The following is a 112,146-nucleotide window of genomic DNA, read 5'->3' on the forward strand; positions in this document are numbered from 1 at the left end:
CGGGGGCGGGGGGGGCACCCCCGGGGGGGGTTTTTAACTACTGGGACCCGTGATCTTTTGGGGGGCCCCCCAGCGCCGTTGTGTTGCTGCTGAGACCTCACAGAGGTCTCAGCAGCAACACACGTCTCATATCAGGTCCAACATACCGGCGGGCCCATGGTTTCGTAGGGCTCATTCGTCAACTTCACCGCAAAGAGCGACATCTGCGCAGGTCGCGGTTGCCTTCGGATGCGTGTCGGCGTCAGTCCTCGGGGGGTTCGCCCACGACCCACCACTGGTCCGTGTCCGCATCCTCCAGCTCCTGATAGAGCGCCTCGGCGATTCGGCCCATCTCTGCTTCTGCGGACGACGGCTCAAGTGCGGCACGGTGGTGACGGGTGCTTTCCCAGTACTCCCGGATGTACGCGCTCTGGAAGAGGTCGCGGAGATGGCCGAAGAGCTCGCGCGGATTGAGCAACCCGGCTTCGTAGAGATGGAAGGCGTTGATGTACCAGAGGTTGGCATACAGGAGTTGACGCCGCTTCTCCGGGGAGACGTCCGCGTCGTAGGTGTCGATCACGACTGCGAGGTCCGGATCGTCGATCGCCTTGCTCAGCAACTCCCAGTGCATGCGCTGCTGATGCGCGCGAGCCAGGCGGTGGCGCTCCTTCGCGGCCCGTTTCGTCTCAGGGCCGAAGCGATGCCATAGGTGTGTCGCGGTGCCACCCGCGAGTCCGCCCACGGCAGCGGCGACTACCGTCCGGCATATCCCTTGACTCTGTGTGGCCATGTCAACCCCCGATTCAGGCGACCGTGCGCCGGTCGTCGGATGCGGGGCGACGGAGACGGAAACCGGCGGCGGTGGGCGGCGCGCTTGCCGACTCCCAGGATGCCGAGCGGCTCTGATCGGCGGGAGGCGGAGAGGAGGCGCACGGGTGCATGATCAGTTCGCGAAAACCGGCGCCATGTCCAACCTGTGCCCAGTGGGCGGCGTTAGCAATCGTTCACTTCGCAGCCATTCCACCCGCTCGTATCCTGGGGCGGCATTCATTCTTCGTAGGAGAGCCGGACCCTGAACCGGCGTGCGCCGCCGCGCACGCCGCGGCGTGCGGTTCGGTGTGAGAGAGGTCGCGTTGAGCAAGGCCAGCCCGCAGCAGATCCCCGTCGTCGTCCTCGCCGGCTTCCTGGGGTCGGGGAAGACCACCTTGCTCAATCATCTGTTGCACCGCAGCGGAGGTACCCGGATCGGGGCGATCGTCAACGACTTCGGGTCGATCGAGATCGACGCCATGGCGGTCGCCGGACAACTGGGCGACTCGACCGTCTCGCTCGGCAATGGGTGTCTGTGCTGCGCCGTCGACGCCAGTGAACTTGATGTGTATCTGGACAAGTTGACCCGGCCCGTCAATGACGTGCATGCCATTGACGTCATCGTGATCGAGGCGAGCGGCATCGCTGAGCCTCAAGAACTCGTGCGCATGGTGCTGGCCAGTGACAACCCGCGCATCGTGTACGGAGGGTTGATCGAGGTCGTCGACACCGCCGAGTTCGATGCCACCCGCGAGAAGCATCCCGAGGTGGACCGGCACCTGGGGATCGCGGACCTCGTCGTGGTGAACAAGGGCGATCGGGTGGGTCCGGACGAACGTGCGCGGGTCCTGGGCGCCGTGCGGGCCGCGGCCGGCCGGGTCGCCGTCGTGTCCGCGTCGTACGGGCGCATCGACCCGGCGCTGCTCTTCGACTGCCGGCCCACCGAGGAGCGGATCGGGCAGCTGTCCTTCGACGATCTGCACCGGCAGGACGAGCAGCACGCCGACCAAGACGGCGAGGACGACCACGCGGCGCACGACGGGCATCTGCACGCCGCCTACGACAGCGTCGCGTTCACCTCCGACGTGCCCATGGATCCGCGTCGGCTGATCGCGTTCCTCGACAGCAGGCCCGAGGGGCTCTACCGCATCAAGGGATATGTCGACTTCGGCGCGGGCGACCCGGGCAACCGGTACGCCGTGCACGCCGTGGGGCGCTTTCTGAGGTTCTACCCGGAGCCGTGGCCGAGCGGCGAGGAGCGGCTCACCCAGCTCGTCCTGATCGGGTCCGGCATCGACACGACCGCCCTCGGCAAGCACCTCGCCGCCGCCAAGAGCGACGCAAAGGGTGTCGCAGCGAGCGACGCAGAGGGTGTCGCAGCGAGCGACGCACAGGGTGACGCAACGAGCGACGCCCCACACGCCGCCGACGAGCAGGGCATGTGGGGCGTCCTCCGCTACGTGCAGGACAAGGGCGAAGCGGAGGAGGTCGCGGACTACGTGCTCTAGACCGGTCCCGCCGTCGACGCCACCGTCTTCGGCAGCGACACGCCCGAACCGTCGCGGCGCGGGTCCATCTCGGGCAGCTCGGCCGGTGTGCCGTTCTTCTGCGCCGCACGCGCGGGCGCCGGTCCCGCCCAGGCCAGGCTCAGGCAGTCCTCGCCCTTCAGGAAGCGCTGGCAGCGGACGCCGCCCGTGGCACGCCCCTTCCTCGGGTACTGGTCGAACGGCGTGAGCTTGGCCGTCGTCTGCACCGAGTCGTCCAGCGTGCCGCGCGAGCCGGCCACGGTGAACACCACCGCGTCGACCGCCGGGTCGACCGCGGTGAACGAGATGACCTTCGCGCCCGTCGCGAGTTTCACGCCGGACATGCCGCCCGCCGCGCGGCCCTGCGGGCGCACGATGGAGGCCTGGAAGCGCAGCAGTTGCGCGTCGTCCGTGATGAAGACCAGGTCCTCCTCGCCGGTGCGCAGTTCCGCGGCGCCGACGATGCGGTCACCGTCCTTGAGTGCGATGACCTCCAGCTCCTCCTTGTGGGACGGATAGTCCGGCACCACGCGCTTCACGATGCCCTGTTCGGTGCCGATCGCCAGACCGGGCGAGGACTCGTCCAGGGTCATGAGGCACACGACCGTCTCGTCCGCCTCCAGGGAGGACAGGAACTCGGCGACCGGGGCGCCTCCGGAGAGGTTCGGCGCGGAGGCCGAGTCCGGGAGCTGCGGCAGGTCGACCACGTTCAGGCGCAGTAGGCGTCCTTCGGAGGTGACGGCGCCGATCTCGCCGCGCGCCGTCGCCGGGACCGAGGAGACGATCACGTCGTGCTTCGTGCGTCTGGTTCCTTCACCTTCGGTGAAGGGATCGCCGTTCGCCGTGCGGGCAAGCAGCCCGGTCGAGGAGAGCAGTACGCGGCACGGGTCGTCGGCGACTTGGAGCGGCACCGCGGACACCGGGGACCCTGCCGACTCCAGGAGCACCGTGCGCCGGTCGTCGCCGAACTTCTTCGCCACGGCGGCCAGTTCGGAGGAGACCAGCTTGCGCAGCTCGGAGTCGGACTCCAGGATGCCGGTCAGCTCGTCGATCTCGCCGTTCAGCTTGTCGCGCTCCGCGTCCAGCTCGATGCGGTCGAACTTGGTGAGGCGGCGCAGCGGCGTGTCCAGGATGTATTGCGTCTGGATCTCGCTCAGCGAGAAGCGCTCGATCAGGCGCTCCTTGGCCTGCGCGCTGTTGTCGCTGTCGCGGATGATGCGGATGACCTCGTCGATGTCCACCAGGGCGACGAGGAGGCCCTCCACCAAGTGGAGCCGGTCCCGCTTCTTGCTGCGGCGGAACTCGCTGCGGCGACGCACCACGTCGAAGCGGTGGTCCAGGTAGACCTCGAGGAGTTCCTTGAGGCCGAGGGTGAGCGGCTGACCGTCCACCAGCGCCACGTTGTTGATGCCGAAGGACTCCTCCATGGCCGTCAGCTTGTAGAGCTGCTCCAGGACGGCCTCCGGTACGAAGCCGTTCTTGATCTCGATGACCAGGCGCAGGCCGTGCTCGCGGTCCGTGAGGTCCTTGACGTCGGCGATGCCCTGGAGCTTCTTGGAACCGACCAGTTCCTTGATCTTCGAGATGACCTTCTCGGGGCCGACCGCGAAGGGCAGCTCGGTGACGACGAGGCCCTTGCGACGCGCCGTCACGTTCTCCACGGAGACCGTCGAGCGGATCTTGAACGTGCCGCGGCCGGTCTCGTACGCGTCCCTGATGCCGGACAGGCCGACGATCTTGCCACCGGTGGGCAGATCGGGACCGGGCACGTACTTCATGAGGGTGTCGAGGTCGGCGCCCGGGTGCTTGATCAAGTGCCGCGCGGCGGCGATCACTTCACCCAGGTTGTGCGGCGCCATGTTCGTCGCCATGCCGACCGCGATGCCCGACGCACCGTTCACCAGCAGGTTCGGGTACGCCGCCGGGAGGACGAGCGGCTCCTGCTCCTGGCCGTCGTAGTTCGCGACGAAGTCGACGGTGTTCTCGTCGATCGACTCCGTCATGAGGGACGCCGCGGCGTCCGGGCGACACTCCGTGTACCTCATGGCGGCCGGGCGGTCGTCATTGCCCAGGGAGCCGAAGTTCCCGTGCCCGTCCACCAGGGGGACGCGCATGGAGAACGGCTGGGCGAGGCGCACCAGTGCGTCGTAGATCGACGAGTCGCCATGGGGGTGCAACTTACCCATGACCTCGCCGACGACGCGGGCGCACTTCACGTAGCCGCGCTCGGGTCGCAGGCCCATCTCGTTCATCTGGTAGACGATCCGACGGTGGACGGGCTTCATCCCGTCGCGGGCGTCGGGCAGGGCGCGTGAGTAGATGACCGAGTACGCGTACTCCAGGTAGGAGCCCTGCATTTCGTCGACCACGTCGACGTCGAGGATCTTCTCCTCGAAGTCGTCGGGCGGCGGGGTCTTCGTGCTGCGGCGGGCCATCGCGGCTGCGGCTCCTTCACCTACAAGAACGGTTACATGAACGGGAACTGTCGCGGACCATTGTGGACCGCCGCACTGACAACGCCGCTCGCGCCCCTTCAGTACCGGGTGTCGCGCGGCCCCGAGAGGCCGCTGCTCGCTCACGGCGTAGCCCCGGCGGGAACTTCGCCAGGTGCCAGCACGCTTGCATACAGTGGCAGCACTCGCAGCAGTTCAGTGTTACAGGACCTGCCGCAGTCCAGAGCTCACCGCGTATTCGCGTTGCACCGCGATCGAAGGGACGTACATGCCCATGGGTCACACGGCCACCGCCGAGGCCGGCTCCGGCGGCCTGACAGCGACCGAGCACCGGCTGGCCAACGGCCTGCGCGTGGTGCTCTCCGAGGATCACCTGACCCCGGTCGCGGCGGTCTGCCTCTGGTACGACGTCGGCTCGCGCCACGAGGTCAAGGGCCGTACGGGCCTGGCTCACCTCTTCGAGCACCTGATGTTCCAGGGCTCGAAGCAGGTGCACGGCAACGGGCACTTCGAGTTCGTCCAGGGCGCGGGCGGCTCGCTCAACGGCACGACGAGCTTCGAGCGCACCAACTACTTCGAGACCATGCCCGCCCACCAGCTGGAGCTCGCGCTGTGGCTGGAGGCCGACCGCATGGGCTCGCTGCTCACGGCTCTCGACGACGAGTCGATGGAGAACCAGCGGGACGTCGTGAAGAACGAGCGTCGCCAGCGCTACGACAATGTGCCCTACGGCACGGCGTTCGAGAAGCTGACCGCCCTCATGTACCCCGAGGGGCACCCGTACCACCACACGCCCATCGGCTCCATGGCCGACCTGGACGCGGCGACCCTCGAAGACGCGCGGAACTTCTTCCGCACCTACTACGCGCCCAACAACGCGGTGCTGTCGATCGTCGGCGACATCGACCCCGAGCAGACGCTGGCCTGGGTCGAGCGGTACTTCGGCTCCATCCCCGGCCACGACGGCAAGCCCGCCCCGCGCGACGGCGCGCTCCCGGAGGTCATCGGTGAGCAGCAGCGCGAGGTCGTCGAGGAGGAGGTCCCGGCGCGCGCCCTCATGTCGGCGTACCGGCTTCCGCAGGACGGTACGCGCGCGTGCGACGCCGCCGATCTCGCCCTGACCGTCCTGGGCGGCGGCGAGTCGTCCCGGCTCTACAACCGCCTCGTACGCCGTGACCGCACCGCCGTGGCGGCCGGCTTCGGGCTGCTGCGCCTCGCCGGAGCGCCCTCCCTGGGCTGGCTGGACGTGAAGACCTCCGGGGACGTCGAGGTGCCGGTCATCGAGGCCGCCGTCGACGAGGAGCTCGCCCGGTTCGCCGAGGAGGGCCCGAGCCCGGAGGAAATGGAGCGCGCCCAGGCCCAGTTGGAGCGCGAGTGGCTGGACCGCCTGGGGACGGTCGCGGGGCGCGCCGACGAGCTGTGCCGCTACGCCGTCCTGTTCGGCGACCCGCAGCTCGCCCTGACCGCCGTGGGGCGCGTCCTGGAGGTGACCGCCGAGGACGTCCAGGAGATCGCCAAGGCGCGCCTGCGTCCCGACAACCGCGCGTCCCTCGTGTACGAGCCGACCGCACCCGCCGACACCGAGACCGCCGAGATCACCGAGGAGGCGGGCCAGTGACGGAGCAGCTCGCGAACATGGACTTCCACCCCCGGCCGCAGGCGGGCGAGCCCAAGCCGTGGGCGTTCCCGGCCCCGGAGCGCGGCGCGCTGCCCAACGGCCTGACGGTGCTGCGCTGCCACCGGCCCGGCCAGCAGGTCGTCGCCGTGGAGGTGCACCTGGACGCGCCGTTGGACGCCGAACCGAAGGGTCTGGACGGCGTCTCGACCATCATGGCGCGGGCCCTCAACGAGGGCACCGACAAGCACTCCGCCGAGGAGTTCGCTGCCGAGCTGGAGCGCTGCGGCGCCACGATGGACGCGCACGCCGACCACCCCGGTGTCCGCGCTTCCCTCGAAGTGCCGGCCTCGCGCCTCTCCAAGGGCCTCGCCCTCCTGGCCGACGCCCTGCGCGCCCCCGCCTTCGACGACAGCGAGATCGAGCGCCTCGTCCGCAACCGCTTGGACGAGATCCCGCACGAGAGCGCCAACCCGGCCCGGCGCGCCGCCAAGGAGCTCTCCAAGCAGCTCTTCCCGGCCGACACGCGCGTGTCGCGCCCGCGCCAGGGCACCGAGGAGACCGTCTCGGCCATCGACGCGGCGGCCGTGCGCGCCTTCTACGACCGCCACGTACGCCCCGCCACCGCCACGGCCGTCGTCGTCGGTGACCTGACGGGCATCGACCTGGACGCCCTCCTCGCCGACACGCTCGGCGCCTGGACGGGCGACACCGCCGAGCCGCGCCCGGTGCCCCCGGTCGTCGCCGACGACACCGGCCGCGTGATCATTGTGGACCGCCCGGGCGCCGTGCAGACCCAGTTGCTCATCGGCCGGGTCGGACCGGACAAGCACGACCGTGTGTGGCCCGCTCAGGTCCTCGGCACGTACTGCCTGGGCGGCACCCTGACGTCGCGTCTGGACCGCGTGCTGCGCGAGGAGAAGGGCTACACCTACGGTGTGCGCTCCTTCGCCCAGGTGCTGCGTTCCGCGCCCGACGGCAGCGGTGCGGCGATGCTCGCCATCAGCGGCTCGGTGGACACGCCGAACACCGGGCCCGCGCTCGACGACCTCTGGAAGGTGCTGCGCACGCTGGCGGCCGAGGGGCTCACGGATGCCGAACGGGACACCGCCGTGCAGAACTTGGTGGGCGTGGCCCCGCTGAAGTTCGAGACCGCCGCGGCCGTCGCGAGCACCCTCGCCGACCAGGTCGAGCAGCACCTGCCGGACGACTTCCAGGCGCAGGTCTACCGGCAGCTGGCCGCCACGGGCACCGTGGAGGCCACGGCGGCCGTCGTGAGCGCGTTCCCCGCGGATCGTCTGGTGACGATCCTCGTGGGCGACGCCGCGCAGATCGAGGAGCCGGTCAAGGCGCTCGGCATCGGCGAGGTCACGGTGGTCGCGGGCTGACCGCGTTTCCCGAGGCAGCTCACGAAGCCCCGGCGCCGTCCTCGGCCGCCGGGGCTTCGTGGTGTCCGTCACGATCTTCTTCAATCACTACACGATCACAAATGTCCGAATTGGTGTAGAGGTTGCCTCTCTGGTCTGTGGCGTGCACTACAAAAGCCGGGTTCTGTTTGTCGATCCAAAGACGCCCCGCTTAGCGTTCCCTCCGGCTGTCCGCCAGACGTACGTCGCGCCCGCGACACCGGACAGTCATCGCCGAGTCCCCGTGGTGCGAGCCAGGGGAGCCGGGGACCCACCGAAGTCCCTGGGGTGAATCGGGCGCTCTTCCCGTCAGGGGAGGGGGCCTGTAGGAGACCTTCCTGCTCCGAACCCGTCAGCTAACCCGGTAGGCGAGAAGGAAGGAAAGGACCAGCCACTTCATGGGGTTCACCCGTGCCACCGGGAAGCACCGCCGTCCCAGCCGCCTGACGCGTACCACCGCTCAGGTCGCGGGCGTCGCCGCGATCACCACGACGGGCGTGGTGGGCGGTCTCGCCGCCCCCGCCCTCGCCGCCGACACCGCGGCAGTGCCGCACGACGGCCTCACGCAGGCCGTCGCCATCGGCGACTCCCTCGCCGACCAGATCGACGCGCAGGCCTCCGCGCAGCAGAAGGCCGCCGCCAAGGCGAAGGCCGAGGCCGAGGCGAAGAAGAAGGCCGAGGAGGCCAAGCGCAAGGCCGAGGCCGAGGCCAAGAAGCGGGCCGCGGAGAAGGCCAAGAAGGAGCGCGAGGCCAAGGAGCGCGCCGCCCGTGAGGCCGAGCGCAAGCGCCTGAACAGCTTCGTGGCGCCGATCTCCGGCTCGTACGTCTCCACCTCCTACCAGGCCGGCAGCGGCCTGTGGTCCTCCGGCAGCCACACCGGCATCGACTTCCACGCCTCCAGCGGCACCTCGGTGCACGCGGTCGGCCGCGGCACCGTCGTCGAGGCCGGCTGGGGCGGCGCGTACGGCAACAACGTCGTGATCAAGATGAACGACGGTACGTACACCCAGTACGGTCACATGTCCTCGATCGGCGTCTCCGTCGGCCAGGACGTCACCCCCGGCCAGCAGATAGGCCTCTCCGGGGCGACCGGCAACGTCACGGGCCCGCACCTCCACTTCGAGGCCCGCACCGGCCCCGACTACGGCTCGGACATCGACCCCGTCGCGTACCTGCGCCAGCACGGTGTGAACGTCTGACCCGACAGCACACTCCACGAAAGCCCCGGCTCACCGAGCCGGGGCTTTCGCGTGCTCGGGTCCGCACTGTCCAAAAAATATCCCCGGATTCAGTTCCCTCGTCGGAAATTCAAGTCCGGTGGAATAGAGTCTCCCGGTAAACGTTCCGGCCGCGCGTCACGCGTGTTTGACCGGGCGTCAATCGACCGCGTATCGCGGGCATTGAGGCGGAGGTCGAGTCATGCGCATTCCCGCGCAGTCGGTATGCACAGCGATCCGCGACGACATCGTCGCCGGCGTCTACGAGCGCGGCGGCAGACTCACCGAGGAACTGCTCGCGCGCCGCTACGGGGTCTCGCGCGTGCCCGTAAGGGAGGCGCTGCGCACCCTGGAGGCGGAGGGGTTCGTCGTCACGCGCAGGCACGCGGGCGCGTGCGTGGCCGAACCCACCGAGCGGGAGGCGGCCGACCTCCTGGAGATCCGCATGCTGCTCGAACCCATGGGTGCCGCCCGCGCCGCGCAGCGCCGCACCGAGGCCCACCTCAAGGTCCTGCGCGGCCTGGTCAGGCTGGGGCAGGAGCGCGCCAGGCGGGGTCAGAGCGAGGATCTGCGCTCCCTCGGAAGCTGGTTCCACGAGACGCTCGTCCAGGCCTCCGGCAGCCCCGGCCTGATCACCCTGCTCACCCAGCTCCGGCACAAGATCGCCTGGATGTACGCCGTGGAGAGTCCGGCCCGACCGGTCGAGTCCTGGGCCGAGCACGGCGCCATCGTCGACGCCGTGGCGCGGGGCGACGCGGAGCGTGCGCGCGCCCTGGCCGCCCTGCACACCGAGCGCGCGACGGCCGCCCACAAGTTGCGCGCCCCCCGCGCGGGCGAGCGTGTGAGGACTTCGCAACATGCAGTCAACACGGTGGGCCGCCAGATTTAACAACGGCGCCGTATACAAATAAGTGCGCTATTCGGTGAATGGGTCGGACGAGGTGCGGGGGTATTTCCGCTGCCTATTTCCGCCTGCTTTCCGTCGCCCAATTCTCGGCGCGGCAGTGAACGAAAAAGCCGCGCACCCCCGAAAGGGGCGCGCGGCTCAGTCGTACAGCTTTTGTCTTTTACGTCAGACGGTCTCGGGAAGCTCCTCGAGCCCCTCGGCGACCAGCTTCGCCAGACGGTCGAGCGCGGCGTCCGCGCCCTCGGCGTCGGAGGCCAGCACGATCTCCTCGCCGCCCTGCGCGCCCAGGCCGAGCACGGCCAGCATGGAGGCGGCGTTGACGGGGTTGCCGTCGGCCTTGGCGATCGTCACGGGAACGCCGGCCGCCGTGGCAGCGCGGACGAAGATGGAAGCGGGGCGGGCGTGGAGGCCCTCGGCCCAGCCGACGTTGACGCGGCGCTCAGCCATGTGATGCTGCCCTTCAGGTGTCTCACGGTTGTCTAGACCAGTGTTCCATACCGGGAGGCGTGCGTGACGCGGACCCAGGTCCTCGCCGGCACGGCCCTTCGGTCCTCCATAGGGTGCCTTCCGTACGCACGGGCCGCGACCCGTACGACCGACCGCCGTCCGTCGGTGCCCGGCCCTACTCTTGCGGCATGGAGACCCCGTCGGACCGGCATGTGTACCCCGCCCACTGGGAGGCCGACGTGGTGCTGCGCGACGGCGGCACCGCGCGGATCAGGCCCATCACGACCGCGGACGCCGAGCACCTGACCAGCTTCTACGAGCAGGTCTCGGACGAGTCGAAGTACTACCGCTTCTTCGCGCCCTACCCCCGCCTGTCCGCCAAGGACGTGCACCGCTTCACCCATCACGACTACGTGGACCGGGTCGGCCTCGCGGTGACCGTGGGCGGCGAGTTCATCGCCACGGTGCGCTACGACCGGATCAACGCGCAGGGCATGCCGGCGACAGCGCCCGCCGACGAGGCGGAGGTCGCCTTCCTCGTGCAGGACGCCCACCAGGGCCGCGGCGTCGCCTCCGCGCTCCTGGAGCACATCGCGGCCGTCGCCCGGGAGCGCGGCATCCGCCGGTTCGCCGCCGAGGTGCTGCCCGCCAACAGCAAGATGATCAAGGTCTTCCGGGACGCCGGATACACGCAGAAGCGCAGCTTCGAGGACGGCGTCGTCCGCCTGGAGTTCGACATCGAGCCCACGGAGGCCTCGCTCGCGGTGCAGCACGCGCGCGAGCAGCGCGCCGAGGCCCGCTCGGTGCAGCGCCTGCTCGCACCCGGCTCCGTCGCCGTGATCGGCGTGGGGCGTGCGGCCGGAGGAGTGGGCCGCAGCGTTCTCGACAACCTGAAGGACGCCGGATTCACCGGCCGCCTGTACGCGGTGAACCAGGCCTTCGGGGACGACGTCACCGAGATCGACGGCGTGCCCGCCCACCGCTCCGTACACGACATCGATCCGGCCGAAACCGTCGACCTGGCGGTCGTCGCCGTGCCCGCGCCGGACGTCCCCGAGGTGGTCGCCGAGTGCGGCGAGCGCGGCGTACAGGGCCTCGTCGTGGTCTCCGCCGGCTACGCCGAGAGCGGCGACGAGGGCCGCGAGCGCCAGCGCGCCCTGGTCCGCCAGGCCCGCAGCTACGGGATGCGCATCGTCGGGCCGAACGCCTTCGGGGTCGTCAACACGTCACCGGAGGTACGGCTCAACGCCTCGCTCGCCCCCGAGATGCCGCGCCCCGGGCGCATCGGCCTGTTCGCCCAGTCCGGCGCCATCGGCATCGCCCTCCTGTCCCGCCTGCACCGCAGGGGCGGCGGCGTCACCGGCGCCAGCGGGGTCTCCACATTCGTCTCCGCGGGCAACCGCGCGGACGTCTCCGGGAACGACGTCCTTCAGTACTGGTACGACGACGCGGACACCGACGTCGCCCTCATGTACCTCGAATCGATTGGCAACCCCCGCAAGTTCACCCGCCTCGCCCGCCGCACCGCCGCCGCCAAGCCCCTGGTGGTCGTGCAGGGCGCCCGGCACAGCGGCATCGCGCCCACGGGCCACGCGGTGCGCGCCACCCGCCTCCCGTACGCCACCGTCTCGGCGCTGCTGCGCCAGGCCGGAGTCATCCGGGTCGACACGATCACCGAACTGGTGGACACCGGCCTCCTGTTGGCCCGCCAGCCGCTGCCCGAGGGACCGCGCGTCGCCATCCTCGGCAACTCCGAGTCGCTCGGTCTCCTCACGTACGACGTGTGCCTCTCCGAAGGGCTGCGCCCCAAGCCGCCGCTGGACCTGACGACGGCCGCGTCCGCCGCCGACTTCCGGGCGGCGCTCGAGCAGGCGCTGGCCGACGAGAAGACCGACGCCGTCGTGGTCACCGCCATCCCCGCCGTGGGGGAGGGCCCCTCCGAGGACGCGGAACTCGCCGCCGCCCTGAGCGCGGCGGCCGCCACAGGGCCCACGAAGCCGGTACTCGTCGTCCACGTCGAGCTCGGCGGCCTCGCCGAAGCACTCTCCGCAGCGGCGAGCACGGGACCGAACGCGCCCGACACGCCACCGCAGCGCACCACCCCCGAGACGGCCTCCGAGGACACGCAGCCGCCCGCCGAGGCGGAGCTCGCCCCGCGCCTCATCCCCGCCTACCCCGCCGCCGAGCGCGCCGTCCGCGCGCTCTCTCAGGTGGCCAAGTACGCCCAGTGGCGACGCGACGCCGCCGCGCCCGGCAAGGTGCCCGAGTACGACCACGTCGACGAGCAGGGGGCCGCCGAGCTGATCACGGAACTGCTCGCCGAGGAGGGAGACCCGCGAGGCGCCGACCTCGCGCCGGAGGACGCCCGCGCGCTGCTGTCCCGCTACGGCATCGACGTGCGCAGCACGCTGCCCGCGCCGGGACCGGACGAGGCCGCGCAGGCGGCGCAGGAGCTCGGCTACCCGGTGGCACTGAAGACGACGGCCCCACATCTGCGGCACCGCCCCGACCTCGGCGGCGTACGCCTGGACCTGTCCAGCGAGGGCGAGCTGCGGCGCGCCTACGCAGACTTGACCCGCCGTCTCGGCAAGCCCGCCGAACTGCGCCCGGTCGTGCAGTCGATGGCGCCGCGCGGAGTCGACACGGTCGTACGCGCCGTCATAGACCCGGCCGCCGGCGCCGTGCTCTCCTTCGGGCTCGCCGGAGCTGCCTCCGAGCTGCTCGGCGACACCGCGCACCGGCTGATCCCCGCGACCGACAAGGACGCGCAGGCGATCGTGCGGTCCATCAAGACGTCCCCGATCCTGTTCGGCTGGCGGGGCGCGGCCCCCGTGGACACCCCCGCGCTCGAAGAGCTGTTGCAGCGGGTGTCGTGCCTGGTCGACGACCACCCCGAGGTCGTCGGCGTCGCCCTCGAACCCGTCGTCGTGGCGGAGCGCGGACTGACCGTCCTCGGCGCCTCCGTCCGGCTCGCACCGCCGCCCGCCCGCGACGACCTGGGCCCGCGCACGCTGCCCGCCGCGTACTGAACCGCCTCGCGAACACCCCGTACGGAGCCCTCACGGAGAGTTATCCACAGGGGCACCGGCAGTCTCTTTTCGGGCCTTAGGATGGACCCCATGGCCAAGACCAGTACGACGACCCAAGGGCTCCGCACGGCGATCGAGCGCAGCGGCTACTACCCGGCTCTCGTGGCCGAGGCGGTGGAGGCCGCGGTCGGCGGCGAGCCGATCTCGTCGTATCTGGTGCACCAGGAGACGACGTTCGACGCGAACGAGGTCCGCCGTCATGTCACCGTCCTGGTCCTGACCGACAGCCGCTTCATCGTCAGCCACACCGACGAGCAGGCGGCCGACAGCACGTCCCCGACGTCGTACGCGACGACGTCCACGGAGTCCGTGCAGATCGGCCGGATCTCGTCGGTCGTGCTCAGCCGCGTCGTCGCCAATCCGGAGAAGTACGTTCCGGGCTCGCTGCCCCGCGAGGTCGTCCTCACCATCGGCTGGGGCGCCGTCTCCCGCATCGACCTGGAGCCCGCGACCTGCGGCGACCCCAACTGCGAGGCGGACCACGGGTACACGGGCAGCACGACGGCCGACGACCTGAGCCTGCGCGTCAGCGAGGCCGGGGACGGCCCGGAGACCGTGCGCCAGGCCCTCACGTTCTCGCAGTCCCTCTCCGAGGCCATCGCGGACGCGGGCCGTCGATGACGCAGGCCGCCTGGGACGACGTAGAGCCGCTGCCCGTCCACACCGCTCCCGTCCCGGCGTACGGCACCGGATCCCTCGCCGACCTGCTGCCCACCATCGGCGCCCATCTGGGCGTGCCCGGCTGCGCCGCCGCGATCCCCGAGCTGCAGCCGGTCGACCGCGCCTGCGTGTTCCTCATCGACGGCCTGGGCTGGGAACAGCTGAGGGCGCATCCCGACGAGGCCCCGTTCCTCAGCTCGCTCATATCGTCCTCGCGCGGCGGCACCGGCCGTCCGATCACCGCGGGCTACCCGGCGACCACCGCGACCTCCCTCGCCTCCGTGGGCACGGGACTGCCGCCCGGCGCGCACGGCCTGCCCGGCTACACGGTGCGCAACCCGGAGACCGGCGAGCTGATGAACCAGCTCCGCTGGAACCCCTGGACGAAGCCGCGGACCTGGCAGCCGTACCCCACGATCTTCCAGCGCGCCCACGAGGCGGGCATTCACACGGCGCAGGTGTCCGCGCCGCACTTCGAGACGACGCCGCTCACCAAGATCGCCCTCAGCGGCGGCACGTTCTACGGCCGTCTCTCCGGCGAGGACCGCATGGACCTCGCCGCCGAGCAGCTGGCCGCGGGGGACCGGTCGCTGGTCTACACGTACTACAGCGAGGTCGACGGCAAGGGGCACCGCTTCGGCGTGGACTCCGACGCCTGGCGCGGCCAGCTCATGTACGTCGACCGCCTCGCGCAGCGTCTTGCCGAGCAACTGCCGCCGCGCAGCGCCCTGTACGTCACCGCCGACCACGGCATGGTCGACATCGCCTTCGACGAGCAGTCCCGCATCGACTTCGACGAGGACTGGGAACTGAGCGCGGGCGTCGCCCTGTTGGGCGGCGAGGGCCGCGCCCGCCATGTGTACGCGGTGCCGGGGGCGGCGGGCGATGTGCTCACCGTGTGGCGCGAGGTACTGGGCGAGCAGTTCTGGATCGCCTCGCGCGACGAGGCGATCGCGGCCGGCTGGTTCGGCCCGCAGGTTGATCAACGGGTGTACGACCGCCTCGGAGACGTCATCGCGGCGGCCCGTGACGACGTGCTCCTGATCGCCTCGCGCAACGAGCCGAAGGAATCGCTGATGGTCGGCAACCACGGCTCGATGACTCCGGCGGAGCAGCACGTACCGCTGCTGGAAGTGCGGTCCTGACCCCACCCGCTCGCCCCGCCCCACCCCACCCCGCGTGATCCGAAAGGTGCTCAACTCCCCATGCCCGAGCTGGTGTTCTTCTCCGGAACGATGGACTGTGGGAAGTCGACCCTCGCTCTGCAGATCGAGCACAACCGCTCGGCGCGCGGCCTCCAGGGGCTCATCTTCACCCGCGACGACCGGGCGGGGGAGGGCAAGCTCTCCTCCCGCCTCGGCCTGGTCACGGACGCCGTGGAGGTCGCGGACGACCTGGACGTCTACGCGTATGTGGTCGAGCACCTCTCGCACGGCGGCAGAGTGGACTACCTGATCGCGGACGAGGCGCAGTTCCTGGCGCCCGGACAGATCGACCAGCTGGCCCGCGTCGTCGACGAGCTGGAACTCGACGTCTTCGCCTTCGGCATCACCACGGACTTCCGCTCCAAGCTGTTCCCCGGCTCGCAGCGGCTGGTCGAACTCGCCGACCGCGTAGAGGTGTTGCAGGTGGAGGCGCTGTGCTGGTGCGGCGCCCGCGCCACGCACAACGCCCGTACCGTCAACGGCGAGATGGTCGTCGAGGGCGCTCAGGTCGTCGTCGGAGACGTGACCCGCGTGGCGGACGAGATCGGCTACGAGGTGCTGTGCCGGCGCCACCATCGGCGCCGGATGACGAGCGCCACCGCGCACGCGGCGCCGCTGTCCCCGGACGTGCTGCCCGTCGGCTCGGCCTGAACGAAACGCGGGACGGGGACCGCGGGCCCCAGTGGACGCGCCGGTGGACGCCCCGGCTACGTGGCCAGGGACGCCACCACCGAGAACTCCGCCCCCTCCGGATCCGCCACCGTGGCCACCCGTCCGTGTGAACCCTCGCGGGCGGGGGACACCACGTGGCCGCCCAGATCGGCGACCCGCTCCACGGCCTCGTCGACGTCCTCGACCTTGAAGTACGTCATCCAGTGCGGGCCCTGGTCACGCGGCAGGGCGTGACCGGCGCCGTGCACGGAGGCCACGGGCCGACCCGCCAGGTGCAGGGTCAGGAAGTCGAAGTCGGCGGAGACGAGGGCCTCCTCGGTGTATCCGAAGACCGCCTGGTAGAACTTCGCGACGCTCGCGGTCTCCCGCGTCACCAGCTCGTTCCACACCATCGCGCCCGGCACCCCGGTCACCGCCGAGCCCGCGTGCTCGCCGGCCTGCCAGATCCCGAACACCGCACCCGCGGGGTCGGAGCCGATCGCCATCCGGCCGGCCTCCCCGGCGTCCAGCGGACCCACGCCCACCGTGCCGCCGCAGTGCCGCACCGTCTCGGCCGTCGCGTCCACGTCGTCCGAGGCCAGATAGGGGGTCCAGGCGATCGGCAGCCGGCGGTCGGGTGGCAGCTGGCCGATCCCGGCGACCTCCCTGCCGTCGAGGAGCGCCCGTACATACGGGCCGAGCTGCTGCGGGCCGGGCCTGAACTCCCAGCCGAACAGCGCCCCGTAGAACTCCTGGGTCGCCGCCATGCCGTGCACCATCAGACTCACCCAGCACGGGGTGCCCGGTGCGCGCCGGGCTGCTGCCTCGGTCATCGTCACTCTCTCCTCGGAACGGAACCCTCGGGGCCCGCGGCTCGGGATCCCACATGTCAAGTGGCGCCGTGCCGATGTTGGCGCTCGGTGCCGCACGACGCTCTTCGGCCGCGCCGAAGCCGGCGAACTCCCCGCTGAGGGTGCCCGAAACGGTGTTTCGCATACGTTTCGGCGCCACGACCCTGCCATGTCCGGTCAATAGACGCTCGGTAGTCGATCGAGCACGCTATACGACCGGGAGCGCGCGGGCCAGAGCATGAGCAAGGATGGGCCCATGAATGCCATCATCTCCGCATCCGAACTTGCGAGCGAGTTGGCGGGCGAGCGGCCCCCTGTTCTGCTCGACGTCCGCTGGCAGCTCAGCGTCGCCAAGGCTGGGGGAGCGCCCGCGTTCGACGGTCGTGCCGAGTACGCGGCGGGCCATCTGCCGGGCGCGGTCTACGTCGATCTCGACACGGAACTTGCTGGTCACGCGGGTCCGGGCGAGGGCAGGCACCCGCTGCCCGAGCTGTCCGCGTTCGGCGTGGCGATGCGCTCCGCCGGCGTCTCGGCCAACCGCGACGTCGTTGTGTACGACGGCGGCCAGGGCTGGGCCGCGGCGCGCGCCTGGTGGCTGTTGCGCTGGACGGGTCACCCGTCCGTGCGAGTCCTCGACGGCGGGCTCGCCGCCTGGGACGGCCCCCTGGAGACCGCGACGCCGACGCCGACGCCGGAGCCGGGCACCTTCGACCCTGCACCCGGTGCCACCGGATTGCTCGACGCGGACGCCGCCGCGGCGCTGGCCCGCTCGGGTCTGCTCCTGGACGCCCGCGCCGCCGAGCGTTACCGCGGCGACGTGGAGCCCATCGACCGCGTCGGCGGCCACATCCCCGGCGCGGTGTCCGCCCCGACGACGGAGAACGTCGGCGACGACGGTCGTTTCCGCCCCGCCGCCGAGCTCGCGGAGCGCTTCAAGTCCCTTGGCGCGAACGGCGATCCGGGCCAGGTCGGTGTGTACTGCGGCTCGGGCGTCTCGGCCGCGCACGAGATCCTGGCGCTCGCCGTCGCGGGCATCGACGCCCGGCTGTACGTCGGTTCCTGGTCGCAGTGGTCCGCCGACGAGACGCGCCCGGTGGCCACGGGGCCGGACCCGCAGTAGCCGCCGCTGCGCAGAGGGGGCCCGCGCCGACTGAACGGCGAGGGCCCCCTTCGCGTACAAGAGGTGGGCTACTCCTGCTTCTTGCGGCGCGTGCCGAAGACGATCTCGTCCCAACTCGGCACGGCGGCGCGGCGACCGGGGCGGACGCCGTCGGCCTCCGCCTGGCGGTCGGTGGTGCCGGTGAGGCGGTCGCGGTGTCCGGCGACGGCGCGCGGCATCAGGATGTCCGCGTACGCCGATCCGGCCCCGGCCGAGGCCGCGGGAGCCGCCGGCTCCTCCACCTCGGCGGCTGCGGGCGGCTCGGGCTCCTCCTGCGGAGGCTCGGGAGCCACGGCGGGACGCTCGGGAGCCACCGAGGGGCGCTCCGGCACCGCGAGGTCGCCGCGGTAGCTCGGTACGGCCTCCAGGAGGCTGGTCAGCGAGTCGCGCTCCGGCGGGGCGGACGAGGCGATCGCGGGCAGCTCCGTCTCCTCGGGCTCCGGCTCCGAGGGCGGCGTGGGCCGCTCGAGCTGCCGGTCCAGGGCCCGGTCGAGGGGACGGTCCCTGGGCAGTCGGGCGATGCGCGGCACGAACGGGAACGTGGGTTCGGGTGTGCCGATGTCGTCGGACTCGCCGATCAGCGAGCGCGCCTCGTCGTCCACGGCCTGGACGAGCCTGCGGGGCGGGTCGTACGTCCAGCTCGCCGAGTGCGGTTCGCCCGCGACCCGGTAGACGAGCAGGACTTCCCAGGTGCCGTCGTCCCGGCGCCAGGAGTCCCACTGGACCGTGTCCTTGTCGGCGCCGCGCAGCAGGAGACGCTCCTGCACCGCCTCGCCCAGCTGGGGTCCCGCGTTCTCGCCGGGGCGGCGCACGGGGGTCTTCCTGGCGCGCTCCGCCATGAACGCGCGCTCCGCGAGCACGGGACCCTCGAAGCGGCGCACCCGGTCGACCGGGATACCGGCGAACTGCGCGACCTCCTCGGCGGTCGCGCCTGCCCGTATGCGCGCCTGAATGTCGCGTGGGCGGAGGTGGCTCTCCACCTCGATCTCGATCTGGCCGAGGCGCGGACGGTCGCCACGTACGGCGGCCCGGAGGCGCTCGTCGATCGGCAGCGTGTACTCCGTGCTGTCCGCAGCCTTCAGCACCAGCCGTGTGCCGTCGTTAGAGACGGCCACGACACGCAGTTCGGGCATGGGGACCTCCCGGGTGGTGCCTGCCGACGTCACGTGCGTCGCTGCTTCCGCTAGTCGAGTGTGGCCTGCCCGGGTGCAGCCTGCCACAACCTTGCCGAGTTGCCCGGCGTGTCGGGCATGGGCCCTGGTTCGCCGTTATGGCACGGTTACCTATTCGCAACGCTAAGTGACGGACTCCGTCACCCTGTGCAGCGAACCCCCTCCCCACGGTCCTGGCAGGACCCGAGCACCCTGGCGGGAGACCGGACCCAGGGCTCGCAACAGTACTCCATTCGGGCCACTTGCGTGGATCGGCACGCCGCCGAAGTTCTCTCGGGGGGCGGGAGTTGGGGCGACGGGCTCCCGATCGTGGCGGGCGATGTGTGGGGCCCGCGTGTTCTGCTTCACGAAATCTCCCGAACCGGAACTGATTCGTCCTCCGATACGTCCTTTCTCTTGCGTCCCAGGGAGTTCGCTTACTCTTGGGAGCTTCGCTGTGGCATGGGTGGTTTTGTCGCGAAAGGCAGGCAAGGTTCGACGATGGGCAAGAAGCCGGAGATCTCCGAGGACATATCCGAGGACAGGGAGGAAAAGCCCAAGGAGAGGCGGCTGGATCTGAGCGTCCCGCAGGTGGCGGGCAGTGCGGTCGCCGCCGTCGTGGCCGCGAAGCTCGCCTCCGGCCTCGGTGTCTACGGGACGATCCTCGGCGCCGGCGTGGTCAGCGCCCTCGCCACCTGCGGCGGCACGCTCTTCCAGCACTTCTTCAGGCGCACCGGTGAACAGATACGCGACGTCCGGGTGGTGAAGCCGAAGACCCGTCAGGTGCCGGTGACGGGGCACGGCACGCCCGTGCCCCGGACGTTCCGCTCGGACTCCTCGATGGATGCCACGCGTTCGATGGTCACGGGCTCGGAGCCGCCCGCGGCGCGCCCGGCCATGACGGCGCTGCCGACCACCACGACCTGGGGCACGCGCGCGACCCCGACCGCGGACGCCGAAGAGGCGGCGGCCCTGCCGCAGATCTCCGCGCTCGAGCAGGCCACCGCCATGGAGCGGATCTCCGACCCGACCACCGCGGGGACCCAGTTGCTCGACACGGGCGCCGTCGCCGACCTGTTGCCCGACGAGGACACCGACAAGACCCGGCTGCTGGGCGCCGTGGGCGTGACCGCCGCGGCCGACCCCGAGAAGACCCAGTTGATCAGTCCGGAGACGGTCGACGAGGCCACGCGGATGCTGCGCGTCACGGACGGCGAGCACCCCGAAGGCGGCGAGTTCGCCGAAGGCGGCGCGGACGCCGACGACGAGTTCACCGAGGGCACAGTGCACCGTTCGCGCATCAAGAGCTGGAAGCGGCCGCTGATCGCCGCCGCGCTCGTCTTCGGCGTCACCATGTGCGGCATCACGACGTACGAACTGATGTCGGGCCACGCCTTCGGGGGCGGCGGTGGCACCACCATCGGCGACGCCTTCAAGGGGCGGAACTCGTCGTCCGACAGCGACACCACCCCGGACACCACGCAGACGCCCTCCGACGACAGCAGCACCGGCTCGGACACCGGCACGCAGCAGAACGGCGACGGGTCCACCACCGCTCCGGACCCGAGCGCCACGCCTTCGTCCGGTGCCAGCGACGGTTCCGGCACGGGCGCGGACTCCGGTTCGGACAGCGGGTCCTCGGACTCGGGCTCGGACCCCGGTTCCGACAGCGGGTCCTCCGACTCCGGTTCGGACTCGGGCTCCGACAGCGGTTCGGATTCCGGTTCGGACAGCGGCAGCACCACCGACCCGACCACCGCTCCCACGCAGGGTTCGGACGTCCAGCCGCAGTCGGAGTGACCCGCCGGCGGCCCCTTCCGGGGCTGCCGGTCAGTCGCCGAGGACCCGCCGCAGATAGGCGTTGCCGAACACGCGGTCCGGGTCCAGGCGGTCGCGCAGCGCCGTGAACTCGCCGAAGCGCGGGTACGCGCGCGTGAAGTACTCCGCGTCGCGGGTGTGCATCTTGCCCCAGTGCGGACGCCCCTCGTGGGCGGTGAGGATCTGCTCGGCCGCGGTGAAGTACCGGTGGTACGGCGTCCCCTTGTACATGTGCACGGCCACGTAGGCGGTGTCGCGGTCGGACGCCGTGGACAGCGCGATGTCGTCGGCCGGGGCGGTGCGGACCTCGACGGGGAAGCTGATCCGCAGCCGTGAGCGGTCGACCATGGACTTCAGCTCGCGCAGCGTGTCGACGAGGGCCGCGCGCGGAACCGCGTACTCCATCTCCACGAAGCGCACGCGGCGCGGCGACGTGAAGACCTTGTACGGAATGTCCGTGTACGTCCGGGAGGACAGCGCCCGGCTGGAGACCTTGGCGATCGACGGGATCGTGGCGGGCACCGCACGGCCGATCGAATTGACCACCTGGAACAGCCCGTTGGAGAGCAGCTCGTCCTCGACGAAGCCGCTGAGCTTCGAGACAGGGGCCTCCGGGCCCGCGCTGCGGTTGTTGCGCTTGGTGTTGCAGCTGCCCGTGTGCGGGAACCAGTAGAACTCGAAGTGCTCGTTCTCGGCGTGCAGCTCCTCGAAGTCCGAGAGCACGCGATCCAGGCTCATCGGCTCCTCGCGCGCGGAGAGCAGGAAGATCGGCTCCACGGCGAAGGTGATCGCCGTGATGATGCCGAGGGCGCCGAGGCCGATCCGGGCGGCCGCGAAGACCTCGGGGTTCTCCTTCTCGGAACAGGTGAGGAGTTCGCCGCTCGCGGTGACCAGCTCAAGACCCTTGATCTGCGCCGCGATCGACGCGGAGTCGCGACCCGTGCCGTGGGTGCCGGTGCTGGTGGCGCCGGAGACCGTCTGCTCCATGATGTCGCCCATGTTCGTGAGCGACAGGCCCTCGCGGGCCAGGGCCATGTTGAGTCGCTTGAGCGGGGTGCCGGCCTCGACCGTGACGGTCCCGTTCTCCCGGTCAATGCTGCGGATTCCGGTCAACAGTTGAGGGCGTATCAACATCCCGTCGGTGGCGGCCGTCGCCGTGAAGGAGTGGCCCGAGCCGACGGCCTTCACTTTGAGGCCGTCCTGCGCGGCGCTGTGCACCGCCGCCGTAAGTTCCTCGACGGAGGCGGGCGTCACCTCTCGCACGGGGCGTGCGGTGACGTTCCCCGCCCAGTTACGCCAGGCTTCGCTGCTCTTCCGGCTGCCCGTCCGCGTGCCCGGCGTACCCCGCTGTGCCCTGCTCATCCGTGCTTCCTCCCCGCTGCGGAACGACCGGCCGCTTCAGCCGGCGATAGCCGAGGAGCCCGACGAGGACCGCGACGGCGCCGGAGACTCCCGGCACCGCGTACCCGACTTCCGCCCCGGCCGCGTCGATCACCCAGCCGGCCACGGAGGAGCCGAGCGCGACGCCGACCGAGAGTCCGGTACTCACCCAGGTCATGCCCTCGGTCAGCTTCGCGCGAGGTACGTGCTGCTCGACGAGGGCCATCGTCGTGATCATCGTCGGTGCGACGGACAGGCCCGCGACGAAGAGCGCCACGGCCAGGAGTGGCAGGTTCCCGACCAGTTGGAGGGGGATCATACTCACGGCCATCGTGACGACACCCACCAGCCACCTGGGAGCGGGTGCCCCCTTGAAGTGCAGCAGGCCGAACAGGGCGCCCGCGATGCACGAGCCGGCCGCGTACACGGCGAGCACCACGCTGGCCATCGACTTGTGCCCGAGGTCCTCGGCGTAGGCCACCGTTACGACGTCGATCGAGCCGAAGATCGCCCCCGTCGCGACGAAGGTCGCCACCAGAACCTGCAAACCACGCGCGCGAAGCGCCGATCCGCGGCTGTGCTGTTCACGCGGGTGCGGCACCGGTTCCGTGGCCCGCTGCGAGGTCAGCCAGAAGACACCGACCGCGAGGAAACAGCCCGCCAGGAGCGGCCCCGCCTCCGGGAACCACACCGTGGACAGGCCGATCGAGATGATCGGCCCGAAGACGAAGCACATCTCGTCGAGGACCGACTCGAAGGAGTATGCGGTGTGCAGGCTGCGCGGGACGTCCCCGTACAGGGCCGCCCACCGGGACCGGATCATCGAGCCGACGCTCGGCACGCAGCCCACGAGCGCCGCGCACGCGAAGAGGGTCCAGTCCGGCGCCTCGTACTTCGCGCACAGCAGGAGAGCGGTGACGGCGACGAGCGAGACCAGCGTGGCGGGGCGGAGCACCCGCCGCTGCCCGTGCCGGTCGACGAGCCGGGAGATCTGCGGCCCGAGGAGCGCCGCGGACAGCGCCACCGTCGCGGACAGGGCGCCCGCGAGTCCGTAGCGCCCGGTCAGCTGGGAGACCATCGTGACGATGCCGATGCCCATCATCGACAGCGGCATACGGCCGAGCAGCCCCGCCGCGGAGAAACTCTTGGTTCCGGGCAGGGCGAAGATGGCGCGGTAGGGACTGGGCAACTCGACTCCGGTAAGGCGTAAAAGCGTTCGATACAGCTTACGTGCGCCACGACGGGGGCACACGCGGTTTTTCGCCTGTCAGTGCCGGGTGGCAGGATCGAAGTCATGCCAGAAGCGCACGCTGCCAGCCCCGATGCCCGCCCTTACGACGCCCTGCTGCTGCTTTCGTTCGGCGGCCCGGAGGGCCCCGACGACGTCGTCCCGTTCCTGGAGAACGTGACGCGCGGCCGAGGCATCCCCAAGGAGCGGCTCAAAGAGGTCGGGCAGCACTACTTCCTGTTCGGCGGGGTCAGCCCGATCAACGACCAGAACAGGGCCCTGCTCGACGCCCTGCGCAAGGACTTCGCCGACCACGGCCTGGAACTGCCGGTCTACTGGGGCAACCGGAACTGGGCGCCGTACCTGACGGACACGCTGCGCGAGATGGTCACCGACGGCCACCGTCGCGTCCTCGTCCTCGCCACCAGCGCGTACGCCTCGTACTCGGGCTGCCGCCAGTACCGCGAGAACCTCGCGGAGTCGCTCGCGGCCCTGGAGGCCGAGGGCCTGGAGCCGCTGACGATCGACAAGCTGCGGCACTACTTCAACCACCCCGGCTTCGTGCGCCCCATGATCGAGGGCGTCCTGAAGTCGCTCGCCGAGCTCCCCGAGGACGTCCGCTCCGGCGCCCACATCGCCTTCACCACGCACTCCATTCCGAACGCGGCGGCCGACACCTCCGGACGGACCGAGGAGCACGGCGACGGCGGCGCGTACGTGAAGCAGCACCTGGAGGTCGCGCGGCTGATCGCCGACGCGGTGCGCGAGGAGACCGGCGTCGCCCACCCCTGGCAGCTCGTCTACCAGTCGCGTTCCGGCGCCCCGCACATCCCGTGGCTCGAGCCCGACATCTGCGACCACCTGGAGGAGCGTCACGCGGCGGGCGTCCCGGCCGTCGTCATGGCGCCCATCGGCTTCGTCTCCGACCACATGGAGGTCCTCTACGACCTCGACACCGAGGCCGAGGCCAGGGCCGCGGAGCTGGGCCTTCCGGTGCGCCGCTCCGCCACCGTGGGAGCCGACCCGCGCTTCGCCGCCGCCGTTCGGGAGCTGGTCCTCGAGCGGGCCGCCACCGAGAGCGGGCGAAACGTCACCCCTTGCGCCCTGGGCGCCCTGGGCGCGAGCCACAACCTGTGCCCCGTGGGCTGCTGCCCCGCCCGCACCCCCAAGCCGGCCGCGGCCGGCGCCGACAGCCCGTACGCGTAAGGACAGCCACGTGCCCGACTCCCAGACCGGCAAGGCCACCGAGGCCGCCCGCACCTCCGACGACCTCGCGCCCCTCAAGGCGGAACTGCTCGAGATCGCCCTGGAGGCGGCGGCCAGGGCCGGTGTGTTCCTGCGCGACGGCAGGCCCGAGGACCTCGGCGTCGCCGCCACCAAGACGAGCGCCGTCGACGTCGTCACCGAGATGGACATCGCCTCCGAGAAGCTGATCACGGACTACCTGGCCGAGCGCCGCCCCGACGACGGGGTGCTCGGCGAGGAGGGTTCGTCCAGAGAGGGCACCAGCGGTGTCCAGTGGGTGATCGACCCCATCGACGGCACGGTCAACTACCTGTACGGGCGCCCCGATTGGTCCGTCTCCATCGCGGCCCGCAAGGACGGCGAGACCATCGTCGGCGTCGTCGCCGCCCCGATGCGCGCCGAGACCTGCCGCGCCGTCCTCGGCGGGGGCGCCTTCGTGAACGACCGTCCCGCGCACACGCGCGTGGCGCCGCCCCTCGACCAGGCCCTCGTCGGCACCGGCTTCGGCTACCTGGAGTCGCGCCGCGCCCGCCAGGCCGAGGTCCTCGGGCACCTGGTGCCGCGCGTGCGCGACATCCGGCGCGGCGGCTCGGCCGCCATCGACCTGTGCGACGTGGCGCTCGGCCGCCTCGACGCGTACTACGAACGCGGCCTGAACCCTTGGGACTTCGCGGCCGGCGACCTCATCGCGCGCGAGGCGGGCGCCCGCACCGGCGGCCGCCCCGGGGAGCCCCTCTCGCCGGAGCTGACGGTCGCGGCGCCCCCCGGCGTCTTCGAGCCGCTCCAGAACTGGCTGGAAGAACTCGGCGCCTGGCACGACTGAGCGTTCCGGCTCACGGAACCGCAACCGGGAGCACACCCGCGAGCGCACACGAAAGGGCCCCGGCGCCCGCCTGGATCGAACCAGGCGCCGGGGCCCTTTCGCGCGTACGTCAGACGCTCGAGGCGTGAACCTCCACGCCGTGCTCGGCGGCCAGGCGGCGGAGGTCGTCCAGCTCGCCCTGCTCGACCTCGGCAAGGAAGTCGTCACCGGTCTCGCGCGCCCGCGTCAGGTCGGTCTCGGCCGCCCTAATGCGCTGCAGAAGTCCTGCGGTGAATGCGTCCATGGTTGCGCCCCCTCGTCCTGGGTCGTGGGTCGATGGCACGGGGGTGTGCCCTAGGAAGGGTCGATCACGTCCCGAGGCGCCTCTGGCGGATGTGCGGTCTCGACAGCGGCTCGTGGCATGCCACATACAAAGCGTGATCGCGGGTGTAAAGCCGTCCTCCCCAAGGCCCCTTCCGGAGAAACCTCGACCCGCGCAGAAAAATCCCGCGTTCCCCGGACGCCAGGCCGTCTTACAGCCGGTTTATGGCCGAAAGGGGCAGGATGGTGCCCACAGCCAACACCGAACCCACCCGCGCGCCCCGAGATGCGCGCCGGTGGGCGACCAGAGGAAGGACAAGCGACGTGCGCGTACTCGTCGTCGAGGACGAGCAACTGCTCGCCGATGCGGTGGCCACCGGACTCCGCCGGGAGGCCATGGCCGTCGACGTCGTGTACGACGGTGCGGCCGCCCTGGAGCGCATCGGCGTCAACGACTACGACGTGGTCGTCCTCGACCGCGACCTCCCGCTCGTGCACGGTGACGACGTGGCCCGCAAGCTCGTCGAGCTGGGCATGCCCACCCGCATCCTCATGCTGACCGCCTCCGGCGACGTCAGCGACCGCGTGGAGGGCCTGGAGATCGGGGCGGACGACTATCTGCCCAAGCCCTTCGCGTTCAGCGAGCTGACGGCCCGTGTGCGGGCCCTCGGGCGGCGCACCAGCATGCCGCTGCCGCCCGTCCTGGAGCGCGCGGGGATCAAGCTCGACCCGAACCGCCGCGAGGTGTTCCGGGACGGCAAGGAGATCCAGCTCGCCCCCAAGGAGTTCGCCGTCCTCGAGGTGCTGCTGCGCAGCGAGGGCGCCGTCGTCTCGGCCGAGCAGCTCCTGGAGAAGGCCTGGGACGAGAACACGGACCCGTTCACCAACGTCGTGCGGGTCACCGTGATGACCTTGCGCCGCAAGCTGGGCGAGCCCGCCGTCATCGTCACCGTGCCCGGCTCGGGCTACCGGATCTGATCCCTCGATGGCCGCCGCACCCGCGCCACCCTCCCAGGCGCCACCGAAACCGACATGGAAGCCCGGGACGAAGGCGGAGCCGCCCTTCCCGTGGCTCCGCCCGACCATCCGGATACGGCTCACGCTGCTCTACGGCGGCATGTTCCTGATCGCGGGCATCCTGCTGCTCTCGATCATCTACCTGCTTGCCGCGCAGGCCCTCGACGTCGGCGGCGATCTGCCGTTCAAGGTCACCGACGGGCATGTCATCAGCACCAGCTGCAACTTCCCGCCGGGGAACATCTCGGCGAGCGAGCTGAACGACCTGATGAACTCGTGCGTCAACAAGCAGCGTCAGCACGCCCTCGACGTGCTGCTCAGCCGCTCCCTGATGGCCCTGATGGGCCTCGCCGTCATCGCCTTCGCCTTCGGCTATGCCATGGCGGGCCGCGTCCTGTCCCCGCTCGGCCGGATCACGCGCACCGCGCGCAGGGTCGCCGGCACGGACCTGACGCGCCGCATCGAGCTCGACGGGCCGGACGACGAGCTCAAGGAGCTGTCGGACACCTTCGACGAGATGCTGGACCGCCTGGAGCGCGCGTTCACGGCGCAGCAGCGCTTCGTCGGCAACGCCTCGCACGAGCTGCGCACACCGCTCGCGATCAACCGCACCCTCCTGGAGGTGCACCTCTCCGATCCGGGCGCCCCGGTGGAGCTCCAGCAGCTCGGCAAGACGCTGCTCGCCACCAACGAGCGCAGTGAGCAGCTCGTGGAGGGCCTGCTGCTGCTCGCCCGCAGCGACAACCAGATCGTCGAGCGCAAGCCCGTGGACCTCGCGGAGGTCGCCTCGCAGGCGATCGACCAGGCCAGGGCCGAGGCCGACGAGAAGGGCGTGGAGATCCGCGGAGAGTGCAAGGAGGCGGTGATCCAGGGCAACGGTGTGCTCCTGGAGCGCATCGCCCTGAACCTCGTGCAGAACGCCGTCCGCTACAACATCCCCGAAGGGGGATGGGTGCAGGTGGACACGGAGGCCCAGCACGGCCAGGCGGTCCTGGTGGTGGCGAACACTGGCCCGGTGGTCCCCGCGTACGAGATCGACAATCTCTTCGAACCGTTCAGGCGGCTGCGCACCGAGCGCACCGGCAGCGACAAGGGCGTGGGCCTCGGGCTCTCCATCGCCCGGTCCGTCGCGCGGGCCCATGGCGGCCGCATCACCGCCGAGCCGCGCGAGGGGGGTGGGCTCGTGATGCGGGTCACCCTGCCGATCTAGGTCGGTTCGACGTGCGTCCCGCGCAGGGATCTGACATGCTTCCGCCGACGCGCTGAGGGCGTTCGCTTTTGGCTGAATTTTCCGGACCTGCGCCGGGGGTTGCCGTGTGTGATCGATCACATGGACCTTTTTTCGGCCGTCCACTCTCCGTGATCGCAAAAGCCGTGTGAAAGCCGGGAAAGTCCGGGTTTTCGGGCGCCTTGATCACGGGAAGTACACGGGGTGGCGCCTGTGCAGTGCGGCAATCGGACCGTGTACGGTCCCGTTCGCCACCCAAGACGATCACTCGTGAGGGGTCCAGTTGGGTGTCGATTGAGTAACAGACCTTGATGTGAGGCAAAATCTCCGCCTCAGGTCGGGCACAAGTCCGGCCTCTCATGCGTTACGGCGCTTGAGACACCGCAGACACCCAGAGGGGGAGAGCGACATGGCAACGGATTACGACACCCCACGCAAGACCGATGACGACCTCAACGAAGACAGCATTGAGGAACTGAAGTCCCGGCGTAACGACAAGTCGGCTTCGAACGTCGACGTGGACGAGTTCGAGGCGGCGGAGGGCCTGGAGCTTCCGGGCGCCGACCTTTCGAACGAGGAGCTGGCCGTCCGTGTCCTGCCCAAGCAGCAGGACGAGTTCACCTGCATGAGCTGCTTCCTGGTGCACCACCGCAGCCAGCTCGCGCGGGAGAAGAACGGGCAGCCCATCTGCCGCGACTGCGACTGAGGGCGGGTCGGGCATGACCAGCTCGACCCCGCCCTGGAAGCGCCGCTCCCGCAACAAGAAGGTCCGCGGAGCGGTTCAAGGCCCGTCAGAGGCCGTGCGTGACGACGAGCGAGGCTCTTTCCCAGGAGCACCCGGTGCGGAGCCCGGTGCCCCCGGAGAAGACGCCTCGCTCGAATCGGCGGACGACTCCGAGCCGACGGGCGACCTGCCGGTGGCCCCGGCGGAAGGCAGCGACGGTGCGCGCAGGGGTGGCGCCGTCGCGAGAAGCGCCAGAACAGCCAGAACGGGGCTGGCCAAGGGCGGCGCTGCCGCCAAGGCCTCCATCGGCTTTCTCGCCGACCGGATCATTGAGAACGCGCCGCGGGTTCCCGTGCGGGACCTGGCGACCCTCCGCAAGCAGTTCCCGGGTCTCGAACCCGAACGCCTCGCGGACAAGTTGGTCACCGGCGCGGCCGCAGCCACATCAACCGTGGGCGCGGGAGTCGGCGCCGCCGCGATGCTGCCCGTACCGCCCGCGATGCCCTACGAGCTGGCCGCGGAGGTCACCGGTGTGGCCGCGATCGAGCTGAAGCTCATCGCCGAGCTGCACGAGGTCTACGGGCTGCGCCCGCCGGGGAACCTGAAGGACCGCAGTACCGCCTATCTGACCTCGTGGACCGAGGAGCGCGGCATCGACGTCGCGAAGCCGGCGACGATCAACGCGGCGCTCGGCGGCCAGATGAAGCGCGAACTGCGCCAGCAGATCATGAAGCGGACGGTGCGGAACCTGCCGAGCCTGACCCCGTTCATGGTCGGAGCGGCCGTGGGCGCGTTCATGAACCGGCGCGACACCAAGAAGCTGGCCGACCGGGTGCGTCAGGACCTGCGGCGGCACCAGGTGCCCTGGGAGGCGCTGAGCGAGCTGCCGCCCCTGGAGGAGCCGCCGGACGCCCTGGAGATCGGGGCCTGAGGCGCGCCGGATCTCAGGTGCGCCCCGGATCTCAGGCGCGGCCGAGAGCCTTTGCCAAAGCTTCAGGTTCGCGCGTCGACACGTAGACGTACGGGGTCGGGTCCGAGGGATCGGTGATCTCCGCCCGCACCGCGGTCGGGACATAGCTGCGCAGCAGCATGAAGGCGCGCGGGTCGGCCTTGTAGGTGCGCCACGCGCGGGCCTCCTCCGCGTCCAGGACGTGCACCTCGCCGAGGGCCGACAGCGGGATCTTCGCGTCGCCCGCGACCAGCGAGTCGGCCACGACGCGGACCCGCGCGGAGCCGTACGCGCTGGTGATCACGGCCGCGACGAGCAGGCCGCCGACGAAGCCGCCGAGCAGCGGCAACGTGCCGAAGGGCAGCAGGATGATGGCCCCCACGACGCCCACCATGAACGTGATCAACCACCACGAACGCGGCGCGGTGAGTCGTTCGTCGTAAGGCGTCGTCGAGAGCTCCATGGGGTCAAGCTTGGCACGATGCGTGCACTGATAGGACGCGCGGGTAAGGTCTGCGCCTGTGAGTGGTACTTCTGCAGCTCTGACGCCCCCTGCCGACGCCATAGCCCCGGTGCGGCACCCCGACGCGCCCGCCCCCGGCGAACTCCTCGGCGCGCACTACGGACACTGTTTCGGCTGTGGCGGCGAGCAACCGCACGGGCTGCACCTGGAGGCGCGGGCCGGTGAAGGCGTCACCGTCACCGCCGAGTTCACCGTGCGCCCCGCGCATCAGGGCGCGCCGGGTCTCGCGCACGGCGGGGTCCTCGCGACCGCGCTCGACGAGACGCTCGGCTCCCTGAACTGGCTGCTCCAGGCCATCGCCGTGACCGGCCGTCTGGAGACCGACTTCGTGCGGCCCGTTCCCGTCGACACGGTGCTGTTCCTGTCCGCCGAGGTGACGGCCGTCGCAGGACGCAAGATCTACTCGACCGCGACCGGCCGGATCGGCGACCCCGACGGGCCCGTCGCGGTGCGCGCCGACGCCCTCTTCATCGAGGTCAAGGTCGACCACTTCATCGAGAACGGCCGCGAGGAAGAGATCCAGGCGGCCATGAGCGACCCCGACCAGGTCAGGCGCGCCCGCGCCTTCGAGGTGAACCCGTGAGCACTGCCCCCAGCGGCCCCGGCAACGAACTCGGCGTGCTGGTGCGGCGCGTCGACCCCGACGTGCCGCTGCCTTCGTACGCGCACCCCGGTGACGCGGGAGCCGATCTGCGGACCACCGAGGCGTGCGAACTCGCGCCCGGTGAGCGGGTCGTTCTGCCCACCGGAGTGTCTGTCGCCCTGCCGCAGGGGTACGCGGCCTTCGTGCACCCCAGATCCGGCCTTGCAGCGCGCTGTGGCGTGGCTCTGGTGAATGCCCCCGGGACGGTGGATGCCGGGTACCGTGGGGAGATCAAGGTGATCGTGGTGAATCTCGATCCGCGCGAGAGCGTGCGGTTCGAGCGCTTCGACCGGATTGCCCAACTGGTGGTCCAGCAGGTCGAGAGGGTCCGCTTCCAGGAAGTCGCGGAGCTTCCCGATTCGATGCGGGCCGAGGGGGGCTTCGGGTCCACCGGCGGGCACGCTGCCGTGGGTGGCCCGACCGTTGCCGGCGACGGCACGGACGGTCAAAAGGGTGGGAATCGATACGCTTCGGTCGTATCCGACCGGGAAGGACAGTGACGTGTTCGGACGTCGTAACAAGAACGGCGCCGCCGAGGATGCGGCCGACGAGGCCGAGCAGGTCGTCGACAGCGTCGACAGTGGCGACACGGACGGGGAGGACGCGGAGCGCTTCCGGCTCGAGCCCGAGCCCCGCCCCGACGGTCCCTGGGACGCCTCCGAGGTCCGCGAGCCCGGCGAGGGCCGGGTAGACCTGGGTGGCGTCTTCGTCCCTGGCGTGGAGGGCATGGAGCTGCGCGTGGAGGTCGCGGGCGACGCGATCGTCGCGGCGACCGTCGTCCTCCAGGACAGCGCGATCCAGTTGCAGGCCTTCGCCGCCCCCAAGAAGGAGGGCATCTGGGGCGAGGTCCGCGAGGAGATCGCCTCCGGCATCACCCAGCAGGGTGGTGTGATCGACGAGGTCGAGGGCCCGCTCGGCTGGGAGCTGCGGGCCCAGGTGCCGGTGCAGCTGCCGGACGGCACGGGCGGCTTCCAGGTCGTGCGGTTCATCGGTGTGGACGGCCCGCGCTGGTTCCTGCGCGGCGTGATCTCGGGCCAGGGCGCCGTGCAGCCGCAGGCGGCCGGCCTCCTGGAGCAGATCTTCCGCGACACCGTCGTGGTGCGCGGCGAGGGTCCGATGGCCCCGCGCGACCCGATCGTCCTGAAGCTCCCCGACGACGCGCAGATGGTCGCCGAGAGCGCCCAGGCCGACGGCCAGGAGGCCTCGCGCTTCTCCGGCGGCATGGGCCAGCTGGCCCGCGGCCCGGAGATCACCGAGGTTCGCTGAGGCGCGCACGCCTTCGTACGTGGCCGGGGCCGCGCATCCTGCAGGGTGCGCGGCCCCGGCCCTTGTGCGTGCGGCCGTTGTCCGGCCCGGGCCCTGCGGACATACTGACCCTCGGCCGAGATCGCATCTGTGGGGGGGGGGGGGGGAGCGGGCGGGATGACCGAGAGCACCGAGGCGGGGGCTGCCACGTTTGAGCGGGACGGCCACGGGCCGATGGTCCTGGTGGAGGGAGTGCACCGCTCGTACGGGAGCGGTGCGGGCGCCGTGCACGCCCTGCGCGGAGTCTCCTTCGAGGTACCGCGCGGCGAACTCGTCGCGCTGAAGGGCCGCTCGGGATCCGGCAAGACGACCCTGCTCAACCTCGTCGGCGGGCTCGACGAACCGGACCGGGGGCGCGTCGTCGTGGACGGCCTCGACCTCGCCGGGCTGGGCGAGAACGGACTGCTGGCGCTGCGCCGCGACCGGATCGGCTTCATCTTCCAGTCCTTCGGCCTCATCCCGATCCTGACCGCCGCCGAGAACGTCGGCGTGCCGCTGCGGCTGCGCAGGGCGCATCCGCGCGAGCGCGAGGAGCGGGTCGAGCTGCTGCTCTCCCTCGTCGGCCTCGCGGGGCACAGCGCCCAGCGACCGGGCGAGCTGTCCGGCGGACAGCAGCAGCGCGTGGCCATCGCCCGTGCGCTCGCGAACAAGCCGGCGCTGCTCATCGCCGACGAGCCCACGGGGCAGCTCGACGCGGAGACCGGCCTCGCCGTGATGGAACTGCTGCGGGCCGTCGTGCGCAGCGAGCGCGTCACCGCCCTGGTCGCCACGCACGACACCACGCTCCTCGACCTCGCCGACCGCGTCCTGGAACTGCGCGACGGAGAGACCGTCCAGCACTGAGCGAGAGGCGCCCGACGCCACGCCCCACCGCCGCATCAGGGTTGTGTCAAAGCTGCCCGCCCCCCTGCCGTACGCCCCCTTTGCGCAGCTCGCAGGCCGTAGGCTCGATGCGCGTGGAGCAGTGACAGGAAGACAATGAGGCCATGGGACGCCGGACGCGCGGCAAACTACGTATCTACCTCGGTTCGGCGCCGGGCGTCGGCAAGACGTACGCGATGCTGTCGGAGGCGCACCGCCGGGTGGAGCGGGGCACCGACTGCGTCGTCGCGTTCGTCGAGCACCACGACCGGCCGCGCACCGAGGTCATGCTGCACGGCCTGGAACAGCTCCCGCGCAGGGAACTCGCCTACCGGGGGACGGCCTTCCACGAGATGGACGTGGACGCCGTGCTGCGCCGCGCCCCCGCCGTCGCCCTCGTCGACGAACTCGCCCACACGAACGTGCCGGGCTCGCGCAACGCCAAGCGCTGGCAGGACGTCGAGGAACTGCTCGGTGCGGGCATCGACGTCATATCGACCGTCAACATCCAGCACCTTGAGTCACTCGGCGATGTGGTTGATTCGATCACTGGTGTACGTCAACGGGAGACGGTCCCCGACGAGGTCGTCCGCCGGGCCGACCAGATCGAGCTCGTCGACATGTCGCCCCAGGCGCTGCGCCGCCGCATGGCCCACGGCAACATCTACAAGTCCGACAAGGTCGATGCGGCGCTCTCCAACTACTTCCGCCCCGGAAACCTCACCGCACTGCGGGAGTTGGCGCTCCTGTGGGTCGCCGACCGGGCCGACGAGTACCTCCAGGAGTACCGGGGCGAGCACAACATCCGCTCCACGTGGCAGGCCCGCGAACGCATCGTCGTCGGCCTGACCGGGGGCCCCGAGGGCCGTACGTTGATCAGGCGCGCGGCCCGGCTCGCCGAGAAGGGCGCGGGCGGCGAGGTGCTCGCGGTCTACATCGCCCGCAGCGACGGCCTCACCGCCGCCTCGCCCAAGGAACTGGCCGTCCAGCGCACCCTCGTCGAGGACCTGGGCGGCACGTTCCACCACGTCATCGGCGACGACATCCCCGCCGCCCTCCTGGAGTTCGCCCGCGGCGTCAACGCCACCCAGATCGTCCTGGGCTCCTCGCGCCGCAAGACCTGGCAGTACATGTTCGGCCCCGGCGTCGGCGCGACCGTCGCCCGCGAGTCCGGGCCCGACCTCGACGTGCACATCGTCACGCACGACGAGGTCGCCAAGGGGCGCGGACTGCCCGTCGCCCGCGGCGCCCGGCTCGGCCGCTCCCGGATCGTATGGGGCTGGCTCACCGGTGTCGGCGGTCCCGCGCTGCTCGCGCTGGTCCTCACGCACACCCACAGCGACCTCGGCCTCGCCAACGACATGCTGCTGTTCCTGTCGCTGACGGTCGCCGCCGCCCTGGTCGGCGGGCTGCTCCCGGCGCTGGCCTCGGCCGCCTTCGGCTCGCTGCTGCTCAACTACTTCTTCACGCCCCCGCTGCACCTGTGGACCGTCGCCGACCCCCGCAACATCGTCGCCATCGTCATCTTCGTATGGGTCGCGGTGTCCGTGGCCTCGGTCGTCGACATCGCGGCGCGGCGCACCCACCAGGCGGCCAGGCTGCGCGCCGAGTCCGAGATCCTCTCCTTCCTGGCGGGCAGCGTGCTGCGCGGCGACAGCAGCCTCGACGCGCTGCTCGAACGCGTACGGGAGACCTTCGCGATGGAGTCCGTGGCGCTCCTGGAGCGGGAGGGCGACACCGCGCCGTGGACCTGCGCGGCGAGCGTAGGACCGCAGTCCCTCGGCCGCCCCGAGGACGCCGATGTCGACATGCCGGTCGGCGACCACATGGCGCTGGCCCTGACCGGGCGCGTGCTGCCCGCGGAGGACCGGCGCGTGCTCGCCGCCTTCGCCGCGCAGGCCGCCGTCGTGCTCGACCGCCAGCGCCTGCAGTCCGAGGCCGACCAGGCGCGCACGCTCGCCGAGGGAAACCGCATCCGTACGGCGCTCCTCGCGGCAGTGAGCCACGACCTGCGCACGCCGCTGGCGAGCATCAAGGCCTCGGTGTCGTCCCTGCGCTCCGAGGACGTCGACTGGTCGCCCGAGGACCAGGCGGAGCTGCTCGCGGGCATCGAGGAGGGGTCCGACCGGCTCGACCACCTCGTCGGGAACCTGCTCGACATGTCGCGCCTCCAGACCGGCACCGTCACCCCGCTCATCCGCGAGATCGACCTCGACGAGGTCGTGCCGCTGGCCCTCGTCGGCGTGCCGGACCCGGACCTCAGCGTCGACCTGGACGTACCCGAGACGCTGCCCATGGTCAGCGTCGACAAGGGGCTCCTGGAGCGGGCCGTCGCCAACGTCGTCGAGAACGCCGTCAAGTACAGCCCGCCCGACAAGCCCGTCCTCGTCTCCGCGAGCACGCTCGGCGACCGAGTGGAGCTGCGCGTCGTGGACCGCGGGCCCGGCGTCCCGGACGAGGCGAAGGACCGGATTTTCGCGCCCTTCCAGCGCTACGGTGACGCTCCGCGCGGCGCCGGCGTGGGCCTCGGGCTCGCGGTGGCGCGTGGCTTCACGGAGGCCATGGGAGGCACGCTCGGCGCCGAGGACACCCCAGGAGGCGGGCTCACGATGGTCCTGACCCTGCGGGCCGCGGCCCGCACCACCCCCGACGCGGCCCCGGAGGCCGAACCCACCGCAGCAGGACCCCAGAGAGGCAGGACCGCATGACCCGGGTGCTCGTGGTCGACGACGAGCCGCAGATCGTGCGCGCCCTCGTCATCAATCTGAAGGCGCGCAAGTACGAGGTGGACGCGGCCACGGACGGGGCGCAGGCGCTGCAGCTCGCCGCCGCCCGCCACCCCGACGTGATCGTCCTCGACCTGGGCCTGCCCGACATGGACGGCGTCGAGGTGATCAAGGGGCTGCGCGGCTGGACCCGCGTACCGATCCTCGTGCTGTCCGCGCGGCATTCGTCCGACGAGAAGGTCGAGGCGCTCGACGCGGGCGCCGACGACTACGTGACCAAGCCCTTCGGCATGGACGAGCTGCTCGCCCGGCTGCGGGCGGCCGTGCGGCGGGCCGAGCCCACGGGCGGCACCGAGGACGGGGGGATCGTCGAGACCTCCGACTTCACGGTCGACATGGCCGCGAAGAAGGTCAACCGGGGCGGGCACGACGTACGCCTCACCCCGACCGAATGGCATCTCCTGGAGGTCCTGGTGCGCAACACCGGCCGCCTGGTCAGCCAGAAACAGCTGCTTCAGGAGGTGTGGGGGCCCTCGTACGGGACGGAGACCAACTATCTGCGGGTGTACATGGCGCAGTTGCGCCGCAAGTTGGAGACCGACCCCTCGCACCCGCGGCACTTCGTGACGGAGCCGGGGATGGGGTACCGGTTCGAGCGGTGAGTTCGCGCGTTGAGACCGCGCGAAAGCGGGGTACACCAGCGGGTACGACCCTGTCACAGGGCCCAGGTACGCTTCCAGTATGAGTGCTGTTCCGCGTTCCGACAGGGCGTCCGAGAAGCCGGCGGGCCGGTTCCGGCGCATGCTCGACCGTCTGTCCAGTTCCCAGGAGGACCTGGAGTCGGAGGAGCTGCGCGAGGACTCGGAGACCACCGGGTGCACGCGCATCGACGACTGCACGGACCGACAAATGGTCACCGTAACTGGTACGTTGCGCACGGTAACCCTGCGGCCACGCGCCGGAGTTCCCGCGCTGGAGGCGGAGCTGTTCGACGGCTCGGCCGCCGTGGACGTGGTGTGGCTCGGCCGGCGTTCGATCGTCGGGATCGAGCCGGGGCGCAAACTCATAGCTTCGGGACGGATCTCGATGAGCCGGGGCCGTAGGGTGCTGTTCAACCCGAAGTACGAACTCAGACCGCTCGGACGGGAGTAGCCGGTGACGTCCCTCGACAAGCCGACCGACCGCGAACCCACAGGCCACGACGGGCAGGACGGCCAGGACGTCACGGACAAGTCCGTGACCGAGGCCGCGCTCTTCGAGGCCTTCGGCGGCGTGCGGGGCATGGTGGAGACGGTCCTGCCGGGCCTCCTCTTCGTGAGCATCTTCACGGTCAACAAGGACCTGCACATGGCGGCCATCGCGGCCATCGCGGTGTCCCTGGTCATGGTGGCCGTGCGCCTGGTCATGAAGGACACCGTGAAGCACGCCTTCAGCGGCGTCTTCGGCGTCGCCTTCGGTGTGGTGTTCGCGATGATGACGGGCAACGCCAAGGACTTCTATCTGCCCGGCATGCTCTACACGTTGGGGCTCGCGCTCGCCTACATCGTCACCACCTTGTGCGGGGTGCCCCTGATCGGCCTGATCCTCGGGCCGGTGTTCAAGGAGAACCTGTCGTGGCGCACCCGCAACCCGGGGCGCAAGAAGGCCTACGCGAAGGCGAGTTGGGCCTGGGGCCTCATCCTCCTGGCCAAGTGCGCGATCCTGTTCCCGATGTACTTCTGGGCGGACACGGATTCGGCCAACACCCAATTCGGCTGGGTGCTCGTCGCGTTGAAGATCCCGCCGTTCCTGCTGGCCGTGTGGCTCACGTGGGTCTTCCTGGCGAAGGCGCCCGCGCCCATCGACGTGTTCGCGGAGATGGAGGAGGCCGAGCGGCAGAAGGAGGCCGACCGCGAGAAGGCGGACGCTTCCAGCGCCGAGGCGGGCGGCCGCGCGCGACACCGCCGCGAGGCCTGATCCTCGTACGCCGCTGAACGTCAAAGGCGGCGGCCCCGAGCGAAGAAGCTCGGGGCCGCCGCCTTCGTCGTTCGACTCTGGTCAGTGCGCTACGCGTCCTCGCGCCGCACCGACAGCAGGTCCTCCAACTGCTCCTCGCGCGCCTGCGCCGCGACGAACAGCAGCTCGTCGCCCGCCTCCAGCGAGTCCTCCGGGCTGGGGGCCAGCACGCGGGTGCCGCGGATGATCGTCACCAGGGACGTGTCCTGCGGCCACTGGACGTCGCCGACCCGGGTGCCGGCAAGGGCCGACTCCTCGGGAAGCGTCAGCTCGACCAGGTTCGCGTCGCCGTGGCTGAAGCGGAGCAGGCGGACGAGATCGCCCACGCTGACCGCCTCTTCGACGAGCGCCGACATCAGGCGCGGCGTCGAGACGGCCACGTCCACGCCCCACGACTCGTTGAACAGCCACTCGTTCTTCGGGTTGTTCACGCGGGCGACGACCCGCGGGACCCCGTACTCGGTCTTCGCGAGCAGCGAGACGACCAGGTTGACCTTGTCGTCCCCGGTGGCCGCGATGACCACGTTGCAGCGCTGGAGCGCCGCCTCGTCCAGGGACGTGATCTCGCAGGCGTCGGCGAGCAGCCACTCCGCCTGCGGGACGCGCTCGACCGAGATGGCCGTCGGCGCCTTGTCGACGAGGAGCACCTCGTGACCGTTCTCCAGGAGCTCGCCCGCGATCGAGCGGCCGACCGCCCCGGCTCCGGCAATGGCGACCCTCATCAGTGACCGCCCTCCTCAGGGCCCTCGGCGAACGCCGCCTCGACCTTCTCGACGTCGTCCGTGCGCATCATCACGTGCACGAGGTCGCCTTCCTGCAGCACCGTCTGCGACGTCGGCAGGATCGCCTCGCCGAGCCGGGTCAGGAACGCGACGCGCACGCCCGTCTCCTCCTGGAGGCGGCTGATCTTCTGGCCGATCCAGGACTCCGACGCGTGCACCTCGGCGAGCTGGACGCCCCCGGTGGGATCGCGCCACAGCGGCTCCGCGCCGGACGGCAGGAGGCGCCGCAGCATCTGGTCGGCGGTCCAGCGGACCGTGGCGACCGTCGGGATGCCCAGGCGCTGGTAGACCTCCGCACGGCGGGGGTCGTAGATGCGCGCCGCCACGTTCTCGATCCCGAACATCTCGCGGGCCACCCGCGCGGCGATGATGTTCGAGTTGTCACCGCTGGAGACGGCGGCGAAGGCGCCGGCCTCCTCGATGCCCGCCTCGCGCAGGGTGTCCTGGTCGAAGCCGACTCCGGTGACGCGACGGCCGCCGAAACCCGAACCCAGGCGACGGAACGCCGTCGGGTCCTGATCGACCACGGCGACCGTGTGGCCCTGTTGCTCCAGGGTCTGGGCGAGTTGGGACCCTACTCGGCCACAGCCCATGATCACGATATGCACGGCCCTACCCCGCACTCCTCATAGGCCTTTTGACCTGCGTAAACGTCCTGCTCATGGCTCTCTCTCGCGGCATGGTCCAGCCGGTGCGGCTCGATCTCGGGCACGATGCGGGCTGCTGTGCGGCTCGCGCTCTGGACCACCGTATCGGCTCTGTAAGGGAACTCCTCCTCCGCGTCGGCGGGGAGATCGCGGAAGGCGTGGTGCAGAGCACGAAGCTGAATGGGGGTGGTGGGTGGGCGGCCCGCCGTTCGAACGCTTACGATCCTCTCCGTGTCCAAACTGACCGACGTGCCCAAACGGATCTTGATCGGGCGCGCACTGCGCAGCGACCGGCTGGGAGAAACGCTCCTGCCGAAGCGCATCGCACTCCCCGTTTTCGCCTCCGACCCGCTGTCCTCCGTGGCGTATGCGCCCGGAGAGGTCCTGCTGGTCCTCTCCATCGCGGGCGTGTCGGCCTACCACTTCAGCCCCTGGATCGCGGTCGCGGTCGTCGTGCTGATGTTCACGGTCGTCGCCTCCTACCGCCAGAACGTCCACGCCTATCCGAGCGGTGGCGGCGATTACGAGGTGGCGAACACCAACCTCGGACCGAAGGCGGGACTCACCGTCGCGAGCGCCCTGCTCGTCGACTACGTCCTGACCGTGGCCGTGTCGATCTCCTCCGGCATCGAGAACCTCGGCTCCGCGATCCCGTTCGTGGTCGAGCACAAGGTGCTGTGCGCGGTCGCCGTGATCGTGCTGCTCACGCTGATGAACCTGCGCGGTGTGAAGGAATCGGGGAAGCTTTTCGCCATTCCCACGTACGTCTTCGTGGCCGGTGTCTTCATCATGATCGTCTGGGGTGCGTTCCGCGGGCTCGTCCTCGGTGACTCCATGAAGGCGCCCACCGCCGACTTCCACATCAAGGCCGAGCACCAGGGCCTCGCGGGCTTCGCGCTCGTCTTCCTGCTGCTGCGCGCCTTCTCCTCCGGGTGTGCGGCGCTCACCGGCGTCGAGGCGATCTCCAACGGTGTCCCGGCGTTCCGCAAGCCCAAGTCGAAGAACGCGGCGAGCACCCTCGCGCTGATGGGCGGCCTCGCCGTCACCATGTTCTGCGGCATCATCGGGCTTGCCCTCGCCACCGACGTACGGATGGCCGAGAATCCGGCCAAGGACCTGATCCACAACGGTGCCGCGGTCGGCTCCAGCTTTGTTCAGGACCCGGTGATCGCACAGGTCGCCGAGGCCGTCTTCGGCGGCGGCAGCTTCATGTTCCTGATCCTTTCGGCCGCCACCGCGCTCGTGCTTTTCCTTGCGGCCAACACCGCGTACAACGGCTTCCCGCTGCTCGGCTCGATCCTCGCCCAGGACCGCTACCTGCCGCGCCAGCTGCACACCCGCGGCGACCGCCTCGCGTTCTCCAACGGCATCGTGCTGCTCGCCGGCGCCGCGGCTCTCCTGGTCGTCATCTACGGGGCCGACTCGACCCGGCTGATCCAGCTGTACATCGTGGGCGTCTTCGTGTCGTTCACGCTCAGCCAGATCGGCATGGTCCGGCACTGGAACCGGCACCTGGCCTCCGAGCGCGACCAGGCCAAGCGCCGCCACATGGTCCGCTCCCGCGCGATCAACACGTTCGGCGCGTTCTTCACCGGCCTCGTCCTCGTGGTCGTCCTCCTCACGAAGTTCACGCACGGAGCCTGGGTCGCACTGCTCGGCATGTGCATCTTCTTCGTGACGATGACCGCGATCCGTAGGCACTACGACCGGGTCGCCGAGGAGATCGCGGCTCCGGAGGTTCCGTCCGACGACAGCGTGCGCCCCTCCCGGGTGCACTCGCTCGTCCTCGTGTCGAAGATCCACCGGCCGACGCTGCGCGCGATCGCGTACGCGAAGTTGATGCGTACGGACACCCTTGAGGCATTGAGCGTCAATGTTGATCCGGCGGAGACGAAGGCGTTGAGGGAGGAGTGGGAGCGTCGAGGTATCGACGTGCCGCTCAAGGTTCTTGATTCCCCGTACCGGGAAATCACCCGGCCGATCATCGAGTACGTCAAGAGCCTCCGCAAGGAGTCCCCGCGCGACGCGGTCAGCGTGATCATCCCCGAGTACGTGGTCGGCCACTGGTACGAGCACCTGCTGCACAACCAGAGCGCGCTGCGCCTGAAGGGCCGGCTGCTCTTCACGCCCGGCATCATGGTGACCTCCGTCCCGTACCAGCTGGAGTCCTCCGAGGCCGCGAAGAAGCGGGCCCGCAGGCGCTCCGAGTGGAACGCGCCGGGCGCCGTGCGGCGCGGCCCCGTCGAGAAGCGGCCCAAGGAGCCCAGCTCCAAGTAGGCCGACGCGTGCCCTGGTGAGCGGCCGGGCGACAGCCACGTAAACTGGTGGGCTGTTGTCCGGCCGCTCTCGTATGTGGCCACCCCCTTACGTACTGGAGCCCCGCCATGCAGGCAGAACCGACGACGTCACTGGTGGGGGAGGAGTACGAGGTCGAGGTCGGCCCCGTCGCGCACGGCGGTCACTGCATCGCGCGCACCGCCGAGGGCCAGGTCCTCTTCGTCCGGCACACGCTGCCCGGCGAGCGGGTCGTGGCGCGGGTGACCGAGGGCGAGGAGGGCGCGCGCTTCCTGCGCGCCGACGCCGTGCAGGTCCTGGAGGCGTCCAAGGACCGCGTCGAGGCGCCCTGTCCGTACTCCGGGCCCGGCCGCTGCGGCGGCTGCGACTGGCAGCACGCCAAGCCCGGCGCGCAGCGCCGCCTCAAGGGCGAGGTCATCGCCGAGCAGTTGCAGCGGCTCGCGGGCCTCACGCCCGAGGAGGCCGGCTGGGACGGCACGGTCATGCCGGCCGAGGGCGACAAGCTCCCGGCGGGCGAGGTCCCGCAGTGGCGCACGCGCGTCCAGTACGCGATCGACGCCGACGGCAACGCGGGCCTGCGCCGCCACCGCTCGCACGAGGTCGAGCCGATCGAGCACTGCATGATCGCCGCGGCGGGCGTGTCCGAGCTGGGCATCGAGAAGCGCGACTGGGCCGGCATGGCGTCGGTCGAGGCGATCGCGGCGAGCGGCTCGCAGGACCGCCAGGTGATCCTGGAACCGAAGCCGGGCGCGCGCCTGCCCCTCGTGGAGCTGGACAAGCCGGTCTCGGTCCTCCGGGTCGCCGAACAGGACGGCGGTATCCACCGCGTTCACGGCCGCCCCTTCGTCCGCGAGCGCGCCGACAACCGCACGTACCGCGTCGGCAACGGCGGCTTCTGGCAGGTCCACCCGAAGGCGGCCGAGACGCTGATGCTCGCCGTCATGCAGGGCCTCACGCCGCGCAAGGGCGACACGGCCCTCGACCTCTACTGCGGCGTCGGCCTCTTCGCGGGCGCGATCGCCGACCGGGTCGGCGAGAAGGGCGCGGTCCTCGGCATCGAGTCCGGCAAGCGCGCGGTCGAGGACGCCCGGCACAACCTGGAGTCCTTCGACCGGGTCCGCGTCGAGCAGGGCAAGGTCGAGTCGGTCCTGCCGCGCACCGGCATCTCCGAGGTCGACCTCATCGTCCTGGACCCGCCGCGCGCGGGCGCGGGCAAGAAGACCGTCACCCACCTCACGACGCTGGGCGCCCGCCGCATCGCCTACGTCGCCTGCGACCCGGCCGCCCTCGCGCGCGACCTCGGGTACTTCCAGGAGGGCGGGTACAAGGTGCGGACGCTGCGGGCGTTCGACCTGTTCCCGATGACGCACCACGTCGAGTGCGTGGCGATTCTGGAGCCGGCCAAGAAGGACGCCTGACCGACGGCCCTGCGGGAGGCGTGTGCGAGGGCGTCAGCGCGCGAACTTCGCCACGGCCTCCGGGGTGACCGGCGTGAAGAAGTTGACCAGGTTGCCGTCGGGGTCGCGCAGCAGCAGCGAGCGGTTGCCCCAGGGCATCGTGGTGGGTCCGTTGACGAAGTCCGTCACGTGAGTGGCCAGGTCCCGGTGCGTGCGGTCCACGTCGTCGACGAGGAACTCGGTGATCACGCTGTCGTTGGCCGCCGGGCGCGCCGAGCCAGGGGCGAACAGCGGGACCGTGCGGGTGCTGGCAACGGCGAGCGTGGCGCCCGGCGTCCGGAGTTCGGCGAAGTCCTCGGTCGCCCACACGGCCTGGACGCCCGTGGCCCGCTCGTAGAACGCGACGAGGCGGGCGACGTCGCCGGTGATGACGCGGATGGATACGAAGTCCATGAGGTCTCCCTGAGCTCTGGGCGGGATCGGGTGTGCTTCGCAGGCTAGGAGCAATAGCAGACAGAATCGGTCCGGTATCGGCGCTAGCCTTCGAGCATGTCCCGACCCGCAGGCCGCGTGCTCACCCTCCTTGAGCTGCTCCAGTCCGGCGGCACCCGGACCGTCGCCGAACTCGCCGACCGGCTGGGCGTCGACGGGCGCACCGTGCGGCGCTACGTGGACCACCTCGTCGACCTTGACGTCCCCGTGGAGTCGGTGCGCGGCCGCTACGGCGGGTACCGGCTCGGCCCCGGCCACCGGCTGCCCCCGCTCATGCTCGGCGACGACGAGGCGCTGGCCGTGCTGCTCGGCCTGATCGCCGGCCGCCGGGCGGGGCTGACGGCCGCGGGGGACACCGCGAGCGAGACGGCCGCGGCGAAGATCCGCCGGGTGCTGCCCACGCCGCTCGCACGCCGCCTCGACACGCTCCTCGACTCGCTCTCCTTCACCGACGACCCGCGCTCCCTCACGGGCCGGCCCGGCGAGCGGGCCCCCGCCCCGGACGCCGGGGTGCTGCTCACCGTCGCCGACGCGGTGCGCCACCGCCGTCCGGTCTCGGTCCGGTACGTCGACGGGGAGGGCCGGCGCAGCGAGCGCACGCTGCACCCGTACGGGATCGTCGCCCACGCGGGCCGTTGGTACGTCACCGGCCAGGACGCCGGGCTCGGCGAGGACCGCACCTTCCGGCTCGACCGGATCGCGGACGCGCGGTCGCTGCCGGGCACGTTCGAGGAACCGGCGGGGTCCGAGGGGCCGGACGGGCTCGATCCGGCGCAGCGCGTGCTGTCCGGGCTCGCCACGGCCGCGTACCGGTACGAGGTGACGCTGCGGATCCACGGAAGCGTCGAGCAGATCCGGACCCGGCTCCCCGCGAGCGTCGCGGTCCTCGACGAGACCGGGCCCACCGCCGAACGTGAGCGGCGGGTCGAGCTGCGGGCCGAGCGGCTCGACTGGCTGCCTCCGGTGCTCGCCTCGCTCGACCGGCCGTTCGCCGTCGAGCGTCCCGCCGAACTCCGTGACCTCGTCGGCGAGTTCGCCGACCGCCTCGCGTCGTACGCCCGCCGGACCTGACGTCCGCCGGGCGTGGCCGGTCAGCGCACCGGCGCCCCGGGCCCCAGCGGAATCCCCAGCGCCCACCAGGCGAGGAACAGCAGCGTCCACGCCGCTGTCATCGCGATGGCCAGCGGCAGCGTGTACGCGGCGAGGGTGCCGATGCCCGCGTCCTTGCGGTAGCGCTGGAGGAAGCCGAGGGCCATCACGAAGTACGGGCTCATCGGGGTGATCGCGGTCGACCCGGAGTCCGCGATGCGGAACAGCGCCTGCGTCGTCTCGGCCGGCACGTGCGCCAGCATCAGCATCGGTACGAGGACGGGCGCGGCCAGCGCCCACATCGCGGAGCCGCTGGTCACCATCACGTTCACGACGGTCAGCAGCAGCAGGATCAGCAGGAACACGACGACGATCGGCATCCCGCTGTGCTCCAGGAGCTCCGCCGCCCGCACCGCCAACACGTCGCCGATGTGCGTCCAGTCGAAGTAGGCGAGGAACTGGGCGATCGCGAAGAACAGCACCAGGACCGGCGCCATCTGCTTCACGCCCGCCGCCATCAGCTTCGGTACGTCGCCGGGCTTCGCGATCGACCCCGAGCGCGCCCCGTACACGATGCCGGTCAGCGCGAACAGGACGGCCACGACCGCCGCGATGCCGTCGATGAACGGCGATTCGACGATGCTGCCGCCGTCCCCGCGCAGCGGCGAGGACGTGGGGGCGAGCGCCGCCACGACCAGCACCAGGCCGCCGCCGAGCGCGAGCAACGCCCGGCGCAGCGCGGAGCGTTCGCGCTCGCTGAGGTCCAGCGTGCCCAGGTCCTCGACGTCGGCGTCGGGGTCCGGGTCGAGATCGGGGCGCTTGGCCAGCACCCAGCGCGTGACCAGTGTGATGACGGTGGCCAGCAGGAGCGAGGAGGCGATGTTGAAGAACCAGTTGGACAGCGGCGACACATACGCGTCGTCGCCGCCCGCGATCTTCGCCGCGGCCGTCGTGATGCCCGCGAAGATCGCGTCGTTCGGCGTGGGCACCGGGCTCGCGTCGTAGCCGGAGGCGATCGACGTGTACGCCACGACGATGCCGAGGATCGGGGAGCGGCCCACGGCACGGAAGGCGAGCCCGCCGAGCGGCACCAGGATGATGTACGCGGCGGCCGACGCCACGTGCGCGACCGTCCCGGCGAACGCGACGGCGAACACCACCCAGGAGGCGGGCACCCGCGCGACCCCGACCTTCATCGCAGCGGACAGGAATCCGCTGCGCTCGGCGACGGCGACGCCCATGATGACGACCACGATCGTCGCCATCGGCGGGAACTCGGCGAAGTTCGACACCATCGTCGAGACCGCCATGGCGAGCCCGTCGCCGCTGAGCAGGTTCTGTACGACGACGGTCTTGTGGTCGGCGGGCGACACCACGGACACGCCGAGCCCCGCGAGCACGGCGCTGACGACGGCGAGTACCGCCGACAGGATCCAGAACAGCCAGAACGGGTGCGGCAGCGCGTTGCCCGCTCGTTCGACGACACCGAGGGCGCGGATGACGAACGGCAGCCGCGCCGCCCCTGCCTCGTCCGGCGCGGGGACCTGTCTCTGTACGGTCATGATCGCTGCTCCGAACTAGCGCGTCGGGGACGGGAGTTGGTGGTGCCGGAAGAACGCCCACATCACCTTGTGGGCCTGGATCGTCTGCGTCGTGCAGCCGCCACCGCTGTAGCCGTCGGCGCCCGGCCAGGTGTGCCCGCCGTCGGTGACCGCGACGTGCGCCACCTCCGCGCCGCCCGCGCAGCCGGTCCACCGCGACGTCGTGATGTCGGGTCCGACCGTCTCGTCGGGCGCCTGGGTGCGGCAGCCGTCCCGGTCGGCCCACTCGCGCACCCAGTCCTGGATCGCGGGCAGCCCCCGGTCGACGTCTCCGGCGTACGGGATGGTGGTGTCGCCGGTGCCGTGGAAGTCGAGGACGGGCATCGGGCGCTTCGGGTCGCAGCCGCCCTCGCGGGTGCCGGGGTAGAAGGCCCCGGCGACCGGCGCGACGGCCGCGAAGCGGTCGGCCATCCGGCAGGCGAGCAGGCCGGTGAACCCGGCGCTGTTCGACTTGCCGGTGGCGTACACCCGCCGCTCGTCGACGCACAGTGAGCCTTCGAGGGAGTCGAGCAGATCCCCGGTGAACGCGACGTCGTCCACGCCGGCCGCCGCGTACGGCGCGCCCTGCCAGGCCTGCCGCTCGCCGTCGCCGGTGCCGACGACGCCGTTCGGGTAGGCGACGATCGCGGGCAGTGCGGACAGGCGCGAGAACGCCTCGGTGCCCGCGCCGGTGTTCCCGCGCCCGTGGTAGGCGACGATCAGCGGCCAACTACGGTCGGGTGTATAGCCGTTGGGGAGGTGCAGCTGGTAGGTACGCTCTCGGCCGCCGCTAGTCATGGTGTGCAGGGCGCTGGTGCCGGGGTGCTGCGGGGCGGGGGCGCCGCAGCCGCCGGAGCGGGGAGAGTCGGCGGCGTGGGCGGGGCCGGCGTATGCCGGGGCGAACGGTACGGCGACGAGCGCGGCGGCCAGTACGCAGGCACGCCGAAGTAGACCCTTCATCTGCGGCTCCTAAGAGAGGGTGGTTGTGTCGCTCAGCGGGGGGGCTAGAGGTCGAGCCATTCCTCGACGAACGCGCACACGCGCCCGACGGCGGCGTCCACGATGGCCGCCCCGTCCTCGGCCGTGGCCGACGTCGGGTCGCCGAGCACGCCGTTGGCGCTCAACTCGTCGTAGGGCAGGGTGAGCGTCGGCTGCGCGAAGGAACGGGCGAGGCGCGCCTCGGGCTTCAGTTCGTCCATGGACACGGAACCCGGCCTCAGCCGGTCCCGGTGCACCAACTCCGGTGTCAGGCGCAGCATTTGGGCGGTCTCGGCCTCGCCGCTGTGCCCGTGCACCTCGCTCACGCCCATGCCCGCCACCACGCCGGAGGCGAGCGCGGTCACCGGCGACCAGGCGAACCGGACGTCAGGGTGGGAGACGAGCAGGTCCTGCGCCACCGTAGTCAGCGCCGCGTTGTTCCCGCCGTGCCCGGTGAGCACCAGGAACCGCCGCCAGCCGTGCCGTCGCAGGCTCTCCACGTACTCGCGCACGACGGCGGCGAACGTGGTCGTCGTCAGCGTCACCGTCCCGGCGAACGCCATGTGGTGCGGGGAGACGCCGACCGGGAGCGGCGGGCCGATCACCACGCGGCCGGCGAGCCGGGCTCCGACGAGGTCGGCGATCCGTTCCGCGCGGATGGTGTCGGTGGCGATCGGCATGCCGGGGCCGTGCTGCTCGTAGGCGCCGGCGGGGATGATGACGACGGGGGCGCGGGTGACGGCCCCGGCGGCCTCCTCGGTCGTCAACTCGGCAAGCCGCAGCGGCTGTTCGGTGCTCACGCGAGCTCACCCCCGTCGGGGAACTCGGCGCCGAGCACGGTGTCCCGGATCGCGGTCAAGTGCTCGCGAGTGAGTCGCTCGGCCGTCGCCGCGTCGCCTTCGCGTACGGCCTCGACGATCTGGAGGTGCTCGGCGTGGTCGCGCTCCCGGTCGTTGTAGCGGTGCCGGATCTCGATCTGGTCGCGGGCGCGGACCTGGAGCAGCGCCTCGACGGTCTCCTTCAGCAGCGCGTTCCCGCTGGCCGTGGCGAGCGCCACGTGGAAGTGCACGGAGCGGCGCAGTGACTCCTCGGGCGGGAACAGCGCGTTGGCCGCCGCGTGCTCCAACTGCTCCACTCCTTGCGGGAGCCGGATCCGGGCGGCCTCGGCCGCGACCGCCGGTTCGACGACCAGGCGCGCCTCGACGAGTTCGAGCACGGACCGCCGCGACGTGCGCGGCCGGTGCGGATTGGCGAGCAGTCGCCGATCCACGCCGGGCCCGACGTACGTCCCAGAACCGTGCCGGAACTCCACGACCTGCATGGCCTCCAGGCGCCGCAGCGCCTCCCGCACGGTCGGCGTCGTCACCTCGAAACGCTTGGCCAGCTCGCGTGAGGAGGCCAGGGCGTCACCGGGGGAGAGCCGTTCGGTGCGGATGATCTCGACGATGTCGTCCGCGAGGCGCTCGGAGAGCGAGGGTTGATCGGCGTAACTCATAAAGTGAATAGATCACTTGGCCAGTGGGAGTGTCAACGGTCGTGCACGACCCCGTCGAACCCCTCTGGGTCGACAGGAGCTACAGCACCCCGCGCTCCAGTGCCACGACCACCGCCCGCGTCCGGTCGCTTACGTCCAGCTTCGCGAAGATGCGCAGCAGATGCGTCTTCACGGTCGCCTCGCCGATCACGAGGCGCTTCGCGATGTCGGGGTTGGACAGGCCGTCGGCGACCGCCGTCAGGACATCCACCTCGCGCGCGGTCAGCGCCGTCTGCGTCGGCCGGCGCAGCTTCGCCACGAGCTTCTGCGCCACCCGCGGGGCCAGCACCGTCTCGCCGCGCGCCGCCGAGCGGATCGCGTCGACGAGCTGCTCGCGCGTGGTGTCCTTGAGCAGATAGCCGACCGCGCCCGCCTCCACCGCCCGCTCGATCTCGGAGTCCGTGTCGTACGTCGTCAGGATCAGGACGCGGGTGCGGCTCGGCCCCGCGACGATCCGCTCGGTCGCCGCCACCCCGTCGAGCCCCGGCATCCGCAGGTCGAGCAGCGCCACATCGGGGCGCAGCTCCTCGACGAGCGCCACGCCGGACCGGCCGTCGTCCGCCTCGCCGACGACCTCGAGGCCGGGCTCCGGCGCGAGCAGGGCGACGACCCCGGCCCGCATCACGGTGTGGTCGTCGACCACGACGACCCTCAGGTTCACCGCGTCAATCATGCTCGCTCCTCTTCGGCCCGGGGGCCGGGCAGTTGGGCCAGAACGCGGGTGCCGTCCCCCGGGGAGCTGGTGACGGTCAGCTCGCCGCCGAGTTCGGCAAGGCGCTTGCGCATGCCGTCGAGGCCGAAGCCGCGCGCCGCGTCGACGTCGAAGCCGTCCCCGTCGTCGGTGATCTCCAGATCGATGCCGTACGCGCTCTGGTCAAGGACCACGGCGACGGCCGAAGCGGCGGCGTGCTTACGGACGTTGGCGAGCGACTCCTGGGTGCAGCGCAGCAGTGCGATACGGGTCTGCTGGTCGCAGTCGACCTCGGCCAGTTCGGCGTCCACCGTGACCCCGGTGTCCTCGGTGAACCGGTCGAGGGCGCGGCGCAGCGTGCCCGCCACCGGGCCCTGTATGCCGCCGCCCGGCGGGGATGTCGCGCCGACGAGGGCACGCGCCTCTGCCAGATTCTCCCGTGCCGTCTGCTCGATCGACGTCAACTGCTGCGCGGAGCGTGCTGGTTCCGAAGGAAGCCCGGCGCGGGCCGCCTCCGCGAGGACGATGATCGAGGCGAAGCCCTGGGCGAGCGTGTCGTGGATCTCGCGGGCCATCCGCTCCCGCTCGTCCGCCGCACCCTGCCTGCGATGTGCTTCGACCAACGCCTGTTGCGTGTCGGCCAGTTCGTCGCTCAGGCGTCGAGTGCGGGCCTCGCCCTGCTCGGTGATCCGGTGCACCAGGAGGCCCACCGTGGACCCGGCGGCGTATCCGGCGAGGGTGAACAACACGTTCCCGCCCAGCAGTTCGGTGCCCGGATCGCCTCCGGTGACGGTGCCGGCGGCCGTGAGCGCCGCGGCCGCCCCGCTGAGGGCGAGCGCGGAGCCGGGCCCGGACGCGTAGATCCAGAAGTGCGGCAGCGACACGATGAACAGGGCGGCGCCGCTGCCCATCGCGTACGACACGGCGCCGACCCCGGCGGCGAGCAGTGCGAGATAGGCGGTCGGTCGCAGCAGCTCCCGCCCGGGGAACATCGCCACCGCCGCGTACGCGCAGGTCATGACGGACAGCAGCACGAACGTCGGGTACTTCGTCCCGGCCGGGGTGTCCGCCACCGCGAGGGCGGGCGGCACCAGGCCGCACAGCACCCACACCACGGCGTTCCAGCGGTGCGGTACGGGCACGGCCGCCTGGGCCGGACCCCGGTCCGGGGCGAGGAGAGGCACTCGGCTGCTGTCCACGGCGATCAGCCTACGTTCGCGAGCGGGCGCTCGGTCGTGGACTTTCCGGCTCGCAGCGGTCCGCGCGAGGGCCACCAACTCCGCTCGCCCAGCAGCAGCATGAGCGCGGGCAGAATCAGCACCCGGATGACAAAGGCGTCCAGGAGCACCGCCACGGCCAGGCTGAACCCGATCTGCTTCATCTCGATGAAGTGCAGCGACACGAAGCTGGCGAACACGGTCACCATCACGAACGCCGCGCTGGTCACCACCCCGGCCGAGCTGCCGACCCCGTCGAGCACCGCCTGCCGCGTCGGCACCCCGCGCTGGGCGGCCTCCTTGATCCGGCTGATCACGAACACCTGGTAGTCCATCGAGAGCCCGAAAAGGATCACGAAGAGGAACAGCGGCACCCGCGAGCCGATCGTGCCCGTCGACTGGAAGTCCAGCAGACCTTCGGCCCAACTGCCCTGGAACGTCAGGGTGAGGACGCCGAGCGAGGCGGCCGCCGACAGCAGGTTCAGGGCGACGCCGACGAGGCCGAGCACCACGGACCGGAACGCCCACACGGTCATCGCGAACGTCACGAGCAGCAGCGCCCCGATGATCAGCGGCAGCTTCTCCTTCTGGTGCGCGGGATAGTCGGCGTAACGGGCGACGTCACCGGTGACCGCGGCGTCGATGTTCCCGCTCAACTCACCTACGGTGTCCGGGAGATACTCCCCGCGCAGCCGTTCCAGCGACTCCTGCGCGGGCTTCGTGCTGACGTAGTGCGGGACCGGCAGTTCGAGCGAGGTGACGCGGCGGTCGGAAGAACCGCGCAGGGTGAACGTGCCGTTCAGGCCGGGGTCGTCCTTGACGTCCTCGGCGAGCGAGCGCAGCGCCCCGGCCACCTCGTCCGCACGCCCGGCGTCGGCCCGTACGAGAATCTGGTGTGCAGCCTTGACCTCGGGGAAAGCCGCGTTCAAACGGTCGAAGGTGGGCATCGACTGGGTCTGCCGCGAGTGCGTCTCACGGCCCATGTCGGTGAGCTTCAAGCCGAGCAGGGGAGCCGCCAGGGCCACCATGGCGAGGACCGCGACGATCAGCACGGCACCGGGGCGACGGGCGGTGAGGCGCAGCAGGGCGTTGTGCCGCACAGGCCTGTGCGGCCTCGCCTTGCGTGGCCCCCGCCGTGCGGCGCGGCGCTCGGCGCGCGCCCCGATCTTCACGAGCAGTGCGGGCAGCACCGTCAACGAACTGACCACGGCGACCAGCGTCACCAGGATCGCGGCCGTCGCGATCGACGAGAAGATGACGTCGTCGGCGAGATACAGCGTCGCACTGGACACGGCGACCGCGAGCCCGGAGAGCACGACCGCGCGACCGGAGGTGGCGGCCGCGATCTCCACCAGCGCCCGCGAACTCAACTCCCCGCCCGATCGCGCCCGTTCCTCCCGCTCCCGCTTCAGATAGAACAGCGTGTAGTCGACGCCGACGGCGAGCCCGATCAGCAGAATGATGTTCGTGCCGACCCCCGCGTCGGGGAAGACGTGCGAGGCGAGCATCGACAGGCCGATCGACGCGACGATCGCGGACAGCGCGAGCAGCAGCGGCACGGTCGCCATCGCCACCGAGCGGAACACGAGCAGCAGCGTGAGCAGCGTGATGGGCAGCGCGATCATCTCCGTACGGGAGAGGTCGCTGCCGCGCAGCTTGTCGACGCCCTGGCTGATCGAGGGTCCGCCCGTCTCCTCGACGCGAAGCTCCGGGTGCGCCTTCTGCGCCGCGGCGGTCTGCGCCCGCAGCGGATCGACGTGCTTCTTCCCGTCGAGCTCGGCGCCCTTCATGGTGACGTCGACACGGACCGCCCGGCCGTCCTTCGACCACACGGGCTCCGCCACGGACCGCACCTCGGGCAGCCCCCGCATCCGGCCGGTGATCTCATCGGCGACGGCGGTGCCCGTCGCCCGGTCAAGCCGCCCGGAGGTGCGGCCCTCGATCAGCACCCGCTCGACGGGCCGCTGCGCGAGCCCGCCCTCCCGGGCGATCGCCTCGCCGCGACCCGCCTCACCGACACCGAAGTCGGCGGACGTGGCGGCGTTGCCACCCACGGTGATCCCGGCACCGAGGCACAGGACGACGAACAGGAACCAGCCGGCGATCGCCCTCCAGGGGTGCCCGGCGCTCCAACGAGCCATACGTACGGGGTAGTTGGTCATGGTGTCCATGCTGGTCGCGGCGGTACGGGCGCGGACAGCGGCGACCGGTGGAACCCGGGGTCCACCGGTCGGTGGACCCCGGCGCGTCACAAGCGGCTCCCGGTCGCCGCGTCCACGAAATGGACACCCATCGGGATGAATGCAACATGCAGCTACCCTCCGGTGCGTACGAGGACCCGTCACCAGCTCGTACGCGAAGAGGCAGGAGGCGCCGTGAACGAGAACCAGGGCCGTGCCGTGGCCGCCCTCGACGGCGTGGGCATGCGCCGCTACACCACCGGCCAGGTCATCCTCGACGACATCGACTGGACCGTACGTTCCGGCGAGCACTGGGCGCTGCTCGGTCCGAACGGCGCGGGCAAGACCAGCATCCTGCGGCTCGTCGGCGCCACCAACCACCCGACCACCGGCACCGTCGAGGTCCTCGGCCACCGGCTCGGCCGCGTCGACGTCCGCGAGCTGCGCGCCCTCATCGGCCACGTCTCCACCTCCCAGCGCGTCCCCCAGGACCTGCCGGGCCACACCGTCGTCCTCACCGGCCACAGCGGCACCGTCCAGCCCCTGTGGAAGACGTACGACGACGAGGTGCGCGAGCGCGCCCACGCGCTGCTCGCCGAACTCCAGATCAAGGAACTCGCCGACCGCCCCTACGGCGTCTGCTCCGGCGGCCAGCGCGCCCGCCTCCTCATCGCCCGCGCCCTCATGGCGGACCCGGCGCTGCTCCTGCTCGACGAGCCGTTCAACGCCCTCGACCTGCCCTCCCGCGAGGACCTCATCGACACGATGCGTCAACTCGCCGCCGGGCGCCCCGAGTTGGCGACCGTGACCGTCACCCACCACCTGGAGGAACTCTCCCCGGCCATCAGCCATGCCCTCCTGCTGCGCGAGGGCCGCGTCCTCGCGAGCGGCGCCGTCGACGAGGTGCTGACCAAGGACCTGATGACCTCCTGCTTCGGGCGCCCCATCGAGGTCAGCAGGCACGGCGGACGCTGGCTGGCGCGCTCCGGCGACCAGGTGTGACCTGACGCACGGGCTCCGGAGTGTGTCGGTGTTGGGCCGAACGGGTTACATCGCGTAAGAATTGGGCGGTGCAGACAACAGTGCGAGCCCAAACGGGGTGGGGGCTGCATCTGCCCGGGGACAACCCCCGGACCCCCGGCCGCGACAACAGGGCAGCCGTCATCCCTGGCGCCGACACCACGAGGACAACCTGAGTGAACAGCCACGACGTCACCGACGAACAGTGGGAGGGGCTCGCCCAGGTCGTGCCGCTGCGCAGCCGCAACGAGTGGCCGTCAGCGGTCGACCACCGGGCGATGCCCGAGGCGGACACCGAGCCGCGGCGCCGCTTCGTGGTCCTGCGTGTCATCGTCTTCGGCGACGCGCGCGAGGTCGCCGAGACCGTCATGTCCGGCATCCCGGTGCTGCTCGACCTGACCGGCGCCGAGACCGACGTGGCCAAGCGGGTCCTGGACTTCAGCAGCGGCGTCGTCATGGGCCTCGGCTGCGGCATGCACCGCGTCGACCGCAACGTCTTCCTGCTGGCCCCTCCCGGCACCGAGGTCCAGGGACTTGTGCAGGGTGCCGTCTCCTGAGGGCGGCCCGGTGGACGTTCGGGCAAGCCCGGTGGGCATAGTCCCCCGATCGTAGGAAGGGCGCTGCGCGCAAACGGTTCTGCGCCGCCGGCCCGCCTACGTTCGACCCATGACCGTGTTCCGCCGGGGCTCGACCCCGACCCCCGGCGCGTCCCCCGACCGCCCGCGCGTGACCCGGCTCAGGCTCGCCGCCTTCGCCCGCCACCGCGGCACCACCGTCCCCCTCGGCCCCTTCACCGCCGTGTCGGGCCCCAGCGGTAGCGGCAAGACCAGCCTCCTGCGTGCCTTCGCCGCGCTCGCCGGACTCGGCGGCGGAGCGCACCTCGCCGACGTGTTCCCCGACCCCCGCGCCTACGTTCCCGAACGCGCACGGCCCGACGCCGAACGACGCCGCGGATTCCACCTCGGCTGCACCGTCGAGGGCCCGGTGGGACCGGTACGGCTCGACCTGGCCGTCCAGGCCGAACCCGAACTCCGCGTCGTGGGCGAACGATTGACCGGGCCCGACATCACCTACCTGGAGACCGCGCTGCGCGACCCCGGCAGGCGCGACGTCCAGGCGGCCTGGCACACCGCGGGGTCCGTGCCCGTGACCCGCGGACCGCTCCCCGACGACCTCCTCGGCACCGCCATGTTGCCCCTGCGCGTCGCCGGCCGCACCGAAGGGCAGCGCAAGGTGCTCGCCGCGGCCGAACAGGTCGTCGTCGGCCTGCGCTCCACCTTCGCCTGCGACCCCGACCCCACACGGATGCGCACCCCCGCCCGCGCCGCGGCCGACCGGCTGCACGGCGGCTGCGGCAACCTCGCCGCCGTACTGCGCCGCACCGGTGCCGAATGCGGGAACCGGCACGCGCTGTTCGTCGCGGCGGCCCGCGCGGGCCTCGTGGGACCGGTGCGGGACGTACGCGCGGAGACGGCGCGCGATGGGACGGTACGCGCCGTCGTGGACCGCGGCGGCGGAGTGACCAGCCCCGTCGAGCGGCTCGCCGACGGGGAGTTGAGGTACCTCGCCCTCGCGCTCGTCCTGCTCACCGGACCCCGCGTGCTCGCCGTCGACACGGCCGCGGAGGTACCGGAGGCGTACCAGAGCCTGACGATCCTCGCGGACGGCTTCGACCGGGGCCTGGATCGCACCCAGTGCGCCGAACTCACGGAGCTGGCCGCCCGCATGTGCGCCCGCGGGCACATCCGGCTCGTCGCCGCGGTGGGCGAGGGCTCCGAGGCGGAGCGGGGAGCGCGGGCGCACGGCGCGGCGATGGTAGACCTGGGGCGATGAACGAGGAACACGAAGCACCCCGCGGCGCCGGCGAACTCCCGGATGACCGGCCGCTCGACGTGGCGGCCCTGCAAGCACGCCTGGCCCGTTTCGCGGTCGCCCGCGACTGGCAGCCCTTCCACACGCCGAAGAACCTGGCGGCCGCGCTGAGCGTCGAGGCCTCCGAACTGGTCGAGATCTTCCAGTGGTTGACCCCCGAGCAGTCCGCCCGCGTGATGGAGGAACCGGAATCGGCCCACCGGGTCGAGGACGAGATCGCCGACGTCCTCGCCTACCTCCTGCAACTCTGCGAGGTCCTGGGCGTCGACGCGCTGGCCGCGCTGTCGGCGAAGATCGACCGCAACGAGCGGCGCTTCCCGGCGCGGGGTGAGGGAACCGGATAACGGCGGAGTCGCCGGCTCCGCCAACTGCCCACCGGGACAAGAAATGTCACTCTCCGGAGTCGTCGACTTATCCACATCGAACCTTGTGTCCACAGATTTCGGGCTTCCCCTGGCTTTTCGCCGCTCATACCTTCACTCTGGGTAGTGGACGAAGGAGTTCGGGCGGGAGACGGACGGGGACGCGATGGATGCGGTACGGCTCATCGGGGTCGGCCGACGGGCCCTGGCGCAGAGTCAGGACCCGCGGGACATCATGAGGGAGGCATGGCAGGCACAGGCATTGGCGCAGGCGATGGGGAGCCGCCTCGCGATGCAGGGGCCACCGGAATTACGAGGCGAGGCGGTGGGGCTGAGCGAAGCGGGGGCGCGAGGCAGCGGCGGATCGGCGACGCCGGTCGTGGGAGCCGGGGGAATACGGGCGGCGCAGCTGACCGAACTGGGCGATGTGCACCGGGCGTTGACGGACCTCGGGGCGCTGCTCGGTGACGTGGGCATCGCGCTCGTCGCCGTGGCGAGCGAGTCGTTCGAGGAAGGGGCCTATTGGCAGTGCATGGAGGCGATCGACGCGGCGGACGAATCGCGGGACAGAATCCTCGAGATACTGCGGCGGCTCCCGGAGGGCGGCCGTGCGCTGCCCCTCGCCGACCGGGAGCCCGCGCCGGAGCCCGACTCGGACTCGGCGGCGTGACACCGGCGGGCGCGGGTCCGGGCGGGCGGGCGCACGGCCCGGGGCCCGGACGGGACCGGGCTCCGGAGCCGACCCCGGTCGGCGCCGCGGGCGCCTGACGCGCCGGGCGTCCCGCTCAGCCGTCCTCACCGGTCGGCGGCGAAGTCCTGGGCGGCTGCTGGAGGTCGGCGTCGAGCTGCGTCAGGTCGGCGTTGAGCGCGGCCATCAGCTCTTCCATCTGCTGCAGCAGACCCTTGGGTGCGCCTTCCTGCTCCGGCGCGGACGTGTCGTGCACGGCCCCATCGGGCGCGGCTTCCTGGGACATGGCGGCCTCCTCGGCCCTCGCCCTCCGACAGAGGAGGGGAGTTGACGCGATCGTGACGCCCGGCAGCGACCGCCGGCGCGGGTGCCGGGCGGTCCGGCTCCGCCCGAGTCAACGATCACGACCGGCGCCGGGTCACTGCGCGCCCCCGCCCCCGCGCCCCGGGTTGACGCAATTTCACCCGACCGTGGAGGCGGGGCCGAAGGGGCGGGCCGGCTCGCCTCAGCTCAGCTGTGGCGCCACCTCGGAGGCGATCAGTTCCAGGTGGTCCAGGTCGTCGAGGTCGAGCATCTGGAGGTACATCCGTTGGGAGCCCACGGACTGGTAGGCGGCGAGGCGTTCGACGACCTCGGCGGGGGAGCCGGCGAGGCCGTTGGCCTTCAGCTCGTCGACGTCGCGGCCGATGGCGTCGGCGCGGCGCTTGACCTCGGCGTCGGTGCGGCCGACGCAGGCGATGAGGGCGTTGGAGTAGGTGAGCGCGTCCTGGGCGCGGCCGTGCTCCCCGGCCGCGGCCTTCACGCGCTTGAACTGCAGCTCCGTGTCGGCGATCGAGGCGAAGGGGATGTTGAACTCGGTGGCGAACCGGGCGGCGAGCGCCGGGGTCTTCTTGGCGCCGTGGCCGCCGACGAGGATCGGGACGCGCGGCTGGGTGGGCTTGGGCAGGGCGGGGGAGTCCTTCAACTGGTAGAAGGTTCCGTCGTAGTTGAAGCGCTGCCCGACCGGCGTCTCCCACAGGCCCGTCACGATGGCGAGCTGCTCCTCCAGGCGCCCGAACTTCTCCTTCGGGAACGGGATGCCGTACGCCGCGTGCTCCTCCTCGTACCAGCCCGAGCCGAGCCCGAGTTCGACGCGGCCGCCGGACATCTGGTCGACCTGCGCGACCTGGATGGCGAGCACGCCGGGAAGCCGGAAGGTACCGGCGGTCATCAGCGTGCCGAGCCGGATCCGGCTCGTCTCGCGGGCGAGCCCGGCGAGCGTCGTCCAGGCGTCCGTCGGGCCCGGCAGACCGTCGACGGGTCCCATGTGGAGGTAGTGGTCCGACCGGAAAAAGGCTCCGTAGTTCAAGTCCTCGGCGGCCTTGGCGACGCGGAGCAGCGTCTCGTAGGTCGCGCCCTGCTGCGGTTCGGTGAATACGCGAAGATCCATGCACCCATCATGCAGGTCAGGGGCGCGTCCTTCGATGACGCGGGCGCCGTCGTGCGGGCGAAAACCCATGGTGGCGAGGGCGCGGCCGGAGCCATACTCGGCCGTGTGCTTCTGACGATCTCCACCACCGGCAATGCCGCCAATCCGGCCACCGACCTGGGCTTTCTGCTGCACAAGCATCCGGCGAACGCCCAGGCCTTCAGCACGGCGCACGGCACCGCGCACGTCTTCTACCCCGAGGCGGACGACGAGCGGTGCACGGCCGCGCTGCTGCTGGAAGTGGACCCCGTGGCGCTGGCCCGGCGGGGCCGGGGCAAGGGGCGGGGCGGCGCGCCCGACGCGGCGCTCGCGCAGTACGTGAACGACCGGCCGTACGCCGCGTCGTCGCTGCTCGCCGTCGCGTTGAGCAATGTCTTCTCCAGCGCGCTGCGCGGTGTGTGCAAGGCCCGCCCGGAGCGCGCGGAGCAGGCGCTGCCGTTGCGCGTCGAGGTGCCCGCGCTGCCCGCGCGCGGCGGCGCCGACCTCGTACGGAAGCTGTTCGAGCCGCTCGGGTGGGCGGTCGAGGCGACGGCCGTTCCGCTGGACGAGCGGTTCCCCGAGTGGGGCGACTCGCGGTACGTGCGGCTGGTCCTGGAGGGCGAATTGCGGCTCGCGCACGCGCTGCGGCACCTGTACGTGCTGCTGCCGGTGCTCGACGACGCCAAGCACTACTGGGTGTCGTCCGACGAGGTGGACAAGTTGCTGCGGGCTGGGGACGGCTGGCTGGCCGGGCACCCGGAGCAGAAGCTGATCGTCGGCCGGTATCTGTCGCGGCGCTGGTCGCTGACCCGGCAGGCCATGGAGCGCTTGGAGCTGGCCCGGCTCGCGGACGCCGACGACACGGACGTCGACGAGATCGACAACGCCGTGGACGAGGAGAGCGACACCGAGGAGCGGCCGGTGCCGCTGGCGGTGCGGCGCAGGGAGGCGATCCTCGACGCGCTGCGCGGCTCCGGCGCCGTCCGGGTGCTCGATCTGGGCTGCGGGCAGGGCCAGTTGGTGGGCGAGCTGCTCAAGGAGGTGCGGTTCACCGAGATCGTGGGGGTGGACGTGTCCGTGCGGGCGCTCACCGTGGCGTCCCGGCGGCTGAAGCTCGATCGGCTGGGGGAGCGGCAGGCGGCGCGCGTCCGGCTGGTGCAGGGGGCGCTCACGTACACCGACAAGCGGCTCAAGGGGTACGACGCCGCGGTGCTCAGCGAGGTGATCGAGCACCTCGACCTGCCGAGGCTGCCCGCGCTCGAGTACGCGGTGTTCGGTTCGGCGCGGCCCCGTACGGTCGTCGTGACCACGCCGAACGTCGAGTACAACGTCCGCTGGGAGTCCCTGCCCGCCGGGCACGTCCGGCACGGCGACCACCGGTTCGAGTGGACGCGGGCCGAGTTCCGCGACTGGGCGGAGCGGGTCGCGGCGCGGCACGGATACGCGGTGCGGTACGTGCCGGTGGGGGAGGACGACCCGGAGGTGGGCCCGCCGACGCAGATGGCGGTGTTCACGACGACCGGGACGACGACAGACACGACGACAGACGCGACGAACGACACGACGCGTACGAACGAGAAGGAGGCGACAGCCGTATGACCGCCACGGACACCACCACAGGGCGCGTGCTGCCCGTCACCGATCTCTCGCTCGTCGTGCTGGTCGGGGCGTCCGGCTCGGGCAAGTCCACGTTCGCGCGCGCCCACTTCAAGCCGACCGAGGTGATCTCCAGCGACTTCTGCCGCGGCCTGGTGGCCGACGACGAGAACGACCAGGGGGCCAGCCGCGACGCCTTCGACGTGCTGCACTACATCGCGGGCAAGCGGCTCGCGGCCGGCCGGCTGACCGTGGTCGACGCGACCAACGTGCAGCAGGAGTCCCGCCGTCAGCTCGTCGAGCTGGCGCGGAAGCACGACGTGCTGCCCATCGCCATCGTGCTCGACGTGCCGGAGGACGTGTGCGCCGCGCGGAACGCCGGGCGCACCGACCGCGCCGACATGCCGCGCCGCGTCATCACCCGCCACACCCGTGAACTGCGCCGCTCCCTCAAGCACTTGGAGCGCGAGGGCTTCCGCAAGGTGCACGTGCTGCGCGGCGTCGAGCAGGTCGAGGGCGCGGGCGTCGTGCGCGAGAAGCGGTTCAACGATCTGACGCACCTCACCGGACCGTTCGACATCATCGGCGACATCCACGGCTGTGCGAACGAACTCGAGGCGCTGCTCGGCAAGTTGGGCTTCGTGGACGGGGCGCACCCCGAGGGGCGGACCGCCGTCTTCGTCGGCGACCTCGTCGACCGCGGCCCCGACACGCCCGGCGTGCTGCGCCGCGTGATGGGCATGGTGAAGGCCGGTACGGCACTGTGCGTGCCGGGCAACCACGAGAACAAGCTGGGCCGTTGGCTGAAGGGGCGCAACGTGCGGCCCACGCACGGCCTCGCCGAGACGGTCGAGCAGCTGGGCGGGGAGAGCGAGGAGTTCCGCGCGGAGGTGCGCACGTTCGTCGAGGGGCTGGTCAGTCACTACGTCCTCGACGGCGGGAAGCTCGTCGTGTGCCACGCCGGACTGCCCGAGAAGTACCACGGGCGCACGTCGGGACGGGTCCGTTCGCACGCGCTGTACGGGGACACGACCGGTGAGACCGACGAATTCGGCCTTCCGGTGCGCTACCCGTGGGCGGAGGACTATCGCGGCCAGGCCGCCGTGGTCTACGGCCACACTCCCGTGCCGACCGCTACGTGGCTCAACAACACCATCTGCCTCGACACGGGCGCCGTGTTCGGCGGAAAGCTCACCGCGCTGCGCTGGCCGGAGCGCGAGCTGGTCGACGTACCGGCCGAGCAGGTCTGGTACGAGCCGGTCAGGCCGCTGGGGACCGAGGCGCCGGGCGGGCACGAGGGGCGGCCGCTGGACCTCGCCGATGTGCGGGGGCGCCGGAGCGTGGAGACCCGGCACACGGGCCGCGTCACCGTGCGCGAGGAGAACGCGGCGGCGGCCCTGGAGGTGATGAGCCGGTTCGCGGTCGATCCGCGCCTTGTGCCGTATCTGCCGCCGACGATGGCGCCGACCGCGACGTCCGAGGTGGACGGCTACCTGGAGCACCCGGCGGAGGCGTTCGCGCAGTACGCCGCCGACGGGGTGGAGCGGGTCGTGTGCGAGGAGAAGCACATGGGCTCGCGGGCCGTGGTGCTGGTGTGCCGGGACGCGGAGGCGGCGCGGGAGCGGTTCGGCGTGTCCGAGGAGGGCGGTGAGGCGGTCACCGGTTCGGTCTACACGCGCACCGGGCGGCCGTTCTTCGACGACGCGGCGACCACAGAGGCAGTCCTCGGGCGGGTGCGGGACGCCGTCACCGCCGCCGGTCTCTGGGAGGAGCTCGCTGCGTCCGACAGCGCCTCCGGCGCGGGCGACTGGGTACTGTTCGACGCCGAGTTGCTGCCGTGGTCGCTCAAGGCGTCCGGGTTGCTGCGCGCGCAGTACGCGGCGGTGGGCGCGGCGTCCGGCGCCGCGTTCCCGGGGGCGCTCGGGGCGTTGGAGGCGGCGGCGGAGCGGGGTGTCGACGTGGGTGAACTCCTTGAGCGGCAGCGTGGCCGCGCGGCCGACGCCGCCGCGTTCACGGACGCGTACCGGCGCTACTGCTGGAGCACGGACGGGCTCGACGGGGTGCGGCTCGCGCCGTTCCAAATCTTGGCCGTTCAGGGGCGCTCGCTCGCCGGTCTTGCGCACGACGAGCAGCTCGCGCTCATCGACCGGGTCGTCGCGCACGACACGAGTGGGCTGCTGCGGACGACGCGGCGGCTGTACGTCGACACGGGGGACGCCGCGTCTGTGCGGGCCGGGATCGACTGGTGGCTGGAGATGACCGGGCGGGGCGGTGAGGGCATGGTCGTCAAGCCGGTCGGGGCGCTGGTGCGGGATACGAAGGGGCGGCTCGTGCAGCCGGGGGTGAAGTGCCGTGGGCGCGAGTACCTCCGGATCGTGTACGGGCCGGAGTACACGCGGCCGGGGAATCTGGCGAAGTTGCGGCAGCGGTTTCTTGGGCACAAGCGGTCGTTGGCGATCCGGGAGTACGGGGTGGGCCTGGAGGCCCTGGATCGGTTGGCGGAGGGGGAGCCGTTGTGGCGGGTGCATGAGGCGGTGTTCGCGGTCCTGGCGCTTGAGTCCGAGCCGGTCGATCCTCGGCTCTGACGTCCCGTCGCGGTCGACCGGGCTTCAAAGATCGGGGCTCTGCCCCGGACCCCGCTGCTCAATCGCCGCAGGGGCTTGATGGATCAAGCCCCGCCGGCGATTGAGGCGCGGGGGCTGGGGCGGAGCCCCGGGGCGCAACCACGGGTGGCCGGGGTAAGGATGGGCACATGGGATTCCACGTCGACTCCGAGGCCGGTCGCCTACGCCGAGTGATTCTGCACAGGCCCGACCTCGAACTGAAGCGCCTCACGCCCAGCAACAAGGACCAGTTGCTCTTCGACGACGTGCTGTGGGTGCGCCGGGCCCGCCAGGAGCACGACGGGTTCGCCGACGTCCTGCGCGACCGGGGCGTCAGCGTGCACCTGTTCGGGGATCTGCTCACCGAGGCCCTCGACGTCGACGCCGCCCGCGGCCTCGTGCTCGACCGGGTCTTCGACGAGAAGGAGTACGGCCCGCTCGCCACCGACCACCTCCGGGCCGCCTTCGAGACGCTGCCGTCCGCGGAGCTCGCCGAGGCGCTCATCGGTGGGATGACCAAGCGGGAGTTCCTCGACGCCCACCCGGAGCCGACCTCCGTCCGCTTCCACGTCATGGAGCTCGACGACTTCCTGCTCGGCCCGCTGCCCAACCACCTGTTCACCCGCGACACCTCGGCGTGGATCTACGACGGGGTGTCCATCAACGCGATGCGCTGGCCGGCCCGGCAGCGCGAGACCGTGCACTTCGAGGCGATCTACCGGCACCATCCGCTGTTCCGGGACGCCGCCGCGGACGGGGGATTCCATGTGTGGTCCGAGGGGCAGGCCGACTATCCGTCGACCATCGAGGGCGGCGACGTCCTCGTCATCGGCCAGGGCGCCGTCCTCATCGGGATGAGCGAGCGCACCACCCCGCAGGCCGTGGAGATGCTCGCGCACAAGCTGTTCGCGGCGGGCTCCGCGCGCACCATCGTCGCCCTCGACATGCCGAAGAGACGTGCCTTCATGCACCTCGACACGGTGATGACGATGGTCGACGGCGATACGTTCACGCAGTACGCGGGGCTCGGCATGCTCCGCTCGTACACCATCGAACCGGGCACGTCCGGCGCCGAGTTGAAGGTCACCGACCACCCGCCCGAGCACATGCACCGCGCCATCGCCGCCGCGCTCGGGCTCTCCGGGATCCGGGTGCTGACCGCGACGCAGGACGTGCACGCCGCCGAGCGCGAGCAGTGGGACGACGGCTGCAATGTGCTCGCCGTCGAGCCGGGCGTCGTCGTCGCGTACGAGCGCAACGCCACGACGAACACGTTCCTGCGCAAGCAGGGCATCGAGGTCATCGAGATCCCGGGCAGCGAACTGGGGCGCGGCCGCGGCGGCCCGCGCTGCATGAGCTGCCCGGTCGAGCGGGACCCGGTCACTGCCTGAGCGCAGCCCCGTGAACACCTGAGCGGGCCGGCGGCGGCGATCTTCCCAGACGCCCCTTGTCCGGCATACGGTCCTGGCGACCCGCCAAACGAAAGGTATTCGTTTTGACGTCGTCCATCGGGACCGAAAACGGCGCGGCCGGCTCCGCCCCCACCCTGGAGAAGGGCGCCATCGGCACCGGCGACCTGGTCTTCTTCGTCGTGGCCGCCGCCGCGCCGCTGACCGTCATGGCGGGCGTGGCGCCGCTCGCCATCGGAATGGCGGGCCGGGGCGCACCGCTCGGCTACCTCGTCTCCGGACTGCTCCTGATCGTCTTCGCTGCCGGTTTCACCGCGATGAGCCGCCATGTGCGCAACGCCGGCGCCTTCTACGCGTACATCGGCCGGGGCCTCGGCCGCCCCGCCGGAGTCGGCGCCGCGTACGTCGCGCTGCTCGCGTACAACGCGATCGAGGTCGGACTCCTCGCCGCCTTCGGCTGGTTCACCGAGTCGGGGTTCCAGGACCTGACCGGCGTACTGGTTCCGTGGTGGGCGTGGGCGCTCGCCGGACTCGTCGCCATCGGCGTGCTCGGGTACCTCGAAGTCACTCTCAGCGCGAAGGTGTTGGGCGTCGCGCTGGTCCTCGAAGTGCTCGTCCTGCTGGTGTTCGAGGCGGGGGTGTTCGCGCACGGCGGCGGACCGCACGGCCCCGAGTTCGCAGTCCTGTCGCCGGGCCACCTCCTCAACGGCGGCGTCGGCGGCATGTTCGTCCTCGCCATCGGCGCGTTCGTCGGCTTCGAGGCGACCGCGATCTACGCCGAGGAGGCCCGCGAGCCGGAGCGCACGGTGCCGCGCGCCACGTACATCGCCGTCGCGTTCCTCGCGCTCTTCTACACCTTCACGGTCTGGATGATCATCAACGCGTACGGGGCGGACGCCGCGCAGCGCGTCGCGAACGGGGACGGCGGCGGCGACATGGTGTTCACCGCGACCGAACGGTTCGCCGGGGCCTGGGCCGCCGACGCCATGCACCTCCTCATCATCACCAGCGCCTTCGCCGCCACCCTCGCCTTCCACAACGGCGCCACCCGCTACTTCTACGCGCTCGGCCGCGAGGGCCTGCTGCCGCGCCGCCTCGGCCGGGTCACCGCCCGCACCGGCTCGCCCGCCGTCGCCGTCCTCGCGCAGTCGGCCATCGCGCTGCTCACGGTCGTCGTGACGCTGATCGCGGGCGTGGACCCCTACAGCGTCACGTTCCTGTGGACCAACGGCACCGGCATCCTCGGCGTGATGCTGATGCAGGCCTGCGCCGCGCTCGCCGTGTACGGGTTCTTCCGCCGCGACCGGCGCGGGCTGCCCGCGTGGCGGGTGGTGCTCGCGCCGCTCGTCTCCTTCGCCGGGCTCGTGGTCCTGATCGGCCTCGCCTGCGTCAACCTCGACCTGCTCACGGGCGCGACGGCGGGCGTCAACGCGGTACTGCTCGCGCCGCTGCCCGTGCTGTTCGCGCTCGGGATCGCGGTCGCGCTGCGCGTGCGGCGCCGCGACCCGGCCGCGTACGCCCGGCTGACCACGGTCGACGCCGAGAGCGTCTGATTCATCGCATCGAAAGGACCCTGTACGTGCTGGTAATCCGCGGCACCGTCCGCACCGGAAGCGCCGCGCACGGCGACGTCGCCGCGCTCGCCGTGGCCGACGACGGCCGGATCCTCGCCCTCGGAGCGGCGGCCGAGGAACTCGCCGCCACCGCCGACGAGGTGCTCGACCTCGGCGACGGCGGCCTGCTCATGCCCTCCTTCGGCGACGGCCACGCCCACCCCCTCTTCGGCGGCCTGGAACACTTCGGCCCGCAGATCAAGGAGTTGGGGTCGGTCGAGGAGATCGTCGCCGATGTCGGACGGTGGGCCGCGGCGCACCCCGGGGAGGAGTGGATCGTCGGCGCCAGCTACGACCCGGCGCTCGTCCCCGACGGGGAGTTCGACGCCCGCTGGCTGGACGCAGCAGTGCCGGACCGGCCGGTCGTGCTGCGGGCGTACGACTACCACACGGTGTGGTGCAACACCGAGGCGCTGCGCCGCGCCGGGGTGGACACGACGACGCCCGAGCCGCGCCTCGGCTGGATCGTGCGCCGCCCCGACGGCACCCCCATGGGCACCCTGCGCGAGTGGCACGCCTGCGACCTGGTGCTCGACCGGGTGCCGGGCCGCCCCGTCGACGAGCTGGTCGACGCGATCGGTGTGGCCGGGGAGGCGTACGCGAAGGCGGGCCTGACGTGGGTTCAGGACGCCTGGGTGGAACCGGAGATGGTCGACGCCTACCTGGAGGCCGCCCGCCGGGACGCGCTGTGCTTCCGCGTCAACCTCGCCCAGCGCGCCGACCCGGACCGCTGGCGCGAGCAGCGGCCCGCGTTCACGCAACAGCGCCGCCGCGTCGAGGCCGAGGGCGGCGACCTGCTGACGGCCCGCACCGTGAAGTTCTTCGCCGACGGCGTGATCGAGGGCGGCACCGCCGCGCTCCTGGAGCCGTACGACGACGCCCCGCACAGCTGCGGAATGCCCGTCTGGGAGCCGGCCGCCCTGGCCGAGGCGGTGCGGGCCTTCGACGCGGACGGCTTCCAGATCCACATCCACGCCATCGGTGACGCCGGGGTGCGGGCCGCGCTCGACGCGATCGAGCCGGCGGTCGAGGCCAACGAGGCGTGGGACCGGCGCCCCGTGATCACCCACGTCCAGCTCGTCGACCCCGCCGACCTGCCGCGCTTCGCCGCACTCGGGGTGATCGCCAACTTCGAGCCGCTGTGGGCGCAGCCCGACCCGTTGCAGACCGTGCTTTCCGTGCCGCGCATCGGCGACAAGCGCTCGGCGCTCCAGTACCCGATGGGCGAGCTGGAGCGCGGGGGAGTGCGGCTCTCGTTCGGCAGCGACTGGCCGGTCAGCTCGTACGAGCCGCTGGAGGGGATCCAGATCGCGGTGACCCGGCGGACCTTCGACGGCGACCCGGAGGACGGCTGGCTGCCCCATCAGCGGCTCACGGTCGAGGAGGCGCTGGCCGCGTACACGGCGGGCTCGGCGCACCAGGCGTTCGCCGACGAGCGGGGCGCGCTCGTGCCGGGGGCGCCCGCGGACCTGGTGTGGCTGTCGGCGGACCCGCGGACCACTGATCCCATGCGGCTGCGGGAGATCCGGGTACGGGGCACGTGGCTGGCGGGGGACCGCACGTTCGGGTAGGCACGGAAGCGCATGATCCGGAAACAATCATGAATAGAAATGTGGAACATCGTATAGACTTCCACCGTCCCGACCCCGTCCCCGAGTCATGCGCAGGAGCCCCCGAATGAACCTCACCGGCCGCCACTTCCTCAAGGAGCTGGATTTCACCGCCGAGGAGTTCCGAGGTCTGGTCGACCTGGCCGCGGAGCTGAAAGCGGCCAAGAAGGCGGGGACCGAGACGCAGCGCCTCAAGGGCAGGAACGTGGCGCTGATCTTCGAGAAGGCGTCCACGCGCACGCGCTGCTCCTTCGAGGTCGCGGCCGCCGACCAGGGCGCCTCGACGACGTACATCGACCCGGCCGGCTCGCACATCGGCAAGAAGGAGTCGAGCAAGGACACCGCCCGTGTGCTTGGCCGGATGTTCGACGCCATCGAGTTCCGGGGCGACGAGCAGGCCATCGTCGAGACGCTCGCCGAGTACGCGGGCGTGCCCGTCTACAACGGCCTGACCGACGACTGGCACCCCACGCAGATGCTCGCCGACGTGCTCACGATGACCGAGCACAGCGCCAAGCCGCTCACCGAGATGTCCTTCGCCTACCTCGGCGACGCCCGCTTCAACATGGGGAACTCCTACCTTGTCACCGGCGCCCTGCTCGGCATGGACGTCCGGATCGTCGCGCCGAAGTCCTACTGGCCGGCCGAGGAGGTCGTCGCCAAGGCCCGTGAGCTGGCCGCCGCCAGCGGCGCCCGCATCACGCTCACGGAGACCGTCGAGGAGGGCGTCGCCGGCGCCGACTTCGTGGTCACCGACGTCTGGGTGTCGATGGGCGAGCCGGAGGAGATCTGGGACGAGCGCATCAAGGCGCTCACGCCGTACGCGGTGACGATGGACGTGCTGCGCGCCACGGGCAACGCGGACGTGAAGTTCCTGCACTGCCTCCCCGCCTTCCACGACCTGGGCACGAAGGTCGGCCGCGAGATCCACGCCAAGTACGGCCTGGAGTCCCTGGAGGTCACCGACGAGGTCTTCGAGTCGGAGCACTCCGTCGTCTTCGACGAGGCGGAGAACCGGATGCACACCATCAAGGCCGTCATGGTCGCCACGCTCGGCCAGTAGCGACAAACCGCACAATCACTGAACAACGGTTCAAACTGGTGGGGCCGGAACACCTTCTCCGGCCCCACCGGCATGCGGCCACCCCCACCGCACCCGCACCACCAGAAAAGAGCACCACCCCATGTCGCCGACCCCGTCCGGCCTGCGCATCAAGTCGCCCGAGTCCCTCATCGCCGAATCGGGCGCCGACCTCGAAGGCCACGGCCTCAGGCGCACCATGGGGCTCTTCCAGCTCGTGTGCTTCGGCGTCGGCGCGATCGTCGGCACCGGCATCTTCGTCGGCCTGTCCGACACGGTCGCCGAGGCCGGTCCCGCCGTCATCCTCTCCTTCGTCCTCGCCGCGATCACCTGCATCTTCACGGCGTTCTCCTTCGCCGAGCTGGGCAGCGCGATCCCGGTCTCCGGATCCTCGTACTCCTTCGCCTACGCGACCCTCGGCGAGCGCGTCGCGTTCCTCGTCGGCTGGTGTCTGCTCCTGGAGTACGGCGTCTCGGTGTCGGCCGTGGCGGTCGGCTGGAGCCAGTACCTGAACGAACTGCTCGACAGCGTCTTCGGCCGGCAGCTGCCCGAGGCCCTGTCCGCCGGGCCCGCCGACGGCGGCGTGGTCAACCTGCCCGCCGTGCTGGTGATACTGATGGCCGCCACGCTGCTGGTGCGCGGGATCCGGGAGAGCGCGCGGGCGACCGCCGCGATGGCCGTGCTCAAGATCGGCATCCTGATCGTGTTCTGCGCTGTCGCCTACTCCGCGTTCGAGGCCGGGAACCTCACCCCGTTCCTCAGGGACGGCATGGCGGGCGTGACCTCCGGGGCCTCGCTCGCCTTCTTCTCGTACATCGGCTTCGACGCGGTCACCACGGCGGGCGAAGAGGTCAAGGACCCGCGGCGCAACATCCCGCTCGCGATCCTGATCTGCATCGGCATCGTCACGCTGCTCTACGTCGCCGTGGCCGTCGCCGCCATCGGCGCGCTCGGCGCGGACGCCGTGGGCAACAAGCCGGCCGCGCTCTCCCTCGTCGTCGACCAGGTCACAGGCTCGGACATCGGCGGCGGCGTGATCGCCTTCGGCGCGGTCGTCGCCATCGCCTCCGTCGTCCTCGCGGTGATGTACGGGCAGACGCGGATCCTGATGTCGATGTCCCGCGACGGGCTGATCCCGCGGGTCTTCGAGCGGGTCTCGCCGAAGACGCACACGCCGGTCACCAACACCTGGATCGTGGCGCTCGTCTTCGCGATCCCGGCCGCGTTCTCCTCGCTGGACGCCGTCGTCAACCTCACGACCATCGGCACGCTCGCCACCATGGTCGTCGTGAACATCGCGGTGATCGCGCTGCGCCGCTCGCACCCCGACCTGAAGCGCTCGTTCCGGGTGCCGCTCTACCCGGTCAGCCCGGTCCTGGGTGTCGGCTTCTGCCTCTACCTGATCTGGGGCACGGGCTGGACGACCTGGGTCCAGTTCGCGGTGTTCCTCGTCGTGGGCGCGCTCGTGTACGCGCTGTACGGCCGCCGCAACTCGCGGCTCGGCGACAGCGACGGCGGCGGCGAGGGGACTACGCCTCGGACGCCGGGCGCTGCGCCGGCACCGTAGAGGGCAGGGTGAACCACACCGCCTTGCCGGAATCGGTGGGGCGGTGCCCGCACGACGAGCTGAGCGTGCGGATCAGGAGCAGGCCGCGACCGTGCTCCTGCCAGGGGTCGGGCAGCCCTTCGTCCTCGGGATTGGTGAGGTCGGACGGCGGCGCCGGGTCCGTGTCGTGCACCTCGACCTGACAGCCGGAGTCGAGCATCTCCACGACCAGCTCGATCGGCGTGTCCCCCGTCGTGTGCTCCACCGCGTTCGCCACCAGCTCCGCCGTCAGCAGCTCCGCAGTGTCCGCGTCCGCGGCCGGTGACTCGAGCTCGGACAGCGCCGTCCGCACGAGGGCGCGCGCGACCGGCACGGCCGCGGCCGTGTGCGGGAGCGCTATGCGCCACGACGTGGGCGTGGGGGGACCGGAGAAGGGAGTCACGGCGGAATCCTGGGGGCGGAGGGCGCGTATGCGGCTCTGGGGCGGGCTCGGAGGAACGGGCTCAAGGGGGACTGTCCTGCGTTCAACCTTATGAATGGTACGGCGTGGGGCGAAAGAGGCTCTCGTCGGTGCGCACCGGGACGTACGACCCCTCCCGCCTTATCGCGCACTCGTGACGGCAGTCACGATGCGGTGATACGGTCGAGTCGTCTCGCTCCTCCTCGGCACGCCCCCTGACCCGCCGGAGGCACCGCATGAGTCCTTTCACCGGATCCACCCCCCGCACCGACACCTGGCAGCACCTCGACTACGCCGTGGACGAGAGCGGCGTCGCGACCGTCACCCTCGCCCGCCCCGAGAAGCTCAACGCGCTCACCTTCGGCGCCTACGCCGACCTGCGCGACCTCCTCGCGGAGCTGTCCCGGACCAAGTCCGTGCGCGCCCTCGTCCTCGCCGGCGAGGGCCGCGGCTTCTGCTCCGGCGGCGACGTCGACGAGATCATCGGCGCCACGCTCTCCATGGACACCGCGCAGATCCTCGACTTCAACCGGATGACCGGACAGGTCGTCCGCGCCGTGCGCGAGGCCCCGTTCCCGGTGGTCGCCGCCGTGCACGGGGTCGCGGCCGGGGCGGGCGCGGTCCTCGCGCTCGCCTCCGACTTCCGCGTCGCCGACCCCAGCGCCCGCTTCGCGTTCCTGTTCACGAAGGTCGGCCTGTCCGGCGGCGACATGGGCGCGGCCTATCTGCTGCCCCGCGTTGTCGGCCTCGGCCACGCCACCCGCCTCCTGATGCTCGGCGACGCGGTCCGCGCGCCCGAGGCCGAGCGCATCGGCCTGATCAGCGAGCTGACCGACGAGGGCCGGGCCGACGAGGCCGCGCAGACCCTCGCCCACCGCCTCGCCGAGGGCCCCGCCCTCGCGTACGCGCAGACGAAGGCGCTCCTGACGGCGGAGCTGGACATGCCGCTGGCCGGAGCCATCGAGATGGATGCCGCCACGCAGGCACTTCTGATGCACGGCGAGGACTACGCCGAGTTCCACGCGGCGTTCACCGCCAAGCGCCCGCCGAAGTGGCAGGGGAGGTGACCGGCCGATGACCGTCCGCGCCCGGCGCATCGCCGTCATCGGCGGCGGCCCCGGCGGCCTGTACGCCGCCGCCCTCCTCAAGCGCCTCGACCCGGACCGGGAGATCACGGTCTGGGAGCGCAACGCCCCCGACGACACGTTCGGCTTCGGCGTCGTCCTGTCCGACGAGACCCTCGGCGGCATCGAGCACGCCGACCCGGTGGTCTACCGGGCGCTCCAGGACGAGTTCGTGCGCTGGGACGACATCGACATCGTGCACCGGGGGCAGCGCCACACCTCGTCCGGGCACGGGTTCGCGGCGCTCGGCCGCCGCCGGCTCCTGGAGATCCTGCACGAGCGCTGCCGCGAGCTCGGCGTGGACCTGCGCTTCCAGTCGGAGGCCCCGCCGATCGCCGAACTCCGCACGGCGTACGACCTGGTGATCGCGGCCGACGGCGTGCACAGCAAGACCCGCGAGACGTACGCGGACGCGTTCGGGCCGCACATCGAGGAGCACCGCAACCGCTACATCTGGCTCGCCGCCGACTTCGCCTTCGACGCCTTCCGCTTCGACATCGCGGAGACGGAGCACGGCGTGATGCAGCTGCACGGCTACCCGTACAGTGCCGACGGGTCCACGGTCATCGTCGAGATGCGCGACGAGGTGTGGCGGGCGGCCGGCTTCGCGGACATGGACGTACGGGAGTCGATCGAGACCTGCGCGAAGATCTTCAAGGACGCGCTCGGCGGACGCCCCCTGCGGACCAACAACTCCTCCTGGCTCACCTTCCGCACGGTCGTCAACGACCGCTGGTCGCACGGCAATTGCGTCCTCATCGGCGACGCCGCGCACACCGCGCACTTCTCCATCGGCTCCGGCACGAAGCTCGCCGTCGAGGACGCGCTCGCGCTCGCCGCGAGCCTGACCGAGCAGCCGACGACCGACGCGGCGCTGGCCGCGTACGAGGAGGAGCGCAGGCCCGTCGTCGCGTCGACGCAGCGGGCGGCGCGCGCCAGCCTCCAGTGGTTCGAGGAGCTGGACCGCTACCTCGGTCAGCCGCCCCTCCAGTTCGCCTTCAACCTGCTGACGCGCTCGCGCCGGGTGACGCACGACAACCTGCGGCTGCGGGACGCGGACTTCACGGAGTCGGTGGAGCGGGAGTTCGGCTGCCCCGAGGGCACGCCCCCGATGTTCACGCCGTTCCGGATCGGCGGCCTGGAGCTGCGCAACCGGGTCGTGGTGTCACCGATGGACATGTACTCGGCGGTGGACGGGGTGCCGGGCGACTTCCACCTCGTGCATCTGGGGGCGCGGGCGCTCGGCGGCGCCGGTCTCGTCATGACGGAAATGGTGTGCGTGAGCGCGGAGGGCCGCATCACGCCGGGCTGCGCGGGCCTCTACACCTCCGAACAGGCGGCGTCCTGGGGCCGGATCGTGGACTTCGTCCACACTCGCGCTCCCGGTACGGCGATCGGCGTGCAGCTCGGCCACTCGGGCCGCAAGGGCTCCACACGCCTGATGTGGGAGGGCATGGACGAGCCGCTCCCGGCCCCCAAGGACAACTGGCCGCTGGTCGCGCCGTCCGCGCTGCGCTACCGGCCGGACAGTCAGCTGCCGCGCGAGCTGACGACGGCCGAACTGGCGGATGTCCGGGACCAGTTCGTGGTGGCGGCACGGAACGCGGCGGAGGCGGGCTTCGACCTCCTCGAACTCCACTGCGCGCACGGTTACCTGCTGTCCGGTTTCCTCTCCCCGCTGACGAACCGGCGCACGGATGCCTACGGCGGCTCGCTAAAGGCCCGGATGCGGTTCCCCCTGGAGGTCTTCGACGCGGTACGTGCGGTGTGGCCGGAGGGTCGGCCGATGACGGTGCGGATCTCCGCGACGGACTGGGCGGAGGGCGGCACCAGCGAGGAGGAGGCGGTCGCCATCGCCCGGGCCTTCGCCGCGCACGGCGCCGACGCGATCGACGTGTCCACGGGGCAGGTGGTCTCGGACGAGCGGCCCGCGTTCGGCCGCTCCTACCAGGTGCCGTACGCGGACCGGATCCGGGCGGAGGCGGGTGTCCCGGTCGTCGCGGTCGGCGCGATCTCGTCGTGGGACGACGTCAACTCCCTTGTCCTGGCGGGCCGTACGGACCTCTGCGCGTTGGCCCGCCCGCACCTGTACGACCCGCACTGGACGTTGCACGCGGCGGCGGAACAGGGCTACGCGGGTCCGGGGGCGGCCTGGCCCCCGCAGTACGGCGCGGGCAGCCGCCGCCCCCAGACGGGCCGCTTGGATGCCCCCAAGCCGCGCCTTGTCCTACCGGGGTGACGGCGCAGGCGCCACCACCATCCCCGCCGTCAGCGTCGTCCCGTCCGACGGGTCCAGAAGGAGCAGAGCCCCGGTCCGGCGCACTTCGGCGTACGCGTCCAGCGGGAGCGGTTCCGCCGTGCGGAGCGCCACCGTGCCCAGGTCGTTGGCCGTCAACTCCGCCTCGGGAGCCACCGACGTGACGACCGCTCGCACCGTGCGCGTGGCATGCCGCACCAGGACCCGCTGCCCCTCGCGCAGCGGCCGGTCCGCCACATGGCACACCGCCGCGCGCACGTCCCGCGTCGCGGTCGGCGCCCGGTCGGCCGACGGTGCGAGCAGGTCGCCGCGTGCCACGTCGAGTTCGTCCGCGAGTCGCACCGTGAGCGAGGTTCCGGCGTTCGCCTGGGCCACTTTCGTGCCCAGCACGTCGAGCGCCGCGATCGTCGACGTACGGCCCGAGGGGTGGACCGTCACGGCCGAGCCCACCCGGAGGGTCCCCGAGACCAACTGGCCCGCGTAGTAACGGGATTCGCCGTGCCGGATCACGTACTGGACCGGGAAGCGGGCCGGCGCCGAAGAGGAACCGGCGGTCGCCGGGACCGTCTCCAGGTGCTCCAGGACCGTCGGACCCCCGTACCAGTCCATCCGCGTGGACGCGTCCACCACGTTGTCGCCCGCCAGCGCCGAGATCGGGATCGCGGTCACCTCGGGGATCCCCAGGCCCTCGGCGTACGAGGCGAATTCGGCGGCGATCCGGGTGAACACGGCTTCCTCGTACCCGACCAGATCCATCTTGTTCACGGCCAGGACGACGTGCGGGACCCGCAGCAGCCGCGCGACCGCCGCGTGCCTGCGGGTCTGTTCGACGACCCCGTTCCTGGCGTCGACCAGGACGATCGTCAGCTCCGCGGTGGAGGCGCCGGTCACCATGTTCCGCGTGTACTGCACGTGCCCCGGGGTGTCCGCCAGGATGAAGCGGCGGCGCGGGGTCGCGAAGTAGCGGTACGCGACGTCGATCGTGATGCCCTGCTCGCGCTCGGCACGCAGGCCGTCCGTGAGCAGGGCCAGATCGGGCGTGCCGGTGCGGGAGATCGACTCCAGCTGGTCGGCGAGGACCGACTTCGAGTCGTGCAGGAGCCGGCCGACGAGCGTGGACTTGCCGTCGTCGACCGAACCGGCCGTGGCCAGTCGCAACGTGCCCACTTCAGTAACAACAGACACAGACATCTCTAGAAGTACCCTTCGCGCTTGCGGTCTTCCATCGCGGCCTCGGACAGCTTGTCGTCGGCGCGGGTGGCTCCCCGTTCCGTGAGCCGGGAGGTCGCGATCTCCGCGATGACCTGATCGAGCGTCTCGGCGTCGGAGTCGACGGCCCCGGTGCACGACATGTCGCCGACCGTGCGGTAGCGGACCTGCCGCTTCTCGACGCGCTCGCCGTCCTTCGGGCCGCCCCAGTCGCCGGCCGTCAGCCACATGCCGCCCCGGTCGAACACCTCACGGTGGTGCGCGAAGTAGATCTCGGGCAGCTCGATGTTCTCGCGGGCGATGTACTGCCACACGTCCAGTTCGGTCCAGTTCGACAGCGGGAACACGCGGACGTGCTCGCCCGGCGCGTGCCGGCCGTTGTAGAGCTGCCACAGCTCCGGGCGCTGGCGGCGCGGGTCCCACTGGGAGAACTCGTCCCGCAGGGAGAACACCCGCTCCTTCGCGCGGGCCTTCTCCTCGTCCCGGCGTCCGCCGCCGAACACGGCGTCGAAGCGCTCGTCCCGGACGGTCTCCGTCAGCGGCACGGTCTGGAGCGGGTTGCGGGTCCCGTCGGGGCGTTCGCGGAGCACACCACGGTCGATGTAGTCCTGTACGGACGCCACATGGAGTGTCAGTCCATGTGTGTCGACCACACGATCCCGGTAGGCGATGACCTCGGGGAAGTTGTGCCCCGTGTCGACATGGAGGAGCGGGAACGGCACCGGCGCGGGCGCGAACGCCTTCAGTGCCAGATGCAGCATGAGGATGGAGTCCTTGCCGCCGGAGAAGAGGATCACCGGCCGCTCGAACTCGCCCGCCACCTCGCGGAAGATGTGCACGGCCTCGGACTCCAGCGCGTCCAAGTGGCTCAGTGCGTACGACGTGTCGCTCACACCAGCCCCCTCGCCGCCAGGACCGCCCGCACCGAGGCCGCCGACTCCTGCGGCGTCCGGTGCTGCGTCCGAAGTGCCAGGTCCGGGTCCACCGGCGGCTCGTACGGGTCGTCGACCCCGGTCAGCCCCTTCAGCTGCCCCGCCGCCTGACGCGCGTACAGGCCCTTCACATCGCGCTCGCTGCACACCTCGACGGGTGTCGCGACATGCACCTCGACGTACGGGGTGGCGCTGGCGGCGTGCCGCTTGCGGACGGCCTCGCGGCTGTCCGCGTACGGAGCGATGACGGGCACGACGGCGAACACCCCGTTGCGGGCCAGGACTTCGGCGACCAGACCGATGCGCTGGACGTTCGTGTCGCGGTCCGCGCGGCTGAAGCCGAGGCCCGCCGAGAGGAAGCGGCGGACCTCGTCGCCGTCGAGCACTTCGACGCGCCGGCCCTCGGCGCGCAGCTGTCCGGCGAGGGCGCGCGCCACCGTCGTCTTTCCTGAACTGGGCAGCCCGGTGAGCCAGATCGTGGCTCCCTGTGGGCGGTCCGTCGTGGCCGTGGTCATACGTGCAGTCCTTCCGCGGAGCCGCCGGCGGCCCGCAGGCCGTCGCGGTCGCAGGGGTCGGTTTCGGTCAGTTCGGTGAAGAGGGCCTCCCACCGCGGGTGCACCGCGTCGGGCCCGTAGGCCGCCGCCGTGAGCAGGGCGGCCCCGCCCATCCGCGTACGCAGCTCGCTGTCGCCCATGAGGCGGGCGAGGGCGTCGGCGAGGGCGTCGGGGTCCTGCTCCGGCACGAGCAGTCCGTCCACGCCGTGCGTGAGGACGTCGGCGGGGCCGGTGGGGCAGTCGAAGGAGACCACCGGGAGGGCGTGCGCCATCGCCTCGATCATCACCATCGGCAGTCCCTCGAAGCGGGAACTCAGCACATACAGCGAGGACTTGGCGAGTTCGTCGTCGAGCCGGTCGGTGTGGCCCATCAGCAGGACGTGGTTGTAGAGGTGGTGCTGCTCGATCAGGGCACGCAGCTGCGTCTTCCTCTCGCCGCTGCCGTAGATGCGCAGCTGCCAGTCGGGAAACTCCCGGACGAGTTTGGCCCACGCGGGGATCAGCAGGTCGAAGCCCTTCTGCGGGAAGAGCCGGCCGGCCGCGACCACGATCCTGGAGCCGGGGTTCGCCGGTACCTGGTCGAGCGAGTGCACGGCGTTCGGGATCCGCACGACGCGGGTGCCGGGCAGCAGCCGTGCGTACTCGCTCCGGTCGCGCTCCGTCAGTACGGCGACGGCCGCGAAGCACCCGTACGTCTCGACGATGCGCCGCTGCACGTCGGGGCGGTGCGTGCCGTGGTTCATGTGCTCCTGTGCCACCCGCACCACGCCGCCCGTGGCGTGCGTGGCGGCGAGGAAGTTCAGCGCGGGCCGCGTCGTGACGAGTACACCGTCGGTGAGCGAGCGAAGGTAGGCGCCGAGGGCGAGCTCCAGGCGCCGGTCGAAGTACCGGTGGCCGAACTCGCCGCGCGGGACCTCGCGGGCGGGCGACGCGGCCAGCCTGTCGCGCCGACGCGCACGCCACCAGCCGCCGAGCCCCGGTTCCGTGGCCGCGGGCGCGGCACCCTCGCGCAGATCGACGACCGTCGTCACCGGCACCCGCTCGTCCAGCGGGAACTGCAGGGACTCGCGCCGCCGCACGGCGCTGACGATCTCGACGTTCCAGCCCGCCGCGGCAAGGGAGTTGGCCTGGTTGAAGACGGTGCGGATGGTGCCGCCGCGTCCGTAGGCGTGCAGCAGCAGGTATCGGATCGGGGTGGTCCTCATGCGCGGCACTCCAGCGACAGGTTGTCCTCGACGGTGAAGTACGGCCGTACGCCGAACCCCGCCCCCGGCACCGGCTGTCGCGGATAGACGTAGATCGCCTTCTTGCCGCGGATGTCGTCGAGCCGGCGCCCGACGCGCAGCTTCGCGGCGCCGTCCGTCAGATGCAGATCCCACTGGTCGGTGCCGCCGAACCCGTCGCCGTACGCGGCGAGATCGGCCACGTCCCATGCGCAGCTGAACCGGTCGACGTCCCACTCGACGTCGTACGACAGCACCTGGCCCGTGCCCGACCGCCGCGTCACCGTCAGCCGCCACGCGTCGGCGGCCCTCGCGTCCACCCCGACCAGCCGCCCGACCACGCCGATCCGCCCGTCTCGCGGCCACACTTCCTCGACCTCGGCCCGGGGCTTCACTTCAGGTACCCCCAGGCCTTGGAGATGGGCCGCAGCACCTCGGGGATCTCGTCGTCCTCGGGCAGCTCGCGCCCCGCCTGCACGCTGCCGCTGCGGATCTTGTCCCGCCAGTCGCCGAGCCCCTTTTGGACCTGCGTCTCGTCGCGGGCCCCGTACTCCAGCATGGAGGGTTCGAAGTCGACCCCGAGGAAGGTGCACAGGGTGCGCAGCTTCCCCTCCGGGTCGGCCGTGATCTCCTCATAGCGCAGGGTGTGCCCGCCGGTGATGCCCTTGCGGGCGTTGTCGACGGCCTTCATGTAGCGCAGCGCGTCCGTGCAGGCCTCGTCGTACGTGCGCTTGTCGGGGTCGCTCTCGTGCCAGGACCGGGCGATGGACACGGGGTGGCGCAGCAGGAACACGAAGCGGGCATCCGGCCAGCAGTCGCGGATCCGCTGGTAGGCGAAGGCGTTGCTGGGCGTCTTCTCGACGATGAAGTCCTTGCCGGACCTGGTGAGTTCACGGTGCAGCACGCGATCCCACAGCAGGTGCTCCAGGTCGCCGCGGCTCAGGTCGAGGGCGTCCATGGCGCGCCGCGACAGCTTGCTGCCGTAGCCGACCTCCAGGCGCCGGATGTGCAGTTCGTGCGGGGCGTGCAGCCGCGGGTGCGCGTCGAGCAGCATCCGCAGCAGGGTCGAGCCCGAGCGCACCGGCGACATGATGAACACCGGCCGGCCGAGCAGCCGGTCCGTCCCCGGGTCGTCGGTACATCGATACTCCGCGGCGGCCTGCCGTGCCGGTGCCGCCTTCTTGACGGGCGTGGGCCCCTTGGGCGCACGGCGCACCTGGAGGCCGGTGGTGGCGGTCAGCGCCCGGTTCATGTTGCGCATCAGACTCATGCGAACCGACGCTAAGAGGGCATTCTGAGAGAAGCCGTGGAGGAAGCTGAGGGTTCGCTTAGGGCGCCGCAGTCAGGGGGCCGGGGTCAGGGCGCCGGAGTGCGGGCGAACTCCGCGCCCGCGGTCCGCAGCCGTGCGTCGAGGGCGCGGAAGACCTCCGCCGCCCGCACCCCCGGCCACCCCTCCGGCAGGAGCCCCGGCGGCAGGCCAGGATCCGCGTACGGCAAATGGCGCCAGGAATCGAGGGCGCGGAGGTAGTCCCGGTATGCCTCCCGCGGCGGCGTGTCCTCGCGGGACTCCCATGACCGCAGCACCGGCTCATGCTCATCCAGGAACGCCTCGTGCAGCTTCGCGAGCGCCGCCAGATCCCACCACCGTCCCACCGCATCCGCCGTCGCCGCGAACCCCAGGTGTTCCCCGCGGAACAGCTCCACGTACCCGGACAGCCCGATCCGCTCCAGCGTGTGCCGCGTCTCCTCGTAGACGGCGAGGGGCGCCAGCCACACACCTGGCGCTGCCGTGCCGAACCCGAGCCCGCTGAGCGTGGAACGCAGCACGTGCCGCTTGGCCCGCTCCGACTCCGGCACGGAGAACACCGCGAGCACCCACCCGTCCCCGGCCGCCCCGCCCCCGTAGATGCGGTGGTCACCGTCGTCGAGAAGCTGACGCGCGTCGTCGGAGAGCGCGTACCCGGCCGCCCCGGCCCCCGTACGCGCCGGAACCAGCAGCCCGCGCCGCTTGAGCCGGGACACCGCCGACCGCACGGACGGCGCGTCGACGCCGACCGCACCGAGCAGCCGGATCAGCTCGGCGACCGGCAACGGCCCCGGCAACTCGCGGCCGTAGGCGCCGTACAGGGTGACGATCAGGGAGCGGGGCGTATGCGTGGGCTGCTCGGGCACGCGATCACTCTACGGTTCCGGGTTCACGGAGCCGGAACCGCTGGAGCTTCCCCGTGGCCGTGCGCGGCAACGCGTCCAGGAACTCGATCGCGCGCGGACACTTGTAGGGGACCAGTTCCGCCTTCACGAACTCGCGCAGACCGTCCACGTCCTGCCGCGCCCCCGCCCGCAGCACCACATACGCGACGGCGACCTGCCCCCGCTCCTCGTCGGGCCGCCCGACCACGGCCGCCTCCGCCACGTCCGGGTGGCGCAGCAGCGCGTCCTCCACCTCGGGGCCCGCGATGTTGTACCCGGCGGAAATGATCATGTCGTCGGCGCGGGCCACGTACCGGAAGTAGCCGTCGGGCTCGCGGACGTACGTGTCCCCGGTGACGTTCCAGCCGTGCCGTACGTACACGGTCTGCCGCTCGTCCGCGAGGTAGCGGCAGCCGACGGGCCCGCGCACCGCGAGCAACCCCGGTTCCCCGTCCGGGAGTTCGTGGCCGTCGGGGTCGACGATCCGGGCCTGCCAGCCGGGCACGGGGACGCCCGTCGTCCCCGGCCGGATCGCGTCGTCCGCCGCCGAGATGAAGATGTGGAGCAGTTCCGTCGCGCCGATGCCGTTGATGATGCGCAGGCCCGTCGCCTCCTGCCACGCCTGCCAGGTCGCGGCCGGCAGATTCTCGCCCGCCGACACACAGCGGCGCAGCGACGAGACGTCGTGCGCGGCCAGCTCGGGCAGCATCGCCCGGTACGCGGTCGGCGCGGTGAACACGACCGACACCCGGTGCTCGGCGATCGCGGGCAGCAGCTTCTGCGGGCCCGCCTGTTCGAGCAGCAGCGCCGAGGCGCCCGCCCGCAGCGGGAAGAGCACGAGCCCGCCGAGCCCGAAGGTGAAGCCGAGCGGCGGGCTGCCCGCGAACACGTCGTCCGGGGTCGGCCTCAGGACGTGCCCGGAGAACGTGTCCGCGACCGCGAGCACGTCCCGGTGGAAGTGCATGCACCCCTTGGGCCGCCCGGTGGTCCCCGAGGTGAAGGCGATCAGCGCGACGTCGTCGGCAGAGGTCGGCACGGCCTCGTACACCGCCGGTTTCGGGGCCGCGCGGTGCAGCAGGTCGTCGGGCCCGTCCCCGCCGAACGTGGTGATGCGCAGGCCCGGCACCTCGGCCTTCGCGAGGTCGTCGACCGAGCGGATGTCGCACAGCGCGTGCCCCACCTGCGCGATCCCGCACACCGTCGCCAGCTCGCTCGCCCGCTGTTGCGCGAGCACGGTCACGGCGACGGCCCCCGCCTTCATCACGGCGAGCCAGCAGGCCGCGAGATGTCGGGTGGTGGGGCCGCGCAGCAGCACCCGGTTGCCGGGCACGACGCCCAGGTCGTCGGTGAGCACGTGCGCGATCCGGTCGACCGTCGCCTTCAACTCCCCGTACGACCAGGGTGTTTGACCGGGGGAGTGGAGGGCCGGGCGGTCCGCGCCGTGCCGTTCCACGGTGGCGTCGAGGAGTTCGGCGCCGCAGTTGAGTCGCTGCGGGTAGCTCAGCTCGGGCAGTTCGAAGGTGAGGCCGGGCCACAGCTCGGCGGGCGGCAGATGGTCGCGCGCGAAGGTGTCGACGTGACCGGAAGGCAGCAGTGGGTTGTTTGGATGGTGGGTCATGGCCTGGCGCCCCCTCGTGGTGAGTGGCTCGCATGCCGTCGCCGGGTGAGGCGGCGCGCATCGAGCGTATCGTGATGGTGACGACAGTCAACGGGGCGCGATACGGTTCCTGTGTGTGGCCGGTAGGCAGCCGTGAGAGGAGCACCACGTATGGGGACATTCTCGCTCGAACCGGAACAGCTCGCGTGGTGTGGTGAGCTACGGGCCCTCGCGGCCGACCGCCTCGCCCCGCTCGCCGAGAAGGGGGAGCCGGGCCGCGTCAACCGCCCCCTCGTCGCCGAACTCGGCCAACTCGGGCTCCTTGAGCGCCTGTTCACCTCGGGCGCGCTCGACCTGTGTCTGCTGCGCGAGTCCCTGGCCCGCGTCAGCACCGAGGCCGAGACGGCGCTCGCGCTCCAGGGGCTCGGGGCGCACCCGATCCACGCGTACGGCAGCACGACGGTGCGCGAGCGGTGGATTCCGGAGGTGGCCGCGGGCCGGGCCGTGGCGGCTTTCGCGCTGAGCGAGCCGGGCGCCGGCTCGGACGCGGCGGCGCTGTCCCTGGAGGCCCGGCCCGGCGACGACGGCGACAGCTGGCGCCTCACCGGCGAGAAGTGCTGGATCTCGAACGCGCCCGAGGCCGACGTCTACACGGTCTTCGCCCGCACCACCCAGGGCGCGGGCGCACGCGGCGTGACGGCCTTCGCGGTCCCCGCCGACCGTCCGGGCCTGACCGGCGAGCACCTCGACATGATCTCCCCGCACCCCATCGGCACGCTCGCCTTCGACGGCGTTCCCGTCACCCGCGACGATCTGCTCGGCGAGGTCGACGCGGGGTTCCGCGTCGCGATGGGCACGCTGAACCTGTTCCGGCCCAGCGTCGGCGCCTTCGCCGTCGGCATGGCACAGGCCGCCCTCGACGCGGCGCTCGCGCACACCGCCGAGCGGGAGGCGTTCGGTGCCCCGCTGAAGGACCTCCAGACCGTCGCCCACCAGGTCGCCGACATGTCGGTCCGGGTCGAGTCCGCGCGCCTCATGGTCTACGCGGCGGCCGGTGCGTACGACGAGGGCGCCCCGGACGTGCCGCGCCGCGCGGCCGCCGCGAAGCTCATCGCCACGGAGACGGCCCAGCAAGTCGTCGACGCCGCCGTGCAGTTGCACGGGGCGCGGGCGCTGCGCCGCGGCCACGTCCTGGAGCACCTGTACCGCGAGGTCCGGGCGCCCCGCATCTACGAGGGGGCCTCCGAGGTCCAACGGGCCATCATCGCCCGCGAGTTGTACAAGGGGAACAAGAAGGAGACCTCGTGAGCGACAACAGTCACATCGGGAGCAACAGCGGCGACCTGCGGCGCGTCAATCCGCCCGAACTCTCCCCGCCCACCGGCTTCTCCCACGCCGTCGTCGCGACGGGCGGCCGCATGGTGATGCTCGCGGGGCAGACGTCCCTGGACGCCGACGGCAAGGTCGTGGGGGACACCCTCCCCGCCCAGTTCACCCGCGCCCTGACGAACCTGCTCACCGCGCTGCGCGCGTCCGGCGGCACCCCGGAGCACCTGGCGCGCGTCACCGTCTACGCCACGGACGTGGCCGACTACCGGGAGAACGCCCGCGAACTCGGCCGGATCTGGCGAGAGTTGGCGGGTCGTGACTACCCGGCGATGGCCGTGATCGGAGTGAGCCGGCTGTGGGACGAACAGGCCATGGTGGAACTCGACGGGATCGCCGTCCTGCCCTGAGCCGCCTGCGCGCCTAGGGCCTGTCTGCAATCTCCCGTCGTCGCCCGGAGCGGCGCAGACGGAAGATTGAAGACAGGCCCTAGGGCCCTTCTGACGGATCTTGCGCCTTGCAGCTGCACGCACCAGACCCCACTCGGGGAGCCGAACGGAGCGGCCTCCCGCATCCAGCCGATCCGTCAGAAGGGCCCTAGGCTCGACCCCATGACGCAGCAGACGGAACTCTCGGTGGACCTCTCCGTGGGCCCGATCGCGTACGAGGACTCGGGAGGCGACGGCACGACCGTCGTCCTCCTCCACGGGCTCGCCCAGGACGGCACGGTGTGGCGGCAGGTCGTCGACGAACTGGGCTCGTCCGTGCGGTGCATCGTGCCCACCCTCCCGTACGGGAGCAATCACGTGCCCGTGCGGCCCGGTGCCCGCATCACCCCGCACACCGTGGCGTTGCTGATCGGCGAGTTCGCCGACGCGCTCAAGCTGGGCGACGACACGGTGTTCGTGGAGAACGACGCGGGGCGCCTCCAGCAGCTCGCCGCGGAGCGGCCCGACCGGGTGGGGCGCATGGTCATCGCGGGCTGTGAGGCCTTCGACAACTATCCGCCGGGCCCGGCGGGCAAGCTCCTGGAGGTCATGTCCCGGGTCCCCGGCGGCATCACGATGCTCGTGCGCACGCTGTCCGTGCGGCCCCTGCGGCGGATGCCAGGGACGGGGTACGCGGTGATGTCGCAGCGGCCAGTGCCGCACGAGCTGATCGACCACTGGATCGAGCCGCTGCGCAAGGATCCGGCGGCGCGGAAGCTGCTGCTGCACTATCTCCGGTCCGGGGTGAAGACGGAGATGATGGAGGCGGCGGACGCGTTGCGGGAGTACGACCGGCCCGCGCTGGTGGTCTGGGGCAAGCAGGACCGGATGATGCCGTTGGCGCATGGCCGTCGGCTGGCGGAACTGTTGCCGCGAGGTCGCCTGGTGGAACTGGACGATTGCGGCACGCTGATTCCGTTGGATCAGCCACGTGCCTTGGCGGCGGCGATCCGTGAGTTCGTCGCGGCCACATAGGGCTGAGGTCGCGGGGCTCCGCCCCGGGCCCCGCTGCTCAATCGCCGCAGGGGCTCCATCGATCCGTCTCGTCGTCCGGATGTGATCCACCAGTGCGGCGGGGCGGACAGGATCAGTTCGTCGTGGCCGTCGGTGTTGAAGTCCGCGGCGGAGTACGGGAGGGCGTGGGCGGGGCCCTGGGGGTCGAGTTCCACGACCTCGTCGGTCCCGTTCAGCAGCGCCACGCCGTGGTCCGTCGGGACGAGGACGCCGTCCCGTCCGTCGCCGTCGGGGTCGCCCGCCGCGTACACCAGCGTGGTCTGGAAGCCCTGCCGGTGCCGGCTCGACGTCGGCAGCTCCCGGCGGACCGGGGCGCCGCCGTCGCCCGGGTACATCGTCAGCGCCCCGGCGACCTCGGGAACCTCCGCCCCGGATCCCGGTTCGTCGTTGCGGCTGCCGTCGTCACCGACGACCACATCGCGCCGCCCGTCCCCGTCGAAGTCGCCGCGCACCACCGTGTGGAACCTGAGCACGGAGGCGGCGGGCGGCAGCCGCAGCTTCGTCGGCCCGCGGCCGGCCGAGCCGGGTCCGCGCGCCGCACCCCAGATCACGTACGAGACGGTGGGCCGGGCACTGAGCATCCCGTCGCTCACGGTCTCCTCGCCGATGACCGGGACGGTGAGATCGGGGAACCCGTCCCCGTCGAGGTTCGCGACGGCCACCTGCCGCGCGTCGACGGCCTCGGGGCGGTCGGTGCCGGTGGGGGACTGCGCGGCGGGCAGCCCCAGATCGCCGCGCCCCCACACCGTCCGGGTCGCCGGATCGAGCCCGCGCGCCGACCCGTACACCACGAGGACGCGTTCGTCCGAGGGCTCGCTCCGAGACTCCCCGGCCCGTGTCTCCACCGGGAGCAGCAGGTCCCGGTGACCGTCGCCGTTGATGTCGTCCGGGTCCGCGGAACCCTTTCCCGCGACGGGGGAGCGGCTCGCGGACGGCGTCCCGGAGGGCTCCGAACCGCCGCCCGGCGAGGGGGACTTGGCGTCGGGCCCGGCCGTCCCACCGCCGCACCCGGTGAGCAGGACGAGCGAGGCACACACGGCGACGGCGGCGGACAAAGGACGCTTCATGCGCTCACTGTCACACTCGCCCACCAGTAGGCGGGCGAGTGTGCGAAGCGGGCGGTCAGATGTCCCGGAACTCATACACAATGCTTCTGACCTGTATGAATGTTCCCTCTCGAAGATCATCTTGCACGGTTGTTGCACAAGCCGAGCGGAGCAGGAGTCACACGGCCCTGGTGTAGGCGCTCCGGACCGCGATGCGGACCTTGGAACCGGCTCCCACGACCCGGTGCACGTATTTACGCAGGGTGAACGCGGGATCGGCGTGTCCGAGGCGGTCCGCGAGCGTGTACACGTCTACCCCGCCGTTGATCATCATCGACGCGTACAGGTGTCGGAGCGCGTGCATCATCACGTCGCGGGACTTCTCCCAGCGTCGTCCCTTCGCGTCGGGCTCAAGGGGCTTGATGAGGCCGGCCGACGCCAGGGCGGGCTTCCAGCGGTAGGAGTTGAACCAATTCGACTGAATGGCGGTCTTCCCCCGGGTGTAGAAGATCAGCCGCACCGTGACCGGGTCGCCGCCTTTGCTGCCCCACGGTCGGGTCACCTCGACCGGCGGGTACTTCTCCATGTGCTCGCGCAGGGGGATGGCCACGTCGTCGGTCAGCTCGACCCACCGGTCCTTCGGATCCTCGTCGCTTCCACCCTTGGGGAGGGCGTATGCCAGGAACGAGCCGTCGTGGACCACTTGCCGTTGCACGTGCACCATCGGGCCGTCGGGGTGCGCCCAGTCGATGTCATCTGGAGACAGGCCGAATATCTCTCCTTGACGAAGACCCAGGCCGCGACCGCAGTCGACGAGTGCCTTGTAACGGTCCGGCAATTCGGCGCGGATCTTCTCGGTGTCATCCCAGGCGAGGGTCAGATCTGCCCGGCCGCCACCTCCTCGCTTCGGCTTGGCGTCCTGCACAGAGCCTCAGTGGTGCACGCGCAGTTCGCGCTCGAGGACGCGGCAGAGGTACACAAGGCGATCGAGACGCGGAACAACCTGGGGAAGGTAGTGCTGAGACCGTGACCGCCGCTACAGGCCGAGAATCCGCCGTGTCTCGTCGTTGTGATTTCGAGCGCACCTGTCCGATCGGTCGGTCCACAGCGGGAGTCAGCCGGACGTGCAACCTGGCGGCATGCCGGCTGCGCGAGTTCTCAGGAAGCGGCGTTCGGCCAGACTGGGCGTTCCACGGGCGGCACACGCGTAATACTTCCCGGCTCCCGTGAGGTCGCCGGCCATTTCCAGTAGGTGCGCGCGCACAGCGTGCAGCCGGTGGTGCTCGGTGAGCCGGTCGTCCTTGGCCAGTTGGTCCAGCAGGCGCAGGCCGGCTTGTGGGCCGTCGATCATCGCGACCGCCACCGCCCGGTTCAGGGTGGCCATCGGATTCGGGGAGAGCCGCTCCAGGATCTTGTACAGGGTGTTGATCTGACGCCAGTCGGTTTCGCTGGTGCTCGGGGCCTCGTTGTGCAGCGCGGCGATGGCGGCCTGCAACTGGTAGGGGCCCAGTGCCGAGCGGGTCATGGCGTCGGTGACCAGTGCGGTGCCCTCGGCGATGCGACCGTGGTCCCAGCGGGAGCGGTCCTGTTCGGCCAGCGGGATCAGTTCGCCGTCCGGGCCGGTGCGGGCGTCCCGGCGGGCGTCGGTGAGCAGCATCAGGGCCAGCAGGCCGGATATCGCGCCGTCGTCCGGCAGCAGTCGGTGCAGGATGCGGGTCAGTCTGATCGCCTCGGCCGCCAGGTCGTCGCGCCGTAGCCGGTCGCCGGAGCTGGCCGTGTAGCCCTCGTTGAAGATCACGTACAGCACGTGCAGGACAACGCGCAGCCGGGCGGCGCGATCCTGTCCGACCGGCAGGGTGAACTCGCTGCCGGCGGCTTTGATCCGTTGCTTGGCGCGGCTGATCCGCGCCGCCATGGTCGGCTCCGGTACGAAGTAGGCGCGGGCGATCTCGGCAGTGGTCAGGCCGCCGACGGCTCGCAGCGTCAGCGCGACCTGCGAGGCCGGCGTGAGCGCCGGGTGGCAGCACAGGAACAGAAGGGTCAGCGTGTCGTCCCGGTTGCCCGGTGTGTCGTCGCCGGGTTCGGGGCATGTCTGTTCCGGCTCCAGGGCGGCCACTGTTTCCTCGCGGCGGCGCCGGGCCTGTTCGCTGCGGACCTGGTCGACCAGGCGGCGGGCGGCAACGGTGGTCAGCCAGCCGTGCGGGTGGTCCGGGATGCCGTCGGCCGGCCAGCGTGTCGCCGCGTCGGCGAGCGCCTCCTGCACGGCGTCCTCGATCAGGTCGAACCGCCCGTAGCGGCGCACCAGCGCGCCGAGGGCCTGAGGTGCGAGCGCGCGCAGGAGGCCCTCGACGGTGGTGCGGTCGGCGCTCACGCGGTCGGGCCGCCCGAGAAGATCACCTGGCGGACTTCGATGCCCAGCCCGTTGACCCTGGCGTCCGGGATCAACGCGGCCAGTTCGAGTGCACGGTCCCGGCTCGCGACGTCGACCAGGTAGTACCCGCCGAGGAACTCCTTGGCCTCGATGTACGGGCCGTCGGTGACGACCGGGACATCGTCGCGGACGCGCACCACCGCGCTCTGGGAGGGGTCGGCCAACGCCTCGGTGCTGACCATCTCGCCGGACTCGCGGATGGTCTGCATGAAGGCGCCGTGCCCTTCCATGATCTCCCGGCGCTCGTCGTCGCTCAGCCCCTCCATGATGGCGGCATCGACATGCATGATCAGCAGAAACTTCATGTTCACACTCCCCACGGCGGCGGTGCCCGACGGGCCCTCTCACCGGATGGTCGTCGCGGAGTGGCCGTTCTTGACATGCCGGCCACGGATTCGGCAGATCAGATAATTCCTGCCGCCGGGAGTCAAGATCCGTCGATCGGCTCCGACCTCACGATGACGCTCGACCCCATTGTCGCCGTCTTGGGAGGAACACGTGCAACAGCTACTGAGAGTCCACAACTTCAACGTCTCCATCGACGGGATCAGTGCCGGCGAGGACCAGACCCTGGAAAGGCCGTTCGGTCATGTGGCGCCGGAGCGACTGTTCGCATGGGCCGGGGCCACGGCGAGCTGGCCCATGCGCACCGACCCCGGCGGCAGCCGCGGTCTGGACGACTACCTGACACGGGACTACGCCCGCAACATCGGTGCCGAGATCATGGGCCGCAACAAGTTCGGCCCCCAGCGCGGCCCGTGGCACAGCCACGAGTGGCGCGGCTGGTGGGGAGAAGAACCGCCTTTCCGCACCCCCGTGTTCGTCATGACGCACCACCGGCGCCCTGCCTTCACCCTCGGCGACACCACCTTCCACTTCGTCGACGATGACCCGGCCGCCGTTCTTGAGCGGGCCCGAGCCGCCGCGAAGGGCAAGGACGTCCGTCTCGGTGGCGGGGCCACCACGATCCGCCAGTTCCTCGACGCCGACCTCGTCGACACCCTCCATGTGGCGGTATCTCCGGTGAAGCTCGAAACCGGCGTACGCCTGTGGGACTCCCCGCAGGAACTGGTCGACCGGTTCCACCTCGACGTCGTTCCCAGCCCCAGCGGGGTCACCCACCACCTCTTCTGGCGCAAGTAATCCGCCCCGGCCCCAGCCCCGGCAGGCTGTTGTGGCCCGCCCCACCGTGCCCCGCGATGGATCAGGCAGTGACGACCGCTCAAGTCTCAGTGGCAGTTGATCTAACCCGCCGTGCGCGCTCTCACATGGAACAGCACACTCGTGCGTGACAACGGCGCCTTCACGATGCTCAGGAGCCGGGCCCCGCCACGGCCCGCGAGTAACAACCCAGCCATCTCCATCAGATGCTGCAGCAGCGGACTGCGCCGCTGGTAGCGCACCGTCAGTCCCTCGATTTGCTCGGCGAACGTCCGCCGCCCGCAGTCCGAGCTGTCGCAGAACAACCGCCGCACCGACAGGCCGATCAGCACCGGGCGACCGCCGACAGCGACATCAGCCAGCGTGCGGGCATACCGGCTGTGCACCCGTGCCGACACGCGGCCGCAATCCGGACACGCCACCATCAACTCGCGGGTCCGGGCCGCGATACGGACCACACCACCCACCGACCACACCCGTTCCACCCGCACCCCATTCAGGTGCGGTGACACCACTCGCACGAGGTCATCACACTCACCGAGGATCCCGCTACCCGTGACGGAACGTCACCGGCGCACGGTGGCACAGCCCCACTTCACGGAAATCTTGCCAGGGCCGTGATCGTGCACCACCTCGTACGGATGAGAGCGCACCATACGGGTACTCGGACATATCTGACGCACCGTCAACCATTCAAGATCATCTTGCACGTGCGTTGCACAAGGCGCTGAAGAACAACAGTGATCAATGGAGGGTTGTGAAGGTGAGTACTCGCAGGTCAGCTGGCATGTTGAGGTGTCGTGCCCCTTGCCTCCAAGGGGCACGACATTGCGCCGGATCAGATGTCCCGGAACGTCTCGATCTGCGCGCCGACGGAGTTGAGCCGCTCCGCCAGGTCCTCGTAGCCGCGGTTGATCACGTAGACGTTGCGCAGCACCGACGTGCCCTCGGCCGCCATCATCGCGAGCAGCACGACCACGGCGGGGCGCAGGGCCGGCGGGCACATCATCTCGGCGTGCCGCCAGCGGGTCGGGCCCTCGACGAGCACGCGGTGCGGGTCGAGGAGCTGGAGGCGCCCGCCCAGCCGGTTCAGGTCGGTGAGGTAGATCGCCCGGTTGTCGTAGACCCAGTCGTGGATCAGGGTCTTGCCCTGGGCCGACGCCGCGATGGCCGCGAAGAACGGCACGTTGTCGATGTTCAGGCCCGGGAACGGCATCGGGTGGATCTTGTCGATGGGCGCTTCGAGCTTCGACGGGCGGACCGTGAGGTCGATCAGCCGCGTGCGTCCGTTGTCGGCCGGGTACTCCGCCGAGCGGTCGTGGTCGAGCCCCATCTCCTCCAGGACCGCCAGCTCGATCTCCAGGAACTCGACCGGCACGCGCTTGACCGTCAGCTCGGACTGCGTGACGACGGCCGCGGTCAGCAGGCTCATCGCCTCGACCGGGTCCTCGGACGGCGAGTAGTCCACGTCGACGTCGATGTGCGGTACACCGTGCACCGTGAGCGTGGTCGTGCCGACGCCCTCGACCCGGACGCCGAGCGCCTCCAGGAAGAAGCACAGGTCCTGGACCATGTAGTTGGAGGAGGCGTTGCGGATGATCGTGGTGCCGGGGGCGCGGGCGGCCGCGAGCAGCGCGTTCTCCGTCACGGTGTCGCCGCGCTCGGTCAGCACGATGGGGCGGTCCGGCGCGATGTCCGGCTGCACCTCCGCGTGGTACAGGCCCTCGGTCGCCGTGATGTCGAGGCCGAAGCGGCGCAGCGCGATCATGTGCGGCTCGATGGTGCGGGTGCCGAGGTCGCAGCCGCCCGCGTAGGGCAGCTTGAAGTGGTCCATGCGGTGCAGCAGCGGGCCGAGGAACATGATGATCGACCGGGTGCGGCGCGCCGCGTCCGCGTCGATGGCGTTCATGTCGAGCTCGGCGGGCGGCACGATCTCCAGATCCGCGCCGTCGTTGATCCAGCGGGCGCGTACGCCGATCGAGCCGAGTACCTCCAGAAGGCGGTAGACCTCTTCGATGCGGGCGACGCGGCGGAGCACGGTGCGGCCCTTGTTGAGCAGCGAGGCGCACAGCAGGGCCACACACGCGTTCTTGCTGGTCTTCACTTCGATGGAACCCGACAGCCGGCGTCCGCCGACCACGCGCAGATGCATCGGTCCTGCGTACCCGAGCGAGACGATTTCACTGTCGAGGGCTTCGCCAATTCGAGCGATCATCTCAAGGCTGATGTTTTGGTTGCCGCGCTCGATGCGGTTGACCGCGCTCTGGCTGGTGCCGAGCGCCTCCGCAAGCTGCGACTGCGTCCAGCCCCGGTGCTGCCGGGCGTCGCGGATGAGCTTGCCGATGCGTTCGAGGTAGTCGTCTGCCATGGCGGCAGGTTATCTCAGATATGAGATGCCGCATGTCGAGGGGCCCGTCGGAGTGACGGGCCCCGTGGGGGTGTCAGCGGCGCTTGGCCGTGCGCGTGCGGCGCCAGCCGAAGGGGCCCGGCGGGTCCATCGAGGTCGTGCGGCGGCCGGTGCTGCTGTGGGTGCGGCGCGGCCCGTGCCGGCCGCCCGTCGTGACGGACCAGGATCGGCGATTGATGTTGAGCCGGACCCCGGGCAGGATGCGGAAGCTCTTGCGGAATGTCATCGGCATGCGCTCCGCGTACCCGCGACCGCCGCGATCAGGCCCGCGCCGGCGGCAGCGCTGGTGCATCCCGGCCCCCCCGTACGACGATGAGGGGACCGGCGCGTGGCACCACATGGCGCAGGGTGGGTACGCGCCCAGCAGTGAGCTCGGCGACACCGCTTGATGTCGCCGACGGACGATGTATTAGAGTTATCTCGACATCGAGATATCTGCCGAGGCGTGCCGCGGCCGCACGGCATCGACGGTCGGCAGGTAAGGGCTACCTAACTTAGCCTTACCTTAGCTGATCGTCGAGCCGACGTGACGGCAGGATGCGGTGGAACGCGCACATATATGAAGGAGACTGTCGTGTCGGCGAACAGCTTCGACGCCCGCAGCACGCTGCGCGTGGGCGACGAGTCGTACGAGATCTTCAGGCTGGACAAGGTCGAGGGCTCGGCCCGCCTTCCCTACAGCCTCAAGGTCCTTCTGGAGAACCTGCTCCGTACCGAGGACGGCGCGAACATCACCGCCGACCACATCCGCGCGCTCGGCGGCTGGGACTCCCAGGCGCAGCCCGCGCAGGAGATCCAGTTCACGCCGGCCCGCGTGATCATGCAGGACTTCACCGGTGTCCCGTGTGTCGTGGACCTCGCGACCATGCGTGAGGCCGTGAAGGCCCTCGGCGGCGACCCGGCGAAGATCAACCCGCTGTCCCCGGCCGAGATGGTCATCGACCACTCCGTCATCGCCGACAAGTTCGGCACCTCGGACGCGTTCAAGCAGAACGTGGACCTGGAGTACGGCCGCAACAAGGAGCGCTACCAGTTCCTGCGCTGGGGCCAGACCGCGTTCGACGACTTCAAGGTCGTCCCCCCGGGCACCGGCATCGTGCACCAGGTCAACATCGAGAAGCTGGCCCGTACGGTCATGGTCCGCAACGGCCAGGCCTACCCCGACACCCTGGTCGGCACGGACTCGCACACCACGATGGTCAACGGCCTGGGCGTCCTGGGCTGGGGCGTCGGCGGCATCGAGGCCGAGGCCGCGATGCTCGGCCAGCCGGTCTCCATGCTGATCCCGCGCGTCGTCGGCTTCAAGCTGACCGGCGAGCTGCCGGCCGGCACGACCGCCACGGACCTCGTGCTCACGATCACCGAGATGCTGCGCAAGCACGGCGTCGTCGGCAAGTTCGTCGAGTTCTACGGCGAGGGTGTCGCCGCCACGTCGCTCGCGAACCGCGCCACCATCGGCAACATGTCGCCGGAGTTCGGCTCCACCGCCGCGATCTTCCCGATCGACGACGAGACGCTGAACTACCTGCGTCTGACCGGCCGTGACGCCCAGCAGGTCGCGCTCGTCGAGGCGTACGCCAAGGAGCAGGGCCTCTGGCTCGACCCGGCCGCCGAGCCCGACTTCTCCGAGAAGCTGGAGCTCGACCTCTCCACGGTCGTCCCGTCGATCGCCGGTCCGAAGCGCCCGCAGGACCGCATCGTCCTGGCGAACGCCGCCGAGCAGTTCAAGACGGACGTGCGCAACTACGTGGCGGACGACGAGGAGGCGGGCAAGGAGTCCTTCCCCGCGTCCGACGCCCCGGCCGCCACGAACGGCGTCCCGTCGAACCCGGTCACCGTGACCGCCCCCGACGGCTCGACGTACGAGATCGACCACGGCGCCGTCACCGTCGCCGCGATCACGTCCTGCACCAACACCTCGAACCCCTACGTGATGGTGGCCGCGGCCCTCGTCGCGAAGAAGGCCGTCGAGAAGGGCCTGACCCGCAAGCCGTGGGTCAAGACCACCCTCGCGCCGGGCTCGAAGGTCGTCACCGACTACTTCGACAAGTCGGGTCTCACCCCGTACCTCGACAAGGTCGGCTTCAACCTCGTCGGCTACGGCTGCACCACCTGCATCGGCAACTCGGGCCCGCTGCCCGACGAGGTCTCGAAGGCCGTCAACGACCACGACCTCGCGGTCACGTCGGTCCTCTCCGGCAACCGGAACTTCGAGGGCCGCATCAACCCCGACGTCAAGATGAACTACCTGGCGTCCCCGCCGCTGGTCGTCGCGTACGCCATCGCCGGTTCGATGAAGGTCAACATCACCAAGGACGCCCTCGGCGTCGACCAGGACGGCAAGCCCGTCTACCTGGCCGACATCTGGCCGTCGGAGTCCGAGGTCAACGACGTCGTCGCCAACTCCATCGGCGAGGACATGTTCTCGAAGTCCTACGAGGACGTCTTCGCGGGTGACGCCCAGTGGCAGGCCCTCTCGGTCCCCACCGGCAACACCTTCGAGTGGGACGACGAGTCGACCTACGTCCGCAAGCCCCCGTACTTCGAGGGCATGGGCATGGAGCCGGCCCCGGTCGAGGACATCTCCGGCGCCCGCGTGCTCGCCAAGCTGGGCGACTCGGTCACCACCGACCACATCTCCCCGGCCGGTGCGATCAAGGCCGACACCCCGGCCGGCAAGTACCTGTCGGAGCACGGCGTCGAGCGTCGTGACTTCAACTCGTACGGCTCGCGTCGCGGCAACCACGAGATCATGATCCGTGGCACGTTCGCCAACATCCGCCTGCGCAACCAGATCGCGCCGGGCACCGAGGGCGGCTACACCCGCGACTTCACCCAGGCCGACGCGCCGGTGTCGTTCATCTACGACGCCTCGCAGAACTACCAGGCGCAGGGCACGCCCCTCGTCATCCTGGGCGGCAAGGAGTACGGCTCCGGTTCGTCCCGCGACTGGGCCGCCAAGGGCACCGCGCTCCTCGGCGTCAAGGCCGTCATCACCGAGTCGTACGAGCGCATCCACCGCTCGAACCTCATCGGCATGGGCGTCCTGCCGCTCCAGTTCCCGGAGGGCCAGAACGCCGACACGCTGGGCCTGAACGGCGAGGAGACCTTCTCGATCTCCGGCGTCACCGAGCTCAACAACGGCACGACCCCGTCCACGGTGAAGGTCACGACCGACTCCGGCGTGGAGTTCGACGCGGTCGTCCGCATCGACACCCCCGGTGAGGCGGACTACTACCGCAACGGCGGCATCCTGCAGTACGTGCTGCGCAGCCTGATCAGCGAGTAGGCGATCCGGTAAGGCAGTTGGGCCGCGACCCCCGGTGGGGTCGCGGCCCTTCGCCGTTCACGCGCCGGCGAGAAACGCGGTCCACGCCTCGGGCGTGACGGTGAAGTGCGGGCCGCCGTCGGCGTTCTTGGAGTCGCGGACGTGGATGGCGGTGGGTTCCGTGGCGACCTCGACGCAGGCGCCGCCTTCGCTGCTGCTGTAGCTCGACTTGAACCAGTGAAGTGCGGTGGTCATGGCTCTCCTAGCAGGCGATCCAGCAGGCCCATGGTGGCTTTGGGCGTGAGGGCCTGGGATCGCAGCATCGCATACTTGCACGCCAGGATGGACACCTCGTCGGCGTCGGAGACCCACTGACTGCCACGCTGCGACTCTGTGTAGGCGAGATGCTGGTGCTCCGGGGTCTCAAGGAGGATGAACGGCCCCGCGTCGCCCGCGTTCTCCTGCGCGTCCAGCGGCAGCACCTGGAACGACAGGCCGGGCAGGTCCGCGCACTCGCGCAGGAACCTCAACTGCGCCGCCCGCACGAGCGGTTCGGCGATAGCCATCTTCAGCGCCGGTTCCCAGACCACGAAGCTCATCGTCGGCGGCACCTTGCGGTGCAGGATCGCCTGCCGGTCCACACGCGCCGCCGTCTTCGCCTCGACCTCGTCCTCGCTGTACGCGGGTACCCGCTGTCCCAGCAACGTACGGGCGTACTCGGCGGTCTGGAGGATGCCGGGCACGACGAGCGCGTCGTACCACGACAGCGCGATGGCCTCCCGCTCATGCTGGATGTACGACTCCGCCCACAACGGAAACTGGTCCACCTCCGGCATCGCCGCGACGGCCGTCGCCAACGCGCCCTTGGTGTCCAGGAGTTGGTCCAGGGATGCCGCCAGTTTCGGGACGAGTGGGCGGCGGGCCTGCTCGATCGCCGCGATCGTCGACTCGGCCACTATCAGCCGCTCCGCGAGCGCCGCCTGGGTGTAACCGGCGGCCTTCCGGAAGAGGGCGACGAGGTCGGCGACCAGCCTCATCGCCGAGGGATTCTTCGGCGGATGTTGCGCAGGGCTCATGACGGGCAATCTCCCCGCCCCCGTTCCTTCTTGACCCCACTCGAACCCCGACAAAAAATCTGTCGGGGTCGATTCACTGTCGCCATTCCATCACTCTCCGCAACATTCCACTCGTGAATCAGGAACCCCGCGAGCGCTTCTTCCGCCGCGAACGCCCATCCGTCCCCGCCGCCCGGGAGTTCACCCGCGCCGCGCTCACCGACTGGCGGGTGCCCCAGGCCCGCGCGTACGACATCGTGCTGTGCGTCAGCGAGCTCGCCACGAACGCCCTGCTGCACGGCGTCCCGCCCGGCCGCGGCTACTTGCTGTGTCTGCTGCCGGATGAGGACACGCTCCGTGTCGAGGTGCACGACAGCGGCAACGGCGTGCCGCGTGTGGTGCGGCCGGACGAGGGCGGCCGCGGGCTGATCCTCGTGGCGGCGCTCGCGGACGCGTGGGGTGTGGGGGAGCGGGACCCCGGCAAGGTGGTGTGGTGCGAGTTCGGGCAGCTGTCGGCCGGGGCGCGTACACGTATGGTGGAGGACACGTGGGCGACGGGGGTGAGCGGTGGAACTGGGCGCAATGGGGCTGAAGCTCGCGTCCTCGGTGGCGGTGCCGTTGCTGAAGCGGTTCGTGCTGCCGCCCCAGAAGGTGGCGGGCGCCGAGTTCCCCGGTGAAAAGCCCATCCGCGTACGGTCGTTGCTGTCCTTCGTGGGCGATCACCCCGCCCTCAGCCGCGACGACATGCACCGGCTGTCCAGGGAGCTGGTGCGCCGCGCGGTGCGGGCCGCGCCGCCGGGCGAGGCCCGGCTGCCCGACGACGAGCACGACGCGGTGGGCCAGGCGCTGACCCGTACGCTCTTCGCGCTCGGCCAACTCGACATGAACGACGTCGACCTGGTGCTGCTCGGGCCCGAGGAGCTGGCCGCCACGCTGTCCAGCGCGGCCGAACGGGACATCAAGGGGCTGCTCACCGCGGACGCGGCCCGCTTCCACGACGCGCTGCTGGTCACCGCCTGCGTGCACCTCGTGCGGTTCTTCACCGAGCGGCCCGGCTTCGAGGCCCGCGCCCAGCTGTCGAACTCGCGCCAACTCCGCGAACAGAAGGAGCAGTTGGACCGCTTGGAGCGGATCATCACCGGCCAGGACAACCAGGCCGCCGACATCGAGTTCGAAGAGGCGTACGCCGAGTACGTCGTCGGGCGGCACGGCCGTCTCACCATCTACGGCGTCGACCTGCGTGACCCCGCGGGCCCCGAATGGCCGCTCGACGACGCCTACTTGAGCCCCACCGCCGTACCGCTGGCGGCGGCCGAGGAGGAGGACGGCGACTACGAGACCGTGCCCGAGGAGAGCGTCGAGAGCGCGCTCGCCGGGCGCGGCAAGATCGTCCTGCACGGCCTCGCGGGGACCGGCAAGACGACGCTCGTGCAGTGGCTCGCCCTGACCACCGCCCGCCAGGAGGCTGTGCCCGTCGCGCTGCCGCAGCTGATCGGGCGGGTCCCGTTCGTGCTGCCGCTGCGCACGCTCGCGAGGCAGGGGGCCGAACTGCCCATGCCGGGGCAGTTCCTGGAGTGGATGCGCTGCGGCCTCAGCGGCAGCGAACCCGACGGCTGGGCCGTCCGCGTCCTGCGCAACGGCCGCGGGGTGCTGCTCGTCGACGGGCTCGACGAGATCCCCAAGGCGGACCGGCGGCGCGCCCGCCAGTGGCTGAGCGACCTCGTGCGCGACTTCCCCGGCAACCTCTGGCTGTGCACCACCCGGCCCTCCGCGCTCGAACCGGGCTGGCTGCGCAGCGAAGGCTTCTACGAGCTGAGCCTCAACCCGCTCGGCCAGGCCGACCTGCGCCGCTTCATCGCCCGGTGGCACGTCGCGGCGTTCGCTCACGAAGGAGCGCGCGCACAGGAACGGGCGGGCGAGCGCAAACGACTCGCCGAGGAGCTCGTCGAATCCCTGCGCTCCAACCCCGAATTGAGCCGCCTCGCCACCAACCCCCTGATGTGCAGCCTCATCTGCGCCCTGCACCGCGAACGCCGCGGCTTTCTGCCGAACGGACGGGCCTCCCTCTACCGGGCGGCCCTGTCCATGCTCCTGGAGCGGCGCGATGTGGAGCGGGACCTGTACCCGCGGGGCGACGACCGGCCCCGGCTCGACGAGGAGTCCGCGACCGAGCCGCTCAAACGGCTCGCGTACCGGCTGATCCGCAACGACGACACGCAGATGGAACGCGACGACGCCATCCATGAGCTGCGCCGACTCCAGCCGCAGGTGCCGAGCCTGGAGCGGCTCGGCGGGCCCGAACACGCCCTTGAGTACCTGCTGGAGCGTTCGGGCCTGCTCCGCGAGCCCGCACCGGGCGCCGTGGACTTCATTCATCGTACGTTTCAGGACTACCTGGGTGCCAAGGCTGTTCTTGAGGACCGTGACTTCGGCATGCTGGTCAAACACGCTCACATGGACCAGTGGGAGGACGTGGTGCAGATGGCCGTCGCGCAAGCCGATCACAACGGGCGGGCCGACCTGCTGATGCGCCTCAGCGACCGCGGAAAGCGCGAGAAGGACGTCACAGTCCAGGCCAGGATCCGCCTCCTGGCGCTCGCCTCCCTCGAACAGGCCACCCGGCTCGAACCCGTCGTGCGCCAGACCATCGAGGCCGAGGCCGCGAGCATGCTCCCGCCGCGCAGCCTGCGCCAGGCCCGCGTCCTCGCCCGCACCGGGCCGCTGCTTCTCGGGCTGCTCCCGAGGGCCGACGAGCTGGACGGGGACGCCGAGCTGGCGACCGCGCACGCCATCTGCCAGATCGGCGGCGACGCGGCCATCCCGCGGCTCCGCGAGTTCCTCACCACCTCGCAGTCCACGGTGCGCGCCCAGCTCCTCGGCCACTGGGACCGCTTCGACACCGAGACGTACGCCCGCGAGATCATCGCCCCGCTCCTCGAAGCGGCGCCCGGCGAACCCGTCACCGTCCGCTCGCGCGCCGAACTCGACGCCCTGTCCCGGCTGCCCGGCTGCGAACGCGTCGGCATCCACGGCGACTTCGACCCCGCCGCCGTCCGCGCCGCGCTGTCCCCGGAGCACCTGCGCGAGCTGCGGCTGCGCGGCACGCTGGGCATCGACGACCTCGCCCTGCTGCACGACTTCCAGCACCTGGAGAGCCTCACCCTCCAGGGCTGCCGCAACGTCAAGGACCCCGAACCGCTCACGGGTCTGCCCCAGTTGCGCAGCCTCACCCTGGAGAACGTGCCGCAGTTCGAGCCGCTGGAGCAGCTCGACCAGTGCGCGCGGCTCGAAGCCCTGCACATCGGCGCGGGCGTCCCCTGGCGCGGCGTCGGTGAACTGCCCAGGCCCGGCCGGCTCAGGACGCTGTCGCTGCCGCCCGGCACCTCCGAACTCAGTGAGATCACCCGATGCGTGGCCCTGGAGGAACTGCACCTTCAGGACGCGAGCAGCCGGCTGCTCCCCGACGGCTGGGGCGGACTGCTCGGCCGACTGCCCGCGCTGCGCACCCTCTGCCTGTCGGCCGAGCAGCTCAGCACGCTCCTGTTCAACCCGGCCAGCCAGATCCCGCAACTGACCAAGCTGTTCGTGTACGCGCAGCAGGGCACCCCGCTGCAACTGCGGCGCATGTCCCGCCGTCTGCAAGGCCTTGAGGAGCTGCATGTGACGCAGGGCGGCGACATCGACCTCGCCCCGCTCAAGGGAATCACGTCGCTGCGCCGGGTCCGGATCGCCTACCCGGGCGGCGCCGTACAGGGCGTTGAAGAGCTCCCCGAGGGCGCCGAACTGGAGATTTATCCGCAACCGTGAAGGGGCCCGCGGCCTTGCGGACCATCTGGCAAGAGATCGACGCCACCGGTAAGTTCTAGGGTTCACGCAGTAGTTGACGATCCCTAGGGAAGCAGGACAGCCGAAGATGGCCAGGCCCAAGGCGCCCTTTCTGTACGGGCGTGAACCCCTGGTGGGATCGCTCGTCCCCGCACTCACCGGGCTGGCGTTCCACGAACGCGCCCGCACCAAGCGGGAATTCGGGTCCGACGTGCCCGTGGTGCTGCTCACCGGCGAGCACGGCACCGGACGCAGCGCCCTCCTCGACGCCCTCGCCCGCGGCTACCGGGGCCGCCTCCCGCTCGCCCACGTGCGCGCCGTCGTGCCGGGCTCGCCGGTCGCCGCCGGCCTCGCCGAGGAGGTCCCCGAGGGCAGCGTGCCGCCGGACCCCGCCTCGTCGCCCGCCGAGATCCTGGAGCGCCTCGTGTGCGCGCTCACCCCCACGTACGGCACCTTCCGCACGCTGATGCCCGCCCTGTTCGCCGTGTCGGGCTGGCACCTGGGGCAGACCGACGAGCGCGACGAGGTGTGCCGCAGGCACGCCCGGATGCTCATCGCGAGCGGCCTCGCACGGGGCACCGAGCGCGAGGTCGCCCGCGACTGGGCCACCCAGGTCGAGACCTCGCTCAGCGAGGCCGCCGCCCGCGACGGCGACCCCGACGACCCGGACGGGACCCAGCCCGTCACCGCCGCCGTACTGCGCCAGCTCGCCGCGAGGATGCCCCTCGCGCCCGCCCGAGCCTGGTTCCGGCAGCGGCACACCACGCCCGACGGCACCATCGCGGAGGAGGACCCGCTGTGGCTGCTGTCCCGCCGCTTCCACCGCGGCGGCGACTATCTGCACGCGGCGGAACAGGCCCTGACCGCCGCCTTCCTGGAGGAGACGGCCCACGCGCACGGCCTGGTGCGCAGGCTCAACCGCGAGCCCTGGCCGCTGATCCTGCTCGACGAGGCGCACACCCCGGCGGGCTCCCGCTTCCTCGAACTCCTCCTGGAGCAGCGGGCCCTGGGCGGCCGCAAGTACGACGACCGGATCGTGGTCGTCGCCACCCGGCTCGGCGACCTGCCCCGAGAGGACGCGCCGCACGCCGTGCGGCGCGAACTCGTCGACCTGCTGCCGCCCGGCGGCGTCAGACGCCCCGGACACGCCGCCACCCTGTGGAAGCGGACGGGGCACGAACCGTCCGAAGGGCTCCTCGTCCTCCCTCTCACCCAGCTGACCAGGGACGACATCCTGTCCATGCTCGACCGGGCGTCCTCGCGGCTGCTCCACCCGCACCTCGCCTCCGCGCTGCACGCGCTCACCGGCGGCCACCCCTCGGCCAGCACCGTCCTCGCCGACGCCGCCGTCGAGACCGCCAGGCAGAACCGCACCGTCGTCCCGCGCGACCTGCTCGACCTGCGCGTCGAGGGCGGCCGCGCCGTCACCGAGGTGCTGCTGCGGGACCTGCTGCCCGACCGCAGACAGCGCGACCGCCTCATCAAGCTCTGCCTCGCCAGGGACTCCAAGGCGGCCGAGGCGCTCGCCCAGGACCTCGGCCTGGTCGGCCCCGAGCAGCTGCCCGCCACGGCCGCCGCCCAGTACCTCGTCGAGCGCAAGTGGCAGGAACTCCCGAACGCCGAGAGCCCGCTGGTCACCAGCGGACTGCTGCGCACGCTCCTGGTCCACGAGGCGCGGCGCACCATGCCGCAGGGCGACGAGCCGCACAGCTGGCGCTCCGTGCACGCCTTCCTCCATCTCCACCACGTCCAGCGCGCCGAGACCGAGGAGGCCGACGCCCTGCGCCACAGCCTTGCCGCCGGAGACCCGCAAGCGGTCGTCGAGATGCTCGCCGACGAGTTCAAGGCGGAGGAGGCGGAACAGAGCATCGAGCACTGGCTGCTGTGCCTCAAGCGGTGCGCGAGCGCGCCCGTGCCGCCCACCGGCGAGACCTGGAGCGACCAGCGCGTCGAGATCGCCGACGGCGAGCACGCCGCCCGCTACGCGCGCCTCGACCCCTCGGGCCGCAGCATCAACCGTCTGCTGCACGCCCTGTGGTACCTCTCCGAGCCCTACGCCGACGCCGCCCTCGACCCGGACGCCGACCGGATGTGCCGGGCGGTGGGGGAGGAGCTGGGCTTCCTCGCCCGCCGCCACCCCAACTGGTACGCGGCCCTCGGCCAGGCGGCCCGCGACTGGCCGACGGCCGCCCGCAAGAGGCAGGAACTGCCCGTTCCCGCAAGCACCAACTCCGTGGAGGGAGGCTGATGTTCGGCAGCAGGATCAGGGAGTGGGGGCCGCTGGACTGGTGCGTCGCGGTGCTGATCGTGCTCGCGCTCGTGGCGGGCGGGATCTACGGCGGCTCGAAGCTGCTGCGAAGGTGCGACAACGGGCTGAGCGAGATCGACGGCGAGTGCATCGGCGTCACCACGAAGTCCTTCGAGGCGGACGACGACATTGGCTCGCTCCTCGACGCCATCGCGAAGGAGAACGACCGGGTCGCGTCCGAGAGCGGCACCCCCTACGTCCGGGTCGCTCTGATGACGGCCTTCACCTCGGGCGACAGAAGCGCCATGACGAGCGACATGATCCGCCGCGCACTCGCGGGCTCCCTCGCCGCGCTGGAGGAGGCGAACGACGGTGCGGGCGGCCCGCAGGTCCAGTTGATGCTCGCGCCGATCGGCCAACAGCTCGACCAGTGGAAGCCGGTCATCGCGAAGCTGGACACGCTGGCCGACGACAAGGACCACCCGCTCGTCGGCGTCACCGGCATCCCCAGCAGCCAGACGTCCACCCGCGAGGCCCTCGCCGAACTGACCGCCCGCAAGCTCCCCACGGTGGGCCCGGTGATCAACGCCTCGTCGATGAACTTCGACTATTTCTTCAAGACCTCGCCGGACGACAAGGAGTTCGCGAACGCCCTGCGGCACTACCTCGACACCTACCCACAGGGCAAGAAGAACGGGCTGCTGCTGCTCGACCGGCACACCGGCGACGTGTATTCGAGGGACCTGATGAGGACCCTCAAGGCCCGCTTCGGCAAGGACTACGACCTCACCGCGAGCCCGTCCCTGTTCACCGGTTCCTCCGGAAGCGACGAGGGCGAGCCGGGCATCTTCTTCGACGCCGTCGGCAAGATCTGCAACCAGGGCACGGACACGGTCTTCTTCGCCGGCCGCGACCAGGACCTCCCGGGCTTCATCGACGCCCTCTCCGACGAGGGCAGCTGCACCCACGGCAAGCCCCTGCGCATCCTGAAGACCGGCATCGGTCTCGAACCCACCCTCACCCGGCCGGAGGTCAAGCGCGACCTGCGCAAGGCGAACGCCACGATCGTCGACGCCGCCTCCTTCGACCCGCGCTGGGAGAAGCCGGGCTCCGCGGACCGCCCCGCAGGCGTCGACGACTTCCTCGACCGCTTCAACGAGGTCAGGAACAAGCACACCCTGGGCGAAAAGCCCCTGGCCGACGGCTACGCGGCCTCGTATTACGACGGCCTCCGGCTGCTCACCGAGGCGATGAAGCGGACCTTCGCCGACCTGAACAAGGGCCAGGACTCCGAGCAACTGCCCACGAGGCAGGAGCTGTACACGACGCTGTCCCAGTCCACTGTCAACAGCTCCGGCATGCTCCAAGGGGCGACCGGTACATACGGATTCGCCGGCCAGGACACCAACGACCGCTGGTCGGCGTGCAAGCCGGTCCCGGTCGTGGAGTTCCCCGAGACCCGTCACGACAAGAAGCTGCCGCTGTACCGGACCTACGACGACGGGGGGTGCTCCCGGGCGGCGCGCTGAGGCAGGCACGCCACCCGGGACCGGGTCAGGACAGCAGCTCCACCTCCGCCACCGTCGCCGCCCCGCCGGTGAACACCAGGCGGTAGTGCTTGTGCGTCGCCGGGGACGGTACGGAGAACGCCCGGGTCTGCTTGTCCCAGGCGAAGGACTCGCCGGAGCGTTCGTCGACGGTCTGCCACTTCTGGCCGTCGTCGGACGCTTCCAGCTTCCAGCCCGTCGGGGCCTTCGCCTTGTCCTCGGACGTCAGCGTGTACTGGACCGCCTTGGCGCCGTCCGCCCCGACCGGCAGCTCCACCGACTCCGAACTAGCGGACGTGGCGGAAGTGTTGTCGAACAGCGGGCCCGAGCCCGTGATCGCGTCGGAGCGCGGCGAGGGCACCTTGTCGTCGTTCGTGATGGACGTCGGCGCGGCGCCCGCACCCGTGCCCCACTTCGACGGCTTGTCGCCCATCGCGAACTCGATGACGCCGCCCTTGGCGATGGCCGAGTGCGGCAGCGACGTCTTGTTCCACGCCTTGCCGTTGACCTTCATGCCCTGCACGTAGATGTTCTTCGCGCTGTTCTTCGGCGCCTTGACGACGAGGTCCTTCTCCCCGTCCAGATGCAGCGTCATCTTCGTGAACTGCGGGGAGCCGATGGCGTATTCACCGCTGCCCATGACCAGCGGATAGAAGCCCAGCGAGGAGAACAGGAACCAGGCCGACTGCTCGCCGTTGTCCTCGTCGCCGTGGTAGCCCTGCCCGATCTCGCTGCCGGTGTAGAGCCGCGACATCACCTCACGGACCTTCTCCTGCGTCTTCCACGGTTGGCCGGCCGCGTCGTACATGTACGTGACGTGGTGCGCGACCTGGTTCGAGTGGCCGTACATGCCCATCCGCACATCGCGCGCCTCGGTCATCTCGTGGATGACACCGCCGTACGAACCGGCCACGTCCGCCGAGCCCGTCTCCGGGGTGTCGAAGTACGTGTCCAGTTTCTTGGCGAGACCGCTCCGGCCGCCGTACAGATTGGCGAGGCCGCGGCTGTCCTGGACGGCGGTGAAGGCGTAGCCCCAGGCGTTGGTCTCCGTGTAGTCGTAGCCCCAGATCGCCGGGTCGAAGTCGGCCGACTTCACGCGCCAGTCGCCCTTCTTGTCCTTGCCCTGGAAGAACCCGGGGCTCGAACTCCCGCCTGCCGCCTTGTCGTCGAACATGTTGACGTAGTCACGGGCACGGTTCAGGAAGTACTCGGACTCCTCCTTGTAGTGCTTCTTCCCCGTCTTCTTGTAGAGCTTCTGCCCCATCTCCGCGATGCCGTAGTCGTTGAGGTAGCCCTCAAGGGCCCACGACATGCCCTCGTGCGTCTCCGACGAGGTGTAGCCGAGGAACGGGGACGTCTCCATGCCCTTGCGGCCGACGCCCGCCGAAGGCGCCACCACGGTCGCGTTCTTCACGGCCGCCTTGTACGCCGACTCGACGTCGAAGTCGTCGACGCCCTTCACGTACGCGTCGGCGAACGCCACGTCGGAGGAGGTGCCGGTCATCAGGTCCGCGTAGCCCGGCGAGGACCAGCGGGAGGTCCAGCCGCCGTCCCGGTACTGCTGCACGAACCCGTCGACCAGCTCACCCGCCTTCTTCGGCGTGAGCAGCGAGTAGGCGGGCCAGGTCGTGCGGTACGTGTCCCAGAAGCCGTTGTTCACGTACGGCTTGCCCTCGACGATCTTCGCCCCGGTGTGGGTGGGGGAGTCCGGGCCCGGCATGGGCGAGAACGGCGAGGCGTACTTGTACGTCGCCTTCCCGGCCCCCGAACGGACCTTCTCGAAGGCCGAGTTGGGGTACAGGTACAGCCGGTACAGCGACGAGTAGAGGCTCGTGCGCTGGTCCTCCGTCGCGCCCTCGACCTCGACCTTCTTCATCAGCGTGTCCCACTGGGCGCGCGCGGCGTCCCGTACGGCACCGAAGGAGCGCTTCGCCGGAAGCTCCTGCGCGAGGTTGTCCTTCGCCTGGTCGATGCTGATCAGGGACGTGGCGAGGCGCAGCGTCACCGTGCGGTCCTTGCCCGCGTCGAAGCTGAAGTGCCCCTTCACGCCCGAGGAGTCGGCGTCGGTCACCGGCTTGTCGAAGGTCCCGTAGACGAACAGCCGCGTGGCGCCCGCCGACAGGCCGGACTTCACGTCCGAGTAGCCGGTGACGACCCCGTTCTCCTTGTCGAGCGTGAGGCCGCCCTGGTCGGAGACGTTGTCGAAGACCACGCTCGCGTCGTCGTCCGGATAGCTGAAGCGCAGCGCCGCCGCGTGATCGGTCGGCGTCATCTCCGCCTTCACGCCGTTCTGGAACGTCACGCCGTAGTACGAGGGCGTCGCCGTCTCGTTGTCGTGCTTGAACGGCAGCGCCCGCCCGGAGCGTGACGTGTCCAGCGCGTCACCGGACTTCGCCGACGGCATCACCTGGAACGTCTGCCGGTCGCCCATCCACGGGCTCGGCTCGTGGCTCGCCGAGAACGCCTCAAGGGTGGGCAGGTTGTCCGCGTTGTTGTCGCGCGCGTAGTCGTACAGCCAGCTCAGCGAGCCCGCGTTGGTCACCGGCGTCCAGAAGTTGAAGCCGTGCGGGACGGCCGTCGCCGGGAAGGTGTTGCCGCGCGAGAAGCCGCCCGTGGAGTTGGTGCCGCGGGTCGTCGACGCGTAGTCGCTCAAGTGTGCTTTGGGCTTGGCGGGTCGCGCCTTCGCGATGCTGATGTCGTCGAGCCAGCCGCGGAACTTCGTCGGCCCCTTGGGGGAGTCGTACGCGACGAGCACCCGGTCGACCGTCTTGCCGGCCGCGACGGACCCGATGCCGGACTTCACGGCGTTCCACTGGTTCACGTAGAGCCGCTTGGCCGCGCCCTGCCCCTGCGGGGTGAGCAGCCCGCCGTAGGAGTCGACCGCCTTGAGGTCGCTCAGGTACGTGCCGTCGGTGAAGGCCAGGTCGACGGAGACGTTCGTGGCGTCGTAGTCGCGGTCGCCGTCCGCCATCGACGGGAAGACCTTGTACGCGAGCTCGGTGTCCTTGGCCACCGCCACGTCGACGTCGAAGACCTTGTTGTACGAGTAGGCGTGCCCGTCGCCCTTGTGGGTGCCCGCGTAGCGCAGCGCGCGGGTGCCGGTGAAGCCGACGCCCGCCTTCGCGGTCGGCGAGGCCGTCGGGCCGCGGTCCACGAGCGAGAGCATGTCCTCGGGGGCCGGGGTGGAGCCCTCGCCCGTCGAGAGCTGGAGGTCGGCGAGCTGCGTCGCGTCGCTCGCGCCGTTGTTCTTCGTGAACTCGATACGGAAGTGGGCGTACTCCGCCGGGCTCTGGATGTCGTACGACTTCAGCTGCTGGCGCTTGTCGAACGTCTCGCCGGAGCGGGAGTCGAGCGTCGTCCACTCCTTGCCGTCCGTCGAACCCTTCAGGGTCCAGTCCTTCGGGTCGCGCTCGTCGTGGTCGTTGGCCGATGTGAGCGCGTACTTGGAGATCTTGACCGGCTCGTCGAGGTCGTACTCGACCCAGGCGGTCGGCGTGAACGCCAGCCACTTCGTCGTCGGCTCGCCGTCGACGAGGTTCTCCTTGGTCTCACCGCCGCCCGTGTTCTCGTCGCTGGCCCGGACGTCGGTGACATGGCCGTTCACATTGCCCGGCATGCCACTGCTGTACGCGCCGTCCACGCCGCTCGCCCGCTTCTTGCCCGCGGCGTCGGTGTCGACGGTGTTCAGCCAGTCGGGGGCGGGCTGACCGGCCTCGAAGGAGGAGCGGAACTCCGGCTTTCCCTCGGCGGCGTGGGCGGTGGTGGCGGGACCGAGGCCCTGGCTCGCCGCCGTGAGCACGAGTACGGCCGCGCCGAGCGCGGCTGTACCACCGAGTCTGTGTCTGGATCTGCCTCGCATAAGGGAGCTCACCCTCCGGCTACTGGACAACGTTGTCAGTTGCTGAGCAGAGTCCAGTAGGGGCTCAAGTGCCCAGTGGTGTCAAGGGTGTTGGGCGCACTTTGGGCTCTTTGGGCGGGTCGGGTGCGGAACGGGCGCCCGACACGCCGCGTGCGCCCCGCCCGACGGACTGTGATCGCCGGACCGGCGGGGTGAATCGCCGAGGTACAGTGTCAAATCTTGGCAAAAGAAACAAAAAATTCCTCTTTATAGCCTTCCGTCCTACGGCCCCTCTGGAGGCGTCGTGCGCGCTCCCGCGTTCCTCGTGTGGCCCACCGCGATCTGTCCCGGCCTCGTCGCCGCGGTCGGTGTCGCGGCGCTCGACGTGGTGCTCGGGGCGGAGGTCGGGCTGCTGCCCCTGTTCGCGGTCTGCCCGGCGCTCACCGCCTGCTGCGCCCCGGCCCGCAAGGTGATCATCTGCGGCTTCGTCGCGCTGCTGCTGTGCGCCGCCGTGGCCGTATACGACGACCTGCTGTTCACGCGGCGCGGCGCGGTGGCCCTCATCAGCGTGGCCGCGGTGACCGCAGCGTCCGCCGTCGCCGCGCAGGCGCGCGTGCGGCACGAGCGGCGGGCCTCCCGGCACCGGCTGATCTCCGAGTTCGTACAGAGCGTGATCCTCGCCCCGGTGCCGCAGGACACCGCCCCCGCGCGGGTCGCCGCCTCCTACGTCTCCGCCACCGAGGACGCCCGGATCGGCGGCGACTTCTACGAGGTGGTCCCCGCGCACGGCAGCGTCCGCGTCGTGATCGGCGACGTACAGGGCAAGGGGCTCAGCGCCGTGCGCACGGCCACCGTCATGCTCAGCGCCTTTCGCATGAGCGCACACGACGCCGACAGTCTGGACGAGGTCGCGGCCGAGATGTCCGGGGCGCTGGGCCGCAGGGGCGTCGACGAGCAGTTCGTCACCGCGGTCCTCGCCGAACTCGACCCCTCGGGCCGGCTGACGCTGCTCTCCTTCGGGCACCCGCCGCCGCTCGTCGTCCGGGCCGACGGCAGTCATGGGCTGGCCCATCCGCCGAGCCCCGCCCTGCCGTTCGGCCTGGACTGGCTGGAATGCGACCCGCCGGAGCCGAGTCGCGTCGAGCTGGAGGACGGCGACCGGGTGCTGCTCTACACCGACGGGCTCGCCGAGGCCCGGGACGCCCGGGACGCCTTTTATCCGCTCGTCCAGCGCGTCGCGCTGCTGCGCGGGAATTCCCTCGACGACAGTCTCGTGCGGTTGCGCGCGGATGTGCAGCTGCACACGGACTCCGGCGTCGACGACGATTCCGCTCTGCTGTTGATGGAATACGGCGCGGTATCGGAGTAAGCGGCCCGAGTGGTTCCGCTACACCCTTTGTAGGCAAGCCAGTTGGAAAGATCGGTTCGTCGCTGGTGCGACGTATTTCCGTGAGGTCTCAACTCGGAAAAGACCGATGCCCAAACCTGCATTCGATCTTGCCCCCCTCACAGGGAGTGGACTATACCTGTCGCCACCGCCCCGGCCTGTTCGAGATGTCGGGCGGGTACCACGCAGCTCCACCCAGCTCCACCTGCGTTACGCAGCACATCACCGCGGTGCCGGGGAGGATCCGGTTCACCGCCTGAGTCCTGGAGAAGGCGAGGACTTGAGCATGGGATCCAACCTCGGTACAAGCTTTCCGACATCGCTCAGCTGATCACCATCGGTGCCGCACAGCGGCACCGGCACCAGGACGCGCTCACAGAGAAGTGCGGCCAGCACATGGCCAATCCGGCCCGGCAGCCGAAATGCCGCCAACCGTTAGAGATCCAATCGATCAGTGAGGATGCAGAGATGACCATTCGTGCCGGCTCTCTCGACAGGCGGACGCTCCTGCGCGGGGCGATCGCCACCGCGGCCATGGGTTCCTTCGCCGTTGCGTGTGGCTCCCCCTCCAGCAACGACGACAACAACGGCGGTACGAAGAACAAGGGCACCGAAAAGAACCCCTTCGGCGTCGCCAAGAACTCCAAGGTCGAGGCGGCCATCTTCGACGGCGGTTACGGCACCGACTACGTCGATTACGTCAACAAGGTCGTCGGAGCCCAGGTCGCCGGTACGAAGGTCCAGGTCAAGCCGGTCGTGGACATCGCTCCGGAGCTCCAGCCGCGGTTCGTCGGCGGCAACCCGCCGGACCTCATCGACAACTCCGGTGAGGACCAGATCGGGTTCCTCGGCATCCTCGACCAGTTGGAGGAGCTGGACGACCTCTTCGAGGCCAACACCTACGAAGGCAAGAAGATCGCCGACATCGTCTACCCCGGCGTCAAGGACCCCGGGACGTACAACGACAAGTTCATCGCGCTGCGCTACGTGATGACGGTGTACGGAGTCTGGTACTCGAAGACGCTGTTCGACGAGAACAACTGGACCCCGCCGAAGACCTGGGACGAGGCGCTCGACCTCGGTCAGAAGGCGAAGAAGAAGGGCAAGTACCTCTTCGTCCACGGCAAGGAAGCCGCCACGTACTACCAGACGATGCTGTTCGCTTCGTCGATCAAGGAGGGCGGCGACGAGGTCCGGCTCGCCCTGGGGAACCTGGAGAAGAACGCCTGGTCGCACCCGGCCATCCAGGGTGTCCTCAAGGTCATGGAGACCATGATCAAGGAGAAGATGTTCGTCCCCGGTGGCTCCGGCACCCAGTTCCAGAAGGCGCAGGCGATCTGGAGCAACGACCAGAAGGCGCTGCTCTACCCGTCCGGTGGCTGGATCGAGAACGAGATGAAGAAGGCCACCAAGAAGGACTTCCAGATGACCGGCTTCCCGGAGATGACGCTCACGGACAAGCCGAAGCTGCCCTACGAGACGCTGCACGCGGCCTCGGGCGAGCCGTTCATCGTGCCCAAGCAGGGCAAGAACCCGGCCGGCGGCAAAGAGGTGCTGCGGGCGATGCTGTCCGAGAAGGCGGCCGCCAACTTCTCCAAGACGAAGCTGGCCCCGACGGTCGTCAAGGGCACCGTGCCCGCCGACGGCTTCGGATCGTCGGCGCTGGTCTCCCAGACGAAGCTGCTCGATGCCGCGGGCGACAACATCTACGACATGCGCAGGTTCGTCGAGGCATACGGCATGAACACCGACCAGCTGGTGCCGTGGAACTCGTTCCTCTCCGGTGACCTCGACCGCGCGGGTCTGACGAAGGCTCTGCAGAAGATCTCCGACAAGGTCCGGGACGATGACTCCGTCGACAAGATCAAGATCAAGTAAGACGGCCATGAGTGAAACGATCTCCAAATCCGCAGCCGCGAGCGACCGGCCGGTGCCGGCCGCTCGCGGCGGGCGGCCCCGGCGCCGGAAGCTCACCTTCGACCGGGTGACGTTCTTCCTCGCGTTCCTGGGCGTCCCGCTGGCCATCTTCGTGCTCTTCGTGCTGTACCCGTTCGCGCAGGCGATCTTCTGGGCGATGACCAACTGGCGTGGCTTCAGCCCGGATTACGACTTCGTCGGGCTCGACAACTTCACCAAGATGTTCCAGGACGACGTCTTCCTGAAGGCGTTGACCAACGTCGCGCTGCTGGCGGCCATCGTGCCGTTCGTGACGCTGACGCTCGCCCTCGGGGTCGCGGTGGCCGTCACCCTGGGCGGGCCGAGCATCGGCCCCGTCCGCGGGATCAGGGCCGCCTCCTTCTACCGGATCATCTCGTTCTTCCCCTATGTCGTGCCGGCGATCATCGTCGGCCTGATCTGGGCGCAGATGTACGACCCGAACGCCGGCCTGCTCAATGGCGTTCTCTCCGCCCTCGGTCTCGACCACTTCAAGGAATTCGCCTGGCTGGGCGAGACGTCGACCGCGATGCCGGCCCTGATGTTCGTCATCGTCTGGGGGCTCGTCGGGTTCTACGCGGTGCTCTTCATCGCCGCGATCAAGGGAGTCCCCGGCGAGCTGTACGAGGCGGCCAGGATCGACGGGGCCGGCCGGTTCCGGATGACCATGTCGATCACCCTTCCGTCGATCCGGGACAGCGTGCAGACGGCGTACATCTACCTCGGCATCGCCGCCCTCGACGCGTTCGTCTACGTACAGGCGATGCTGCCGAACGGTGGGCCCGCCAACTCGACCCTGACGATCAGTCAGCGATTGTTCAACGTCGCTTTCGCGAAGCAGCAGTTCGGCCTCGCCACCGCGATGGGTGTCGTCCTCGCCGTCGTCACCCTGGTGTTCGCGGCGTTGGTGTTCCTTGTCAATCGCCTGACCGGCGGTGGCGAGAACGAGGGCAAGGAGAAGTCGCGTGGGCCCAGGGCTCGGCGTGCCGGAGCCAAGGGAGGTGCCCGGTGAGCTCCATAGCCGCCGACCGCAAAGTGACGAGGGACCGGAAGCTGACGCGCGCCGTCGTGAGCAGCGACCGCAGGTTCGCGGTGCTCTCGCACGGTCTGCTGATCCTGTGGTCCGTGATCGTGATCGTGCCCATGCTGTGGGTGCTGCTGTCGTCGTTCAAGTCGACCAGCGAGATCCTGTCGTCACCGTTCGAGCTGCCGAAACACTGGCGCGTCGAGAACTACGTGAACGCGTGGACCGACGCGAACATCGGGAAGTTCTTCCTGAACTCGGTGATCGTTGTGGTCTCCGCACTGTTCCTGGTGATGCTGCTGGGCGCGATGTGCGCCTACATCCTCGCCCGGTTCGAGTTCCCCGGCCGCCGGCTGATCTATTACGTGATGCTGGCGGGACTGACCTTCCCGGTCTTCCTGGCGATCGTGCCGCTCTTCTTCCAGCTGCAGAACTTCGGCCTCCTCAACACCAGGCCGGGACTGATCCTCACGTATGTCGCGTTCGCGCTGCCGTTCACGGTGTTCTTCCTGTACGCGTTCTTCCGGTCACTGCCGCATGACGTGTACGAGGCCGCGCTGATCGACGGTGCCGGGGACTGGCGGGCGTTCTTCCAGGTGATGCTGCCGATGGCCAGTCCGGGCATGGCCGCGGTGGCGATCTTCAACTTCCTGGGGCTGTGGAATCAGTTCCTGCTGCCGGTGGCGCTCAACACCGACCAGGACAAGTGGGTGCTGACCCAGGGCATGGCCGCCTACGCGTCTTCGCAAGTTTACGACATCGACTACGGTGCGCTCTTCGCCGCGATCGTGGTCACGGTGGTGCCCGTACTGATCGTGTACATCATCTTCCAGCGCCGGATCGCCGGTTCGGTGTCGCAGGGCACCTTCCGCTGACGCCCCACCCGTTACGCGAGCAGGGGGGGGGGGGGGGGGCGGGCCCGCGGCGGGGGGGGGGGGCCCCCCCCCCGGGGCGGCCCCCCGCCGGGGGGGGGGGGGCGG

At 70.8% G+C, this 112,146-nt stretch carries 95 protein-coding genes, 1 pseudogene and 1 riboswitch; of the genes and pseudogenes, 56 read left to right on the top strand and 40 right to left on the bottom strand.

Annotated elements, in window-relative coordinates:
• Positions 1-241 precede the first annotated feature (241 nt).
• Positions 242-769, bottom strand: a complete 528-nt coding sequence (locus ACIA8D_RS09435) for a DUF6082 family protein (protein ID WP_399230298.1) — start codon at positions 767-769, stop codon at positions 242-244.
• A 343-nt stretch (positions 770-1,112) separates the two neighbouring features.
• Here ACIA8D_RS09435 and ACIA8D_RS09440 point away from each other — a divergent pair, with 343 nt between their 5' ends.
• Positions 1,113-2,297, top strand: coding sequence for a CobW family GTP-binding protein (locus tag ACIA8D_RS09440; RefSeq protein WP_399230300.1), 1,185 nt, complete (start codon positions 1,113-1,115; stop codon positions 2,295-2,297).
• Here the strand turns inward: ACIA8D_RS09440 and ACIA8D_RS09445 are convergent.
• Positions 2,294-4,750: a DNA topoisomerase (ATP-hydrolyzing) subunit A gene (locus tag ACIA8D_RS09445; RefSeq protein ID WP_399230301.1), complete on the bottom strand. Its 2,457-nt coding sequence runs from the start codon at positions 4,748-4,750 to the stop codon at positions 2,294-2,296. The two genes, ACIA8D_RS09440 and ACIA8D_RS09445, sit on opposite strands and share 4 nt — an antisense overlap.
• A 292-nt stretch (positions 4,751-5,042) precedes the next feature.
• On the opposite strand from ACIA8D_RS09445, the gene ACIA8D_RS09450 reads away from it, so the two are divergent.
• The 4 genes from ACIA8D_RS09450 to ACIA8D_RS09465 all read left to right on the top strand — a co-directional run bounded on the left by ACIA8D_RS09450 (position 5,043) and on the right by ACIA8D_RS09465 (position 9,895).
• Positions 5,043-6,386 carry a M16 family metallopeptidase gene (locus tag ACIA8D_RS09450; RefSeq protein ID WP_399230669.1) on the top strand — a complete coding sequence of 448 codons (1,344 nt, stop codon included), beginning with the start codon at positions 5,043-5,045 and terminating at the stop codon, positions 6,384-6,386.
• A gap of 17 nt (positions 6,387-6,403) precedes the next feature.
• Positions 6,404-7,771 (top strand): M16 family metallopeptidase, encoded by a 1,368-nt coding sequence (locus tag ACIA8D_RS09455; RefSeq protein WP_399230671.1) that lies wholly within the window; start codon positions 6,404-6,406, stop codon positions 7,769-7,771.
• Between the two features lie 240 nt (positions 7,772-8,011).
• Positions 8,012-8,175: riboswitch (cyclic di-AMP (ydaO/yuaA leader) on the top strand.
• Positions 8,176-8,187: 12 nt separating this feature from the next.
• On the top strand, positions 8,188-8,988 hold the full coding sequence (locus tag ACIA8D_RS09460; protein WP_399230303.1) for a M23 family metallopeptidase: 801 nt from the start codon (positions 8,188-8,190) through the stop codon (positions 8,986-8,988).
• A gap of 220 nt (positions 8,989-9,208) precedes the next feature.
• Positions 9,209-9,895 carry a GntR family transcriptional regulator gene (locus ACIA8D_RS09465; RefSeq protein WP_399230304.1) on the top strand — a complete coding sequence of 229 codons (687 nt, stop codon included), beginning with the start codon at positions 9,209-9,211 and terminating at the stop codon, positions 9,893-9,895.
• Between the two features lie 183 nt (positions 9,896-10,078).
• Here the strand turns inward: ACIA8D_RS09465 and ACIA8D_RS09470 are convergent, their stop codons facing one another.
• A complete protein-coding gene (locus ACIA8D_RS09470; RefSeq protein ID WP_030021209.1) occupies positions 10,079-10,360 on the bottom strand; it encodes an HPr family phosphocarrier protein in 282 nt (93 codons plus the stop codon).
• A 188-nt stretch (positions 10,361-10,548) separates the two neighbouring features.
• Here ACIA8D_RS09470 and ACIA8D_RS09475 point away from each other — a divergent pair, with 188 nt between their 5' ends.
• From ACIA8D_RS09475 to ACIA8D_RS09490, 4 genes are all read left to right on the top strand, one after another.
• The gene (locus tag ACIA8D_RS09475) at positions 10,549-13,389 is read left to right on the top strand and encodes a GNAT family N-acetyltransferase (protein WP_399230306.1); all 2,841 of its coding nucleotides are present in this window, start codon (positions 10,549-10,551) and stop codon (positions 13,387-13,389) included.
• A gap of 90 nt (positions 13,390-13,479) precedes the next feature.
• The gene (locus ACIA8D_RS09480) at positions 13,480-14,070 is read left to right on the top strand and encodes a DUF5998 family protein (RefSeq protein WP_399230309.1); all 591 of its coding nucleotides are present in this window, start codon (positions 13,480-13,482) and stop codon (positions 14,068-14,070) included.
• Positions 14,067-15,254 carry an alkaline phosphatase family protein gene (locus tag ACIA8D_RS09485; protein ID WP_399230311.1) on the top strand — a complete coding sequence of 396 codons (1,188 nt, stop codon included), beginning with the start codon at positions 14,067-14,069 and terminating at the stop codon, positions 15,252-15,254. The genes ACIA8D_RS09480 and ACIA8D_RS09485 overlap by 4 nt, the downstream gene beginning before the upstream one ends.
• 60 nt (positions 15,255-15,314) lie before the next feature.
• Positions 15,315-15,965, top strand: a complete 651-nt coding sequence (locus ACIA8D_RS09490) for a thymidine kinase (RefSeq protein ID WP_399230313.1) — start codon at positions 15,315-15,317, stop codon at positions 15,963-15,965.
• A gap of 56 nt (positions 15,966-16,021) precedes the next feature.
• Here the strand turns inward: ACIA8D_RS09490 and ACIA8D_RS09495 are convergent, their stop codons facing one another.
• Complete coding sequence (locus ACIA8D_RS09495; RefSeq protein WP_399230315.1) at positions 16,022-16,798, bottom strand: VOC family protein; 777 nt, start codon at positions 16,796-16,798, stop codon at positions 16,022-16,024.
• Positions 16,799-17,072: 274 nt separating this feature from the next.
• On the opposite strand from ACIA8D_RS09495, the gene ACIA8D_RS09500 reads away from it, so the two are divergent.
• Positions 17,073-17,936, top strand: coding sequence for a sulfurtransferase (locus ACIA8D_RS09500; protein WP_399230317.1), 864 nt, complete (start codon positions 17,073-17,075; stop codon positions 17,934-17,936).
• Between the two features lie 68 nt (positions 17,937-18,004).
• Here the strand turns inward: ACIA8D_RS09500 and sepH are convergent, their stop codons facing one another.
• On the bottom strand, positions 18,005-19,108 hold the full coding sequence (gene sepH / locus ACIA8D_RS09505) for a septation protein SepH (RefSeq protein WP_399230320.1): 1,104 nt from the start codon (positions 19,106-19,108) through the stop codon (positions 18,005-18,007).
• Positions 19,109-19,627: 519 nt separating this feature from the next.
• Here sepH and ACIA8D_RS09510 point away from each other — a divergent pair.
• Positions 19,628-20,926: a hypothetical protein gene (locus ACIA8D_RS09510; RefSeq protein WP_399230321.1), complete on the top strand. Its 1,299-nt coding sequence runs from the start codon at positions 19,628-19,630 to the stop codon at positions 20,924-20,926.
• Positions 20,927-20,956: 30 nt separating this feature from the next.
• On the opposite strand, the gene ACIA8D_RS09515 is transcribed toward ACIA8D_RS09510, so the two are convergent.
• Together ACIA8D_RS09515 and ACIA8D_RS09520 are read right to left on the bottom strand one after the other, a co-directional pair.
• The gene (locus ACIA8D_RS09515; RefSeq protein ID WP_399230323.1) at positions 20,957-22,306 is read right to left on the bottom strand and encodes a D-arabinono-1,4-lactone oxidase; all 1,350 of its coding nucleotides are present in this window, start codon (positions 22,304-22,306) and stop codon (positions 20,957-20,959) included.
• Positions 22,236-23,513: an MFS transporter gene (locus ACIA8D_RS09520; protein ID WP_399230325.1), complete on the bottom strand. Its 1,278-nt coding sequence runs from the start codon at positions 23,511-23,513 to the stop codon at positions 22,236-22,238. Before ACIA8D_RS09520 ends, ACIA8D_RS09515 begins: the two co-directional genes overlap by 71 nt.
• A 105-nt stretch (positions 23,514-23,618) precedes the next feature.
• On the opposite strand from ACIA8D_RS09520, the gene ACIA8D_RS09525 reads away from it, so the two are divergent.
• A complete protein-coding gene (locus ACIA8D_RS09525; RefSeq protein ID WP_399230327.1) occupies positions 23,619-24,758 on the top strand; it encodes a ferrochelatase in 1,140 nt (379 codons plus the stop codon).
• Positions 24,759-24,843: 85 nt separating this feature from the next.
• The gene (locus tag ACIA8D_RS09530) at positions 24,844-25,620 is read left to right on the top strand and encodes an inositol monophosphatase family protein (protein ID WP_399230673.1); all 777 of its coding nucleotides are present in this window, start codon (positions 24,844-24,846) and stop codon (positions 25,618-25,620) included.
• 109 nt (positions 25,621-25,729) lie between these two features.
• Here ACIA8D_RS09530 and ACIA8D_RS09535 read toward each other — a convergent pair whose 3' ends face one another.
• The gene (locus tag ACIA8D_RS09535) at positions 25,730-25,903 is read right to left on the bottom strand and encodes a hypothetical protein (protein WP_356378267.1); all 174 of its coding nucleotides are present in this window, start codon (positions 25,901-25,903) and stop codon (positions 25,730-25,732) included.
• A 341-nt stretch (positions 25,904-26,244) separates the two neighbouring features.
• Here ACIA8D_RS09535 and ACIA8D_RS09540 point away from each other — a divergent pair, with 341 nt between their 5' ends.
• The 4 genes from ACIA8D_RS09540 (at position 26,245) to ACIA8D_RS09555 (ending at position 29,820) form a co-directional block, all read left to right on the top strand.
• On the top strand, positions 26,245-26,898 hold the full coding sequence (locus tag ACIA8D_RS09540; protein WP_266714992.1) for a response regulator transcription factor: 654 nt from the start codon (positions 26,245-26,247) through the stop codon (positions 26,896-26,898).
• 7 nt (positions 26,899-26,905) lie between these two features.
• A complete protein-coding gene (locus tag ACIA8D_RS09545; RefSeq protein ID WP_399230330.1) occupies positions 26,906-28,147 on the top strand; it encodes a sensor histidine kinase in 1,242 nt (413 codons plus the stop codon).
• A gap of 427 nt (positions 28,148-28,574) precedes the next feature.
• Entirely contained in the window at positions 28,575-28,871 is a 297-nt protein-coding gene (locus ACIA8D_RS09550; RefSeq protein WP_018535993.1) for a DUF4193 domain-containing protein, read from the top strand.
• Positions 28,872-28,884: 13 nt separating this feature from the next.
• Positions 28,885-29,820, top strand: a complete 936-nt coding sequence (locus ACIA8D_RS09555; protein ID WP_399230332.1) for a hypothetical protein — start codon at positions 28,885-28,887, stop codon at positions 29,818-29,820.
• A 31-nt stretch (positions 29,821-29,851) separates the two neighbouring features.
• On the opposite strand, the gene ACIA8D_RS09560 is transcribed toward ACIA8D_RS09555, so the two are convergent.
• Positions 29,852-30,301: a DUF3093 domain-containing protein gene (locus tag ACIA8D_RS09560; protein ID WP_399230334.1), complete on the bottom strand. Its 450-nt coding sequence runs from the start codon at positions 30,299-30,301 to the stop codon at positions 29,852-29,854.
• Between the two features lie 58 nt (positions 30,302-30,359).
• On the opposite strand from ACIA8D_RS09560, the gene ACIA8D_RS09565 reads away from it, so the two are divergent.
• The 8 genes from ACIA8D_RS09565 to ACIA8D_RS09600 all read left to right on the top strand — a co-directional run bounded on the left by ACIA8D_RS09565 (position 30,360) and on the right by ACIA8D_RS09600 (position 37,852).
• Positions 30,360-30,944, top strand: coding sequence for a PaaI family thioesterase (locus tag ACIA8D_RS09565; RefSeq protein WP_399230336.1), 585 nt, complete (start codon positions 30,360-30,362; stop codon positions 30,942-30,944).
• Positions 30,941-31,504: a dUTP diphosphatase gene (dut, locus tag ACIA8D_RS09570; protein WP_399230338.1), complete on the top strand. Its 564-nt coding sequence runs from the start codon at positions 30,941-30,943 to the stop codon at positions 31,502-31,504. Before ACIA8D_RS09565 ends, dut begins: the two co-directional genes overlap by 4 nt.
• A gap of 1 nt (position 31,505) precedes the next feature.
• Positions 31,506-32,270, top strand: coding sequence for a DUF3710 domain-containing protein (locus tag ACIA8D_RS09575; protein ID WP_399230339.1), 765 nt, complete (start codon positions 31,506-31,508; stop codon positions 32,268-32,270).
• Between the two features lie 156 nt (positions 32,271-32,426).
• Positions 32,427-33,152, top strand: a complete 726-nt coding sequence (locus tag ACIA8D_RS09580) for an ABC transporter ATP-binding protein (protein ID WP_399230340.1) — start codon at positions 32,427-32,429, stop codon at positions 33,150-33,152.
• 143 nt (positions 33,153-33,295) lie between these two features.
• Complete coding sequence (locus tag ACIA8D_RS09585; RefSeq protein ID WP_399230342.1) at positions 33,296-35,878, top strand: ATP-binding protein; 2,583 nt, start codon at positions 33,296-33,298, stop codon at positions 35,876-35,878.
• On the top strand, positions 35,875-36,558 hold the full coding sequence (locus ACIA8D_RS09590; RefSeq protein WP_399230344.1) for a response regulator: 684 nt from the start codon (positions 35,875-35,877) through the stop codon (positions 36,556-36,558). Before ACIA8D_RS09585 ends, ACIA8D_RS09590 begins: the two co-directional genes overlap by 4 nt.
• 79 nt (positions 36,559-36,637) lie before the next feature.
• On the top strand, positions 36,638-37,048 hold the full coding sequence (locus tag ACIA8D_RS09595) for an OB-fold nucleic acid binding domain-containing protein (protein WP_399230346.1): 411 nt from the start codon (positions 36,638-36,640) through the stop codon (positions 37,046-37,048).
• A gap of 3 nt (positions 37,049-37,051) precedes the next feature.
• Positions 37,052-37,852 (top strand): DUF3159 domain-containing protein, encoded by an 801-nt coding sequence (locus tag ACIA8D_RS09600; RefSeq protein ID WP_399230348.1) that lies wholly within the window; start codon positions 37,052-37,054, stop codon positions 37,850-37,852.
• A gap of 89 nt (positions 37,853-37,941) precedes the next feature.
• Here ACIA8D_RS09600 and ACIA8D_RS09605 read toward each other — a convergent pair whose 3' ends face one another.
• A complete protein-coding gene (locus ACIA8D_RS09605) occupies positions 37,942-38,613 on the bottom strand; it encodes a TrkA family potassium uptake protein (RefSeq protein WP_306318135.1) in 672 nt (223 codons plus the stop codon).
• Positions 38,613-39,281: a TrkA family potassium uptake protein gene (locus ACIA8D_RS09610; protein WP_306318136.1), complete on the bottom strand. Its 669-nt coding sequence runs from the start codon at positions 39,279-39,281 to the stop codon at positions 38,613-38,615. The genes ACIA8D_RS09605 and ACIA8D_RS09610 overlap by 1 nt, the downstream gene beginning before the upstream one ends.
• 270 nt (positions 39,282-39,551) lie before the next feature.
• Between ACIA8D_RS09610 and ACIA8D_RS09615 the strand changes: the two genes are divergently transcribed.
• Positions 39,552-41,597 (top strand): APC family permease, encoded by a 2,046-nt coding sequence (locus tag ACIA8D_RS09615; protein WP_399230351.1) that lies wholly within the window; start codon positions 39,552-39,554, stop codon positions 41,595-41,597.
• Between the two features lie 107 nt (positions 41,598-41,704).
• Complete coding sequence (locus tag ACIA8D_RS09620; RefSeq protein ID WP_399230353.1) at positions 41,705-43,033, top strand: class I SAM-dependent RNA methyltransferase; 1,329 nt, start codon at positions 41,705-41,707, stop codon at positions 43,031-43,033.
• Positions 43,034-43,066: 33 nt separating this feature from the next.
• On the opposite strand, the gene ACIA8D_RS09625 is transcribed toward ACIA8D_RS09620, so the two are convergent.
• A complete protein-coding gene (locus ACIA8D_RS09625; protein WP_399230355.1) occupies positions 43,067-43,465 on the bottom strand; it encodes a VOC family protein in 399 nt (132 codons plus the stop codon).
• 96 nt (positions 43,466-43,561) lie between these two features.
• On the opposite strand from ACIA8D_RS09625, the gene ACIA8D_RS09630 reads away from it, so the two are divergent.
• Positions 43,562-44,575: a helix-turn-helix transcriptional regulator gene (locus ACIA8D_RS09630; protein WP_399230357.1), complete on the top strand. Its 1,014-nt coding sequence runs from the start codon at positions 43,562-43,564 to the stop codon at positions 44,573-44,575.
• Between the two features lie 20 nt (positions 44,576-44,595).
• Here the strand turns inward: ACIA8D_RS09630 and ACIA8D_RS09635 are convergent, their stop codons facing one another.
• The 7 genes from ACIA8D_RS09635 to ACIA8D_RS09665 all read right to left on the bottom strand — a co-directional run bounded on the left by ACIA8D_RS09635 (position 44,596) and on the right by ACIA8D_RS09665 (position 52,755).
• A complete protein-coding gene (locus tag ACIA8D_RS09635; RefSeq protein ID WP_399230359.1) occupies positions 44,596-46,155 on the bottom strand; it encodes an AbgT family transporter in 1,560 nt (519 codons plus the stop codon).
• Between the two features lie 15 nt (positions 46,156-46,170).
• On the bottom strand, positions 46,171-47,133 hold the full coding sequence (locus tag ACIA8D_RS09640) for an alpha/beta hydrolase family esterase (RefSeq protein WP_399230361.1): 963 nt from the start codon (positions 47,131-47,133) through the stop codon (positions 46,171-46,173).
• A gap of 44 nt (positions 47,134-47,177) precedes the next feature.
• Complete coding sequence (locus tag ACIA8D_RS09645; protein WP_399230362.1) at positions 47,178-47,951, bottom strand: creatininase family protein; 774 nt, start codon at positions 47,949-47,951, stop codon at positions 47,178-47,180.
• Positions 47,948-48,646, bottom strand: a complete 699-nt coding sequence (locus ACIA8D_RS09650; RefSeq protein WP_399230364.1) for a FadR/GntR family transcriptional regulator — start codon at positions 48,644-48,646, stop codon at positions 47,948-47,950. Before ACIA8D_RS09650 ends, ACIA8D_RS09645 begins: the two co-directional genes overlap by 4 nt.
• A 79-nt stretch (positions 48,647-48,725) precedes the next feature.
• Positions 48,726-49,358, bottom strand: a complete 633-nt coding sequence (locus ACIA8D_RS09655) for a response regulator (RefSeq protein ID WP_399230366.1) — start codon at positions 49,356-49,358, stop codon at positions 48,726-48,728.
• Positions 49,355-50,575: a sensor histidine kinase gene (locus ACIA8D_RS09660; RefSeq protein ID WP_399230368.1), complete on the bottom strand. Its 1,221-nt coding sequence runs from the start codon at positions 50,573-50,575 to the stop codon at positions 49,355-49,357. The genes ACIA8D_RS09655 and ACIA8D_RS09660 overlap by 4 nt, the downstream gene beginning before the upstream one ends.
• Before the next feature lie 5 nt (positions 50,576-50,580).
• Entirely contained in the window at positions 50,581-52,755 is a 2,175-nt protein-coding gene (locus tag ACIA8D_RS09665; RefSeq protein ID WP_399230369.1) for an MMPL family transporter, read from the bottom strand.
• A gap of 261 nt (positions 52,756-53,016) precedes the next feature.
• On the opposite strand from ACIA8D_RS09665, the gene ACIA8D_RS09670 reads away from it, so the two are divergent.
• The 5 genes from ACIA8D_RS09670 to ACIA8D_RS09690 all read left to right on the top strand — a co-directional run bounded on the left by ACIA8D_RS09670 (position 53,017) and on the right by ACIA8D_RS09690 (position 56,697).
• On the top strand, positions 53,017-53,775 hold the full coding sequence (locus tag ACIA8D_RS09670) for an ABC transporter ATP-binding protein (RefSeq protein WP_399230675.1): 759 nt from the start codon (positions 53,017-53,019) through the stop codon (positions 53,773-53,775).
• Positions 53,776-53,969: 194 nt separating this feature from the next.
• Entirely contained in the window at positions 53,970-54,350 is a 381-nt protein-coding gene (locus tag ACIA8D_RS09675) for a cell division protein SepF (RefSeq protein ID WP_399230371.1), read from the top strand.
• A gap of 109 nt (positions 54,351-54,459) precedes the next feature.
• Positions 54,460-55,626 (top strand): ATP-binding protein, encoded by a 1,167-nt coding sequence (locus ACIA8D_RS09680; protein WP_399230373.1) that lies wholly within the window; start codon positions 54,460-54,462, stop codon positions 55,624-55,626.
• Positions 55,623-56,009: a nucleotide pyrophosphohydrolase gene (locus ACIA8D_RS09685; protein WP_399230374.1), complete on the top strand. Its 387-nt coding sequence runs from the start codon at positions 55,623-55,625 to the stop codon at positions 56,007-56,009. Before ACIA8D_RS09680 ends, ACIA8D_RS09685 begins: the two co-directional genes overlap by 4 nt.
• A 184-nt stretch (positions 56,010-56,193) precedes the next feature.
• Entirely contained in the window at positions 56,194-56,697 is a 504-nt protein-coding gene (locus tag ACIA8D_RS09690; RefSeq protein ID WP_399230376.1) for a DUF6099 family protein, read from the top strand.
• A 115-nt stretch (positions 56,698-56,812) separates the two neighbouring features.
• Here the strand turns inward: ACIA8D_RS09690 and ACIA8D_RS09695 are convergent, their stop codons facing one another.
• Positions 56,813-57,001, bottom strand: a complete 189-nt coding sequence (locus ACIA8D_RS09695; protein WP_399230378.1) for a hypothetical protein — start codon at positions 56,999-57,001, stop codon at positions 56,813-56,815.
• 219 nt (positions 57,002-57,220) lie between these two features.
• The gene (locus tag ACIA8D_RS09700; protein WP_399230380.1) at positions 57,221-58,144 is read right to left on the bottom strand and encodes an LLM class F420-dependent oxidoreductase; all 924 of its coding nucleotides are present in this window, start codon (positions 58,142-58,144) and stop codon (positions 57,221-57,223) included.
• A gap of 105 nt (positions 58,145-58,249) precedes the next feature.
• Here ACIA8D_RS09700 and ACIA8D_RS09705 point away from each other — a divergent pair, with 105 nt between their 5' ends.
• The 7 genes from ACIA8D_RS09705 to ACIA8D_RS09735 all read left to right on the top strand — a co-directional run bounded on the left by ACIA8D_RS09705 (position 58,250) and on the right by ACIA8D_RS09735 (position 69,641).
• Positions 58,250-59,761 carry a 3' terminal RNA ribose 2'-O-methyltransferase Hen1 gene (locus tag ACIA8D_RS09705; RefSeq protein WP_399230677.1) on the top strand — a complete coding sequence of 504 codons (1,512 nt, stop codon included), beginning with the start codon at positions 58,250-58,252 and terminating at the stop codon, positions 59,759-59,761.
• Positions 59,758-62,343 (top strand): polynucleotide kinase-phosphatase, encoded by a 2,586-nt coding sequence (locus ACIA8D_RS09710; RefSeq protein ID WP_399230381.1) that lies wholly within the window; start codon positions 59,758-59,760, stop codon positions 62,341-62,343. The genes ACIA8D_RS09705 and ACIA8D_RS09710 overlap by 4 nt, the downstream gene beginning before the upstream one ends.
• A gap of 167 nt (positions 62,344-62,510) precedes the next feature.
• Positions 62,511-63,752, top strand: coding sequence for an arginine deiminase (locus tag ACIA8D_RS09715; RefSeq protein WP_399230383.1), 1,242 nt, complete (start codon positions 62,511-62,513; stop codon positions 63,750-63,752).
• A 104-nt stretch (positions 63,753-63,856) separates the two neighbouring features.
• Positions 63,857-65,323, top strand: coding sequence for an APC family permease (locus tag ACIA8D_RS09720; RefSeq protein WP_399230384.1), 1,467 nt, complete (start codon positions 63,857-63,859; stop codon positions 65,321-65,323).
• Positions 65,324-65,349: 26 nt separating this feature from the next.
• Positions 65,350-66,954 carry an amidohydrolase gene (locus ACIA8D_RS09725; protein ID WP_399230386.1) on the top strand — a complete coding sequence of 535 codons (1,605 nt, stop codon included), beginning with the start codon at positions 65,350-65,352 and terminating at the stop codon, positions 66,952-66,954.
• Positions 66,955-67,060: 106 nt separating this feature from the next.
• Complete coding sequence (gene argF, locus ACIA8D_RS09730; protein ID WP_399230388.1) at positions 67,061-68,056, top strand: ornithine carbamoyltransferase; 996 nt, start codon at positions 67,061-67,063, stop codon at positions 68,054-68,056.
• Positions 68,057-68,177: 121 nt separating this feature from the next.
• Positions 68,178-69,641 (top strand): amino acid permease, encoded by a 1,464-nt coding sequence (locus tag ACIA8D_RS09735; RefSeq protein WP_399230391.1) that lies wholly within the window; start codon positions 68,178-68,180, stop codon positions 69,639-69,641.
• Here ACIA8D_RS09735 and ACIA8D_RS09740 read toward each other — a convergent pair.
• On the bottom strand, positions 69,604-70,062 hold the full coding sequence (locus tag ACIA8D_RS09740; RefSeq protein ID WP_399230392.1) for an ATP-binding protein: 459 nt from the start codon (positions 70,060-70,062) through the stop codon (positions 69,604-69,606). The two genes, ACIA8D_RS09735 and ACIA8D_RS09740, sit on opposite strands and share 38 nt — an antisense overlap.
• Positions 70,063-70,316: 254 nt before the next feature.
• Between ACIA8D_RS09740 and ACIA8D_RS09745 the strand changes: the two genes are divergently transcribed.
• Together ACIA8D_RS09745 and ACIA8D_RS09750 are read left to right on the top strand one after the other, a co-directional pair.
• On the top strand, positions 70,317-71,147 hold the full coding sequence (locus ACIA8D_RS09745; RefSeq protein WP_399230394.1) for an enoyl-CoA hydratase family protein: 831 nt from the start codon (positions 70,317-70,319) through the stop codon (positions 71,145-71,147).
• Positions 71,148-71,154: 7 nt separating this feature from the next.
• Positions 71,155-73,443, top strand: coding sequence for a bifunctional salicylyl-CoA 5-hydroxylase/oxidoreductase (locus tag ACIA8D_RS09750; RefSeq protein ID WP_399230396.1), 2,289 nt, complete (start codon positions 71,155-71,157; stop codon positions 73,441-73,443).
• On the opposite strand, the gene ACIA8D_RS09755 is transcribed toward ACIA8D_RS09750, so the two are convergent.
• The 8 genes from ACIA8D_RS09755 to ACIA8D_RS09790 form a co-directional block, all read right to left on the bottom strand.
• Entirely contained in the window at positions 73,432-74,652 is a 1,221-nt protein-coding gene (locus tag ACIA8D_RS09755; protein WP_399230398.1) for a sulfate adenylyltransferase subunit 1, read from the bottom strand. The two genes, ACIA8D_RS09750 and ACIA8D_RS09755, sit on opposite strands and share 12 nt — an antisense overlap.
• A 2-nt stretch (positions 74,653-74,654) precedes the next feature.
• Entirely contained in the window at positions 74,655-75,563 is a 909-nt protein-coding gene (gene cysD / locus ACIA8D_RS09760; RefSeq protein WP_399230400.1) for a sulfate adenylyltransferase subunit CysD, read from the bottom strand.
• Complete coding sequence (gene cysC / locus ACIA8D_RS09765; protein WP_399230403.1) at positions 75,560-76,117, bottom strand: adenylyl-sulfate kinase; 558 nt, start codon at positions 76,115-76,117, stop codon at positions 75,560-75,562. Before cysC ends, cysD begins: the two co-directional genes overlap by 4 nt.
• Positions 76,114-77,361, bottom strand: coding sequence for a glycosyltransferase family 4 protein (locus ACIA8D_RS09770; RefSeq protein WP_399230405.1), 1,248 nt, complete (start codon positions 77,359-77,361; stop codon positions 76,114-76,116). Before ACIA8D_RS09770 ends, cysC begins: the two co-directional genes overlap by 4 nt.
• The gene (locus ACIA8D_RS09775; protein ID WP_399230408.1) at positions 77,358-77,774 is read right to left on the bottom strand and encodes a hypothetical protein; all 417 of its coding nucleotides are present in this window, start codon (positions 77,772-77,774) and stop codon (positions 77,358-77,360) included. The genes ACIA8D_RS09770 and ACIA8D_RS09775 overlap by 4 nt, the downstream gene beginning before the upstream one ends.
• A complete protein-coding gene (locus tag ACIA8D_RS09780; protein WP_399230409.1) occupies positions 77,771-78,649 on the bottom strand; it encodes a sulfotransferase family protein in 879 nt (292 codons plus the stop codon). Before ACIA8D_RS09780 ends, ACIA8D_RS09775 begins: the two co-directional genes overlap by 4 nt.
• 86 nt (positions 78,650-78,735) lie before the next feature.
• Positions 78,736-79,551 carry a PaaX family transcriptional regulator C-terminal domain-containing protein gene (locus ACIA8D_RS09785; RefSeq protein WP_399230411.1) on the bottom strand — a complete coding sequence of 272 codons (816 nt, stop codon included), beginning with the start codon at positions 79,549-79,551 and terminating at the stop codon, positions 78,736-78,738.
• A gap of 4 nt (positions 79,552-79,555) precedes the next feature.
• Positions 79,556-81,187: an AMP-binding protein gene (locus tag ACIA8D_RS09790; RefSeq protein ID WP_399230413.1), complete on the bottom strand. Its 1,632-nt coding sequence runs from the start codon at positions 81,185-81,187 to the stop codon at positions 79,556-79,558.
• 150 nt (positions 81,188-81,337) lie between these two features.
• Between ACIA8D_RS09790 and ACIA8D_RS09795 the strand changes: the two genes are divergently transcribed.
• The 3 genes from ACIA8D_RS09795 to ACIA8D_RS09805 all read left to right on the top strand — a co-directional run bounded on the left by ACIA8D_RS09795 (position 81,338) and on the right by ACIA8D_RS09805 (position 83,955).
• Positions 81,338-82,474 carry an acyl-CoA dehydrogenase family protein gene (locus tag ACIA8D_RS09795; RefSeq protein WP_399230416.1) on the top strand — a complete coding sequence of 379 codons (1,137 nt, stop codon included), beginning with the start codon at positions 81,338-81,340 and terminating at the stop codon, positions 82,472-82,474.
• Positions 82,471-82,902 carry a RidA family protein gene (locus ACIA8D_RS09800; protein WP_399230418.1) on the top strand — a complete coding sequence of 144 codons (432 nt, stop codon included), beginning with the start codon at positions 82,471-82,473 and terminating at the stop codon, positions 82,900-82,902. The genes ACIA8D_RS09795 and ACIA8D_RS09800 overlap by 4 nt, the downstream gene beginning before the upstream one ends.
• 201 nt (positions 82,903-83,103) lie before the next feature.
• Positions 83,104-83,955, top strand: a complete 852-nt coding sequence (locus ACIA8D_RS09805) for an alpha/beta fold hydrolase (protein ID WP_399230421.1) — start codon at positions 83,104-83,106, stop codon at positions 83,953-83,955.
• On the opposite strand, the gene ACIA8D_RS09810 is transcribed toward ACIA8D_RS09805, so the two are convergent.
• Together ACIA8D_RS09810 and ACIA8D_RS09815 are read right to left on the bottom strand one after the other, a co-directional pair.
• On the bottom strand, positions 83,904-85,061 hold the full coding sequence (locus ACIA8D_RS09810; RefSeq protein WP_399230422.1) for an FG-GAP repeat domain-containing protein: 1,158 nt from the start codon (positions 85,059-85,061) through the stop codon (positions 83,904-83,906). The genes ACIA8D_RS09805 and ACIA8D_RS09810 overlap by 52 nt on opposite strands.
• Positions 85,062-85,218: 157 nt before the next feature.
• The gene (locus tag ACIA8D_RS09815) at positions 85,219-85,755 is read right to left on the bottom strand and encodes a tyrosine-type recombinase/integrase (protein WP_399230424.1); all 537 of its coding nucleotides are present in this window, start codon (positions 85,753-85,755) and stop codon (positions 85,219-85,221) included.
• 66 nt (positions 85,756-85,821) lie between these two features.
• Here ACIA8D_RS09815 and ACIA8D_RS09820 point away from each other — a divergent pair, with 66 nt between their 5' ends.
• On the top strand, positions 85,822-86,070 hold the full coding sequence (locus tag ACIA8D_RS09820; protein WP_399230426.1) for a hypothetical protein: 249 nt from the start codon (positions 85,822-85,824) through the stop codon (positions 86,068-86,070).
• 84 nt (positions 86,071-86,154) lie between these two features.
• Here the strand turns inward: ACIA8D_RS09820 and ACIA8D_RS09825 are convergent, their stop codons facing one another.
• On the bottom strand, positions 86,155-87,411 hold the full coding sequence (locus tag ACIA8D_RS09825) for an RNA polymerase sigma factor (protein ID WP_399230428.1): 1,257 nt from the start codon (positions 87,409-87,411) through the stop codon (positions 86,155-86,157).
• Positions 87,408-87,776 carry a YciI family protein gene (locus ACIA8D_RS09830; protein ID WP_399230430.1) on the bottom strand — a complete coding sequence of 123 codons (369 nt, stop codon included), beginning with the start codon at positions 87,774-87,776 and terminating at the stop codon, positions 87,408-87,410. The genes ACIA8D_RS09825 and ACIA8D_RS09830 overlap by 4 nt, the downstream gene beginning before the upstream one ends.
• 193 nt (positions 87,777-87,969) lie before the next feature.
• Between ACIA8D_RS09830 and ACIA8D_RS09835 the strand changes: the two genes are divergently transcribed.
• Positions 87,970-88,614, top strand: a complete 645-nt coding sequence (locus ACIA8D_RS09835) for a dihydrofolate reductase family protein (protein WP_399230432.1) — start codon at positions 87,970-87,972, stop codon at positions 88,612-88,614.
• Positions 88,615-88,715: 101 nt separating this feature from the next.
• Here ACIA8D_RS09835 and ACIA8D_RS09840 read toward each other — a convergent pair whose 3' ends face one another.
• The 3 genes from ACIA8D_RS09840 to ACIA8D_RS09850 all read right to left on the bottom strand — a co-directional run bounded on the left by ACIA8D_RS09840 (position 88,716) and on the right by ACIA8D_RS09850 (position 91,271).
• A complete protein-coding gene (locus tag ACIA8D_RS09840; RefSeq protein WP_399230433.1) occupies positions 88,716-89,144 on the bottom strand; it encodes a transposase family protein in 429 nt (142 codons plus the stop codon).
• 326 nt (positions 89,145-89,470) lie between these two features.
• Positions 89,471-91,000 carry a helix-turn-helix domain-containing protein gene (locus tag ACIA8D_RS09845; RefSeq protein ID WP_399230435.1) on the bottom strand — a complete coding sequence of 510 codons (1,530 nt, stop codon included), beginning with the start codon at positions 90,998-91,000 and terminating at the stop codon, positions 89,471-89,473.
• A 73-nt stretch (positions 91,001-91,073) separates the two neighbouring features.
• Positions 91,074-91,271 carry a DUF4236 domain-containing protein gene (locus tag ACIA8D_RS09850; RefSeq protein ID WP_399230437.1) on the bottom strand — a complete coding sequence of 66 codons (198 nt, stop codon included), beginning with the start codon at positions 91,269-91,271 and terminating at the stop codon, positions 91,074-91,076.
• Between the two features lie 342 nt (positions 91,272-91,613).
• On the opposite strand from ACIA8D_RS09850, the gene acnA reads away from it, so the two are divergent.
• Positions 91,614-94,328 (top strand): aconitate hydratase AcnA, encoded by a 2,715-nt coding sequence (acnA, locus tag ACIA8D_RS09855; RefSeq protein ID WP_399230439.1) that lies wholly within the window; start codon positions 91,614-91,616, stop codon positions 94,326-94,328.
• Positions 94,329-94,385: 57 nt separating this feature from the next.
• Here acnA and ACIA8D_RS09860 read toward each other — a convergent pair whose 3' ends face one another.
• The gene (locus ACIA8D_RS09860) at positions 94,386-94,562 is read right to left on the bottom strand and encodes a DUF397 domain-containing protein (RefSeq protein WP_399230441.1); all 177 of its coding nucleotides are present in this window, start codon (positions 94,560-94,562) and stop codon (positions 94,386-94,388) included.
• Positions 94,559-95,383 carry a Scr1 family TA system antitoxin-like transcriptional regulator gene (locus ACIA8D_RS09865; protein WP_399230443.1) on the bottom strand — a complete coding sequence of 275 codons (825 nt, stop codon included), beginning with the start codon at positions 95,381-95,383 and terminating at the stop codon, positions 94,559-94,561. Before ACIA8D_RS09865 ends, ACIA8D_RS09860 begins: the two co-directional genes overlap by 4 nt.
• 89 nt (positions 95,384-95,472) lie before the next feature.
• Here ACIA8D_RS09865 and ACIA8D_RS09870 point away from each other — a divergent pair.
• The 4 genes and pseudogenes from ACIA8D_RS09870 to ACIA8D_RS09885 all read left to right on the top strand — a co-directional run.
• A pseudogene (locus ACIA8D_RS09870) lies at positions 95,473-95,871 on the top strand (ATP-binding protein); the annotation flags it as partial.
• 73 nt (positions 95,872-95,944) lie between these two features.
• Positions 95,945-99,169 (top strand): NACHT domain-containing protein, encoded by a 3,225-nt coding sequence (locus ACIA8D_RS09875; protein ID WP_399230445.1) that lies wholly within the window; start codon positions 95,945-95,947, stop codon positions 99,167-99,169.
• 106 nt (positions 99,170-99,275) lie between these two features.
• Positions 99,276-101,435, top strand: a complete 2,160-nt coding sequence (locus tag ACIA8D_RS09880) for an ATP-binding protein (protein ID WP_399230446.1) — start codon at positions 99,276-99,278, stop codon at positions 101,433-101,435.
• The gene (locus tag ACIA8D_RS09885) at positions 101,435-102,964 is read left to right on the top strand and encodes an ABC transporter substrate-binding protein (protein ID WP_399230448.1); all 1,530 of its coding nucleotides are present in this window, start codon (positions 101,435-101,437) and stop codon (positions 102,962-102,964) included. Before ACIA8D_RS09880 ends, ACIA8D_RS09885 begins: the two co-directional genes overlap by 1 nt.
• A gap of 25 nt (positions 102,965-102,989) precedes the next feature.
• Here the strand turns inward: ACIA8D_RS09885 and ACIA8D_RS09890 are convergent, their stop codons facing one another.
• On the bottom strand, positions 102,990-106,841 hold the full coding sequence (locus tag ACIA8D_RS09890; protein WP_399230450.1) for a GH92 family glycosyl hydrolase: 3,852 nt from the start codon (positions 106,839-106,841) through the stop codon (positions 102,990-102,992).
• 283 nt (positions 106,842-107,124) lie between these two features.
• Between ACIA8D_RS09890 and ACIA8D_RS09895 the strand changes: the two genes are divergently transcribed.
• The 4 genes from ACIA8D_RS09895 to ACIA8D_RS09910 all read left to right on the top strand — a co-directional run bounded on the left by ACIA8D_RS09895 (position 107,125) and on the right by ACIA8D_RS09910 (position 112,041).
• Entirely contained in the window at positions 107,125-108,189 is a 1,065-nt protein-coding gene (locus ACIA8D_RS09895) for a PP2C family protein-serine/threonine phosphatase (protein ID WP_399230452.1), read from the top strand.
• Between the two features lie 486 nt (positions 108,190-108,675).
• Positions 108,676-110,085: an N-acetylglucosamine/diacetylchitobiose ABC transporter substrate-binding protein gene (gene ngcE, locus ACIA8D_RS09900; RefSeq protein WP_399230454.1), complete on the top strand. Its 1,410-nt coding sequence runs from the start codon at positions 108,676-108,678 to the stop codon at positions 110,083-110,085.
• Between the two features lie 7 nt (positions 110,086-110,092).
• Complete coding sequence (locus ACIA8D_RS09905) at positions 110,093-111,154, top strand: carbohydrate ABC transporter permease (RefSeq protein WP_399230456.1); 1,062 nt, start codon at positions 110,093-110,095, stop codon at positions 111,152-111,154.
• Positions 111,151-112,041, top strand: coding sequence for a carbohydrate ABC transporter permease (locus ACIA8D_RS09910; protein ID WP_399230458.1), 891 nt, complete (start codon positions 111,151-111,153; stop codon positions 112,039-112,041). The genes ACIA8D_RS09905 and ACIA8D_RS09910 overlap by 4 nt, the downstream gene beginning before the upstream one ends.
• Positions 112,042-112,146 lie beyond the last annotated feature (105 nt).

Origin of the sequence: Streptomyces sp. NPDC051684 (assembly GCF_044453445.1) — a bacterium.
Taxonomy (GTDB): Bacteria; Actinomycetota; Actinomycetes; order Streptomycetales; family Streptomycetaceae; genus Streptomyces.

Bases quoted from the DNA above. Each gene is read 5' to 3' on its own strand.
- ACIA8D_RS09435 (WP_399230298.1), bottom strand. From the start codon at position 769: ATGGCCACACAGAGTCAAGGGATATGCCGGACGGTAGTCGCCGCTGCC.
- ACIA8D_RS09445 (WP_399230301.1), bottom strand. From the start codon at position 4,750: ATGGCCCGCCGCAGCACGAAGACCCCGCCGCCCGACGACTTCGAGGAG.
- ACIA8D_RS09450 (WP_399230669.1), top strand. From the start codon at position 5,043: ATGGGTCACACGGCCACCGCCGAGGCCGGCTCCGGCGGCCTGACAGCG.
- ACIA8D_RS09455 (WP_399230671.1), top strand. From the start codon at position 6,404: ATGGACTTCCACCCCCGGCCGCAGGCGGGCGAGCCCAAGCCGTGGGCG.
- ACIA8D_RS09460 (WP_399230303.1), top strand. From the start codon at position 8,188: ATGGGGTTCACCCGTGCCACCGGGAAGCACCGCCGTCCCAGCCGCCTG.
- ACIA8D_RS09465 (WP_399230304.1), top strand. From the start codon at position 9,209: ATGCGCATTCCCGCGCAGTCGGTATGCACAGCGATCCGCGACGACATC.
- ACIA8D_RS09470 (WP_030021209.1), bottom strand. From the start codon at position 10,360: ATGGCTGAGCGCCGCGTCAACGTCGGCTGGGCCGAGGGCCTCCACGCC.
- ACIA8D_RS09475 (WP_399230306.1), top strand. From the start codon at position 10,549: ATGGAGACCCCGTCGGACCGGCATGTGTACCCCGCCCACTGGGAGGCC.
- ACIA8D_RS09480 (WP_399230309.1), top strand. From the start codon at position 13,480: ATGGCCAAGACCAGTACGACGACCCAAGGGCTCCGCACGGCGATCGAG.
- ACIA8D_RS09485 (WP_399230311.1), top strand. From the start codon at position 14,067: ATGACGCAGGCCGCCTGGGACGACGTAGAGCCGCTGCCCGTCCACACC.
- ACIA8D_RS09490 (WP_399230313.1), top strand. From the start codon at position 15,315: ATGCCCGAGCTGGTGTTCTTCTCCGGAACGATGGACTGTGGGAAGTCG.
- ACIA8D_RS09495 (WP_399230315.1), bottom strand. From the start codon at position 16,798: ATGACCGAGGCAGCAGCCCGGCGCGCACCGGGCACCCCGTGCTGGGTG.
- ACIA8D_RS09500 (WP_399230317.1), top strand. From the start codon at position 17,073: ATGAATGCCATCATCTCCGCATCCGAACTTGCGAGCGAGTTGGCGGGC.
- sepH (WP_399230320.1), bottom strand. From the start codon at position 19,108: ATGCCCGAACTGCGTGTCGTGGCCGTCTCTAACGACGGCACACGGCTG.
- ACIA8D_RS09510 (WP_399230321.1), top strand. From the start codon at position 19,628: ATGGGCAAGAAGCCGGAGATCTCCGAGGACATATCCGAGGACAGGGAG.
- ACIA8D_RS09515 (WP_399230323.1), bottom strand. From the start codon at position 22,306: ATGAGCAGGGCACAGCGGGGTACGCCGGGCACGCGGACGGGCAGCCGG.
- ACIA8D_RS09525 (WP_399230327.1), top strand. From the start codon at position 23,619: ATGCCAGAAGCGCACGCTGCCAGCCCCGATGCCCGCCCTTACGACGCC.
- ACIA8D_RS09535 (WP_356378267.1), bottom strand. From the start codon at position 25,903: ATGGACGCATTCACCGCAGGACTTCTGCAGCGCATTAGGGCGGCCGAG.
- ACIA8D_RS09545 (WP_399230330.1), top strand. From the start codon at position 26,906: ATGGCCGCCGCACCCGCGCCACCCTCCCAGGCGCCACCGAAACCGACA.
- ACIA8D_RS09550 (WP_018535993.1), top strand. From the start codon at position 28,575: ATGGCAACGGATTACGACACCCCACGCAAGACCGATGACGACCTCAAC.
- ACIA8D_RS09555 (WP_399230332.1), top strand. From the start codon at position 28,885: ATGACCAGCTCGACCCCGCCCTGGAAGCGCCGCTCCCGCAACAAGAAG.
- ACIA8D_RS09560 (WP_399230334.1), bottom strand. From the start codon at position 30,301: ATGGAGCTCTCGACGACGCCTTACGACGAACGACTCACCGCGCCGCGT.
- ACIA8D_RS09580 (WP_399230340.1), top strand. From the start codon at position 32,427: ATGACCGAGAGCACCGAGGCGGGGGCTGCCACGTTTGAGCGGGACGGC.
- ACIA8D_RS09585 (WP_399230342.1), top strand. From the start codon at position 33,296: ATGGGACGCCGGACGCGCGGCAAACTACGTATCTACCTCGGTTCGGCG.
- ACIA8D_RS09590 (WP_399230344.1), top strand. From the start codon at position 35,875: ATGACCCGGGTGCTCGTGGTCGACGACGAGCCGCAGATCGTGCGCGCC.
- ACIA8D_RS09595 (WP_399230346.1), top strand. From the start codon at position 36,638: ATGAGTGCTGTTCCGCGTTCCGACAGGGCGTCCGAGAAGCCGGCGGGC.
- ACIA8D_RS09605 (WP_306318135.1), bottom strand. From the start codon at position 38,613: ATGAGGGTCGCCATTGCCGGAGCCGGGGCGGTCGGCCGCTCGATCGCG.
- ACIA8D_RS09620 (WP_399230353.1), top strand. From the start codon at position 41,705: ATGCAGGCAGAACCGACGACGTCACTGGTGGGGGAGGAGTACGAGGTC.
- ACIA8D_RS09625 (WP_399230355.1), bottom strand. From the start codon at position 43,465: ATGGACTTCGTATCCATCCGCGTCATCACCGGCGACGTCGCCCGCCTC.
- ACIA8D_RS09630 (WP_399230357.1), top strand. From the start codon at position 43,562: ATGTCCCGACCCGCAGGCCGCGTGCTCACCCTCCTTGAGCTGCTCCAG.
- ACIA8D_RS09635 (WP_399230359.1), bottom strand. From the start codon at position 46,155: ATGACCGTACAGAGACAGGTCCCCGCGCCGGACGAGGCAGGGGCGGCG.
- ACIA8D_RS09640 (WP_399230361.1), bottom strand. From the start codon at position 47,133: ATGAAGGGTCTACTTCGGCGTGCCTGCGTACTGGCCGCCGCGCTCGTC.
- ACIA8D_RS09650 (WP_399230364.1), bottom strand. From the start codon at position 48,646: ATGAGTTACGCCGATCAACCCTCGCTCTCCGAGCGCCTCGCGGACGAC.
- ACIA8D_RS09655 (WP_399230366.1), bottom strand. From the start codon at position 49,358: ATGATTGACGCGGTGAACCTGAGGGTCGTCGTGGTCGACGACCACACC.
- ACIA8D_RS09665 (WP_399230369.1), bottom strand. From the start codon at position 52,755: ATGACCAACTACCCCGTACGTATGGCTCGTTGGAGCGCCGGGCACCCC.
- ACIA8D_RS09670 (WP_399230675.1), top strand. From the start codon at position 53,017: ATGCGCCGCTACACCACCGGCCAGGTCATCCTCGACGACATCGACTGG.
- ACIA8D_RS09680 (WP_399230373.1), top strand. From the start codon at position 54,460: ATGACCGTGTTCCGCCGGGGCTCGACCCCGACCCCCGGCGCGTCCCCC.
- ACIA8D_RS09685 (WP_399230374.1), top strand. From the start codon at position 55,623: ATGAACGAGGAACACGAAGCACCCCGCGGCGCCGGCGAACTCCCGGAT.
- ACIA8D_RS09690 (WP_399230376.1), top strand. From the start codon at position 56,194: ATGGATGCGGTACGGCTCATCGGGGTCGGCCGACGGGCCCTGGCGCAG.
- ACIA8D_RS09695 (WP_399230378.1), bottom strand. From the start codon at position 57,001: ATGTCCCAGGAAGCCGCGCCCGATGGGGCCGTGCACGACACGTCCGCG.
- ACIA8D_RS09700 (WP_399230380.1), bottom strand. From the start codon at position 58,144: ATGGATCTTCGCGTATTCACCGAACCGCAGCAGGGCGCGACCTACGAG.
- ACIA8D_RS09710 (WP_399230381.1), top strand. From the start codon at position 59,758: ATGACCGCCACGGACACCACCACAGGGCGCGTGCTGCCCGTCACCGAT.
- ACIA8D_RS09715 (WP_399230383.1), top strand. From the start codon at position 62,511: ATGGGATTCCACGTCGACTCCGAGGCCGGTCGCCTACGCCGAGTGATT.
- argF (WP_399230388.1), top strand. From the start codon at position 67,061: ATGAACCTCACCGGCCGCCACTTCCTCAAGGAGCTGGATTTCACCGCC.
- ACIA8D_RS09735 (WP_399230391.1), top strand. From the start codon at position 68,178: ATGTCGCCGACCCCGTCCGGCCTGCGCATCAAGTCGCCCGAGTCCCTC.
- ACIA8D_RS09745 (WP_399230394.1), top strand. From the start codon at position 70,317: ATGAGTCCTTTCACCGGATCCACCCCCCGCACCGACACCTGGCAGCAC.
- ACIA8D_RS09750 (WP_399230396.1), top strand. From the start codon at position 71,155: ATGACCGTCCGCGCCCGGCGCATCGCCGTCATCGGCGGCGGCCCCGGC.
- ACIA8D_RS09755 (WP_399230398.1), bottom strand. From the start codon at position 74,652: ATGTCTGTGTCTGTTGTTACTGAAGTGGGCACGTTGCGACTGGCCACG.
- cysC (WP_399230403.1), bottom strand. From the start codon at position 76,117: ATGACCACGGCCACGACGGACCGCCCACAGGGAGCCACGATCTGGCTC.
- ACIA8D_RS09770 (WP_399230405.1), bottom strand. From the start codon at position 77,361: ATGAGGACCACCCCGATCCGATACCTGCTGCTGCACGCCTACGGACGC.
- ACIA8D_RS09780 (WP_399230409.1), bottom strand. From the start codon at position 78,649: ATGAGTCTGATGCGCAACATGAACCGGGCGCTGACCGCCACCACCGGC.
- ACIA8D_RS09790 (WP_399230413.1), bottom strand. From the start codon at position 81,187: ATGACCCACCATCCAAACAACCCACTGCTGCCTTCCGGTCACGTCGAC.
- ACIA8D_RS09795 (WP_399230416.1), top strand. From the start codon at position 81,338: ATGGGGACATTCTCGCTCGAACCGGAACAGCTCGCGTGGTGTGGTGAG.
- ACIA8D_RS09805 (WP_399230421.1), top strand. From the start codon at position 83,104: ATGACGCAGCAGACGGAACTCTCGGTGGACCTCTCCGTGGGCCCGATC.
- ACIA8D_RS09810 (WP_399230422.1), bottom strand. From the start codon at position 85,061: ATGAAGCGTCCTTTGTCCGCCGCCGTCGCCGTGTGTGCCTCGCTCGTC.
- ACIA8D_RS09830 (WP_399230430.1), bottom strand. From the start codon at position 87,776: ATGAAGTTTCTGCTGATCATGCATGTCGATGCCGCCATCATGGAGGGG.
- ACIA8D_RS09845 (WP_399230435.1), bottom strand. From the start codon at position 91,000: ATGGCAGACGACTACCTCGAACGCATCGGCAAGCTCATCCGCGACGCC.
- ACIA8D_RS09850 (WP_399230437.1), bottom strand. From the start codon at position 91,271: ATGCCGATGACATTCCGCAAGAGCTTCCGCATCCTGCCCGGGGTCCGG.
- ACIA8D_RS09860 (WP_399230441.1), bottom strand. From the start codon at position 94,562: ATGACCACCGCACTTCACTGGTTCAAGTCGAGCTACAGCAGCAGCGAA.
- ACIA8D_RS09865 (WP_399230443.1), bottom strand. From the start codon at position 95,383: ATGAGCCCTGCGCAACATCCGCCGAAGAATCCCTCGGCGATGAGGCTG.
- ACIA8D_RS09875 (WP_399230445.1), top strand. From the start codon at position 95,945: ATGGGGCTGAAGCTCGCGTCCTCGGTGGCGGTGCCGTTGCTGAAGCGG.
- ACIA8D_RS09880 (WP_399230446.1), top strand. From the start codon at position 99,276: ATGGCCAGGCCCAAGGCGCCCTTTCTGTACGGGCGTGAACCCCTGGTG.
- ACIA8D_RS09885 (WP_399230448.1), top strand. From the start codon at position 101,435: ATGTTCGGCAGCAGGATCAGGGAGTGGGGGCCGCTGGACTGGTGCGTC.
- ACIA8D_RS09890 (WP_399230450.1), bottom strand. From the start codon at position 106,841: ATGCGAGGCAGATCCAGACACAGACTCGGTGGTACAGCCGCGCTCGGC.
- ngcE (WP_399230454.1), top strand. From the start codon at position 108,676: ATGACCATTCGTGCCGGCTCTCTCGACAGGCGGACGCTCCTGCGCGGG.
- ACIA8D_RS09905 (WP_399230456.1), top strand. From the start codon at position 110,093: ATGAGTGAAACGATCTCCAAATCCGCAGCCGCGAGCGACCGGCCGGTG.